A 115,343-nucleotide genomic window follows, 5' to 3' on the forward strand; every position below is an offset into this window, starting at 1 on the left:
ACCGCGCGGGAATTGCACCTGCTTCCCATCCTTCATTCCGCATATGTTTTTGGAGAATGTAGGAGGGACGGAGCCGCTTTGTCAAGAAATCGCATTTCAGGGATTGTCGCCGGCGCGAGGTTGTCTGTTTTAACGATCCCCCCAAACCGGCCTTTGCAATCCACCCCCACCTTAAACGAAGCTCCTGGACTTAACCGGCTCACGATTAGGGGATTCCATACCAGCTCGCCCATAACGACGCCCCGCCCTGCGCATCAGGATGCAAGCGGTGGTGGATGCAAAGATGCATAGACTCACGGGTCAGTTTCCTGACGAAACAGATCCTTTCATGGTGTCAGGACGTTGGAGGATGAAGTTAAGCTCTCCTCCTATCAAAAGGGTCAAACCACCGACATACAGCCACATCATCAGGATAATCACTCCCGTAATGGGTCCATAGACCGCGTTGTAATTAATGAAATTCTCCACATAAAATTTCAGCCCCAGGGATAGGATAATCCATAGAAAAACCGCAAGCATGGAGCCCGGCTTCATCCACTGCCATTCATGAGCGCTGTTCGGCGCCCAATAGTAAACCAGGTTAATAGCCATCAGCATAAGAACCACAATGATCGGCCACTGCAACAGGGGCCAGCCTAGCGTTGACCACCACTCCAAGCCCGTCACCGCTGTTACCCATTGACTTACCTCTTCACCGGCCAGGATCAAGATTAACGACGTAATAAAAAACACCGCAGCTCCGAGCGTCAGCAAGACAGCAGTCATCCCGGCTTTCCAAATCGGTCGGGTTTCTTTTACCCCATAGACAGCATTTAAGGTATTAATAATCGCCATCATTCCCCAGGAAGCCGCCCACAGTGAACCGAGCAGACTCAGGGAAAACAGTCCCCCCCCACTGCCCTGAATCATCTGTTCGACATAGCGTTCAACCAGGACCAGGGATTCTGCGGGAAGCACTTCCCGGGCGTATGGCATGACATTGGGCACGACCACCTGTCTAGGTAACATGCCAATGAGTGCCGTCACTCCCAACATGGCTGGGAATAATGCCAACAAAAAATAGAACCCGAGCTGTGCCGCCCGTCCAAACACATCGTCTTCGCATGAGGCCGCCCACACCTCTTTCGCCAATGCCCACCAACTCCCAGGCCTTCTAGGCCAAGCTGATTTATGATTGCCGGGCCCCGGCTCATCAAGTTTCCATAAAAATTTTTGATCGTACCTCATCGGTCTTTATTATACCCCATACCCGGATCTGATCTGAGTAGGACAGGCTTCTAAAAAAATCAACACCTTTTCATTTCGATGTGTGGGGCCGGTCTGGGGAAGAACCGGCTAACCCCAATGCCGAAAAAATGACATTCACATCAAGATGGGCCTCTAAGTGGTCAGCCCAACGGTTCAAGGCCTGTGACATTCGCTGTGAAACCTCCTCTGAAATTTCCAAGCCAAGTGGCGCGAGACCTTTGCGAACCCGCGCCCGATTCAACCATTGACGACGAAATTCCGGTTGGTCAAAGACCCCATGAATGTAGGTCCCCCAGACGCGCCCGTCCAGACTCATCGCTCCATCGACCCTTGATCCTGTCTCATCAACAGAACGTGGCACCTGACCAGTAAGAATCCGAAAGCAGGATGGAATGGGGTTCGCCGTCCTCGTGTCCCCCATATGAATTTCATACCCTTCAACCAGATATTCATGCCCCCAAGACTCCGGTAAGGAACGGGCACGGACTTGCACGGTTTTTTTATGAGCAAGCAATTCAGTCTCGACCTCCAGCAACCCTAGTCCTTTCGTCGAACCGCCGGTTTCCACATGCTGTGGATCCGTGATTTCTTTGCCTAGCATCTGAAATCCCCCACAGACACCCATCATCTCGTTTCCACGTTGGACATGCGCCATAAGCGCCTCTTCGAATCCAACCTTCCGCAGATATTCCAAATCGGCAATCGTCGTTTTGCTTCCCGGCAGAATAACGGCATCCGCTCCATAAAGCTCCTGGGGTGACGTCACAAAACGAAGCGCCACATCCGGTTCCACAGCCACCTGATTGAAATCCGTGAAGTTACTCATATGAGGCAGCAACACCACTGCGATATTGACGGTATCTGCTTCAAAAGACGTCTTTCGCAATCGATCAATATCTACGCTGTCCTCTTGATCCAATTCCAGATTCCGTAGATACGGCAACACGCCTATCACCGGGACGCCCGTGCGTTCTTCTATGATGGTGACACCATCTTCAAACAACGTCAGATCCCCTCGAAATTTATTAATGACAACCCCGATCACCCGCTTCCGTTCTTCCGACGCTAATAAATCCATCGTTCCGATGACTTGCGCAAACACGCCCCCCCGATCGATATCCGCCACCAACACGACTGCCGCATCGGCCATCTCGACCATCGGCCAGTTCACAATATCGCGATCCCGCAGATTCATCTCTGCGGCACTCCCCGCCCCTTCAATCACCATCACGTCATACTGCTTGGACAGCCGGTCAAAACTCCCCTTCACAAATTCAAACAAGTTGGATTTCCGCTCGAAATAATCCCGGGCATTCTGACTTCGCCACACTTGTCCTTGAATAATCACTTGAGATTTAGCGTCGGCTTCCGGCTTCAACAAAATCGGATTCATGTCCACATGCGGAGCCAACCCACAGGCCTGAGCCTGAAGCACTTGAGCCCTTCCCATCTCTCCTCCATCCGTCGTGACAAAGGAATTCAGCGACATATTTTGTGCTTTAAACGGCGCCACTCTGACTCCAGCACGATGCAATAAACGACACAAGCCCGCCGTGACCAGACTTTTTCCCACATCGGAGCCCGTTCCCAATATAGCTAATGCTCGCTTCATCTATGCCCTCTTCTTCGGATTAAGTGGATTCACGTCCTTCAAGTGTGCCGCATTGTCTAGAACAACGACATCCGCTCGGGACACCGTTGCTCAATCAGCTTACTCAGTCAGTTCTCCCAGGACGTTCCCGGGTAATTGCCGCCGCCCAATTGCCGGAACCTGGAGACGTCAGATCGGCTTTCCCGCCCCCTTGCAGAGGTTGTTCGGGTCCCCATTCACCTGTGGCAATTTCGATCCAACGGACCACCAATGGCTCTGTTGTGCCGGACAAATCGATTCGCACTCCACCGCCAACGGGCAGGTAGAGGGCGAAGGCATGGCCCGTGTCGGCAGACAGATACGCGTGATTTGGTTTGGGGTCTATGAGCAGATCGTGTGCAGGTTCCAGGGTCCACAATGGTATGTGCGACTCCAGCTTTCTCGCCCCACGAATATTGGCCACAGCCTTGTCATTGAGTCCCAGCCCTGCCGTGGGACGATGGAAACGAATGGATGCGGCACCGGCCAACAGATTCCGCCAAAAGCGTTCGATCCCGTCCTGGTCGTTGCCGAATCGGTTACCGGTGGCACCATAGGTCTTGGTCATATTGATGGGTCTCGGATGTGTAGCGAGGTAATGCCGCGTACGGAGAAATTGGTCCCAATGCTTTTGTCCGCTCTGGTGATTGTTCTGCGACACGTCGACGAAATCGTAAACCTCAGGATGATCGAACGTTCGCCGGTGGATCTCGGCGGTCACATCCTTATTCCCCCACATCTCGGTGACAAAAATCCGTTTGTCTTCCTTGTCCGCGCGATGCTTAAGGTATGTCGCCCAGTAACGGCTCCATTCTTCCTCACCATTTGTTTCGTTGTCCATGCAATAGAGCACATGCCCATATCGCAAAGTATAGTCCAGCATCTTATCGACAAATCGCTGCTGGTACCGCAAAACCACGCGGTTGTTTCGCTGCCTTGGCGTCGTAAAGAAAAACGGTTGTTTGTTTTGATATGGGGTTTCGGTATAACGCTCCGCCAGTCCGGATATTTCGGCTGTGTAATTGATATTATTCCGCGAGTTGTACGGCTGAATGTGCCAGGTGTCGCCCATGTAGTCAAAAGGGTCCCAGATCTCGATTTGCACAATGATGCCGCGATTGGCCGTTTCCCGCAGCATCCGGTCGAAGCGCCCCCAGTACTCGTCATTCCACTGCTCCAAATCATACTGGCCATCATTCATCTGTTTAAACGGGAAGACCTCAAAACCCCGATCCTGTCGGCTGCTCATCGTGTTCCGGATGACATTGCCACCAGCGGCCACCAACCGATCAAGCTGCGCAAGAAGATCTTTTTCCGGCCATTGAAACAGACTGTCGTCATCACTCCCCCCCAACAGTAACACCGGTTCTCCGTGATCACTCCAATACCAGGGATTTTTGGTCCACGGTTGCAACACAGGCTCGGCTGATACGACATTGACCAAACAAAGTATTACCAACAAAAAAATCCAGCTCGTAAAGCCTTTAAATTTCATATGTCCCTCCCGCCATCATGACCCCTTCTGCTTTTGGTTACCATTCAACTGCAAACTGCTATCCACCTACTTTCAGGGATAGAAGCCCTATGGTACAGTGCCTTCTTTCACAAACGCGAACCACAACCATGGCGGTCATAATGCACACACACCAACGGTCTTGTCGCACTCTACTGAATTGTTTCGCAGCCGTCCTCTGCTGGTCCCTCATCATTCTGCCAACAGCCCGGGCGGAGTCCCCCACCAAATCCTCATCAAGCCCATCTCCTGACAGCCAACCCGGCACACTCCAACATGTGATTGAGAACAAGAAATTACGAGTGGGTGTCTCGTTGTTCCCCCCCTGGACCCTCAAAGACAGCAATGACCAATTAACGGGCTTTGAAATCGATATCGCCCGTCAATTAGCCAAAGACCTCGGAGTCCAAGCAGAGTTTCATGTCTTTGAATGGCAGAATATTGTGCCGGCTCTCTTGGATCGGAAGATCGATATTATTACGGCCGGCATGGTCATTACCCCGCAACGTGCACTAAAAGTCAACTTCAGCGACCCCTATGATTCTGCCGGGATCGGACTGGTCACCAATATTCCGTTAACGAAAACTTTTCGTGGCCCCCAGGACCTGAATCAACCGAAGGTCACCATCACCGCCGTGACCGGTACCGTGGCGGAAGATCTTGCCCGTCGAGTATTTCCCAAAGCCACAATTAAAACCTTCCCCTCCAGTCAGGATGCCATACAGGCTCTCACAAGCGGAAAGGTACATGGCTACGTCGAGCATGAGCCCATTACGACCTTTGTGGCCCTGGAACATCCCAAAACCGTGGATGAACCATTATCGAAACCGTTGCTCGAGACCAAGACGGGGTTTGCGGTCAACAAGGGAGACCCTGACTTCATTCACTTTCTCAACGCGTGGATTATCAGCCATAACGCCGATACCTGGTTGGACTCCGCTCACAAATACTGGTTCGAAGGAGTCGAGTGGAGAAAGCATGTGGGCACGAACCCATGACGAGTGCAGAACGGTTTCCTGTCGAGGGACAACCCTCTTTCTCCTTAGGATTGATGGGCATGCTTCTACTCCTTCCGGCTCTGCTCGCAGCGGCTGCCCTTGAACAATCCGGCACCCAGCTGTCGCTCCCGGATGAAGACTCGTATCGATCTCCTCTCTCGGAAAACCTCCTCGAATCCAACCGATGGAGGATTCCACAAGAGGAGAAACGGGACTGGCGATTACCACCTCCGCCTCCTCCCGTTGGCTGGCGAACGCCACAATCCACGGAATCAAAAACATCCCCCTCCCGACGAACCATTGAGCTGTTCCCTCGATACCAGCCGGGGAACTTATCCGATTATGATATGATCGAACGAGAGGAAAAACCGTTGATTAAGATGTTTGAATTCGGGTCGAAATAATTTCTGCACCGCTGCCGCCATTCACCTCTGCGGGGTTTGCCTTCGGCGCCCTATAACAGGCAGAATTGATCATATGAGGCATCGAAAACCCCTCAACATTCAGCAAGGATACACCTCGGCCTCACCCCTGCCCACGCAGGTCGTCTCCAGCGAAGAATTTCTTCCGCCCCCACAGTCCATCAAACAAAGCCAGGTCGAGTGGTTGATCCACCAAAGCAGCCAACGGCTGAGCAGCCGCCTCGGAATAAACCGGCGGGATTTCCTCAAAACCACCGGTGGAATGGCACTGGCTTTTTTGGCCATGAATCAGGTGTTTGGGAAATTCTTTGATGTGCTTGACGTTGAAGCAGCGGAACCCCAAGCGGTTCAGGCACGCAAGGGAAATATCCCGTTCATCTTCGATGTGCAAACGCACTACGTCAGTTCCTCCTTCACCCAGCCGGGCTGGAAAGAGGGACTCCTGGGCCTGCGACGGCGGGCAAAAGAGATGGGTCTGAATCCCAAGCTCTCCGGCGATCGTGGAACGATGGAAGACCTGAGCCTGGAAAACTACATCAAAGAAGTCTTTCTGGACAGCGACACTTCTATCGGACTCATCAGCACCCCGCCTGGACCCTATCCATGGGAAGCCGTCGTCCCGCCCAAAGAAATGACGCATATCCGTGATGAAATTAATCGTCTCACCGCTTCCCAACGCATGCTCGCCCATGGACTGGTCATGCCCCAGTTAGGCAAGGTCGACCTTGATTATATGGACCAGCAAGCGGAGACGTTCAAGGTCGATGCCTGGAAGTGTTACACCGGCTCGCCGCCGAAAGGCTTCGAGCACGGCTGGTGGCTGAGCGATGAAAAGATCGCCTACCCCATGCTGGAAAAAGCGCAGGCCCTTAACATCACCAACGTTTGCGCGCACAAAGGCCTGCCGCTTGGCCCGGTGCCCGATTACAATCATCCCCGCGACATCCTGCAGGCCGCGAAAGATTTCCCCAAACTGAATTTCCTGATCTACCATTCCGGATTTCTAGGCACATCTCGTATCAATCTTGACGAGGCCAAAAAAGGTGAGATTCCCTGGACCAGCGAATTCTGCCGTTTAAAACAGAAGCAACCGAAGCTCAATAATGTGTATATGGAACTGGGCTCCACCTTCGGGCAACTCGTTATCACCGAACCCATCGTCTGCGCCCACCTGCTCGGACAGGTTCTTATGGTGTTCGGAGATGATCATCTTCTCTGGGGAACGGATTCAATTTGGTATGGCACGCCCCAATGGCAGATCGAAGCCTTCCGGCGGTTTCAAATTCCAGAAGAACTCCAGGAAAAGTTCCACTACCCGGCCCTGACCAAGGATCTCAAAGCGAAAGTCTTTGGGCTCAATGCGGCTAAACTGTTTAAGGTAGATGTCGAAGCCCAACGGAAGGATGTCCCGAAGGATTATCTCAGCCACATCAAAATGGCGTATCTCGAAGAAGACCCATCCCCCAGCCACCACGCCTACGGCTGGATAAAAAATTAAATTTAATCTGTATCTCCCGCACAAGGTTCTGGCCATTGAAGATCATCTGGAAGTATGGTCGCCTCGTTTAAACAGGCCGCATTTATTTGTTTTTGTGTCAGACCTTCCACTTCGCTAAGATCCGCTCCATGTAGCCGTGCAAATAGAAAATTGGCGTTCTTAACTTTAGCTCTTTTTAATATACAATCTTCCAAATTTGCTTTATAAAAGCTTGCATTTTCCAAATTAGCATGTGAAAGATTTGCCTTATAAAAGTCAGTTAGAGAAAAGTCACCTTCCCTCATATCGGAAAATTGAAGATCAGCCTCTCTGAGATTTCCTGCAGAAAAGGGAAATTCTTCCCCTCCTTTCCAAATTTCCTCATTCAACTCGTACACTAATCTTTTATCTACCTTTCCTTTCTCGAAATCAAATTTAGGCATTGGGGAGTGATGGTAGAATTCTGCCTTTTTTAAGTTCGCCCCAACAAGTTTTGCTTGTTCAAAGTTTACCCCCAAAAGATGGGCACCCTCAAAATTACTCCCGTGAAGCAAGGCATTTTTAAAATTTGTGCGCTGAAGGTATGCATGAGTAAAATCGGAATATCTAAGATCCCCCTTTAAAATTTTTGCACTACCCAAATCCGCTCCCTGAAAATTAGAAAACACCAGTACAGATCCCTGCAAATTGGCTCCTAACAAATTGGCATTTTTAAAGTTTGCTCCTAAATCATATTTGAAATTTAACGACATTCTAATTTTCTTTTCAAAATCTTGGTTTTCCAAATTTTCAGAATTAGATTTTGTTAAGTTATTGAACATTATCATTCCCCTAATTAGGGCTTCGGTATCAATATAAATATCATTATCTTCTTCACCCCACCCAGCATCGACATTTTCAAGGTTGGCACCTATAAGATTGGCATTCTGAAAATTAGCCCCAGCAATTTTGGCTCCCCGAAGATTTGCTTGTCTTAGGTCAGCCTGCACAAAAAAGGCCTTTTGAGCCAAGGCATTCTGTAAATCTTTTGCTGCGAGATTAGCTCCCTTTACCAGAGAAATTTCCTTGCCATCCCAATTACCAGGCTTAATAGATAATTCCTCTTCAACCAGGAATGCATAGTTATTAAATAAGTGATAAAGACCAATACGTCTTTCTCCAAAAGCCATCAAACTGATTGCCGTAACTAAAACATACATAACGATAAAATGCATGATATTTTTCCAACCTAAGAATAAAGAAGGGTTATGGCGAAGTGTAGATATTGCTAGCCAATAGGTATATAAACCAAATGAAATTGCAAATATTAACCACCCAGCAAGTAAACTAATTCCAACTTTATCCCGACTACTTAGATAACGCTCCCAAAAAATAAAAATAGTTATGGGAACCAAATACCAAGCAAGAATTATAGGAATTCCAAACTTCAACCATGAATTTATCCATAAAAAGTATTGGGAGTCTTCTTTAATTAAAGCGTAGTGTTTGCGTAAAAGCCCTATTGTTATCCATGGATGAATTTTTTCATCCAGATTTTTCCCATCCGGAAAGACAGCTGGCAACTGCGAAAGACTCTTCCAACATTCTTGCAAGCTAACGTGAAACCAAAAATAAAGACAAAGCAAGAGGAAAGGGGTTACCCAAAAAAATCCTGCGATTGGGATTTCGGTTTGAATAATGGGGAGAGGGGAGGAAGTTAAATTGGTTAACAATCGACCATCTGTAGTTGCGGCAATGGTCAACCAAGAATACATACATGCCAAAATTATAGTTAGGTTTAATTGTTTAGCATTCTTTATTAAATCAGTGGTTCGACTAAGGCTTTCAAATTTGGAAATATGAGTGGGAAGCTTAGCAGCCCTTAAATTACTTCCGCCAAGCTGTTCTTCCAAAAGACCAATGACTTCTGAAAGGTCAGCGTTTTCCAAATTTGAATCCATTAAGTTAGTACCACTCAACCGTGCAAATTTAAGATTTGCTCCCTCTAAAACTGCTGAGCGCAAATTTTTTCCACTTAAATCAGCATATTTTAAATTTACACCACTGAGATTTGCTCTTTCACCGACCTTCCCTTCTGATTCAAGCCATTTTTGATGTGACGAAATTATGCCCTCTAGAGTTTCGGAAGAAAGCGTTGCATGTTTCTCCTCTTGTCCAATTTGGTCAAGCGAATCATTCATGGGTTTTGGCCTTCCTACTTTCTCAAAGGCTATCTTTTTATTAAATCCATGCTATTTGTTACATCCAGCCTTCGTCGTATTCGATGATTTCAAACCAGGAGGTCATTTTGGGAAGCTGATCGACTGAGATCACAAGCTTCTTAACGCTCTCGGCCTTATAGCTATCGTAGACTTTCTACATCTGCACATTCTTTGGACCTACGGGAATCACCATCTTGCTTTATACCCCCAACCATCTAACATTCTAGCTTAAAAGTCCTGATTTTAAAAAACATTTCTTTCTCCATTCAAGTCAGCCAGAAATATCTCGGCATTTGTGAATCGTCTCTGCTTATGATTAAATTAAACAGTCGGAGATGTCATTCTTCCTCTCACCTGTGAGGTTACCCATGACGACACGACGCTTCTCACCATTTGCTGGTCTCCTTCTCTTAAGCTTTGCCGCATGTCTGGCATTGGGATTGACGGCTGTCACCGCTCAGGCACAGCTCGAAACTGAACCTCACCCTCTGGACACCTTTATAAAAGGGATTACCAATTTTTCTCAACCCACGGGTATCCGGGGCACCGTCCGATATATCGAAAAGGACCGGCAGACACTCTGGTTAAATTGGGAACAACGCTCAGATGAAAGACCGTTGTTTGACTCAGGATGGAAGCTCGTCCCCGGGGATGCCACCTTAGCGGTCCAACCCCGGGATTCCGAGCAATGGGAAAAACTGTCAAATCTTTCGAAAGGCCTGCCTCTGGAACTGATTGTTCAGGACGACGGAAAAGGCCACCGCCACATTCTCTCCTTCGAAGATATTTCCGGTCCGCCGAAAATCCCCCTGTAGATCTATTGAGTTCCACACCTATCGGGCCCCTAATGCCCGCATAAAAATCTGAAAGGGTTGTCCGGTTACATCCGGCCTTCGTCGTGTTCGATGAGACTGAACCACGTGGTGATATGGGAAAGGGACTCCACCGACACACCACGTTTTTTCGCCAGACCGGCTTTATACTCGTCGAAAGCTTTCTGCGCCATTGGAGCTTTCGGACCGAATGTCAGCACCATGTCATTCCATTCCGCTTTTTCCGCATCGCTCAGGCTTTTCCCGTTAGATTTCACCCAGTCGGCAATCTCTGCGTCCGTCCCGCCTTGCAGCACGCGCTTTTCGAAATCCTCTCCTTTGATTTCCAATTTATCTAACAAATATTTATCGAAGCCGACGGTGAGATAATTGTAGTCTTGAATCTGCCCGGCGTTCCGCATCCGGACTTTGTCGATGAACCGTCCGAGATGGCAAAGCCCGCCGACTTGTTCTTTTGGACTGCGTGGATACTGTGCTGTGGTCATCGCTCCTACTCCTTTTGGTAAATGAATCTATGAAAACGAAAAATGTGGCTCCTACTTATAACTCGTGAGAGGTCTGAATGGAAATGCCGTTACAGGATCAAGCTCAGCCATATCAGCAGGCTTGCACTCTCTCCTGGAGCTTTTTGTAAAAGGAGCCCGGGTAGCAACCGGAAGGAGAGAACAAGACTAATGCTGGATTCCCGATGAAAGATATCCGGTATGACCAAAGAGACTACTTCCAGCTTACACCAACAGGAGGCCGACGGCTCTGGCTTTGTGGGCAGAAGCGGACTGCCACCACCGATCAAACCCCTTTGGTCCGCCAAACGGAAAGCCCGCCCGAACTTCTTTATAAATAGGATACCGATGTCCACCGGCTTGGTGCACGGGCACGGCACGCTCGATCAGATTCAGAAACCATTCCCCTTGGCCTCGCTTCAGCCTCACTTCTTCATCCGTCGTTCGGTTCGGCAAAATAATTTTGTATTGTTCGCCACTTCCTCGATCAACATCCGGCTGCCCGCCGATCCAGACGAATTTCCGCTCTAACCTGGAATGATCCTCCCGCTCTTCGCTCTCCAAGATCTGCTTGACCCAGGTGCGTTTAACCTTTGGTTTCGGGACCCGCTCCGGAAACCATTCACGGACATCCCGGGTCAATTCCAACCCCTCCTTGTAATGCCAAAGCGCCGCTCTCAGACCCTCCCCGATCCATTCCGGCATGGATGCCAGCTCATCCACATGAACCAGATCATTTTCCGCGAACCCTCCGAATGCCGGTCCGATGAGATGAATGCCATAGGCTTGAGGCTCTAAGCCGATCGGACTATGGGCGGTGGTGGTAAACCGATGCCAGAAGGCTGATTGAATGAGGTCATGCGCAAATAATTGGCGTACCCGTTCGAGGCTTTCAATGGTTTCCCCGATCGTCTCACTGGGAATTCCATACATGAGATAGGCATGCACCAGAATCTCCGCGTCCCGGCAGGCCTGAACCACCCGAACCGTCTGGTCGACGGTAATACCTTTTTTAACCAAGGCCAGCAGACGATCGCACGCCGCTTCCAAACCGGCGCTCAAGGCGATGCAGCCGGAGGAAGCGAGCAGACGGCAGAGGTCGGGCGTAAACGCCGGTTCAAACCGGACGTTTCCCCACCAGGAAATGGTGACCTCCCGTTCGAGCAGAGATAGCGCCAGATTTTTTAAGCCCGCCGGCGGAGCGGCCTCATCCACGAAGTGAAACCCGCAACGTCCTGTTTCGGCGATCAGGGCTTCGATCCGATCCACCAACATTTCGCCGGGTGAGACTTCATACCGGCCGATGTAATCCAGCCCCACATCGCAGAATGTACATTGCTTCCAGTAACACCCATGCGCCACCGTTAATTTATTCCAATGTCCATCGGACCAGAGCCGATGCATGGGATTCAAGGTATCCAGCACGGAAATATACTGATTGAGAGACAATCCGTCATACGTCGGGGTTCCCACTTCGACCTGCGAAACGTCCGGCTCCCTGGCTCCATTCTGCCAAACGACATTTTGCCCTGAACGAAGAAAGGTCCGGCACAGATCGGGCTCTCTCCGTTTTCCTTCCAGGTATTCCAACAGACAGAGGAAGGGCCGCTCCCCATCGTCAAGGGTCACGAAATCAACGACTTCAAACAGTCGAGGGTCCCGTATCCGGCGCAACTCCGTATTGGGGTATCCTCCCCCAAGCACGACTTTGATTTCCGGCCTTTTAACCCGCAATTCTTGACCCATCCGAAGCGCGCCGTACAAATTGCCGGGAAACGGCACAGAAAATCCGACGACACCGGGTTGATGCCGATCCACGTGCCGCCAGAGCGCGTCCACCATCCACTCGTCAGTGAGACTCATGGATTGGGCCAAGGCTTCCTCTAGACGATCATAGGAATTCGCCTGCATGGCAATGGATTCGGCATAGCGGCTCAATGCAAAGTGGGGGGTAATGGTGGCCTGAACCAGGTCGGCAAGATCTTCAAGATACAAGGTTGCCAGATGCTTGGCCTGGTCGGCTTGATTGTATGCACGATGTTGCCCATCTTGATTTTCTGAACCCTTTAAGGAAAAGCGTGGACCTTGGGGAAGAAAAGTGCCCTGACAAATGCGCGGAGCCAAGGTAGGATTTCGACCTTGCAAAAAGCTAATCACCGGATTAATCGTCTCGACATACGCCCGCTCCAGACTCAGCATTTGCCGCGCCTCACCAGGCAGTTCGTCAATGGAAGTCTTCCGGAGTTCGGCAAAGACCCGGCTCAGGCCACCACGTGAGAAGAGGGCCAACACCATTTCAATGCCCACATCAGCCTGATGCGTGCGATACCCTTGTGACCGCAAGAACCCGGTCAAATAGGCCGTGGACGGATATGGCGTATTGAGTTGAGTCAGAGGAGGGATCACCAACAGGACAGATAAATCAGACATGGTGTGGTGAGATTCTGGGGGAACAACACGAATACCAATGATTCGCTATTGGCCTATATAAGAGAGTGGCAAGGCCTTGTAAAGGAAACGGAGAAAGCTTACCCCAGTTCGACCTGGACTACAACAGAGAACAGAAGAGGCTATCGGGAATTCTCAAGGGAGATTCAAGGTCCTCTCCCCAAGGGGAACTGCTTTTATACGGTTTGAGATTGGGATTGAGAAACGGTGGAATAACCACTCGTGCGAAAAAAGGCCAACGCGATCAGGTTTGAAAGCTGGTCAAAATGCTCAAGCACCTGGGTTAGGAATTGCGACAAGCCTGTGGAATACACCTCTTGCAAGCTGCCGAATTCCAGATCCGCCGCCAAGGCCCCACTTAATCTGATCGCCTGACGGGTTTCTGCCCTTCGACTACTTCCCGCCAACCGTTCCACGACTTTACTGATTTGCGCCGTCGTATACCGGACCGATCGAGGGAATTTATCATGAAAAAGGAGAAATTCAACGATTCGTTTCGGCACCAACTGTGTGGAATAAAATTTCCGATAGGCCTCGAAGGCACTGGCCGATTTCAACGCGGCTAAACACTGATGGTATTCGGAAATCCTCCTGGGTTCCGTGGTAGGATCACTGAGGACAGGAATATCAATGAGTCGAGCGGTCCGTCCACCCCGTTCAATATTCAGTCCCAACCGGTAAAAATTCCATCCCTCATCGTGGACCATCGTGCTGCCGACAACCCCGTCCAACGTGTAGCAGGTATTCCGCACATATCTGAGCAAATCGTGTGTATCCGACCACAGTTCAAGTTCGGTCTTTCCCTTGAGGCTGAGATAGAAATCATTCATAAAATGCCAGACTTCGCTGGATAACTGATCCTGGATCCCGCGTGCGCTGTTTCTGGCGGCCGCAATCAGATTCGTCAGCGAATTCGGATTGTCCCGGCAGAGCGTGACAAATTCCATAACCGGTCTGGTCCGAACTTCCCCAAAAATTTTGGTATAGGCTTCCAGTTCACCGGTGTCTTCCAAATATCGAGTCCAAATATTGGCCTGGTCTTCCTGGGTCGCAATCTCCGTCAGCAAATGAAAATGCACATCCACGAACCTGGCCGTATATTCGGCCCGCTCCACCGAGCGCCCGATCCAGTAAAACGATTCTGCCGTCCGGCTTAACATGGCTCATTCATCTCCATAGAGCACCCATGTATCCTTGCTTCCCCCGCCCTGCGAAGAATTCACGACCAGGGAGCCTTCCTTCAAAGCGACACGGGTCAGTCCTCCCAACGACAAGGAAATCTCTTCCCCCCAGAGCACAAACGGCCGAAGATCGACATGTCGCCCGACCAATCGCATATTCTCTTCTCCATCCACCACACACGGATGATGCGAGAGAGTCACCACCGGCTGGGCAATGTAACTTCGCGGATCCGTCTCTATTTTCTTCCGAAATTCCTCCTGTTCGGCCTTGGTTGAGCTGGGTCCCATCAACATCCCATATCCGCCGGATTCCGCCACGGCTTTCACCACCAATGAACCCAGGTGTTCCAATACATACTTTCGATCTTCCGGATTTCCGCACAAATACGTGGGGACATTTTGCAGAATGGGTTTCTCGCTTAAATAGTAGTCGATCATTTTCGGCACAAAGGTATAGACCGCTTTATCGTCGGCGATCCCGTTCCCGATGCCATTGGCCAGGCCCACATTCCCTGCTCGATAGGCCCGGACCAGGCCGGGAACGCCTAACACGGAATCCTTGCGAAACACTTCAGGATCGAGGAAGGTATCATCCACCCGGCGATAAATCACATCCACCTGTTGGAGACCCTGGGTCGTCTTCATATAGACCTTATCATCCGATTCCACCACCAGATCCCGGCCTTCCACCATTTGAATCCCCATTTGTAAGGATAAAAAGCAATGTTCAAAGTAGGCGGAGTTAAACACACCGGGCGTCAGGAGAACGACGGTCGGATTTTCTTTACTCAGGGGAGCCAGCCACTTGAGATTCTCCAGGAGTTGCGTCGGATATTGATCGACAGGCCGGACTTGCATGTCGGCAAACAGGTTGGGAAACAGTTGCTTCATGACCAATCGGTTTTCCAGAACGTACGACACGCCTGATGGGGTCCGGAGATTATCCTCCAGGACATAGTATTGGCCTTCATGGTTCCGGACCAAATCAACTCCCGAGACATGGATGAACACCTCTTTGGGAGGACAAAAGCCCACTAAATCTTTCTGGAAATGCTCGGAACTTTCTATGAGCTCACGAGGCACCACGTGATCGTTAAGGATCCGTTGCTCGCCATACAAGTCCACTAAAAACATATTCAGGGCCATGACCCGCTGGCGAATTCCCTCTTCAAGAATCCGCCATTCGAGATCCGGGATGATTCGTGGCATCAAATCAAATGGAAAAATTTTCTCCGTTTGCTGGAGATCGCCATAGACGGTAAAGGTAATCCCCTGCCGCAAAAACGCCTGATCGGCCTGACGCCGCTTCAATTCCAGATCCTTCGAAGAGAAATTCCGTAGTCGTTCGACGAGACGCCGGTAATGACGCCGTGGAACGCCGGTCGTCTCGAACATTTCATCGAATCCCGGCTTCATTTGATAGCGGTCAAATAACGATTTCACAACCCTATCCTTTATCATGGGCCTCTGGGCCATAAGACGATCTCACCGAAAATTCCGGTGTAGAGTGTAGCATAGGCGACCGACACAATAGCAATTTCAACAAGAGAACACGGACCATACAAAGCTTGTCCTGACGCGGTGATTGGATCTTTTTGGGAATGATTCAGGTGAAAGAGAATGGTGCAAAGAACGAAGGAGAGTGCTAAGATCCGATACGTCATGTGAAGATGGTCATTTCATATTACCGCTCTTCTTTCAGCAAGACAGGCATTTCATGGGCTATTGATTGTTCATGGCACTTCACGTCGCACTTAATCACCAAACGCATTATTGCTACGATCGCCGGGTTCAGATGGGGCCTCACGTCATCCGGTTGCGGCCGGCTCCCCATAGCCGGACTCCCATTCTGAGTTACGCACTCAAGATTGAGCCCACCGGTTATTTCCTGAACTGGCAACAGGATCCTCACGGCAACTATCTGGCACGAATTATTTATCCTGAAAAGGTTCAGGAATTTCATGTGGAAGTCGACCTTGTGGCCGACATGGTCGTCTATAATCCCTTTGACTTTTTTCTGGAACCGGACGCCGAGACACTTCCCTTCAACTACGATCCCCTGGTCAAAGAGGACCTGCTGCCGTATTTAACCACAGAACCTCCAGGCCCCCGACTGCAAGGATGGCTGCGACAGTTCACCGCGCCACACGATGATCCTACCGTACCCTTCTTAATGAGTCTCAATCAGCAACTGAAGTCTCAAATCGACTATGTCGTCCGCATGGAGCCCGGCGTGCAAACCCCTGATGAAACGTTGGAACTGGGACGTGGATCGTGCCGGGACACCGGCTGGCTCCTCGTGCAGATCCTCCGCCACCTGGGCATTGCCAGTCGATTCGTCTCCGGCTATTTAATTCAACTTGTTGCCGACGTGAAATCCTTGGATGGCCCGTCCGGTACCGATCGGGATTTTACAGACCTTCACGCCTGGGTGGAGGCCTATCTGCCGGGGGCCGGGTGGGTGGGATTGGACGCCACGTCCGGCCTGTTGGCTGGAGAAGGACACATCCCGCTGGCCTGCACACCTCATCCTCTGACCGCTGCGCCGATTAGTGGAGCGATGGAGATTTGTGAAACAACGTTTGCTCATGAAATGTCGGTCACCCGTATTGTTGAAACGCCGCGGGTAACCAAGCCATACACAGAGGAACAATGGCAGGCGATCGATCAATTTGGACAACGACTGGATCAGGAATTGGCAGCCAACGATGTCCGGCTCACCATCGGCGGAGAACCCACCTTTATCTCCATCGATCATCCCGATGCTCCTGAATGGAACACCGAGGCTGTCGGTGATACGAAGCGACCATTGGCGGCGAATCTCATCAAACGCTTACGGGAGCGTTTCGCCCCTGGAGGACTTCTGCACTTCGGTCAAGGAAAGTGGTATCCCGGCGAACCGTTACCACGCTGGGCCTTTAGCCTCTATTGGCGGCAGGATGGAAAACCGATCTGGCAGGAAGAGCAGTTCTTTGCCGAGGAAAATCATTCCTCAAACCTTTCCGCCGATGATGCCAACCACTTCATTCAGGGAATTGCCAATCGGGTAGAGGTGGGCACCAAAACCATTCAGCCCGTCTATGAAGATCCCTGGCATTTCATCGGTCAGGAACGAAAGCTGCCGGAAAATCTCGAACCGGCCACCAATAATCTCGACGACCCCATGGCTCGCGCCCGGCTCGCAAAGGTGTATGAACGCGGTCTGGGCAAACCGGCAGGCTATGTCCTGCCATTGCAACGCTGGAATGCCAAGGACGGACCACGTCGCTGGGTCACCGCGGCATGGACCACACGCAGTCAGCAGTTGTTTTTGGTCCCGGGTGACTCGCCGATCGGCTTTCGATTGCCCCTCCCGTCGTTACCGGTTATTGATCCCAAAGACTATCCCTATATCATTCCGACGGACCCATTCAACATCCGAGGACCCTTACCCGATCCGATTCAGGAATCCTCCCTTACGGAACACCGGCTTCAAAAACTACGGGGAGAAGAGGGGCAACATGAACCAGCTCAAGTGATCATGGGACAGCAGAGCGGGATCGGCGCAGGAGGTGTGGTTCGCGCATCCCTCACAGTGGAACCTCGTAACGGGCACCTCTGCGTGTTCATGCCGCCCCTGGAATCGGCTGAAGATTATCTTGATCTGGTCGCCGTCATTAAGGACACCGCTGCGGAATTAAACCAGCCAATTCACTTGGAAGGCTACACGCCCCCCTATGACCCTCGCATCAACGTTTTAAAAATTACTCCTGATCCTGGTGTGCTCGAGGTGAATATCCACCCCGCGAAAAATTGGGCGGACATGGTCGCAATTACCACGGCCATCTATGAAGAAGCGAGGCTCTGCCGATTAGGCACGGAAAAGTTCATGTTGGATGGACGACACACGGGAACCGGGGGAGGCAATCATGTGGTCATGGGAGGCAACACTCCTGCTGACAGTCCTTTTCTGCGTCGGCCCGATCTCCTGCGCAGCATGATCGCTTACTGGCAACGGCATCCTTCCCTCTCCTATGTCTTTTCCGGTCTTTTCATCGGCCCGACCAGTCAGGCTCCCCGCATCGATGAAGCCCGTCATGATTCCTTGTACGAACTGGAACTGGGATTTGCCCAAGTCCCCGCTCCCAACGTCGGGGCGCCACCACCGCCATGGTTGGTCGATCGGATCTTTCGAAATTTGCTCATTGATGTCACGGGGAATACGCATCGCACGGAGATTTGTATCGACAAACTCTATTCCCCGGATGGCCCGACCGGTCGACTCGGACTGGTAGAATTCCGGGCCTTCGAAATGCCGCCCCACGAACGCATGAGTCTGGCTCAACAGGTTCTGCTCCTGGCCCTCGTTGCGCGTTTCTGGAAAACTCCGGACCAGGGAAACCTCGTACGATGGGGGACCCAACTTCATGATCGTTTTATGCTCCCTCACTTTCTGGCTCAGGATCTCCAAGAAGTGATCCAGGAAATGAATCGCGCCGGGTACGAACTGCAAGACGACTGGTTCGCACCCCACCTGGAGTTCCGCTTTCCTCACTTCGGTTCAATCACCTATGGCAGTCTGGTGATGGAAGTTCGACAGGCTCTGGAACCCTGGCACGTCATGGGAGAGCAAGGGGCAACTGGCGGCACCGTACGTTATGTGGATTCCTCGGTCGAACGCCTACAAATCAAACTGTCCGGCTTAACGGAAAACCGTTACATTATTGCCTGCAATGGCAAACGCGTGCCCATGATACCAACCGGACGACAAGGAGAGGCGGTGGGCGGCGTGCGATATCGAGCCTGGCAGCCTCCCAACTGTTTACATCCGAAGATCGGAATTGACGCCCCGCTGACTTTTGACATTTACGATCAATGGGCCGGGCGGGCGGTTGCCGGATGTACCTATCATGTGGCCCACCCGGGCGGACGTAATTTTGAACATTTCCCCGTCAACGCCTATGAAGCCGAAAGCCGCCGGTTGGCCAGGTTTCATTCCTTCGGTCATACCACGGGACTCTATGCCGAACCACCAGATACCTCCCGCCCGGAATTTCCGTGCACGCTGGACCTCCGATGGCCTGTATAATCACATACAGTGGACAGTGTATCCAGGAAACGGTAAGGTAATTTTGACCATCCTTCAACGAGAAATACCCTGATTAATTCCATGGCGTCCTTCCATTCTCCCGAACCAGCGGACTCCCTTATCCAACCCACCACGATGTACCCGCCTCAACAGGATACCTTTGATGAACTCGTGGCTTCTGACGGCTCTGTTCGTCCGCATTGGCAAAGTCTGTTGAAACAATTCGAGAGCCTGGATGGGACCCAACGCCGTCTGGCTCACGAAACCGCCACACGAATGTTGAAAGATGACGGCATGACCTATCTTGCCAGTCAGAGTGAACGACAACGGGACAGACCCTGGCAGCTTGACTTATTCCCACTGTTAATCAGCCAGGAGGAATGGCAACATCTTGAAGCAGGCCTGATTCAACGAGCCCGTCTCCTCAACCATATTTTGAGCGATTTGTATGGCCCGCAACAATTGCTGAGAAACGGAACCTTACCCCCTGCTGTCGTGTTCGGGAATCCCCAGTTTTTGCAGCCCTGCCATGGTGTCCCGGTGGCGGGAGGCACCTATTTACATTTTCTGGCGTTCGATGTGGCGAGAGCGCCAGATGGAAAATGGTGGGTCTTGCGTGATCGCACTGAAGCACCCTCCGGTGCCGGATTCGCTCTCGAAAATCGCATTATTGTCTCACGGTCTTTACCCAACCTGTTTGCCCGCACTCAGGTCCAACGACTCTCCTCTTTTTTCCAGACCTTCAGCGAGAGTTTTCTCCAGTTTTCCCAACGTGAAGATCCCTTGGCGGTGGTGCTCTCGCCGGGCCCGGAAAATATGGCCTATTTTGAGCATGCCTATCTGGCTCGGTATTTAGGCTACCCGATCGTGGAAGGGTCGGACATGACCGTACGCGATGAACGGCTGTTCCTGAAAACGGTCGATGGTCTTAAGCCCGTTGATCTGGTCTTACGCCGGATTTATTCGGACTTGTGCGACCCTCTCGAATTGATGACCGAATCCACAACGGGTATCCCAGGGTTACTCCAAGCCATTCGAGCCGGACACGTCACTTTAGCCAATGCGCTCGGAAGCGGATTAATCGAAAGCGAAGTCCTCTTAAGCTTTCTGCCGACATTATCCAAATTCTTTTTTGGTGAAGGACTGAAAATTCCCAGTGTCGCCACCTGGTGGTGTGGACAGGCCAACGAGCGCGCCTACGTGCTCGAAAATATGAACCGATTATTAATTCGTCGTGTTTTGACACCCAAGCGTGGCCTCACGCACGACCGTCTCTCCTCCTTCGGACCTGACTTGAACGAAGAAGACCGTGGAGCCCTGGCTCAAGCCATTGCCCGGCGTGGGCATGAATACGTGGGACGGGAAATCGTTTCGCCCTCCACGACTCCCTTTTGGACATCCCAGGATGAGCTCAAACCGGTTCCAATGACTGTCCGCATCTATCTGACAGCCACCAAGGACGGCTATACCGTCATGCCGGGTGGACTCGCTCGCGTGTCGGTTCGATCGGATCCTCGTGGGCACTGGCACGAACCCGGTGATTTCAGTAAAGACACCTGGGTGAAATCGAACGGGCCTCTTGATATTCCGGCAGCCGTGACGTTGCCCCATCATACGCTTCAGCTTCGCCGGGGAGGACGGGATCTACCCAGCCGGACCGCTGACAATCTCTTCTGGCTGGGGCGTTACACCGAACGCGCCGAAGGCGCGATCCGTTTATTACGAAGCCTGGTATCACGCATGAGTGGTGAGGCGGGAATCGGAGATGATCCTGAGACCCTGCATCGCTTGGTTTCACTACTCGTGATGCAAAAACATTTATCGCCCCGTCGCGCCAAACGGGCCGTGGAAGGCGGAGCCAGCGCAGTGGAGGCAGAACTTCGAACGATTTTATTTGACCCGGATTCGCCGGACGGCTTGGCAACCATTCTTCAGAATGTGCGACGCACCGCAGAACTGGTTCGTCACCGGTTGTCCCTCGACACCTGGAATATTCTCATGGAATTCACCAGCGTGCCAAAGGAATGGGCACAGACAAAAGGACAAAGCATCGATGATGCGATTCGACTATTGAGCCGGATGATTCAACATCTGGCAGCACTTAACGGCATGGTCATGGAAAATATGACCCGCAGCTATGCCTGGCGTTTTCTGGAAATGGGACGACGCCTGGAACGCGTGAGACACTTATCCAAACTCATGCATCATTTAGCATCACGGGGAACGCCGGAGACGACCGGCGCCCTCAATCTGCTTCTGGAATTAGCCGACGCCTCCATTACCTACCGAACCCGATACAAGGCTGAAGCCAAACTCGCTGCAGTCTTGGATTTGCTTTTGGCCGACGATACCAACCCCCGTTCAATTATTTTCCAGTTATTGACGATCGAGGCACACATCAACGCATTGCCTCGGGAGGAAGCCTCTGCCCCCCTCAATCCGGCACAGCGGATCACCACACGCGGGTGCACGGATATTCGATTGGCCGACATGATGGAACTTGCCCAATTCACGACGAAAACCGGCGTGCGAGTCAACCTTGAACGACTGCTTAAACAACTGGACCAACATGTGCATCAACTCTCCGATGTGGTGGCTCATACCTTTTTCAGTCATTCGTTGGCCCAACGGATTTCAGGGCCTCAATGGCTTGAGGGCATTCCATGATCTATCAGGTTACACACCGGACCACCTTCGCCTACACCCAGCCGGTTGCCATTTCTCATCATGTCTTACGTCTGACTCCCCGATCCCATCCCCGACAACATTGCCTCCGATCGACCGTGACATTGGAGCCCACGCCATCGGTCCGTTCGGAAGGCGAGGATTATTTTGGCAATCCCATTACTCACCTGACCATTCAAACCCCCCATCCTCAACTGATCGTCGACGCCAAAACCGCCGTGGAGGTCCTCAAGCCGGAGCCGATTCCGTTGGATCAAAGTCCGCCTTGGGAACAGGTCGTCCACCAACTCCAAAATCCCGTGGATTCGCCGAATCTGGAAGCCCAACAATTTATGTATGATTCCCCATACATCACCATTGACGATGCCACGTATGATTTTGTTCGTGAATGTTTTCCATCCGGGCGTCCGCTTCTGGCCGGTGTGATGGAATTAACCAGTCGAATTTTTGAGGAGTTCACGTACGAAGGAGGTGTGACCGAGGTGTCCACTCCGGTTCATGATGTCCTCACCTCACGGAAGGGCGTTTGCCAGGACTTTGCCCATTTGGAAATTGCCGCACTCCGCAGCCTGGGTTTGCCTGCACGCTATATTAGTGGATACCTTCTGACGCATCCACCTGAAGGACAAGAAAAACTGGTGGGGGCCGATGCCTCACATGCCTGGGTCGCTGCCTGGAGTCCCGGTCTTGGCTGGGTCGACTTTGATCCTACCAACAATATCATTCCCGGCGATGAACACATCACCTTGGCCTGGGGAAGAGACTATGGAGATGTCAGTCCGATCAATGGCTTCATGGTTGGGGGCGGACAACATACGCTCGCCGTATCCGTGGACGTCAGCCCCACTCCACATCCTTCACTGGTGTAATCCCGATTCTGCACCAATAAGAATTTTTTTATTTGTGAATCCCTGCCTCATTTGCTGTCAGGGTTCGCTCTTCCATTCCCTGTCGACAAAAAGGATGTCACCGGCACGTACCCGTATTGAGGAAAGACCTTTTCATTCTATTCAACGAGATCGTCATGAATGGTATACGGCCTGCCACCCGGCTTCTTGTCAGAAATTGACTCCCGGGACTATTTACCATCCTTCGGTCCCTTCGTGTTAGAGACCGAAGCCATCGGTCTGGACCAGACAGCGGACAACGCTACGAGGTCTTTAGTAGGAAGCGGAAAAAATCCCGATTTAGCAACCACCTGTTGGCCTTCCAGGCTCAACGCGAATTTAATGATTTCGGAGAGGAAAGGAGCATGTACCATATCTGGGGGTTCATTCACATAGAGGTATAACCGTCGATGAAGTGGATAGGATCCATTCGTTGCGGATTGGAATGTCGGTTCGACAAATGCATCGCCTTCACCGGCAGCCACATGTAAGGGTTTAACGGAATTGGTGCGATAGCCGATACCACTATAGCCGACGGCATAAGGATCATTCATGACGGCATGAACAACCGAGGCGGCACCAGGTTGAACAATACTCATCTCTTTGTCTTTCCCATCCAACATGACGAATTCCCTGAAAAACTGTCCGGTCCCTGATTTCGCATCCCGAATGTGAGAAACAATAGAAGATCTTTCCCATATCCCGGAAAGACCCAACTGTCCCCACGTGTCGATGGACTCCGGAGCCCCTCGGTGCCTGTCCGAGGAAAATAACGCATCCAATTGTTGTAATGTAATGCGGTCAAGCGGGTTATCCTTATGAACAAAGATGGCAAACGCATCGACCGCAACGGGAATCGCCGAGGGGGCGTAACCTAATTGTTTGGTGAATTTCTCGATTTCTTGATTCGTCATCGAACGCGACATGGCCGCGATCTTGGTCTTCCCGCTCAGTAACGATTCAACGCCCGTGTTGGATCCGTCCGTCTTCAGACTGATTTCCAAATCAGGATGAATTTTCTCCAGCCTATCTTTCCATGCTTCCAAAATCGTTTTCATGGTATTGGACCCGTCGATTTCGACCTTTCCCGACACACGGCTTTGTGGAGAATATCGGGGAACCTGTTGGTCCACCTTGGGAAACAAGTCGTCTGCTCCCATGGCAGGAGGACTCAGCACTATAAAGATCAACCCAAACAACATCACACCCTTAAGGAATTGACTTTTTTCCAACTTCATATTTGCTCCTTGTTGAATTATTGACCGGTCCAATAGGCCATGGGGCCACCCAAATATCTTTGACATCAGGAAGAGCGCCATCCGTCTCGTCCTTCCCATATCATCCCTTTAGGTCAAAATTTACCGCTCGGGTATGTCAGCCAAATGTCACGCATGTTACAAATGAGTTAAATTTTTGCTGGAACCCATCTTGTTCATAACGAGAGAAGTGAACGACCCGGTCCACTCAGGTCCTTCAGAATACATTCGGACGGGAAACACCCCTGCCAGAGCTCCCGAGCCAATTGATCTTGACTCATAACGACCGTTCATATTAAATACTGTTCATATGAATATATATTCATCTATTTAGACTTTCCATTCACTATTTTCCCGTAATATGAAAATCAAAAACACTTCTCCTTCCTGTGCAAGCAAATTAAAGGTGGTTTCAGATCCAACACGATTGGCGGTTCTTGAAGCTCTTATGTCCGGACAAAAGAATGTCGGGGAATTGATGGAACAATTGGAAGTAGAACAAAGTTTATTATCCCATCATTTAAGCGTGTTGCGGGATAACGGCCTGGTTGAAGCCACACGGGAGGGAAAAACCATGGTCTACACACTCCCGGACAATGTCGCCGATTCTACGAGCGGTAAAGCCATCAACCTTGGATGCTGCAAAATCTCTTTTGATTAAGATCGTTCCTGGATTGTTTGAAAAAACCTATGGTGAAAAATATTTCTATTGCCATCCTCCTTCTTGCAACCATAGAAGCCATCGCCCTCTGCACGATAGATTTGTCAGATGACACGCTTGTCCAGGCTGAAGAACACAAGCTTGTCATCACCGGATCCAGTACCATGGCTCCCCTGATCGCGGAAATCGGCAAACAATTTGAGACACGTCATCCGGGTATCAGGGTCGATATCCAAACGGGAGGTTCTTCTCGCGGCATTGCTGACGTCATCAATGGAGTCGCGGACATTGGAATGGCATCTCGTGCTCTTAAATCTCAAGAACACCAGCTGCATGGATCCGTCATTGCCCATGATGGCATCACCATCATCCTGCATCAATCAAATCCTGTTCAGGAATTAACCGATGATCAAATCAAGGCTATTTATACCGGGGGAATCACCCGTTGGAACCAGGTTGGCGGGCCTGATGCACCCATCACCGTCGTGAACAAAGCAGAAGGGCGTTCCACCTTGGAATTATTTCTGGACCATTTCCAAATCTCCAATCGCGACATTCACGCTCATGTGGTCATCGGAGACAATGAACAAGGCATTAAGACCGTGGCCGGCAACCCCCATGCGATTGGATATGTCTCCATTGGAACGGCACAGTATGATGCCACCCACGGCATACCGATCCGATTATTACCCCTTCAACACATTCCGGCCACGATTGAAACGGTCCGGGAAGGCACGTTTCCCCTCTCGCGTCCCCTGACACTTGTAACAAAGTCGCTTCCGACAGGACTCATTAAAACCTTTATTGATTTCGCGCGGTCCTCTCAGGCCAATGATCTCATCCTCAAACAATATTTCGTCCCGCTCCAAGGGTGATTTCCTGCTCTCGTGGAGTGTGCGCCTCCTCGCGTTGATGGCTGGTGGACTCTTGTTACTGGTCGTATCATTTCTCCTTCATGAATCCTGGCCGGCCCTGCAGGATATTGGTTTTGGGCGTTTTTTTCATGACCCCGGTTGGTACCCTATTGATCGATCATATCGGCTAACGGCTATGATCTGGGGAACCCTCTTGACGACCGCCGGGGCGGTCCTCCTCTCAGCCCCTCTTGGCATTTTGTCAGCCATCTTTTGTCACTTTTATTCCCCCCCTCTACTAAGCCGATGGTACCGGCGCATGGTCGAACTCCTGGCAGGAATTCCTTCAGTCGTTTTTGGCTTCTGGGGTCTCGTGGTTCTGGTCCCGATCATCAACCGCTGGCATCCTCCAGGAACGAGTCTGCTGGCCGGCATCCTCATCCTGACGCTCATGATCATACCCACCATCATGTTAGTGGCCCACGCGAGCATTGCCCACGTTCCCATCGCCTATATTCATAGTGCCTTAGCCTTGGGATTCAGTCGAGGGTCCTTGATTTGGCATGTGGTTCTTCCCACAACAAAAGTTGGACTCTTCACCGGTATCCTGTTGGGATTGGCGCGAGCGCTAGGAGAAACCATGGCCGTTCTGATGGTTTGTGGAAACGTCGTTCAAACCCCGTCCCATCTGTTCGATCCGATCAGAACCCTGACAGCAAACATTGCCCTGGAAATGTCCTATGCGTTGGCCGATCACCGGGCCGCATTGTTTGTCAGTGGTCTCTTCCTCATGGGACTCGTCGTCCTGGTTGTCAGCGTGGCAGAGGGATTGCGACATCGGAATTTCTATGTCCCGGCAAAGTAGATACCTACAAGAATATGGCACGACCGCGATTATTTGGATGGCGGCCACCCTGGTCGCCGTACCATTTTTCTGCTTGATAGGTGATTTACTCTGGAACGGATTGAACCATTTGTCATTCAGCTTCGTGTTCTCTCCTCCACAGAATGCGGGGCGGGAAGGCGGAATCGGCCCCATCCTCATATCCACGTTGTTGATTCTCGGAGTATGTATGGGAGTGGCCCTACCTATGGGATTGGGAACCGCACTGTTTCTTGCCGAATACACCCGTCATGATCATGTCCTGGGACGACTGATCCGAGGCTCACTGGATGTCCTGGCAGGCGTGCCGTCCATTGTCTTCGGACTGTTTGGCAATGTCCTGTTCTGCCAAATCCTCGGATTGGGATTTTCCATTCTGTCCGGGGGGCTGACATTGGCCTGCATGGTGTTACCTATTTTAATTCGCACGGTGGAAGAAAGTTTTCGCGCCATTTCCAATGAACAACGATTATCCGCAGCGGCCCTTGGCCTTTCCAAGCCGACCACTATTCGAACAATCCTCCTCCCTGCGGCCATGCCCGGCCTTCTCGTGGGAATCATCCTCGGACTCGGACGAGCCATTGCAGAAACCGCAGCCTTGATTTTTACCAGTGGATACGTGGACCGGATGCCGGAATCGTTGATGGACTCAGGACGATCTCTTGCTGTGCACATTTACGATCTGGCCATGAATGTGGCCGGAGGCAACCCCCATGCCTATGCCACCGCTCTCATTTTGGTAAGTCTCTTGTTCATCATTAATTTTTCTTCTTCCCGGATGGCCACACGATGGATGTCAGTCAATCAACTTCCCGCATAATCCCTGATCCCGACGAACGGTCGGGATTGAGAGCGTGGCTTCCCTACCCATCCACGGAACCCTGCTGTGACCCTGTCCCCCACATTCGCGCGAAAAATCTTTCTATCGCCTATCAGGGTCATCAGGTTCTTAGGAATGTCACTCTTGAAATTCATCGGGGATGCATTACGGCGTTAGTGGGGCCTTCGGGTTGCGGAAAAACCAGTTTTCTCACGAGCCTCAATCGCTTAACGGATTTGATACCAGGATGCCGGGTTTCGGGGAACCTGCACATGCAGGACCTGGATGTCCTCGCCCCGACAACCGATGTCCTTCAATTGCGTCGTACCGTGGGAATGATTTTTCAAAAACCCACCGTTTTCCCTTTTTCGATCCGCAAAAATCTGGAACTCCCCCTCCGTGAACACGGAACGTATGACCGCACACTCTTGGCCTCCGCCATGGAAAAAGTCCTCCAGCAAGTTGGTCTCTGGGAGGAAGTCAAAGACCGGCTCGACCATCCCGCCCAAGCCTTGTCAGGAGGACAACAACAGAGACTCTGCCTGGCAAGAGCACTGGTGTTGACGCCAGATGTCATTCTGCTTGATGAGCCCTGCAGTGCGTTGGATCCCTTGTCCAGCGGAATCGTTGAAGATCTGATCGTCGCCTTGCGAGGTCAGGTTACCGTCATTATTGTCACTCACAACTTGGCCCAGGCTCGACGCATTGCCGACCACATCGCGTTTTTCTGGTCATGTGACGGGGTTGGCACACTCATTGAATATGACACCGCCCAAGCCATATTTGAGACTCCTGCCCATGAACTCACCGCAGCCTATATTTCCGGTGCAAGAGGATAAATCTCTTGTGCCCCACCTGTTAATATTGTAATTTCTCACTTCAACTTCGGTCTCCTTCCGTCACGACTCATTGGAGAACATAGGAATGAAACACCTGTTTATGGCATTGGTATGTTACGGGCTTTTAGCCCAAACTCAAGCCTGGGCCGTGGACCCTCTCTATGAAGACAGTCTGGAGAATGTGTTACTGGAAAAAGGCATCATTACCAAAGAAGATTGGGTCCGTATTCAGGCCGAGCAGGAAAAAAGAGAGCAAGAACTCAATACCCGTATGGACCAAGAGTTTCCCGTGACCGTGGGATGGGGAAGAAGAGGATTTGAATTTGCAACCAAGGATGGGAAATTTGCCACCCAAATTCAATGGCGGTTCCAAGGACGTTGGTCCTACCCCACGGATTCAGATCCTATCTCTGCTGCAGACTTTAATGATGACCCACAGAGTACGTTTGAACTTCGACGGGTTCGAATGAAAATCGGCGGGCATGGCTTTCAACCCTGGATTAGATATTATTTCGAAATGAATTGGCAGTCCACTTCGGAATCCGGCAGTTCCGGTGTCAGTCCCCAATTGCTCGATTGGCGGATCTCGCTCGAAAAATTTTCGTTTCTTTCCCTGCAAGTGGGGCAATGGAAAGTCGACTATAACCGGGAACGGAGAGACTCCTCCGGCAACCAGCAGTTCGTGGAACGATCAATCGTCAATGAGATCTTTACCATCGACCGGCAGGTCGGAGCCATGCTGTATGGCCATGTAGCGCCTGGGACAGCCTTTGACTCCCGGTATTATGCCGGCGTCTTTACCGGATCCGGCCGGGGAGAAGCCAACGACGACGCCAACATGATGTATTTCGGACGGTACCAATGGAACTTTTTAGGCCGGGATCTGAAATGGTCACAAAGTGACGTGGAATTTCATGAGCTCCCCACAGGAAGCGTGGCCTTCGGGGCCTACACCACAATCGGCAAATGTACCCGATGGTCCTCGAGCGGATGCGGCACGTTGCCCGAAGACAATTCGGCCGGTGTGCCCTATACGTCCGATTCTGCCGCGACAGCCGGACAATACCGTGTGCAAGGCATGGTGGAGGAATTTGCCTTTAAATGGCGGGGGCTTTCCATTCAACATGAATACCATTGGAAAGAGGTCAAGGATGACAGCTATCCGGAAGGTGCGCCGGGCTATAGGACCAACATGATGGGGAGTTATTCGCAGGTCGGGTATTTCCCCCACTATCTCATTCCGGCGGTGCCCAAACCGTTGGAAGTGGCCTTCCGCTATGCATTCGTCGACCCCAACATCTCCGCTCCCGATGACCGGCGGCAGGAGTACACCACCGCCATCAATTGGTTTTTTGCCGGGCATCGAAACAAGATCACCCTCGATGGGTCCTGGCTTACGCTGGCCCAGCCGGCAGGTCAGAACCAACATGAGCAGCGGGTCCGCCTGCAATGGGACGTCTCGTTTTAAATTTTTCGTTCATCTCTCCTCCTTCCATTTTCTTGCTTTCACACTTTCTCTGTCTTCTTATTTTCTCTGCTACATCCCGTCCTTCTCCAACGAACTCATCAAAATTCCAATCACTCAGTAGACCGGCAAACTGATACCCACCTTTTTACCTCTCCTTGACCTCAACTTAACGCCTTCGTAACAAACTCGGGGTACGCTCCCTTCCAGGATGCATGAAGTTTCCCACTCGATTTCAAACCATAGGAGCTTACTTTTTAAGGGGAGGTCGTTTGCATGAGAGTTTTCTGGTTATTCACGACGATGGCGTGCTTAAGCTTTTCCCTTCAGCCGAATGTCCAGGCAAGTGACGCCCTGATTGATGTGTTGCGTGAAAAAGAGGTGATCACGAAAGAAGATTGGATCAAGATTGAGGCTGCAGAAGAGAAAAAAGCTGTGGAGCAACAAAAAGCGTTTGACGATCAATTTCCCGTTGAAGTCGGTTGGGGCAATAAGGGGTTTGAATTTAAAACGAAGGATGGCAAATTTGCCACTCAAATTCAATGGCGGTTCCAGGGTCGCTTTACATATCCCACAAACGGAGATCCGATAACTGCCGCAGATTTTAATGAGGGTCCTCAGAGTACTCTGGAACTTCGCCGGGTTCGAATGAAAATCGGCGGGCATGGCTATCAGCCCTGGATCAAGTACTATTTCGAGTTGGACTTGCAATCCACTTCCAATGCCGGTGGGTCACCTGGATCGACCAGATTAATCGACTGGCGGATTAGCTTAGAAAAGTTCAAATTCCTCTCACTCCAACTCGGACAATGGAAAGTCGACTATAACCGGGAACGGAGAGACTCCTCCGGCACTCAGCAGTTCGTGGAACGATCAATCGTCAATGAGATCTTTACCATCGACCGGCAGGTCGGAGCCATGCTGTATGGCCATGTAGCGCCTGGGACAGCCTTTGACTCCCGGTATTATGCCGGCGTCTTTACCGGATCCGGCCGGGGAGAAGCCAACGACGACGCTAACATGATGTATTTCGGACGGTACCAATGGAACTTTTTAGGCCGGGATCTGAAATGGTCACAAAGTGACGTGGAATTTCATGAGCAACCCACGGGAAGCGTGGCCTTCGGGGTCTACACCACGATCGGCAAATGTACCCGATGGTCCTCGAGCGGATGCGGCACGTTGCCCGAAGACAATTCGGCCGGTGTGCCCTATACGTCCGATTCTGCTGCGACAGCCGGACAATACCGTGTGCAAGGCATGGTGGAGGAATTTGCCTTTAAATGGCGGGGGCTTTCCATTCAACATGAATACCATTGGAAAGAGGTCAAGGATGACAGCTATCCGGAAGGTGCGCCGGGCTATAGGACCAACATGATGGGGAGTTACTCGCAGGTCGGGTATTTCCCCCACTATCTCATTCCGGCGGTGCCCAAACCATTGGAAGTGGCCTTCCGCTATGCATTCGTCGACCCCAACATCTCCGCTCCCGATGACCGGCGGCAGGAATACACCACCGCCATCAATTGGTTTTTTGCCGGACATCGAAACAAGATCACCCTCGATGGGTCCTGGCTTACGCTGGCCCAGCCGGCAGGTCAGAACCAACATGAGCAGCGGGTCCGCCTGCAATGGGACGTCTCGTTCTAAATTCACCGGGACGCAAAGGCACTCTTCCCCTCCTCCCACAAACAGGCCTCTCCCGGTTCTCATCCTAGAGAGGCCTGTTCTTCCCTTGTCTCTATCGATGAAATGGAAGACGCGCGCGATCTCCTACAACCAGACTGCGAGTATCCCTGAAATATAAAATGAACTCGTCATGTATGCCCCAGCGGCAGACATTTGTTACACCACATCTTTGTCCAATTGGCCGAACAATCTCAATGGAGGGGCAAACGCATCCAATGCATGTTGTCCCAGGTTAGGGAGTCCTACATTCACTACATTGCCACATTAGCCAATGTCGCTTGGGCGGAGGACGCGGAATTAGATCGTCTACGCCAATCTGTTTCAGCACCTGCTCCGCACAATGAGCAAGGAAACCAGGAACCTTGCAGACGGGACTCAACTATTATTTATCGAAAAGGGGTTGGAACGTGCCGGCGGTCGTGTGACCGAAATGGCGGAGGAAGAATATTTGATGGTCACAGATTTCCTTTGCAAGGCCCTCGTCAAAAAATCAGTAAACAGGCTTCCTAAAGGGGACGGGCATCCTTCCCAAGCACCTTTCTTCGCCTCGGAATTAGACCAAAACCTTCCCTCATCTATACCGCAGTCGTGTGTGAGGAAACACCTTAATCGGATTTCCGTGAGTTCGTCTGTGACTGGGGAGCGATGGAATGGCTCAAAAACTCCCGATACCGAATAGCGACTTGCCAGGGCTTGCCTTTTAAAAAGCTCCCGATTTCTCCATCGGGGGAGTCCACCAAAAACTCCCGCGGCTCAAAGACCAGCAGTCCGGGCTGAGGTTTTAATTGCTCAAGAGAATTGGTGCGAACCGCGTCTACGTCATAACTCGACCTCTGCGTATCCTGCCAGAGGGGGGTTTTCACGGATAAATTACTCACCACAACGTGAAAATTTCCCCCGGCTACATAGAATCCACCCGAGGTGGTGATGGCAAAATTCTTTTCAAGATCATCCGTTTCAATTTCAGCAGTTTCAAAGAAAGTGACCATCTCTTCCGGAGTGGCTTGACTCAAACCTTTGACAATCAAGGGAGCAAAAAATTGAATTTCTGATGGACTGAAAACGGGATGTGTCGAGGAACTCCCGGAGGACGAAGCACGGTATAGACCTGTTGTTTCCGCCCGGATGCCCTGCAAAATTTGAATCATTTCCTCGGTCGTGAAAGACACTGGATGATCATAGCCTTTTCCACCATAGGCATCCCGCATAGCCTGTAGCGCCACCACACGATTGGGACTATCTAAAATTTTCAACGTTTGAAACTGGGGCGTCTGACACCCTCCCCAAAAGATAATCCCCACCACCATCAGTCCCATCAACCTTGCCGATCGTTTCATACCGATATGCCTCCCATCAAACATATGCATTCGCCCTGCCTTTCCGAGGCATTCTACCCTAGACTTCCATCGCAAAAGGAGGGGAGCAGACGAAATGTTACACATGCGTCACATACTTGCGACACAGATGAAATACCAAAGCAGTACATTCCATCATGACCCTTCATATGAACAAAGGAGAAAAACATGGTACGAGTCGAACAGTTAATGACGAGAGAACTGGCCTGCGTAGAGTTCACCCAGGCGGTATCCGTGGCCGCCAACCTGATGCGAATCCGCAAAATTGGAAGCCTGTTGGTGAAACGCGGGGAAGAGTTCGTGGGCATTGTGACTGAAAGCGATATCGTGAGAAAGGTCGTGGCCTTTCACTTCCCTGCAGAGTATATCCAGGTCGGAGATATTATGAGCAGTCCCCTTGTCTCCATTGAAGAATCGGAGTCGATCTTTGAGGCTGCCGGGATCATGCAGGCGGCTCACACGAGACATTTAGTGGTAGGCAATGAGTCCCAGGTGTTCGGGATGCTTTCGGTTCGCGATTTATTAGTTCCTGTTGCAAAGGATGAATTATAATCCCATGAAAGGGTGAATCTCCTTGAAGGCCGGGTGAAACTTGAGATGATCGGAATCGACAGCACTCAAATTGGAAGGTCCACCAATGCGCTAAACACGCAACACCGGCTTTGGAACTTCTGCTTTCCTGCTTGGTGCGTAGGTGGTTTTTTTGTACCCGGAGAGGAAAACCGCCCCCATTTTTAGGCATACGGAGAATAGCGGGACTTCAAGATAAAATGTTGGTTGGTTTTCAACCTGGGTGGAGCTGACTTGCAGCGGACAGAAAGCCGTACTATGACTGGTGCATGCTGCAACAATCCCACCGAATGGCTTTCCCGATTGATTGGTTTGTGAAAAGGACGTATAACCGCAACACAAAACACAGTTTCTAATCACATACACCCAATATCAAAATATCCCCGTGGCAGACCACGGGGAATATCACGTTCATAATCCAATATCAAAACAGAACCGTTCTCCGAAATTTCTTATACACGCGATACTACTTTTACACATCCTCTATACCTTGCTTCTTATATCTTTCAACTCCTTACGAAATTCATTCATTCCAGCATGTACGGCCTCTTGAATCGTCTCCTGGATGTCTTCCCATCCCTTGCGAGTCCCGGACACGATGTCCTGATATGTCTCCACGGTTCTTTCCTGCAGACCGTTCAAATCTTCTCCTTTTCGACGGACATAATCACGAATTTGCCCACGTGATTCCCGCCCGGATTGCGGGCATACCAAAAATGTCGCCACGGTTCCAATGACTATGCCCGTGATGAACACACTGACCATTTTTACTGGCGTGGCATCTCTGTCGTATTGTTTCATGAAGTTTCCTCGGTAAATGTTAATAAATTTTTGTGCGTCAAAAAAGATTGAGATACACACCATGCCCCTCTTGAACCAACGGACGGTTCATACTGTAATCACCTGCTCTTCCTCCTATTTATCATGAAGCGATTTTTCTGTGAACGGACAAATCCAGTCGGATCTTCAGGAAGAAGTCTAGAAAAGCGCCCTCCGGAAAAATTTTAGTCACAGAGAATCGTGAAGACACGCCTGAAAGGGCATGATCTCCCAGGAGACAGGAGTACAAAAGTGAGGGGAAATGATCGTTCGACCTCAAACCTAAAGTATGAAATGAGATTTCCCAATCCGGAACGGCACGCCCAAGGTTCCCTCAATACAAGCTAGTGTTTTCTCCGCTAAGGAAACCTGGATGTCCCCCACCGGACGGATTTCCAGGGGCGGCATTATTACCAAAAATCAAGGGATCTATGCAGTTGTCATGAGAGGGATTCCACTTTAGGGTGACATCTCATCTTCTTATTGGGAGTTCAACTCCCGCCCATGTGCTTAAAGAGAGAAGAGGTATGTCATGCCACAGACGACGAAAAAATCCACTCGCCCAGCACTTACCATTGAGAATGAAATTGCTCACACGATGAATCAATCGTCTTGTGATCGATGTGGAGGTCTATTGATTAAGGGATACTGTTTGGATGTAGCCAACCCCGGAGGAGAATTGTGGATCACCACCAAACACTGCATACAGTGCGGCAATGTGATTGATCCGGTAATCTTAAAAAACCAGAAGGAACTGTTGGCTCCGCCTCCCCAAGCGGAGCGGGTGCCTCGTCCCCGGCCCTCCTTTGGGTTGGCCATACAGAGACGGAAACGCTAAATTCAAAAAACTTCCCAAATAAGCTCTAAGCAGGTTCGTTGAGGGATGCCCCTGAACATTGCTGCCGATTCATCCAGCTACCACTCATCCCCACAATCCCTTACGATAAGGGGTGACTTAACCTCGCGCGACTTTTTCAAGTCCTTCGATTACATTTTGACAGTCAAAACAGGTTTTCGCAAAAGGTAAAGCCTTAAGGCGCGCATTACTGACCGGCTCTCCACATTCGTTGCAAAACCCATAGGTCCCTTCCCGAAGGCGGGTCAGCGCTTCATCAAGGGTTACCCTCATCCGGTGACGGATTTCCAGTAAAGATAGGAGTTGATCGGCTGAACTATCACGGTAAGCCCTATCCTGATCATCCATGCCCGGTTCCCCTCGCCACCGTTCCTGTTCTTCACGACGCTGGAGGATCAGGTCATCAATTTGTTTTTGAACCTCATTTTTCTTTTCTAGCAACATTTGGCGTAGCCCTTCTTTTCGCCCTTCAGAAATAACTTCGCAAGCCATCTTCCTCATAACGGTCACTCCTTGCTGGTATGAATGTGGTGGTAAAATAATGATTCATGCGATCCCACCGGACTTTCTATCCGATTCATTCCATTGACCACTAGAATCATGTAATTCATCGCGGATGAAAAATATTTTATCGGAAATGTAATAGTTTTCTATTCACCCGAACACTGCAAGGAACCCTGGAGAATTCATGGAATTACACTTGGGTCTCCCTTTGGATGGGTCCAGGTCCCGCCCTTCCATTCTGCTAACGTAGGATATGCAGATCACACATGCATTTCATTGTACATTCTGAACATCAATGAGCATGAAAAGAACAAGACTTTTCCAACAATCATAGGGAAAGGTCTCCCATATTTATAGGAATAAGTAGACGGAATCCATTGGGCGCCAATTCATCGAATTCAAGCTGTTCATGGTCCCCATTGCCGATCCTGACCTTGGAGGCCCGTTTATATCGAGTCAAGTTCGGTTAGATCTGTTTCTCCTTACTACATCGATCCCATACATGACCTGGAGAGGATGGCGCGGCACATGAATTTTCCTCCCCCAGGGTATTTGCCAGGTGCAAATGGATCACCTTTTTGGTGTAATTGGTACATAGTGGCTAAAAAACCTGCTGCCTTTTCCCTTTCGACAGGAATCGGGCTTGGTATCTGCTGTCCTCTTACTGATGTGGCACGGTGATCGGATCGAGCGGAAGAACGGGAGTGAATCTGCTTATGGAGCCGAAATTGGAAACGAGGGAAAAGATGCTACAGAAAAAATGCTCGGCTATCCGGCAGAAATGTTTGAGTAACGGTAGTATTTTCCAATCCTAGTATAGATTAGAGAAGGTCGCATCATGCTTAAGAGTCTACAAACAGTCCATTTACGCAAATGGAAAATGATAGGAATCTTTTTTGTACTTCAATTTGTGTTCTTTGGTTGTCGAACCAACCCCCCGGAACCTCAGGTGGAGGCACCGGGTCAAGATCGGTCACCATCAATGAGGAAATCGGATCTTGCCGGGACATGGGAATACCGTGATGAAAACGGTGCTTACTGCTTAACCCTCAATCGGGAGGGCCAGGGCGGGTATGAATGGCAAGGGGGGCGTCTGTTGACGACAAAACTCGATAATGGCCGGTGGCAAGGTAAATGGTATCAAACCAAAAACGATCGCGAAGGTGAGTTTGATCTTCGCTTGTCATCGACCGGCAAACAAGCAGAAGGCCGTTGGTGGTATACCCGAATAGAAGATAACCATGCTCCAACTCAATCGGGGGGCCGCTTTTCACTGGTTCAAATGCCCTGTTCCCCACAGGTCGAACGCAGTCTCCCATCAAATCCTCTGGCAGGCAATTCAAGGCATTCCCAGTCTTCTGCCACATTCGCTCCTCCCGAATAGCATGGTGGCTTGTTAAAAGTTTGCCTTACGGGTCCTTGAACTTGTTATGGGCTAATCTCTGATCCGAATGTTCTTAAAAATTATTGGGATGATTGGTCTTGGGCTAGAGGATTACAGGCAAACTATTTTGAAGGAGGGAAAGTGGCTGGGGGGTAGTTCTGAGGTCCAATGGAATGCCCATGGGCTAGGAATGAGGTGTTGGTGATTTTCTGTATTCTTTTTATCGTCTTTCAGGATCGCCGTCGGCTCGTATGAAGCGTGAGGAATCCCTTGCTATTGAGGGAAGCATTACGCCGATAATTATGGGTCGCCAGACACACACACCGTACTAAAGACTTTCTTGCGTCAACAAAACCGGACTCTTACCTACCAGCTCATACACATAGCATACCTGGATGATGCTTAAGACGAGGCTTCTCGATATTTCAAATAACCCTCACAACCATCATGACCACACCGGCATTTTCCTACCGGTGCAGTAATCACATTTGCACATTCTTCGGAGCAGTACTCCTCACCCTCGGAATTCTGGCATGAACATGGTGGATGAGCGCAGACGGCATTTAGCAAGAAACCCTCACTTTCTTCCCGACAACGGAGCGTAGGGTAATTTCATGGCCGGGTTCTCCAAGGTTCCCTATCACGGCACAAATTTTTACTTATTATGTCTGTCAGTTCTCCGTTTTAGCAATTTTTCTGACAGAGGTGGTTATTCCCTCAGGAGATATGGCCACCTCAATGTAATCTCCCTTTTTAAAGTCGGCGGAAGATTCCGCGCTTTTTCCCGGCATGGGAACGCGAACGACTTCTCCGTCTGATTTTTCCATCACGAGAGTCAACCGTTCTACTTCAATCACCCGGCCTTCCACTACTCCAGACGCAACAGGAGCCACTTCCTTTTGGTCAGGTGCAGAGGCATGACTATGATAAGGAATCACGCCCGATGCCACCACGAACAGGATCATCGCAACCCCCACACATGAACTGTTCAATTTCTGTCTTTGCATGAGCTCCTCCTTTCAATTTTGATTTTAAACACATAGCCCAACCATTGCCGATGAAAATCTACGCAATTATGAATGAAGATCCGTTCTTCCTCACTAGATAAACTTTCCATTTACAACGGGCATATATCCATGCAATGAAATAGTCTGAACAGTGAATCTTCACCGGCATCGGAATGTATAAAGCCAATACTGGCTTCCAAACTTTTCTCATGCAAATCTGTCTATCTTCCGCATTCTCAAAACGTACAGATGGGTGACCTAATTATTGCCAGCAACCTGGTTCACTGTGGGTTGAACCGCCAGCAGGGATCTGCGAGTCGTGAACTTGTTACAAATCAGTGGGCACTTGAACTTTCAGGGATATCGCCTCAACCATCGGCTGATACATTTACCCACGCCTTCCTCTGAAGACCCAGGTTTTTAAGTGAGAGAAAAGAGCTCGCAGAGCAATGGGGGTCGGACCTTCAGGCTGTCGTGTCAGGCTTTCCTGTCTGTTCCATGAGTTTTCCCATTTCACTCTATACAAACCTTCTTATTTCAAATAAATTACCAGTTTTTAATGATCACCCCACTCCAGGTTGAACATGCTGTCTTGGCAGAGCTAAACTAACAAAGTTGCACTATTTTCCTGGCATCACTCGAAAACCGACACCGCTCACCCTGCAAACCTCTCTCGTATTTTCATGATCTTCGTAAAGTAATGAGTCATTTATGATTTCCATGATCTTTGCTCCATTTTTATGAAAGACGTCACCAATAGCGACCGACACCGGCTGGCAGAAAAATTGCAGTTCCTTGAAGGGGATGTGATTGAAGTTATTACGACACAGTTCTTTCAACATCATCCCGAGACAAATGGGTATGGAGAATCAGGGAAGGCACACTGTGCCGCCGACGCCCGTTACCACTTGACTTTTCTCAGAACGGCCATTGAATTTGGAACGGAGGAAACTTTCAGACAATACGTACGTTGGACAACCAATGTGCTTCAGGCAAGGAATATTCCCCAGAGTGTCCTCCAAAAGTTTTTGAATCAAATCTCTCATGCATTGGACCCCCATCTTACCGAGTTCGAAAAAAAGATCGTGCGGGCCCATTTAATAGAAAGCCCTCATGAGTCCCCACGACCGGTAGCTCCTACGGCCGCACACCCACGCTCTCCGTTAGCATTGCATCAGGAGGTCTTTCTTCAAGCTCTTTTGGCCGGAGATCGCCATGCTGCCGGAACAATTGCGTTCGAGGCGTTTTCAACCACCGATTCTCTCTCCGATGTCTATGTAGAACTCTTTCAAGAATCGTTATATGAAATCGGCAGACTCTGGGAATCCAATCGTATCTCGGTCGCCCAAGAACACGTGGCTACGGCCATCACCCAATATGTGATGGCCAACGTCTATCCCCGCGTCAAATCTGCACAACTTTTCCAAGGGAAAGGGATCATCACCGGTGTGGAAGGAGAGCTCCATCAAGTCGGATCCCACATGGTGGCGGACCTGCTCGAATCGCAGGGATGGGATATCCGGTTTTTAGGTGTCAATATCCCCCACCAGGCAATCCTTCAAATGATCAAGGAATTCCGGCCCGCCCTTGTCGGTATTTCCGCAACGATGGTTCTCAAGGTCCCGACTGTGAGAGATTTGATCAAAGACATCAGAAAACATTTTCCCCCGGAGTATACCCCGCGCATCCTTGTTGGCGGATCCGCATTTCGGTCACTACCCGATGTCTTTCAAGATATCGGGGCGGATGGGTTTGCGTACGATTTACGCTCTTTAACGTCCCTTTTGGCATGAGGAAAACACGATAATGGTGCTTGTGATTTCACGATTCAAGGTTGCAAACGGGTTGGAGCAGGACGTGGCCAAAGCTTTTCAAGAACGTCCCCGGTTGGTAGATGCCGTTCCGGGGTTTTTAGGAATAGAAGTATATAATCCTCCCACCGATCCAAGTATTTTTCACCTGGTGACGCGGTGGACCGATCGTGAAACCTTTCACGCCTGGCATAAAAGTCCCGAACATCGTCTTTCCCATGAGATGCTTCCCAAGGGCCTCAAATTGGATCCTACCATCACTCAAATTCTTGAACTGGAACGCCTTCCTCCCCGGGAAGAACAAGGTGAGCTTCAAGATTTTCTGGGTGATTCAATTTTGCTCCTTGAAGCGTTTCTTAATCAAACAGATACTATCGTGTATTGTGTGATCAGTTCTGATGGACGAATTCAGGTCTACAACGACGTCCTGTTACATAAACTCAATATATCCAAAACAGAATTTGATACCAAAACCATCTGAGATTTTCTCACCACAACGGACCAACATCGCCTTCAGGATGTTCTTGAAATTGGAATATCCAACTCCCACGAGCGGGTCCAGCTCAATTTCATCGATTCGTCTCACAACCCTCACACATTCGACTGCTTAGTCCAAAAAACTTCTTCTCAAGCTCTCATTTTAATCGGAGAAGAACCGGAAAAGTTCAACCAGCGGGCGTTCGTGGAACTCATGCAGATTCAAAATGAAATGACAGTCAAGATGCGAGAGGAGGTCAAAAGCGGAAACCGGCTGTCTGAAAATAATTCGTATTTAAATCAGCTGGTCACCGAACGGACAAAAGATCTGGTGTTCCATCAGGAACAATTGCGGGCCATGTTGGTGGAATTGGCTCTTGTCGAACAACGTGAACGCCAACATTTGGCAAATGAATTACATGATTATCTTGCCCAGATGCTCATCGCCTGTAGGCTCAAGCTCGTCCAAATTGACCCAAACACCATCACTCCAGCATATTCAAGGCTCCTTCAGGAGGTTGACGGAATAATCGATCAATCATTGTCTTTTACCCGAACGCTGATCTCGGATTTACACCCGGCCATATTGCACCAGCAGGGATTACTGGCCGCACTCCAATACCTCATTGCGGATATGCAACGCTTTGGTTTAACCGTATCGGGTCCTGAGGTCGTCCCATCGGTGCAGGTTGCAGAAAATATTAGCATCGTGGTCTATAAAACCGTTCGGGAGTTGCTGTTTAATGTCCTAAAGCACGCAAGAGTCGCAAAGGCATCGATTTCTTGGGAATGTCCTTCGGAACAAGAGCTACGCATAAGGGTGACGGACGCCGGAGTCGGGTTTAATCCAGAAGTCAAGCAACTCGAACAGGAACCAGGGCATCTGGGCCTGTTCTTTTATCGCGAACGCATTAAGGCCGTAAAGGGACACTTAGATATCATTTCCTCTCCTCAGAAGGGCACAACCATCACCATCTCGATACCATTGTCGGCCTAGTTATACCTTATCTGCCTTATAATCATCAGGGAGCGTTGAACAGTAAGCCGAGGGTCCCTGGCCGGCAGTTCGTCCATGCAAGTACAGCCTTATTGAACGAACCTTTTTGAGCACTCCATAAAATCTTCCCGACTGGATCTCTAGACACACATCTCCCACCAATGCCGATGACAAGGACACATATTCGAAATACCTCATACCCTCATCCACGTTTGGTCTCAGCGGCGAAGCCATTCATGAATCCTTGGGTCAATTTTGGGTGTTTTCTCCCACAGAATGGCCAACAATTCTTTTGAAATTCACCTACCTGGGCAGACAACATCAGGTTGGATCCCGCCCTTTTGTCTAATGCCACAGGCGTTCGGTAAGGGCATACTTTGCCTTGAAGGTCTGCGCTAGCATACTGATCATCATATTCACAACAAAGGAGTCCGCTATGAAGAATCGTTTAATTCTCAGTCTCACGTTCGCCACGTGTCTTCTGCCGATCAGCTCGGCTTTAGCCTTGTTTGGTGATGACAAAGCCGAATTATTGAAGGGCACTCAAATCACGCTTGTCGAGGCTGTGGAAAAAGCCATGACAACGGTGAAGGGCAAGGCTGTGGATGCCGAATTGGAAAAAGAGCACGGCAAGACTGTATTCGAAGTGAAAATCGTTGACGAAAATGAAAAAACCAGAGAAGTCTATGTGGATGCTCATTCAGGAGAAGTCGTGAAGATTGAAAAGGAGTAATCCTGTCCCTTGTGAGGCTGCAAGCCTCACGATATTTTCATCATCATGAAGCAAATCATGGAGGGGATTCCCCTCCATGATTGTTTCATTCCCCCGGTTTAAAATGGCCATCCCGGACTCTCTCTCTCCCTCAATGCGCAAATGAAATAAAAAAGAGTCTCCCAAATCGGACACGAACCTCGAGCAGTTTCTCAAGGAGGAGAAATGGAAATTCCGCCAGTCGTCATAGTCCACATCAACCAGGTCAATACAAGGGTTTTGTCCAGTTGGCGACTGGGCCAACCCTGGCTACAGTAAGGTACTTCGCTTAACGGAACGAAGAATATGGAGAAGAGACTAAAAGGGACGTGTTAAAGTAGGATGTTTCTTTGACACCTGGGAGACCTGTCACTTACTGGACTTGTTTACGGCATGAATACAACTAAGCGAGCACGATTATTTCTTGTTGACGACCATATTCTTGTGTTAGAGAGCTGCAAAAAACTGCTTGAACCCCATCATGACATCGTTGGGGAGGCCCATAGCGCAAGCGATTTGGCCAGCCAAATCCGGCAAACAAAACCCGACATTCTCCTCATGGACATCTCCATGCCTGACCAAAACGGGTACGAAGCTGCTCGAATGTTAAAAACGATATGTCCATCCATTAAAATAATTTTTGTTTCTATGCATTTAGAGCCTACTTTTATCATGGAGGCGTTTCGTAGCGGCGGTGAAGGGTATGTCCCGAAGCAAACGGCAGGGAACGAATTGTTATCAGCGATTAACCAGGTTCAGGAAAAGCAGAAATACCTCTCTCCCCTTATTCCTGAGGAGGTACAAAATGCGGTTTTTGCCCAGATGGATGGTATGCCGGGCACCGAACTTTCTGGAAAATTAACACCCAGGCAGCAGGAGGTATTACGGCTTGTGGCTCAAGGCTTTTCGGCGAAAGACATAGCCAACTTGTTGACCATTTCTCAAAGCACGGTCGCGTTCCATAAGATGCAAATCGTGCAGGCCCTTGGCCTTCATTCCAAGGCAGATCTGACGAAATACGCGGTCAAATTAGGGATTTCTCCCCTTGACTAGCTAGAAATGCCACCCCTGAAGGTAAATGACACTTACGAGCAGCGATTAAACAGAAATTATTCCATTGGAAATAGCATATTTGGTGAGTTCGGAGGCCGTTTTGAGTCCCAATACTTGCATGACCCGGGTCTTGTGAAATTCTACGGTTTTGACGGCCAGATTTAATATGACCGCAATGTCTTTATTGGATTTCCCTTCAGCGACCAATTGAAGAATTTCTATTTGGCGCTGAGTCAATGCGGGAGTCTCTGCCTGAGGGGCTTTTTTCGAATTAGAAGAGGGGTTCAGTGCTTGACTGACAAGACCCTGGGCAATAGAGGGAGAAACGTAGGTGCGTCCCTGATACACTTCCTTAATGGCAAACACTAATTCTGCCGTCGCAGATTGTTTTAAAATATACCCCACCCCACCCGCCTTAAAGGCCTCATGGACAAAATGTTCCTCGGAATGCATGGTGAGAAAAATCAATTTTGTTTGGGGTTCACATTTTTTTATTTGTCGGGCGGCTTCCAACCCATTTAATAGCGGCAATGAAATATCAATGATCGCAATGTCCGGTGTATGTTTCTTGACGGCTTTCACTAATGCATGACCGTCTACAACCGTCCCCACCAGCGTGAAATCAGTTTCCAGCAGTTTGGTCAGCCCCTCACTAACCAGGACGTGATCTTCAGCTAAGAGTACCCGCGCTTTACTCATGTCAAAAGAAGAATGAGATAGACATTGTTAAAATGGAAATCCTAGGCAAGACATTATGAAAGAATCAGGTAGATAAGTCTACAACAAACAACCCCATGGGTTCCAATTCGGGAAAACGGTATGATTCACCCAAGGGCTTTGATCCTTCAGGGTTGCTCACTTGTGCTCTGGATCAGCAAATCCATGCTTTATTAAGATAACCCATGATATCGAGGAAGGGAAAATGATTAAATTTTTGGTATAGGGGGCCGTGTTGGAGGAGGAGTGGGTGGTCCCGGTGGGTCAGGAATAGGGTTTGGAAGAGGTCCAGGATTAGGAAAAGGGTCCGGGTTAGGGTTAGGATCGGGTTGCGGAATAGGAGAAGGACATCGAACAGCAAAACTTGGCGCGCACGGGCCACTGTAGATGAGGTTGTTCATAATCGACCCTCTAAACGTTTGGCAACAACATCCCAATGAACTTGGGAAAGGAAATGTTCAATATATTTGCCTCGTTCCGACGGTGGAAAATCCAACAAATACGCATGTTCCCACACGTCCATCACTAACACAGGACGAAAACCTGCAATATTGCCGAATTCATGAAGGCTGATCCAATGGTTAGAAAGCCTGCCGTTTTCCGGATTGAGATTGCATACAGCCCAGCCCACTCCCCGCATCTTCCCCACGCTTGAAAAATCGGTCTTCCAGGTCTCAAAACTCCCGAAACTGCCTTCAAAAGCTTTCAGTAGGGAATCCTGACCTTGGGGAGATTTTGACTCTTGGGAGGTCATATTTCCAAAGTACAATTCATGGAGAACCATTCCATTATATTCAAATCCCAGCCGCCGGGTGAGTTCAGAATAGGCCGGCATTTCCTCCTGATCCACCTGCCCGTCAATCAAAAACTCCCCGATTTGCCTGGTAAGGGAATTGGTGGCCTTCACATACCCTTCATAGAGATTAAAATGCATCTCTAACGTTTTATCTGAGATACCGTTTAATCCCTTGAGCTTGAAATCTTTAACCGGATAATCTTTACTGGGTTTCATGCGCATAAGTTCTCCCAACACATATCCAACAATCGGCTCCCAATCTTTTCTAGGAGCCTAATATAAGAAGAATTACGAAACAGCGTAACTGGAAAAAACCCTTGAACCTCCAATTTGAAGGGCGGATCAGAAAAAACGGCTACGGCCAGGGTTTTACCCAGTCGTCTTTCAACTCTATTCTGCTATATCCTGAAGTTGATTTGATGAAAAAAAAGTGGCCTGTGAAACATGAAAATCCAATTCACCATATCCGATGAAATGAGCAAAGACGTCTTGGCTCTTCAATCTACACTCGGCATGAAAAGAGTTGAAGATCTCACAATTCATGCGTGGAAGGTATTGCGGTTTCTCATGGAAACCATTCGCCAGGATCGTTTCACTCTTTCTCCTGAGGCCATTCACTGGATTTCCCAAGCGCCAAAGACCCCGCCTGCCGATGAAACGGAGAAGGACCTCTCCTTTACGGAAATCGATAGTCAAATTCTACAAGAAATCCATCGGCTGCTTGACGACAATCAGCTTGATCAGGCATTGAAAGCCACCCATATCCTCAAACTCCTCAAGTCTCACTCAACCCAGAGTTCAAACAGTCAATTGGTCAAATCCGAGATGCTCCTTACCGCCGCGGAAACCTTTGCGGCGGAAAGTGATCCCGAAAAAGCCGTTCAGCTTATTCATGCCACCCACGAAACCACCCAAAAACCTGCTGATGGAGATGATTGAAGACATAGCTCGCTATTTTAAAGCCTGGATTGACCTGGCATCGGGAACAATTTTCTGACTGCTCGACCTAAAAAATAGAAGCTTTTGCATCTGCGAACGAACGATTCCGATTCAAAGAACAACTTCCTTGATTTTTACCTTCAGAGGAGCCCGGATCTTCCTCACTATCCCCCCGTTTCCACCTTCTCCCTGATCTTTGCTCGAACACCCAGGGTTTAAACCAGGTTTCGTTTTCTCTCATTTTGATATGTTTTGATAAGAAATTGTCTGCTCTCTGCCATCGCTCCGGCCACGGCCGGCTATAGGAATAAATCGAAGTGAGAGCTTTCCTGGCCAATCGGAGAATGGCAAAAACGTTCTGGAGGTGCCTATGAAATTCCCATGCCAACGTTTTTTCGTAAGCGTATGTTTAATAGGTTCATTTTTCATTGCAGCTATGATGGAACAAACCCATGGCCAGATCCTGTCTGTCCCTGCAGCAGGATTTGACGAAGCCATTACTCCCGGAGCACATGATCCGTTATCCGCCGACAATACCTCTGTGCTTTCAGACAAAGAGATACACTATCGCATTCAACGGCGTTTGGAAGTTAGTCCGTTTGAATATGGTGAGATCACGGTTCACGTGGGACAGGGCGAAACGGTACTCTCAGGATATGTCCAAGATCAGGATGCCTTGGTGGATGTGGTCGAAATGGCCTATGACGCCGGAGCCACGAATGTCAACAATCAACTTCGCATCAAAAACCAGAACCTTCCATGGAAAAAGATGACCGATCAGGCATTGAAAGAAGCGGTTGAAGAGGAGCTTTATTGGAGCCCATTTGTGAATTCGATACCCATTCGTGTTGAAGCTCACGACGGGATCGTCACCCTCTCTGGAAGAGTGGAAAATCGAGGGGAAATTGTAGATGCGGTGGCAAACGCCTACGAAGCCGGAGCGAAAAATGTCCGCATTCGTTTATGGATCGATCCCACATTAGATTAGATTGAGCCTGCCAAAAGAGGTTCCCCCTTCATACAAGAGTTCCTCAATATGCTCAGAGACAACCAATTGAGTCTCATTTTTTTTATGAAGTCTTGAGGAAGGGCGAACGGCTTCAATTTTTCAGCAACGAATCGGCCCTCCTTCCGGCACACAGACAACGCTCAAAAGCGTTTCATTTTTTCCGGCGTCTTTAGTAGCTGGTTGGGTTGTCCCAACGGCTCACTCTCTTTGACCGGAGGCTTTTCCGGAGTCGAGGGATCAGTGGGAACAGGTGAGACATCCGGAAGAATGTTGGGTTCGTCTGTGGGTGATTCGGTTCGAACCGGAGGAGTGGAAGATGAGGTACCTGAAGCTCCGATGTCGGGGGGCGTCCGGATCCCTCCCCCTATGAGGGGGGAATCCTCACCGGACGGAGTGTTTGAATGCCCATTGGGTTGAAGTCCACCGGGGGATGTATCCTGTAAACTATCCCCTAAAGCCGCTTCCGCTAGGAAAAAAGCCATACCGTCCGGAGCCTCTTGAGTGTCTCCTTTTCCGACGGATTGATACGGTGGATCTCCACGTTGCCAGTCCATAACCACGGCCGGGGGTCCAATGTCCGGAACCAACTTTTTCGGGCCCGACACCGCCTTCCAGCTTTTGGGCTTGTCCTGATCCGCAGCAAATACCATCCCAGAAAGGCCACTGGCGATCAATAATATGATTCCCGTGATGAACATTCGCTTCATTCTCCAGGTCGTGTTCATAAATGTTGAATCGGTAGACACTGATCGCCTTCTTTTATGCCCTATGCCGTGACATGATGCTTTTAAATTCAGGAAAAAATGTGTAATAAAAACAATACTCAAGATGCTATGACTTTTCCCACAAGGCTTTTCCATTCGCATCAAACAACCGGACCAGGGGACTCCCGTCCTTATTTAACACGACTTGAACGCGGGGATTATCCAAATGATCCCGCAAGACGAACATAGGGAGGTCATCACTCTGAACTTCCAATGCCACCCGCCGCTTGCAGTCCTCTCCATAGAGAGTTAATCCGGTTCGCTCCTTCCCATACACGGCAAGAGACGCTCGACGGTCACAGTCATCATCTCCCATGATAAGTGCCGGATGATTACCGTCCCACAGACCCAGCGTGGCACGGACCTTACCCTCCTCATTGACAATTTGTAGGGCTGAAGTAGTTATAGGCTCACTTAGGTTGGTCGCTGACACCTTTGAGTCAGTGGGGTTTGTAGAAGCCAACAGCATTCCTCCCATCGAACCCAACACCAATGAACCGAATACGATGGCCGACCATGTGGATTTATTGAAGGGCATAACAGACTTCTCCCTCTTTTTCATGATGAACAAAAGGATTTCGGAGCGCGGCTTACAATCTTCCTGTCAAAGCCAGAATCAGCACGATCACCAGCACCAATCCGAGCCCGCCACTGGGATATGGGCCCCAGGATGAACTGTACGGCCAGACCGGCAAGGCCCCGACCAGCAGAAGAATGAGTATGACTAAAACGATCGTAGACATAAATCTGGTTCCTCCTCCCGTATTTTTAACAGGCTTTAATATCAGTGCTCATGTGTTCCTTGCACGACACCAAGGAAGGCGGCAAGTCTGTAACGGGAAGAGCCAACTTGAGCACCATTCGCCGCGGCCAATCCCCAAACAAACAACGGGACATTCTGGTCTGCCCCAATCCCTTTGGATGAATCGTTTCCTGTTCAAGACTGGTGTTCATGGGTTGTGTTCTCCTTATGTTGAATCCATTTGGCGATCGGTTGAAATCCTTGATCCCGAGATCAAGGCTGTCATGTGTTTCTTCATCCTTGATTTTCTTATTTATACAGAATCGTTTAGGCGGCAAGACCTGAGAAAAACCCTGGGTTGATTAAACAACAACCCTGGATGACCCGGTGGGTCACATTTTGGGGCTTTTACTCTTAGACAAGACTAATTCGTTGAAGCTATACTTTTTCGAATTTCGTTCTTTCACGACAGGTCCTCAACGTTGTTCTGCTTAACCGCAGCCGAGGGAGAGCAGCATCCGTCGCATCATTCGAGGTCATGTTTGTGTTCACCTTCTCATTTACATAGAACCGGAAATGCGTATGCTGGTATTCAGTTTTAGAAGGAAGAGTGTGAACCTATGATGACGGTTCAAAAACGGGTCAAATCCGGTTCTCACGCAAAAAGTTTGGATATCATCCTGCTGGTAGCCATCAGCGTTCTCATTGGCGGAATTTTTGTGGTGGATCTCTTCACCAAAACAGGAGTTGCGATTGGCATGTTATATGTGAGTGCCATTCTGCTGACTTCCTATTTACCCCATGCCAAATCCCCATTCATCGTCGCGGGAGTCTGCACGGTCCTTGCCATTATTGGAGTGATCTATTCACCCGGCGTGAACGTGGTGTATTCGGGGAGCACCATTGCCGGCAATGCCGTGACCAACCGTCTTTTATCGCTTTTTATGATTTGGGCAACAGCCCTCCTCACCTATCAATATCGTCAGGGGGTGGAGGTCCGGCTTCGGTTAGCCTCCATCGTGGAATCCACCCCCGACGCCATTATCGGACAAACACTCAAAGGACAAGTCACCAGTTGGAACAACGGGGCCGAACAGATGTTCGGATATTCGTCACAGGAGAGCATCGGGCAATATATGCCATTTTTATTTCCACCAGACCGGATTGCCGAAGAAAAGAATATCCTGGAACAACTCCAGAGTGGGAAGCCGATTCAAAATTTTGAAACGATTCGACGTAGGAAAGACGGACAGGACATACCGGTGTCGCTGACCATTTCTCCCATTATCGACCGATGGGGAAACGCTATAGGCGCGTCGAAAATTGCACGGGATATTTCCCAGCAAAAGAAGTTGGAAAACCTCCTTGCTATCCAAAACCTCACATTGGCCAATCACGCAGCCTCTCTCAAGCAATCAAACGAGGATCTCGAACAATTTGCCTATATAGCCTCTCATGATCTCCAAGAACCTCTCCGCACGATTCATGGCTTTACGCAGTTGCTGGCGGAGCGCTATAAAGAGCAATTGGACAAACAGGGTCAGGAATTTATTGGATTCGTGACCGATGGAGCGAATCGCATGCAAACCCTTATTCAAGACCTCCTGAAATATTCGAGAATTCAGGCCCAGGAACTGAACGCTGTTCCGGTCCACGTCGAGGAGGTACTCAATGAAATACTCGAATATCTCCGCATGGCCATTGAGGACAAACAGGCTTCGATCACACATGACCCTCTGCCGACCATTCAGACCGATCGGTCGCATTTCCACCATCTTCTCCAGAATCTGATTACCAATGCCCTAAAGTTTCACGGCCCGAAACCGCCACACATTCATGTATCTGCCCAGGAAAGGTCCGACGGGTGGACCTTCTCGGTACAGGATAACGGGATCGGCCTCGAGTCGGCATATTCCGAGCGGATCTTTCTTCCATTCAAAAGACTGCACACGCGGGAAGAGTACCAGGGCACCGGAATCGGTCTGGCCATATGTAAGAAAATCGTGGAACGCCGTGGAGGCCGCATCTGGGTCGAATCCGAAGTGGGAAGAGGATCCACATTTTCGTTTACCTTACCTAAATAACCCGGAGAATCTTCATGCAGAATCCTATTGAAATTTTACTCATAGAGGATAATCCCGCTGATATCCGGCTTACCCAGGAGGCCTTTCAGCAAGCTCGCCTCCAGAATACGATTCATGTGGTTCAAGACGGGGTCAACGCCTTGGCCTTCATTCGGCAGACTGCACCCTTTCAACAGGCTCCCCGACCAGACCTTATCCTGTTAGATTTAAACCTTCCAAAAAAGGACGGGAGAGAGGTTCTAAAGGAAATCAAATCCGATACGCACACCCGCACAATTCCCGTGGTGGTGCTGACCACCTCTGATGACGAAGCAGATGTCTTGCGGAGTTACGATCTGCATGCCAATGCGTATCTGGTCAAACCCATTGATATTTTGCAATTCATCAAAATGATTCAATCACTCGAAGATTTTTGGCTCTCTGTGGTAAAACTTCCTCCAAAAGTGTCAGAGTCATGAGCGATCTCCCATCCCCGACATATTCCATCCTGCTCGTGGAGGACAATCCTGCCGATGCAGAATTAGTGCGCGAGCGGCTGAAGGATGCCTCCGGCATGTCCCCCTTTCATATCACCCGTGCGTCGACGCTGAAAGAGGCTCTGACCATCCTTCACAGCACGCCGTTTGACGTCATCCTTCTTGATTTAAATCTGCCGGAGACCAATGGCCTGGAAACGTTGAAACGAATCCGGTCGGCAAATTCGGCCATTCCCCTTGTTGTGTTAACCGTGCATGAGGATGAACCGCTTGCCCTTGAAGCCATCAAATTAGGGGCTCAGGATTATCTCCCTAAATCGTCGATGAATGCCGTGTTGCTTTCCCGAATTTTGCACTATGCCATGGAACGGGAAAAGAATGAGCGGATTCGCCGGGAGAGCGAAAGAAAGTACCGGTTATTTGTTGATGGCGCCACCGGCCTGGCTTTTATCATGCTTGATTTGCTTGGGAACATTACGCATTGGAATTCCGGAGCTGAACGGCTTTTTGGGTACACAGAAGACGCGGCATTGCATAAACATTTTTCTCTCCTCTTCACCGCTGAAGACCTGCGCAATGGTCGTCCGGCCACCGAGTTGCGGAGGGCGGAAACCCTGGAAAAAGGGGATGATGACAATTGGCTGGTACGGGCTGATGGCTCCCGATTTTGGGCCAGCGGTGCAGTGACGGCCATACGCGACCCCAGCGACAAACTGATCGGATTTGCCAAGGTGGTCCGAGACAAAAGCGCTCAAAAAGATACCAGTGACAAATTAGCCGAATTGAATCGCACCTTGGAAGAGCGCGTCATCCAACGCACTCAGGAACTTACTCGCAACCAGGAACGGCTTCGCGCCATGGCCTCCGATCTCACCGTCACCGAACAACGCGAACGACGCCGTTTGGCGACGGACCTTCATGATTATCTGGCTCAGCTCCTTGTCGTCTGTCGACTGAAATTAAGTCAGGGTCAAGCGATTTCGGATAAGGAAACCCTCGTAAAGGTGATTCAGGAGGCGGATACCCTCCTGGATCAATCCTTGACTTATACACGGACATTGGTCAGCCAACTCAGTCCGACCTGTCTCTATGAATTCGGACTCCATGCCGCTCTCGTCTGGTTGGGAACGGAAATGGGTAAACAGGGATTGACGGTTACCTTGAAAAGTGCAGATGAGACGCCAAGCCTGCCGGAGGATCAGGCCGTTCTCGTGTTTCAATCCGTTCGGGAACTGTTATATAACGTGCTCAAACATTCCGGCGTCAATGAGGTGATGGTGAATCTGTCTCTGCAACAGGACAACCATCTGCTGATCGAAGTAAAGGATTTTGGCTGCGGGTTTAGCGAAAATCCTGAAGAGAGAAGTGAACAATCCCCAACAAATTTTGGACTCTTTAGTATTCGGGAGCGATTGGAAGCCCTCGGCGGAGAAATGATTCTCCATTCAGCCCCGCAGAAGGGAACTCAAGTCCTCCTGCGTATTCCCATAGAACACAGCTGTGAGGATTTCCAACCACGTGCTGCCAAACCGACACCGGTGCATGCCGTCAAGAAGGCTTATATTTCCCATCCTCCTTCAGAAAAAATCCGCATTCTTCTCGCAGACGATCATAAGATGGTCCGTGAGGGGTTTTGCCATATTTTGAACGCTCAAGTGGATTTTGAAGTCGTGGGAGAGGCAGAAGACGGAAACCATGCCCTTGCCCTCTGTGAGTCACTCCGCCCCGACGTCGTGGTGATGGATCTTCATATGCCCAAGATGGACGGTCTGGAGGCCATTAAAAGAATCAAAGAGGTCCTTCCCGATACGATCATGATCGGATTATCCGTTTACGACACCCCGGACGTGGCCCGATGGTTCCGGGAGGCAGGGGCGACGGCATTTGTCACAAAGGGAGGTCCGGCGGAAAGCTTAGTCACCATCGTCAGGAAATATTGTCAACAAAAAAACCCCGCCTAGCCTTCTATGCTTATTTCTTGTTGGTATGTTGCACCACCATCAATCCCGAGGCCTTCTCGGGCCTCGGAAGAGTCGTTCCCGTCAACATCTGATAGGCCTGCAACACCGTACTGACGGGAGAAATCTGCATCAAAAAAGGCGTCTGCCAATCATTGTCTTCGGGAAAGCGATCGTCAGGAATAAGCACTCTTGGGATATGTTCCTCAAAGGCGGCCTGGATTTTCAGTGGGATCCCTCCCACCGCCCCGATATGACCATCACGGGTCACTTTACCGGTCATCACCCGGTTCAGGAGGATAGAGTTATCATTGGCCATGGCCAGAGCCACCACACTCACCATCGCGGTCAAACTATCTCCGTAAATCGTCACACCGGGGGTCGGAAATTTGAGAAATATATTCCAGGTCTTAGGATCAAGACCGGCCATACGAGCCGCGGAGACGATTCCGGATTGAATAGCCACTTGAGTCAATGGTGAAAATTTTCCCGGGCCGCTCGCAAATGTCACATTCAGAACTTCCTGACCTTCCTGTTTCCGAAACGAGATGTCAAGTTCAGCTACAATTCCTTTGGGTTCACCATTCAGGTCAAGAGTGGTTCCCAGGAAGGTCACGGATTGCTTCTGCCAATACATCTGTTCGGCCACAGCCGGCTGTGCGAAGGGGAAGGCCCATCCGCAGGGAACCGCCCACACCAGAATGCTGAAAATAAAAGCCGTCCTTTTCAAATCAGGCATAGACTAGTTCTCCGAAACCGGCAAATACGGAATAATGTAGGCCCCATTGCCTTCCACCCGCTGATCGACAAATTGGTCGAAGATGCCATCTCGATTGTCATCCAGCCAATAGAACAAGGGCCATTCAACCGTTTCAACGACCGTATTCCAGAATTTATTATTTTCATAAAAAATAATTTGTCGGGCCGTTTTATAATCCACGACTCCATCTCCTTTGAGGGAGTATTCCCTCACATACAATCCCGTAATGATATTCACATCTTCATTGACGAGATTGGCCTCACCGGGTTCCTTCGGCATATCTGCAGCAATGCCCTGCCCCTCCATGACGAGACTCAGGAGAATGCTACACATCCAGTAAAAACCGCCTTGTTTGCCATTCATGATATTTGCCCTTTAATATGACCATTTTGTGGTCGAATCCACCAAGAATGAATGACCGGCTTGTTACCCGGTCATGACCAATCCATTTTCACGATGCCGCGGCTGAGACAAGGAGTTCACGGCCGGAGCCTCACCTGAATGTGTTCGCAACCGGTTCAACAAAATAAACGGGTCGATGACGTCACCACATTGAATGCAGTGCTTGGCCTGAAACTGAAAATCCTCATAGTCGGAGAAAATATCCATATACGTCTCTTCGACCATCGTTCCTCCGCACCGTGAACAATGTGATTGTTGCATTTGCTGAACCAATTGAGGGAACACATCGGGGTGCTCGTTTCTCATCGCAGACAGGGTAAAGGTTTGCATAAGGCCTCCTTCGTTCTTAAGGTAAGAAATCATGTTCATGGTCTGACTGTAGTTTCCCACTCGAAAAGCGACTACTACCCAAAACCCTGGGTCTAGACGTGAAGATCCCTTGAAAAAGGTCGAATGAAATTAGGGGGATTGAATGAGGGAAAGAGGGACTCAAGCTAACGGGATGACATCATGCCCATGAAGGGAAAGCCAGGACCAGTCTGCGCATCTACGTGAAGGGAATCGTTAATAATGACAATCCTCCGACTCGCGATGAAACCAATCCGCAGAAAGATTTTGAAAGTTGCGCACTCGAGCCGAACAACAACAACAGGCGGGGACAGGCCTTATGAACATCCTGCTTCGGTCATGGAAGACATTCAAAATTTTTAATTCCGACAGCTGGGGAACGCCGAAGGAGCTGGTGCCCGACTCGACCGGACTATGGGTTTGCTAGATGCTTCGCCTTCAGCTCAGCATGACAACCACGGTGGGTGTTCATTCGGAACCATGTTGTTTTTGACTGTTGCGGATGACCTCGGCGAAGGAACCGAACGAATCTCCTTTAGACACATATTCGTCTCCTCCAGCCTCAGCAAAATTATTGGACACGATTTGGTCCCCATGCATGGATAAGCCAATAATATAGACTGCCGGATGGCTGGCTTTAATGAGACGGGTGGCTTCTATTCCGTTCATCACCGGCATATTGATATCCATCACCACCACATCAGGGTGAAGAGTCTGAACAAGCTCGACAGCCTGTTCACCGTTTTCGGCTTCTCCGACCACCTGAATATCGGGGCAGGCATTCAACATGGTGCCCAATCCTTCACGGAATATGGGGTGGTCATCCGCCAGGAGGACACGAATACCCTCCTCCGTTTTTCCGGGAGTCGGAACCTGTACCGCCATGGGAGAAGAGGAGGGCTGAATGGATTCCCTATCAGCGCCTTGAACGGAAATAGGCACTTCAATCAGCACTCGAGTGCCCTCCCCGATCCTGGAAAGGACCTCACATTTGCCTCCAAGACCTTCTATGCGTTCTTGCACGGTTAACAGGCCAAATTTGTCAAAGTGGGAATGGGTTTCGCGGGTTGAGGACAGATCAAACCCGCATCCGCGATCCACGACTTCTATTCCAAAAACCTCTGACGAGACGGGATTGATCAGAATAGAGGCTTCCTCAGTTTGGGCATGTTTCATCACATTCAGCAATAATTCCCTGATGACGTGATACAGGATAATTGAGACGGATTCGGAAAGATTCAATTGATGTTCATCAACATGGGATGTCACCGTGACGTGCAAATCATACCGGCTCATTTTTTCGGCCAACCATCGGACGGCTGCCATAAACCCGAATTCATACAAGATGGACGGACTGATTTGAGGGATGAGATCCCGCGTATATTGCAACGCCTCATCCAGAGATTCTTCCATTTCCCGCACAAGAGGTGCCTGCTGATTCGAGAGATCGGTTTGTAGCAACTGACTGACTTTGATCTTTCCAACAACCAGCAACTGTCCTAAATAATCATGTAATTCGGTGGCAATGCGACGCCGTTCCCGTTGCTCGGTAAGAATAAGGTCTAACGACAGTTGACGCAGTCGGTGTTGGTGCTGGACGAGATCCTGTGTCCGCTCATCCACACGGCGTTCCAGCGATTCGGTCAGAGATTGCAGTTGAGTTTCGATATTTTTCCGGTGTATGGCCGAGGCCAGAATATTGGCCACGGCTTGGAGGAACTCCACCTCCTTCTCCCGAAACTCCCTGTTGGATGTCGTATGCACACCGAGCACTCCATGCGGATTGCCTGCCTGATCCCGGATGATGCAACTCATTCCACTAACCACCTGGTGATCAATTAGTAACGAGGGCCCCGAAAACCGGCTTTCCCGGGAGAGATCCTTGACGACAACCGGCTTGTCGCTTATCAGCGTATACCCCGCCTGGGAATTGTGATCGGCACTCACCACGGCCTGGCCGACCAATCCCTCTTTCCACCCTACCCCGGCGCGAAGAAGGAGGGACTGTTCTCCCGGCAAGAATTCCAGCACTTTGGCCATTTCAATTGGTAAGGTCTGACTCAAAAGTCTGACACATTCGTCCATGACCTTCTGCACATCTCTTTCCTGAAGCGCCAACTGTGCGAACTCCGCCATCACCTTCTGTTGTTGAGAAAAACGGAGCACTTGATCTTCCACCTGGCGAAGCTTCGTGATGTCCACAGAAGTCAGCACGACTCCCTGGATCTGACCGTCACTGGATTGGTAGGGAGCCATTCGTGAGAAGAAAGTCCGAGGGTCATGAAAATTTCGGTGAGTGTGTTCGGTGGGCTGTGAGGTCCGCAGCACATCCCGAATACCCGCCAATAACGTTTCGTCTCTAGAAAATGAGGACAATTGGGTAATGGGACGGCCAATATCGGTATCCAAAAACTGGAACATTTCTTGGGCCGCCGGAGTGTATTTCTGAATACATAAATCGGCATTAAGAAATAATGTGGCGATATCCGTCGTCCGGAAGAGATTTTCCATATCGCTATTGGCGTGATCCAATTCCTCCACTTTTCCGGACAGTTGAGCATTGACCGTTTCTAATTCTTCATTAATCGATTGCAATTCCTCGGTGGAAGTTTGCAGTTCTTCATTAGCGGATTGCAGTTCTTCATTGACCGACATCAATTCCTGATTGGAAGATTTCAATTCCTGGTTGGAGGTCTCCAGTTCTTCCAGGGCCGATTGCAAATGCTCCTTGGTGGTGTGAATTTCCTGCTCCAATTCCTTTATCGTCCGGTGCTCGCCTTTCGATTTCTTCGGGCCTTTGGAAGATTTCCGGATTAACCCTTTCTCACGGAAGACCACCATCAGCAGATCAGACGATTGCTTGGCATGAACAAGCGGACGGACAATGATATCCACAGATTGATTATCATCATTCGCCGCCAATGGAATATTGGGGAGGACCACTTCCTTGCCGGTTTTCACGGCCTTTGAGATGCCGGATCGTAACGGCATACGCAAATCCGGTATGACCATATTGAGCAAATTCACGTTGACCGAACCGGAGGGAAGCTGCAGATAGGTCCCGGTCCGGCCGGAGACATATTGCACCTGGCACTCTTTATCGATCAACACCCCGGGAGGGCCGTACTCCTCTCTGACCAGTTGATCGAAGGTATGAATGAAGGGATCCTGAATTTGGGGAAAAAAAGCAGGTTTCGGAGTGGGCATGCTGCCACGCGGTGCCTGTATCGGGAATTTGGGAAACGTGCGGCGCATGATCTTTTTTGGTTGAAACACTCGAAACCGTTTATTCACGGGGCGAAAGAATCGGGATTGGTCTTCCGCCTGTTCCGATGCGCCGAGGAACAGGTAACCCTCAAGGTTGAGGGAATAATGGAAGACGGCAAACATCTGATTCTGAAGATTGGGTTCCATGTAGATCAACAGGTTCCGGCATGAAATGACATCCATGCGAGAAAAGGGGGGATTGCCGACGAGATTATGAAAGGAAAAAATGCATAACTCACGTATCACCTTGGCAACCCGATAACAGGAACCGTCCTGTTCAAAGAACGAGAACAGTCGATCGGGCAGCACATCTTCCTGAATGCGTTCCGGATATCGTCCACGGCGGGCAATATCCAATGCCCGCTCGTCGATATCCGTCCCGAAGATTTGAAGAGGAATACTGAGATGTTCCCGATGGAGGTATTCATAAAAAAGGATAGCGAGCGAATAGACTTCTTCTCCCGTCGAACAACCCGGTATCCAGATCCGGATGGCTTCATTGTTGTGTTTGGATTTGACGATCTTAGGGATGATCGTGTCGGAGAAAAACGCAAAGGCTTCCGGATCTCTAAAAAATTGCGTCACACCGATTAACAGCTCCTTAAACAGCTCATCAACTTCTTCCGGGTCCTCCCGCAATCGTTTGACATATTTCGCGGGAGAGGCAATGTGCAGAATCTGCATGCGCCGCTGAACCCGCCGACCCATCGTATTGCGTTTGTAACCATGGAAATCGTGTCCGGTCCGACGGTACAGATGCGAACAAATCACCTCTAAGTGAGTCAGCGCTTCTGCACGAAGGGTTTCCAGGCCCTTCCCGTCCCGTAGATCGTATAAATATTTCGCATAGAGAATCAGCGCCTCCGCGATGGCTTCGACCGGTAGGATATAATCGATTAATCCGGTCAGAATGGCACTCGTCGGCATTCCGGAAAATTGGGCCGTTTCCGCTGATTGGGCAATCGTTAACCCGCCCTGTTCCTTCACGGATCGAAGCCCGACTGCTCCATCGGACCCCGCGCCGGACAGAATTACCCCGATGGCAAATGGACCTTGATCTTCGGCCAGGGATTTGAAAAACGTATCAATGGGCGTTCGAAAGCCATGAACTTGTGAAGGCCGGTCCACTCGCAAAAACCCACCATCGATGCTCAATTGCGTATTGGGAGGAATGATATAAATATGATTGGGTTCGACTAACGTTTCATCTACCGCGACATGAATCGGCAGAGAGGTCTTCCGCGCCAGCAATTCCGGCATAAGGCTTTCGCGATCGGGAGCCAGGTGCTGGATCACCACAAAACCCATTCCGCTATTGTCTGGAAGTGTTGAAAAGAACCGGCACAATGCCTCGAGCCCTCCGGCCGAAGCGCCGATCCCGACGATGGGAAAGGCATTGGACGGGGTAATATCCACCACTCCCTGTGGACGTGGTGAAGGCGTTGGTTCAGAAGAAGGAGGCTTTGAGCTGCGTGAGGATTTCCGTGGTTTTTTGACAGTTGGAGATTGTTTCGGTGAGGGGGGAGGGGAAGGTACGAATCGACCCTTGGACGGGGTTTTTTTTCTAGTCACTGGAAGTTTCGGCTTTCCGCAAAGTGCGTGTGAATTTTACCCTACCTCACGGTTTCCACGAAAGAGCATGCGCCGAAAATCATCCGATATCATTCCCCCATCATTGTCCTTAACCAGGTGTATGAACGTGATCAACATAATTGTGTCGGTCTTCAATTCTTCGTTCTACCCCCCGCCACAGGTCACATACCATTCTGAAGCCTGGCGCTTTTTCTACAACGAGGCTATTCCGGCGGATGGTACCTGCCTTTCCTCTAATGAGGTCTTCACGCGTTCCCCATTTGCACATGACCTCGGAAGCCGGTAATTCCCTTCCAATACATTCCCGAGCTCCTCCTGGGTATCAATAATGGTGGACAGTTCTGATATTCCTGCCTCCTTCAAATAGGGTTGTATAGAAGGTTGCACGTTGTAAAGGAACACACCTTTTCCCTGTTCCCTGGCTTTAAACACAATCTGGAAGATGGTCCAGGTCCCAATAGAGTTCACACATGACAAGGACCGTAAGTCTAAAATGAGTAAGGAAATCGGCGACGAGACCACACGATCCAACAATAAATCGGTTCGACTCAAATTAGGAGTATTAATACTGAGATCTACGGTGAGTGTCAGGACCACAAGTTGGCCAGGGGTGCTAATGGTGCATTTCATAACAATCGACCTCCCTATAGGTGATAAAAGCCATAACGTTAAAAAATTCTCTCAATTTTACGCATCCCGGTTATTCGCGCCACTCTACTTAACCCTTGAGGTTTATTACGTAAACACGGCGTGGAGAGGATCGTATGCCTTCCAGTAGCATTCAGCACTTTAAATGATGAGGGTTAGCGTGAAATTGAATTGGTCTTGCTCTTCATCAGCACGAATTTTAACGTCGGGCATAAATTTCCCGGCTTGACCAACTAGAAGAAGGTGGAGATTTTCCTACTCGCAACCGGTTGATCACCATCGAGGCTCCCGCCTCAAAGGCCTGCTGTTCCGCCATGAGCCGGTGGTGCATATGCTGTACCGATCCGGACAGAGTCGCCTTCCCATCTTCCACCGTCGCCACAATATCCTGGCTCGATAAGAATGGGCTCCACCACACCTGGTTTTCGAAATCCAGTTGAATTTCCCAATCCGTTTTCTCGATTTCGGGAATTGAAAAGCTGATGTGATTGGTCAGGCTTCTCACGCCTCGGATCCGGGAAGCCACGTTTTCGGCATGGTTTCGTTCATAAATCGAATCGACGGTCCCCGTCAGCAAAACGGCTCCCTTTTTGACCGATCCCTCAAGGGTAAAGGGCTCCAAGACAGGATCTCGTGAAAACGCTGCCAATAACCGGGCATGAATATCGGCATCTTTTGGAGTCGCTTTGGACTGGACCGTGATAAGATTGTTCACGGATTGGACCCCGACAGTGTTATTGGCGTTTTGCTCAGCCTCACGTCTAATGGAGAGAAAGGGTACATTTCCTTTCAGAGTGACCTCCCCGTTTTTGACGGTCACATTGATCCCGAATGGAGCGACACGGCGATCATACGCCAGCACTTTTTGAATGGCATTGGAAATTTCCCTGTCCGTAAACATGGGACGCTGAGTGCGCGTCATCGGATCAGGCGACACCCAATTAATGGTGATACCGCCCACGTCCACGGACTGGACACTCTCGACCCATGCCAATTCGGCAATCCGACTTTTTTCATACACGCTTCCCACCTGTCCTGTCAGAATCGCGCGACCTTGTTCCACCTGGACATGTAAGAGAGATGGGTTGACCACCCAGACATCAAATGCCAGGCGATGGGTGATTTCCTCCCTCAGGACCGAATCCGGCCTATCCCGGACACGCTCCACCTTCAGAAGGTCCCGCACCTCACGAATGCCTTTGACCATTTTGGCTAAATTGAGCGCCGTCTGTTTTTCTTGCCGGGAGTGCACCCGGCCCTTCAGGGTGAGGACCCCATTGACCACATCAACATGAATGTCGTCGCGTTCCACCACGGGATCTTCGAGGAAGAGGTATTCAAGATGTTTTTTCAGGGAAGAATCGTTGGTTGTGCCGACCGGCCCAACTGAGATGCGATCGATGACCCCCCGAACGCCACGTATGGCCTGGGAAAGCTCCGTGGCCCGCTGCTGAATCCACAGACTGTCGGCTGTCCCGGTCAACGTGGCTATGCCATCCTTCACCGACACTTCAATTGAGGAAAAAGATTGGCGATCGACCCGGGACAACCGGTTTTTAATGGCCACGGTCATACCGATATCATGAACTTCTTCAACCTCTCCCCCGGTCACCTCGGCGGTATTTTCCACGTCCTCAGCGGCCATTCCAAGACCGGCCCATAGGCCAAAAACCAAAACAAATATGGCAGGGTAAACCGGCAAATGCGTGCCCTCATTAACTGAACATGAGCAGGAATGGTCCTGGGTACAATGAGCAAAAACCCCCGGAATGTCAGTTGACAAATTTGGTGGGGATGAACAGAAAATATCCGGGACAGAAACTGCGTGGAGGTTTAAGTGATGTTTTGATGCAGCCTGACTACATTGGCCACCATGCGATACAGGTCCTGTCCGGCAGTTTCCTTGGACAAATATCCAGCCGCACCGGCTACACGCATGGCTTGTTCCGTTTCCTTATCCTGTCGAACCGATAAACCGATCACATGAATATTGGGGTGGTTCTGACGAATCTGCCTGGTGGCCTCAATACCATTCATGTTTGGCATATTAATATCCATGACCACCACATCCGGTTGCAGGGATTCTGTCAGACGGATGGCTTCAATCCCGTCGCAGGCTTCTCCGACAACCTCGACGTCGGACCAGGCATCCAGCAGACTTCGCAATCCCTGTCGAACCACGGCATGATCATCGACCAAAAGGACTCGATAACCCGAGGACATTTGCGGACTCGATCCCTGATTGGTTCCCGTGGCTATCAAAGGCACACCATCTGAAAAAGGTACGGTCACATGTAATTGGTCCTGCTCAGATAAGGCCACATATAAGCGGATGCGAGTCCCGGACCCGGGACTCGAGTCTATGACCATCCGTCCGCCTAATAAAGTCATGCGTTCTCGAATACTGAACAGTCCGAATTGATTGGACGTAGGGCTGTGTTGTTCGATGAGGTTGGAATCGAAGCCAACGCCCTGATCAGAAATTTCGATACAGATCTCATCCGGTGAGGAAAGGCTGACGGCCAGAGAAACGGTGTCCACGCCGGCATGTTTGACCACGTTCATCATCAGTTCACGAATGGATTGAAAGAGAAGCACCGCCTCATTCTCAGTGAGCGTCAGATGGTCGCGCTCCATCTTGACTTCCACCCTGAGTCCATATTGTTTCATATCCTCTGCCAACCACTGCAAGGCCTTTAATAACCCGAATTGATACAACACCGACGGGACCAGTTGGGCCACCAGCGAGCGCGTATACCCCAACGATTGGTCGAGAATGCGATCGATTTCGTGAAGAACCGGAAGCATAGGCCCCTCGGCACCCACCGTCTGCTCCAGTCTGTTGACTCGCAACCGGCAGGCCACGAGGAGTTGGGCCAGAAAATCATGAAGTTCCTCGGCAATCCTGCGTCGTTCCCGCTGTTCCGTCAAAATCAATTCACCGACGAGTGCCTGCAGGCGCGATTGATTATGACGGAGTTCTTCCGTGCGCTTGGCAATTTGGCTTTCTAATTTGCTCGTCAGATGTTGCAGTTGCTCCTGGGTGGTTTTTAATTTGGTAATGTCCGTATTGGTGCCGATCCATCGCACCACCTCCCCATGCTGATTCCGAATGGGCACGGCCCTTGAAAGAAACCACCGGTATTCACCGTCCTTGCCCCTGAGAGGAAAGGTGTCTTCCCATATGTGTCCGGTTTGAAAACACCGGCGGACTTTTTCAACGACCCGGTCGACATGATCGGGGTGATGGACTTTCTTCCAGCCCCACCCTTCCATGTCCTTCAGCGTAGTTCCGGTATACTCGTACCAGCGTGCGTTGTACCAAAAAATCCATCCCGTGGCATCTCCCATCCAGGCAAATTGGGAGATCGTGTTGGCGAGAGTACGAAATCGTTCTTCACTTTCCCGGTGTTGTTCTTCCATCTCTTTCTGATAGGACAGGTCCAACACCAAACCGACATACCCCAGATATCCGCCGTCCGATTCAAAGCGGGGAGAGGCGGAATCCAGAACATAGTGATACTCCCCCTTGGTATCCCGAAGGCGATATTCCAGTCGAACGGACTGTCTTTTTCTGTTCGCTTCGTCAAACGCCTGCTGAATGGATGGACGATCATGAGGATGAACGGCAGACATCCATCCATCCCCGAGGCCGGTTGCCTCTGTCTGACCGGTAAAGTCATACCAGGTTTGACTGAGAAAGACACAGGTCCCGTCTGCGTCCGTAATCCAGGTCATGATCTCGGGGTGATGGGCCAGATGCTGGAAGCGCGATTCATATTCGATCGCGGCACGACGCATCGCAGCCAATCCCAGTGTTTTACTTACTCTTGCCAGAAGCTCTCTCCCCGAAAACGGCTTGACGAGGTAGTCATCCGCACCGGTCAAAAGCCCATCTATTTCGGCCTCCTGGCCGGCCCTGGCCGATAGGAAGATAAACGGCGTCAATTGAAAATCCTGATTGGACCGAAGACGTGTCAGCAATCCATTTCCATCAATGCGGGGCATCATGATATCACTCAGAATAAGGTGAGGGCGGACCGTGTGAATCCGCTCCAAGGCTTCCTGCCCGTCACAGACGGAAACCACCTCATAGTGGGCCCACAGTAATCGCGTCAAATAAGTCCGCATATCGCGATTGTCTTCTACCAGTAAAATGGTGGGACGAGAGTGATCCGTTCCCTGGAGGGAAACTTCTTCATCCTGTAGATTTTTTTGATTGGCCGGTTCAGGATCTGCGCCTCCGGTCCACTGCTGGGACTCCAAAATGAACGACTTCGCCAAACGTTCGTCCGTTGATTGCGTCGATGTGTGGCATACCTGGTCCGGGGGGAGGTGATGAAACCCGAACGGCACCGTCACGGTAAACACACTTCCCCTTCCGGGTTCACTCTCCACCTGTATCTTCCCGCCATGCATTTCTACCAGCTCTTTTACTAAGGCCAGACCGATTCCGGTTCCTTCGAATGTTCGTCCCAGGGCCTCTTTGGCCCTAAAGAATCGGTCGAATACATGAGAAAGCGTCTCCCGGCTCATACCGACACCGGAATCCTCAATCCGGACATCCACGCTCTCCGCATGAGGGCATACTTCCAGGGACACCCGTCCTTGCAACGTGAATTTCAAGGCATTGGAAAGCAGATTCAGTATGATCTTTTCCCAGGCGGTCCGATCCACATAGACCGGTTGAGACAGCGTGGAACAGGACACGAAAAATTCCAGACCGGCATTTTTCATGGCGGATTCAAACGACGATGCCAGATCAATAGTCAACTCACAGAGATCCACCGGTTCAAACACGGCCTGCATGCGGCCTGCCTCCAGGCTGGAGAAGTCCAATAGCGTGTTGACCAGCTTCAGCATCCGCACGGCATTTCGGTGGGCCACTTCCACACCCGGAGCCGTGGTGAAAGTGGTGGTCTCCATCGCTTCTTCCAGAGAACCGAGAATAAGTGTGAGAGGTGTTCGGAACTCGTGGCTCACGTTACTGAAAAAATCGGTTTTTGCCCGGTTGAGTTCGGCTAATGCTTCAATCCGTTTCCGCTCTTCGGTCCGGACTTGCGCACGATTGATGGCTCCCGAAATCCCCTTCGCGAGGAGATTTAAAAACTCCCGGTATCGGTCATCAAGTGCCAGCCTCGAACTGATCCCCACAATCAGATAGCCGGATTGTCTTTGTGTCTGCCAGGACTCCACGGGCAACACCATCCCCCGATCGGGCGGCTCCGGCCACGGCACTCCCGAAAGATTCAGCTGCCTGTTAATCGTGAATACGGTTTCATCTAGCTTGGGCGAAAGTGACAGCGGCCACCATGGCTGAGGATGAAACTTGTCTCCATCCATCGCGAATCGAACTGGAGTCAGGAGTGAATCAGACTGAAAACCTGACTGTGCGGCAAGACACAGACTGCGTTCGTCCCTATCCCACAGATATATGAGACTGAACGGGATATCAAAGGAATTGTCTGTGAGAATTTCAGCCGAGAGACGACAAACCTCTTCCACAGAATCGGCTTCTTCCGTCACGAATGACAGTCGTCTGAGAGTATTGAGCCTTCGTCCTTTTAATACCTGACTTGTTTCTTCGGTACAGGCACAAAAGAGTCCTAGGATATCTCCTTGTTCATTCTTAATCGGGCTGTAGGAAAATGTAAAAAATGTTTCCTCTAAGAATCCATGTCTCCGCATAAATAAAGGAAGATCTTCATTCCATGTGGACCGACCTTCTTGTAAGACAATGTCGGCCTGGGGGCCAATCACATCCCAGATATCAGACCAGGTATCCGAGGCACAGGCACCCAATGCCTGCGGATGCCGGTTTCCCAATATCGGGACATAGGCATCGTTGTAAATATTGATCAGATGGTTCCCCCACCAGACAAACATGGGATATCTCGAATCCAGGATTATCTGGACGGAAGTTTTGAGCTGAGCGGGCCATCCGGCCATGTCCCCTAGTGGGGTTTCCCGCCAATTTTTCCTTCGAATATGTTCTTCCATCCGACTAGCCGACGTCATAAACAAAGTCCTTTCACCTTTATGAGCGTGGGCGACCGGCAATAACGTAAGCCGAAATCCTATTTAATCTGTCCGGTCTGGCAGGCTCTAACCCTATCACACCTACCCCGCCTTTTCAGTTGACAAATCAGGGGTTTTCATCCTGTTTTAGGAGACTGTCCTCGAATCACTCTGTTGCTTCTTTGTTCACGTCCAATGTCCAGCCACGGTATCCCTAGGGTCGGTAACCGGAGAATCAAGGGATTTTAACAGTACAGAAATGGGGGGCATCTCGATAAATTTGTACAACAAGACAGCCTGATGGCCTTATGAAGATTTTCCATTATTTCATTCATTTTCATTCCCCCAAGCAAGGAGGACGACCTTGAAGACGTTAACCCCATCAACCAACGGTGTGATTAATACCCCTGAAGAATTCAAACAGTTCATTCCGGCAAATTTTTCCTATTTTCTGGAACGTTCTTCTGGCCTGATTCGGCGTATTTTGCAAGACATGGGGCAATGGGCCGACAATTCGGCACATGAAAAGCTATTGTTGCGTCTTTCGTTTGATCTAGTGGAACGATTTATTGAATACTGTCCATCCCAACTTCCCTGTCGGCCTTCTCTATTGTTGGATGGGTTCATATCAGATTTCTTTGGGAGACCCCAGGAATCTAAGGCATCATCAACCTCTAATCCCGTTTTGTACCGGTTTCTGGATGGCCTGCTCAACCGAGCCGTACTCAGCCGGGATGCCTTAATCTGTCTGTTTTACCACTTTTACGGCATGAAGCCGGTCGAGGTCGGTTTCCTTCTTGGTTTGGAAGAAGGGCAGACCCAGCGCATCTATAAAAATTTTGCACGATGGCGGCAAAAGGGATGGTTCCAAGCGGCAGAAGAAGTTGGATTAACCACCCAAGAGGTCCAATCGTTGGTTGAAAATCAAGCTGCTAATCCTGAATCATTTCATCTTCAGGTGAGGGAGAATCTGGAAACCTTATTGCCATTTTATCGAAAAAGCGATCCCCCCTACTACCCATGCCTTGAGGGTACGAAATGGCAGGAGATGTTCAGGGAGGGGTATGGTTTTGATTATCGGATGTGGCATTTACCTCTTTGCCTGTCCTGTATGAAGGTCATTACCGAAGTTGGCGACTCATTCCTTCTCAACCCTGACGTGACATTGAATTTTCATGTCTCTCCTCATTCGTTGAGGGAGGAAGAGGAGTTTTGGCCGGCTCTTAAAAATTTCTCTGCGGATAAAAAACGTCATCATTTCAATCGTAACCTTCAGTTGGTCTAACCTGCCCTCTCAAGGTACGAGAAATGTTTTGGTTAACATTCGCAGTATCGAATGTTCATCAGGAGAGAGCAGTGTAACTCAAGTAGGTGGAGGTACCGCCTCCTATCCGGGGAGTATATTTTCTAACCGGGTTTAGTTGGGAAATGCGTCACCAACTCCCTACAGGCTTGGAGAAATAACCTGGAATTAAGAGGTTTTTCAAAGGTATAAGACGCTCCCAGCAAATGAGCAAACCGTTTAATATTAAACTTTGGGGCTTGATCGGCTGAGAAGGTTGCAATAATTGGAGGATGGTGTTCTTTCGACGTGATTTCCGCAATTAAGGAAAACCCGCTTTTTTGAGGGAGAAACAAGTCCACCACAATGAGGTCGACGGATTGTTGTGTAGAGAGACTGATTCCATCAGCGAGATTTCCTGCAACCCTTATCTCGACTCCACACGAATCACCGAGACGCACCCAGGACTCTTGGGAATCAGGATCGGAGTCAATAACAAGAAGAATACCCATCAGAGCCAGCTGAGCCAAGCACCCTTGACCTTCGAATTATCCGAATAAGAAATCCACATCTCTAGAACCCAATCCCTTCTGCTGTCTTCCATTCAGTTGACGTCAAATCGTATGTAGTGAAAACGAAAACTAAGACATTCATCATGATGTTGTGATCCAATTCAGATTTCGTACTCGGATAAATTGAACGGACGGACGAATATCCCTTCGCCTGGTAGCCGTTTCTGATTCTGCAACCATGCTTATAGGTGCGGTTGTTGACACGATTTTCTCTCCTGACCTCCAAGGTAGATTAGAAACATCCCACATTGCAAAGGGAGGTCTTTCAGCATCGTCAACTCGGACCCCACCCCAGGGTTGCAATGAATAGATTAAGGTCGTCCCCGGGGTCCCCAGAGAAAAAGCTTTCCCATAAAGGATTTTCTGAGGCAATTTGTCTTGAATGGAATGGGTCAACAAGCCTGCCGCAAGAGGCGGTATTTGAGAAACACAGAGGAGAGCTGTGACCAATACCCCCACTACCACATTAAAAAAAACCAGTATTCCCCGCCCTTCTCCATATTCAGCCTGTTGTATTGTCCCTGACATCGGCGTCAACCCTGTCTTTCTCTAAATTCGAAGGAATCCGAAATTTTCCTGATCAAGTTGAGCTTTACCATATAACGACGAATGAACAAATGGACATTTGGCTTCAGTTTTTCGTAAGGCCTGTCGCGAAAAAGTCCGCCAGAATCCCCGGAGTGATTCCCGAATCTGGATAAAAAAGTAAAAGGGGGAGCCAGGGGCACTCCATAATGGAAACGGGCCCGGACATTCCTTCAACCGAAATACCCGGGCCCGTCTTATGGTACAGACAATATATTATTGGTGTACTTAAGATACTTGGTTATTCAAATACATTATCCCAAAAATAAATCCGGGAAATGGTTAATTAAAATGCGATGACTCCGAACAACCATAATATCAGCACGAGACTAAAAGGAACTCCTAAAATCCACAATAAAATTGGCATAACTTCCCCTTTCTGTTGGACTAACGCGTGACATATGTGTTTCCTTCATTTCTTACTTCCCTGACGATCTTAACAAAACATCTCTGACCGCAAACGAGACTGAAGCCCCGGCCCGGCCAATCGATTCCGGGGCCTTTCCCAAATCTTTGCGGGACACAATTAAGTCTCTTGAGGCATAACCCATCCATAGACTGATTTCCTGGATCCCAATGATTTTCTCCGTCATTCAGGATTACTGAGTTAGTTGGCAATCCTAAGTTGATTATTGACACGCCGGGCTCCGGCTTCATAGGCATTTTCGACTGCAGCCGCCATTTGCGATCTGTCTTTAACAGTTCCTTGCAGCGTCACCACTCCTCGCCGGGCATTCACCCGAATCGGATCCTCATCCACATATGGACTCCACGCCAATTCTTCCCTCACAGCCTTGGCCAAACTCCTATCACTCATCTCTCCCCACGGTCGCTCATCATATCGAAATACTTGCATTTCGTTTCGCACTTTTCGCGCGCCGCCATCATACGCAGCCTCCTCCGCTTCCATCATAGCTTCCCGATTTAAAACCATGCCCGATAGCGTTGCTACGCCATTTTCTACACTGACTTGAACTCTTTCGGTGCCCTCGCCCAGCTCGGCAAGAATATCTCGGCGGATGGTTTGGTCGGCACGCCGACGATCGTCCGGGTTCCGTAGAGTACGTGAGGAAGCGGTGGACCGGTATCCATCCTGCGTCACATAACCGTCACGCCGATACCTCTGATTATTATCCTGATCCTCCATGGTATCCAGATCACCATATTGGTCTGTGTAAAACCCCCGGTTGTCATTATTTCGATCGCGATTCCGGTCGCGATCGGCATCATAATTACGGGAATCCGACCACCCGCGTGTATCAACATGCGATCGGTCTCTGTAGTCATAGGATGAGTCTGCTTGAGCCATGCCAGGTATGCCCAGGCACAACGCCATGACGGCAGTTCCCACTTTCATTCGGTCCTTGACTATTGAATTCATCGTTCTCTCCTTTCGTTAAATAGGATGATGAGGAAGATCTTACTTTTACGATAGCCGGAAACCCGGCAATTTGTGAATGGACAAGTTGTGGGGATCATGTCCGCCCATCGTCTAATTTTTCCTCCGGATTCATTGCTTCCCAATCGACATAAACAATGGATCAAATAGAGTTGAGGCTATTCAGCGTACGATTTGGGCGATGTCATATTCCTTCGGGCCGATTTTGGTTCACCCGCAGGCGCAATCGCCATTGAAGAGGGGCATCGGGATCCCGGGTATAATGTCCATCATCCTCTTCCACTTGCACCGCTCTCAACGGAATGGTGACTTGTTCTTTCATATGCGGGAACGCTTCCTGAAATAACAAATAAACCACGCTGTCCGTACATCCGAACACTTCAGCATTCAATCCTGTCACATCGTTAAAATCCACCGTGACCCGTTCTGCAGGATTGATCCACGGCGCAATCAATTTGGCTTTTTCTTGATTCGTCATAACATCCTCTTTATCAGGAAAGATAATTTCTCATGTTCGCGCCTCCCGCAAGCCTGTGATACAGAGCTGTTGGCCGGTCATGCTAATCATTGTCCCCAGGAGGACATTATGTAATTTTTTTGGCCACAAACAGGCCGATGAGGACCATCACCACGCACAGTACGAGAAAAATATAAAATAATACTTGGGCAATATCGGCCGCTCCCTCCGCAATTCCTGAGAAACCAAACCCGCCCGCGATGAGCGCAATGACAAAGAAAATGGCGGCCCATTTCAATATCGTCATAGAGACCTCCTTTCACGAGGTTGAAGAGGATCACGGATCATGGGATCACGTGTGTGAATGCCAGCGAACCCCTCCCTGTTTCGGCAATCATTCAATGGCCATCCAGCAAGGAAGCCGCCTGCCGTGAGTCTCATACGAATAGGCTGATCCGACGTATCAGGCGGGTCACCAATTGGGAGAGGTTCATCGTCAGGATCGGATCCCGGCGATGGAGGCATGGGTGGATCGTGAATCGGCTCCGGTTTCGGATCCCGCTTCGGAGGACCGATGGGCGGAGATTTTTTTTCAGGTTCAGGCGGAGGTGTCACAGGTGAACGTTTTTTGGTTCCCTGGATAGAATGGCTACCGGCTTCAGTGAGACTGACCGCCCATGTCCTAACCATTCTGTCCTCCATCCGGCACGTTAAAAAATCCAATGCCATCTCCGGCCCCTTCCTTCAAAAGAGCAAACTCTCAATGGGAAATCTTTGAATGAAAAATTTTTGTCGACGCATCTCTTCCTGATTCCTCATGATGTCTCCTGAGGTTGTTCATTCAAATAGACAAGTTCCGAAGGGTCCGCAAGGTTTTATCCATGTAGGAGCATCCTGAACTTTGCTAGAGATGAGAATGGTAAATGATTGCCAGGCCATTCGTATTGGACACCATGTATGCCATTGCCGGCTCCCCCCACAACCAGAAGAAAACTTTCCAGGAATCTCCATCTCTGGGAAGTCGTGGCCGTTCGTGAATTGTGTATACTCGGGGTGGTTGTGTGGTTCCTCTGGTTATGCTTGCAATTACAGGCCATTCTTGTTCCGGTTTTAATTGGTCTGGGTTTGGCCTACCTGGCTGACCCAACTCTGGATTACGTGGAACAGGCCTGGAGGTTGCCGCGATGGGTCGCCGTGGCCTTCATGGCCGTGATCATGTGCGTGCTGTTAAGTGGCCTCGTCCTGTGGATAGGACCACTTCTTGTCGATCAACTGCGGAATTTCTTTGAAAAAGTCCCGACATATCTTTCCATTTTGGCCAACCGGTATGAGGTGGACCTCGAAGACATTTCCCGCAGGCTTTATGAAGTTTCCACCAATATTAAGAGTAATCCCTTCGCCACGCTGAGAACTTTTTTCTCAGGAACCGGGCAGGTATTTTATTTTACGAATATCATTATCGGGACACTGGGTTCTTTTCTATTTTCCCTTTCATTAATCGTCATTTACTTTTTCTTTTTTGCCTGGAGTTTTCCATCCATTCAGCAAACTTTTTGGAGTTTGGTCGAATCTCATGGCGATGCTCGCTGGGGAAAACTGCTGACAGAAATGGATGTGGCTATTGGAGAATTTTTCAGAGGACGATTACTCATTGCTTTGATTATGAGCGTGATGTTTGGAGGAGGCTGGTTCCTGGTGGGAATGCCCTATTGGGTTCTCTTGGGATTTTGCGCAGGCGTTCTGAGCCTGATTCCCTATGCCGCCACCTTGATGTGGCCTATTGCTCTACTGTTGAAATATTTAGATATGTCCATGGGGCCTTCCTCTATCGACGATTATTGGATGCAAGTCCTCGTCTGGCCCAGCGCAGTTTATCTGGGTGTTCAATTCATTGAGGGTTGGGTTCTCACGCCCTGGATTCAAAGTCAGTCCACCGACCTCAGTGCCGCAACGATTCTGCTCGTCGTCTTAATCGGCGGAGCGCTAGGGGGAGTGTTAGGCCTCATTCTGGCCATCCCCTTCGCGGCCTGCTTGAAGATCCTGGCGAAGGAGTTAGTTATTCCCCGCCTTAAGTCGGGAGATATTACGGAAGTGCATGGGAAGATTATTAACCCCCACTCGTCAGGTCTGACCTGATTGCTGGCGGATAAACGCATGGAACCCCTCAACATTATATTGAACAGTCTTCGGGAAATGGGAAGCCAGGCATTGGCTCACCTTCCGAATGTGATTTCAGCCATCGTGATCCTTGCGTTGACCTGGTTGAGCACCAAGGCTGTGGAGACCCTATTGAGGCGGGTGTTTTCTCGTTTTGATATACGGGAATCTCTCTCAGAATTATTACGCAAACTTGTGTTCATCGGCATTTGGATAGTCGGAATATTGATTGCGGCCATCATTATCTTTCCCAGCTTAACACCGGGAAAAATTCTCACCGGATTGGGACTGGGATCCATTGCCATCGGATTTGCCTTCAAGGATATTTTTGAAAATTTTCTGGCCGGTATTTTGATCCTGCTTCGCGAGCCGTTTCAATTAGGGGATGTCATTGAATGCGAAGAATTGGAAGGGTTTGTGGAAGAAATCACTATTCGAGATACCCACATTCGTCAAACGGACGGCCAACGAGTGGTTATTCCCAACAGCGTACTGTTTAAAAATCCCGTCACGGTGCGGACCGACCGAGACCTGCGCCGGGTCACCATTATGTGCGGAATCGCCTATGGAGAGGATGTCAATGCCGGACGTGATGTGATCCGGCAGGCGTTGGAAGGATTAGACACGGTCAATCAAGAGAAAGACATACAAATCTTTGCCCAGGGATTTGGGGCAAGTAGCATTGACTTTGAGGTGACCTGGTGGACGGGATCCCGCCCAGTGGACATCAGAAAATCAAAAGACAAGGTTGTGGCTGCCGTGAAGCAGGCATTAGATTCCGCCGGAATTGAAATTCCGTTCCCCTATCGCACGTTAACATTTAAAGAACCCTTGGAAACGTTGATCACCCGCCACCGGAAAGACCAGGATGTGCCGCATGATATCTGACGCTTTTTTCCAGACGGTCATAACCACTCCAATGTCCCCCGCCTTATCAAGGAAAGATTCATGATGGATGTATTAATCGCCCTGAACTGGGACCAGGTTTGGTCACATTTTTACCATCTTATTATCGCTTTTCTTTTGGCTGTCCCATTAGGATGGGATCGCGAACAGGAGTCGCACGGGGCTGGGCTCCGCACGTTTCCGCTGGTGGCACTCGGGTCATGCGCCTACATGTTGACGGGAATCCATGTTCTGAGTTCTACCGATGCCGAAGCTCGTGTGATTTACGGCATCCTAACGGGAATCGGATTTATCGGCGGTGGCGCCATTCTCAAAGACAGAGGGAATGTGGCCGGAACCGCAACCGCGGCAAGCATTTGGAATACCGGAGCCATCGGAATGGCAGTGGCCTGGGATCGTTACGAAATCGCCATAGTGTTAAGCGTATTGAATTTTTTAACGTTTCGGTTCATGCCGTTGGTGAAAAAACGTGTTACGCCCACACCATCGAAACCCGATCACATGGGATCCTAATGATAGGATGGAAATGGATCGCCTCCAGGAGTCTCCGCTCTCGAACGGGAATGGCCGGACTCTGTCACCTCTCCGGTATCCTCCAATGGTGGACCGATGGACCCGGCCGGGTAAACCTGTAAGGGCACCACGTTTTCTGCCCAGGCATCGGCAATGGGTTGAATAATTTGCCACATTTCTTCGACCTCATCATCCCGCACAAAAAGTCGTGATTGGCCGGACATGGCTTCGAGAAACAACCGTTCATAGGGGGGAAGATGTTCAGGAGAAATGGGATCGTCCACCCTCATCGGTGCAGGTGTGACCCCACCGGCTTCCTGAATAGTAAATATCCCAAGATTGACTTCTTCACTCGCGAGATTCAATCGCAGGATGTTCCCGCCTTCTTCTGAAAGGGGCGATTCCGTACTTGTCTGCCCACGGGTAAAATGCACTCGAATTTCTTTTCGATCCCGGCTTAACGCCTTCCCGGAACGTAACACAAAAGGGACCCCCTGCCAGCGTTCATTGTCAACCCAGAGGATCACCTGAGCGAACGTTTCAGTGTTTCGTTCCGGAACCACCCCTTGGCTTTTTGTATAATCGGAAACCCGCACACCACCTATCTCCCCTGAGCGGTAACGAGCTCGTACGGTCTGCGCTCGAACCTCAGACCTTGACAGTTTTCTCACTGATTGGAACAATTCCACTCTTTTGTCCCGAAAATCAGGAGACCACATGGTCTCCAATGGCTCATGAGCCAGGACGGCCAACAACTGAAGGAGGTGATTTTGAATCATATCCTTCAGGGCTCCGGCGCGATCGTAGAAGTCCGCACGCCCTTCCACCGTTAGGGTCTCATCCCAGATCACCTCGATCTTTTTGATGAAATGCCGGTTCCAGATAGGTGTAAAGACCGGATTGGCAAATCGGAGTCCCAAAATGGTGCACACAATCGGCATTCCTAAAAAGTGGTCAATGCGATAGATGCACTCTTCAGAAAATTTTTGATGCACAAGCCGGTTCAATTCATTTGATTGGGAATAGCTTAACCCAAACGGTTTTTCGATAATGATCCGGGAGCCCGGCGGTAGATTGACCTGTCGGAGGGACTCCAAAACGGGAGGATACATCTGGGGGGGTAGCCCTAAATACAGAAGCGTCGATCCTGCCTGTTTATGAAAGATCGACTGAATCTGTCGAGTGTTCCCAAGATCTTCTACCCGTACATACTCCAGAGATTCCAAAAATCCTTCCCGGGATCTCGGAGGGGGTGGAGCGTGATGGTGAGCGAGTAAATCGGACACATATTCTTGAAGCTGAGGCGTATTCCAATCTCGCCGACCAACGCCCGTGATCCTATATTCTGAGGGAAGACCCCGGTTGGCGAACACTTGAGCTAAGGCAGGAAACACATACCGCTTCGAGACGTCCCCTGTCGCTCCAAAAATGACCAGATGCTCATACATAAGGCCTTATATCACCCTCACTTCAAGAAAATCGAAGCGACAAAATTCGTTACCGGATTACACCTAAGGCCACTCAAGATAACCTGAGAAGGAAATTTCTTTTCCTGAGGACGGTCCTTATCGCCTCCCGGAATAACCTGCCTAGCCGATGTTAGCAGGATGTGCCTTCCCCGATACCTCCATCAACTTGGCAGGTGTTTTTTCTATAGTTCTCTACCAGTAATGTGGTTTACCATAATGTTTATAGAGATTTATTTCATACACGCGTTCAATGGGGGCGGCTGGGTCATATTCCGGAGATTTTTCAATCTGATCCTGATTGAGGTCCACGACCATCGTTCTCTCTGCCCAGTTAATGGACTTATTCCACATTGGACTGATCAACACTTTTCTTCCAGCCAACCATTTTGAGGTATCCACGACCAAATAGCGGACGGTCCAATTGTCGTCATCAATGAGAAAATTAATTATTTTTCCAATTTCACCATCCGTCGCCTGGAGGGAAAAATCCTTGAGCCCATTCGCGCTGGTTAAAGTGCCAGGGAACACCGATAGTTCCCTCTCGTCAATTGGAAAATACGTGCTCCATTGATAATAGTTGCAGATTTCCCGTTCCTTCTCCCGGGAGAAGGGTTTTTCAATTTCAAACGGCGGTGCCCCCTCGACTTGAGCTTTACTGACTAAAGCCCGGAACGATCCAACGTCTTCATGGGGATGCACGAAACTCTGGGTAGAAATCAATACATGTCGGCCTTGCAACCAATTCCCGGTGTCAGCAGCGAGATAATGTATTTTCCATGTCTGATCATTGGCATAGACGTCTGCTACGGTACCGATAATGCCATCTGTACCCTGGAGCACGCAGTTCTGAATTTTATTGAGATCTCTTAACATGTTTTCCTCTTCGTGATTGAGTCATTAAACGCCTAACCTTTGTCCGGACGACCTGACACCGGTTAAGTGGACATCGCGCCTATATTCCCACAACGAAACCGATGGTGAACCCGTGGCATTGGCCGTCAATCCGAAGAGCCGAATTGACGGCCAACTCATGACAGCGACACGCTGCCATTCCACTCAGTGCATCAGTGACTTTTTTGCGATGAACTCTGACTGGAAATTGGAGCTTGGGTATCCTTGTTCTTCAGGTCCTTGGCGGCCTGTGCGGCCTTCCCTTCCTTCTTGGACAGATTAGGATTCTTAGGATCCACATCTTCCATTTCGGTTAATTGATCCGACCGGCTTCCAGGCCCACTTCCCTCGTCAAGTGAGGGCTCAGCGGACGGCGTGCTTCGTTGAATGTTGTCAGGGACATTTTCTTCAGCAGAACCGGCCTTCATACCCTGTCCCGCCATTCCCAGGGATGTCATACCCAAAATGAACGCGGTTGCCATACACACAGTTAAAAATCTTTTCATCGCACACCTCCCCGTGAAGTGAATGTAATTTTCAATTGAAAAACTGTTGAGTGTCCACCTTTAAAAGCTGAATCCTTCATACCAGATTCTCAATTGCCGTCTTCAGCTTATAACTAGCACGATCGACGCAAACCGACCAATGGACAAATCGGCAATCAGAAAAAACCAAATGTATAAGGTTTGCTCCATGCGACTACTCAGGCTGTCACACCAGAATCGTCTTGTCCGGGCTTCCTATTGTTGGACGGACGACTACACAGCCCTACGACTGCCAATACCATATGTCGGAAGGGCTTATGAGAAGAACATGCCGCGTACAATCGTCAACCGCTAGGACCAAAATCAACAATCCTTGGATTGTGTTGTTCGTGGCAATTCACATGAATTAGTGGTAATGATGAGAGAGACCATACACGTCTATCGTGAGCAGGAGAGGGCACCACCAAAGAAGGAAAGCGTAAGTCAGCATAGATAACCCACTTCACTGCCGGAGAGGATAATGAACAGAAACGCGTTGACTGATCCAGGGCATCTTCACATGGCTCACCCTATTACTGAAACCTTTGGACCATCCTCCACATATTTCAAAGGCTTGACCTAAAATGAGAATTTTAATCGTAGAGGACAATCCGGACCATCGGGAAATTTTAATAACCAGATTATATTCGTTAGGCTATGTGTGTCAGGAGGTGGGTGGTGGTCATGAAGGTCTTCGCCTATTGCGCTCCTCACGGTTTGATCTCGTGATTTGTGATTATCGAATGCCGGAAATGAATGGATTTCAATTCATCCACACCTTAAGAACGTCCTACGATATCTCAACTCTTCCCATCATTTTCACGACCACACATTCTGATCGGACTGTGATTGACCATGCGTTCTCCCTCGGAGCAACCACCACGTTGGTAAAACCCTATTCTCTGGAAAATTTGCAAACAGCCCTTGATCTCATTGGGCGCTGATGCGGCATCTACAGTCCGGCTTACCCTGGACCCGCGTACAGCCATTCCTCATCGAAGCCGCTTCAAACTCCTAGGACAAAAGTGCTCCTCCCCCATGGTATTCTCATTTCTCCTCATTCAATTTCGACTCTGGCCTTTTTGCGGACCCGGCATCTCGGAAGTGGGAGTGATTGTTGGCCCGATAGACATTTTGTCCACATTCAAAGAGTCACTTGTCTTTTGCATTCCACCATCCGGTTCCCTCATGATTTTTACAAGTTCATTGGATTTGATTCTTCAGCCATTAAAGTGAGAGTAAATGTATGCACAACCAAATCGTGTTGCCCCCTCTTCATCTTGGTAGACGGTTCTATTCTTTGATTATGGTAATGAGCATGGCGATAGGTTGCGAAACCGTGCCGTATACCGATCGCTCCCAACTTGTTGTGGTTCCGCAATCTCAGGCCACAGAAATGGGTGAACAGGCCTTTCAACAAATTCTTTCCGATCCCAAGGTCCAGCTATCTCAATCCCCTGAGGAACAGGAAGCCGTGAACCGTGTGGCGGAAAGGATCATTCTCGCGGCAAAAGAATCCAAATTTGCGGAGGACGCCAAGGCCTTCAAGTGGGAAGTCACCGTGATCAAAGATGACCAGACCAAAAACGCTTTCGCCCTGCCGGGCGGGAAGATCGCCGTCTATACGGGAATCTTTCCCGTGGCAAAAACCGATGCCGGACTGGCGGCCATTCTTGGACACGAAGTCGTCCATGCCCTCGCGCGGCATGGTTCGGAGCGTATGAGTCAGGAAGTGCTTGTTCAAGCAGGGCTTTCCGCTGCCGCGGTGGGGCTTGGGGTAAGTGGTGCGGGCCCGGTGGTGGGGCAGGCCACGATGGCTGCCTTGGGCTTGGGAACAAAAGTCGGCATCCTCCTTCCCTACAGCCGTACGCACGAATCCGAAGCCGACTCTATCGGTCTGATTCTGGCTGCCCGGGCTGGGTATGATCCTCAGGAAGCAGTTCGGGTGTGGCAACGAATGCAACAAGGAAGTGAGGGAGCCCCCTCTGAATTTCTTTCAACCCACCCGAGCCATGAGACGAGAATCACGCGTCTTCAAGAAGAAATGCCTGATGCCTTGAAAATTTTCCAGAAAGTGGCCCATGCACCCGAACATCAGCTTCCCGTTGTCAATCAGGAATAGATCACCCTCCTTTCCCTGGGACAAAAATCACAGGCAAGTCAAGAGGGGGGGACTTCATCGCGACCATGCACATGGGCCGGAGGGTGGGTCGCTTCAACGGCGGTAAATGTTTCAAGAATGGTATAGCTGTGACTCGCGCCTTTGGGAACCACCCAACAATCACCGGCATTCAGCAAAATGGTTTGACCTTCCAGCTGAAGCTCGGCACGACCGTGGATCACATACCCGATGGTTTCGTAATCCCTTGATGAAGATTCCTGTGTTTGCCCAACAGGCAATTGTTCCCATAATCGCATGGCCAATCCAACGCCGGTGGCTAAATATTTCTGACCCATCGACCCCTTGGGAGAATGATCTGATTGTACTTTTTTAACACTGGTATCGACCATGGATGCCCACGCCTCCTGTGTGTAGGTGATTGTCTACCGATACCATAGCTGATTGCTCCAATGGCCTAAACTCTGCAAAACCCTGGCTGATCTGGGCAACCCATGCAAAAAGAATCGAAATCGCGCTCATTGGGTATGTGAAGGAGGTTTATCTTGAAAATTCTTGCCGTTCATCCCGGTCCGTTGATGTGTACCAAAATTTTCCTGCGCTTGGAGCCCTTGGGATTGGAACTGGTCGCGGGAGCAGCCAGACAGGCCGGCCATGAGGTACGGCTCATCGATTTGCAGGTGGAGACACATCGGGATTATTTCAGAACATTGAAGGAATGGTGCCCCGAGGTCGTGGCGCTCTCTTGTAATTATTTGCCGAATGTTCCCGAAATCATCGATCTCGCAAAGATGACCAAAGCCTCCTTTGCAAATATTTTTATCGTGGCCGGGGGACACAGCCTGTCCTTTGTTGCCAGAGAGGTACTGGAGCATGCAGAGGGAGCTCTCGATACCATTGTGAAAGGGGAAGGCGAACCGGTAATCGGGCCACTTCTCCATGCATTTCAACATGACCCCTCTAATGTGCACCGGGTTCCCGGCGTAGTCACACGCATAGCTGAGGGACCGCCTCCTGAATTCGTCAAGTCTCTGGATGAGGTGAGACCGGCCAGGCATTTACTTCGTTACCGGAGCAAATATTTTCTGGGCGTCCTGGACCCGTGCGCATCCATCGAATTAACTCGCGGGTGTCCCTGGGATTGTTCATTTTGTAGTGCCTGGACATTTTATGGACGAAGTTATCGTCCGGTCAGACCTGAGGTAGTGGTGGAAGATCTGGCGGGCATTCGTGAACCGGGAGTGTTTTTGGTGGATGATGTGGCCTTCATTCAGGCAGAGCACGGCATGGCCATTGGTGAAGCCATAGCACGCCGGGGTATCAAAAAGTCCTATTATCTGGAAACCCGTGGGGATGTCTTGCTGAGAAATAAAGAAGTCTTCCGCCTGTGGAAAAAACTGGGAATGAAATATATGTTTATTGGGCTGGAGGCCATAGATCAGGAAGGGTTGATCCAACATCGAAAACGCATCTCACTCGGCAAAAATTTTGAAGCCCTGGAATTTGCCCGCTCTCTGGGTATCACGGTGGCCATTAACATTATTGCCGATCCCACCTGGGATAAGGATCGATTTGAAACCGTGCGTCAATGGTGTTTGGAGGTCCCGGAGGTTGTGAATATTAGTGTCAATACGCCCTACCCCGGCACTGAAACCTGGCACCAGGAATCGCAGAGAGTTCAGACACGGGATTACCGGCTTTACGACATCCAACACTCGGTGCTCCCTACCCGTTTGCCATTACCCGAATTTTATGAAGAGCTGGTCAACACCCAACGAATCCTCAACCACAAACATCTCGGCTGGAGTGCCCTAAAAGGAACGATGCGGATTGCAGCCGGCCACCTCCTCCACGGACAGACCAATTTTGTCAAAATGTTGTGGAAATTTAACAGTGTCTATAATCCACAATTACAACTTTCGGATCATCAACGACCTGTTACCTATGAGCTGTCCATCCCTTCATTCAGCCATTCGTTGCAGGAGCCCAACCTGATATTTATCCATAAAGGAAAAGGCCGGGCCAGCCGGGCTTTAGATCAGACAACGGAGGAGTTTGTGAATTCGACCAGAAATGGACTCAGCCAGTAGGTTTTCAACGGGGAAGAGCCGTGTCTTGGAGAGGAGTGGAGTATCGCAGCAAGAACCCGCCGGGATGGCGGGTTCTTGCTGAGCAGCCCTTCATCACTGTCAAGTGTGTGCCCAGGGATTAATCCCAATAGGGGTTATACCCATAATAGGAATGAATGCTTTTCCCCCAGGTCACATCCGCCATATCAGGCCAATTGTCTTTGTCAAAACCGGGAGCCTGTTCTAATTTTTCCTTTGCCACGTTTAATAGCAAAACTTCCTCTTCTTGTACGACCTGAAATGCCTCCCAGGGAATCGCAAAAAGTTTATCTCCCATTCCTAAAATTCCGCCAAACGATAATACCGCATAGGCAATGCGTCCGCCTGAGAGATCGATCATGAGATCTTTAATTTCTCCCAGGTCTTCTCTACCCATATTCTGGACCGCGGTCCCGACAATAGAACTTGATGAAAGAACCTGACGAATTTTTGTGGTCATAACACCCTCCTTGTGGATTCGCATGGATAAATAAAGAAACAATCTGTTGTGATATTACATATTCTTCCTACATGACCAAACTGGGATAAACCCTTGAAAAAAGAAATCCCAATCCAGGGTTTTCTCCAGTTGTAACGGTGCAGAAATCATTTATCCTGAGGTCAGTATCCACCGTACAAACTTTTCACTATGTAAAAGGAGGTGCCACATTATGTTCACGCGGAACAACATGGCCAGATCAGTCATTCTTGCCGGCATTCCATTGCTGACACTACCGTTATTGGCCGAAGCCGGCATGTCGCGCGACCGGTCGGATCGCACGGAATCGGGACGATCAAACTCCATGGAACAAATTATCCAGGGAGAAATCTCAAAAAAGAACGGCGACCAGATCACCCTTCGCGCGAGTAATGGAGAACGCATCACATTTCGCATTAATGACGAAACCAATCAGTTGTGTCCACAAGGGAAGAAATCCAAGATGAGTCAAGGATCCTCGAGTCACGATTCATCAAGCACGGAAAAGACTTCGAGTAGCAGTCTGTTCGGAAGTGCAAGCGGGCAGGGTTCAAGTCAGACTTCATCGGAGACACAAGAGAGTTCTGCCAAAGCCGGATTTACATTTGGCGAGTGTAATTTTGAAAAAGGAGAATTTGTCAAGGCGAAAGTCGATGAAGATGGGAAGGCCACCTTTGTCCGATCGATGGGCCAAAACGACGATAATAATTTTAATGCCGGAAGAATGGGAGATGAATATTTCGTACTTCCAGCCGGACAATTAGGCGGCCTGGATATCTCGGACAAGGATGCCAATTATTCGGTGAAATCCTCCGATGGCAAAGAAATCGGAAGTGTGTATCGAGTCATGACGAATAGTAATGGAGATCTGACCTATGCCATCGTGAGAAAAGGAGATGGACAATTAATTTCAGTTCCATGGCAGGCGTTGGAAGGATCCGGCAATAAGTCCTTTAAGCTGAAAGTGACTCAGAATCAAATCGGCAATCTTCCCATTCTGGAAGAGGGGGAAAATGCCGGTGTACACGTCCAAAAACATTGGGATTTAACCGAAGAGCAACGACAGAATTTGGCAAAATGGAATGAAAACCTTGATCAATTCTATTCCGATCGCGATCGGTATTATGAGGATACGCCCACATTTGAAGGGAATCGGAAAGGCTATGACCGATACGATTCGGATCGGTCTCGCATGAGCCGTTCGGGAGATGACCGCCAACGGCAGTACCAGGATCAAAATGCGGAGGACTTCCGGACCAGACGAGACAGTTTCAGCCCGACCGAGTTCCCTCCGCACGACCGTGCCTTTCAGTATGAAGGGGCTGATCAGCGCAACTCCTATAACCGGAGTAACCGGGATCGTGAGAACTATCGAAACCAGTCCCGATCAAACACGCGGGACTACGATGAGGGGGAAGACCGGAATCGCGGAAATCAGCGGTCCATGTATTCTCAAAGTCGTGAACGAAATTACCAGGATTCCAAAGATCGGTCGTCTGACCGGTACAACACTACCACCTCCAGAAGGCAGTATGATCCTCAGAGGCAGGGAGCCGATCAGTATCAATCCCGGCGTTCCAGCGGAAAAGATTATGATTACCGACCTGATGGGTATCGACCATAAGGAATGCCATCACCCTTTGGGTCTTAACGGCCCAGGGGGTGAGTTCCCCGCTCTTAACTTAGATGGACAAAAATTATATTCATAATGAAGGAGAATTGAAATGAAAAAACTATTGACAATGGTGGGATTCTCAGCCTTTCTTGTTCTTACGAGTGTCGCCGTGTATGCAGAACAAGCGGACATGAACCAACAGGGTGGTCAATCCGATGATCCGACCATGCAAAAAAAACAACACAGTGGGTCCTCAATAGAATCCAAGAGTCCCTCTAGCCAAAATACGGAACCTATGGAATCTGAGGAACAAAAGGCTGCTCGTCCTGGTGGAGTCGGCGAGGAAGGTTCCAGCTTTGGTAGTCCGAGCACCCTCCCACCAGGTGAAACTTCGCCCGGATATACGGGTGAGGATAAAAAGGCAGAAGAAAGGGAAAAACGTCAACACGGTATGTAATGAGTTTAATATTAGAGCAATTTTATGCCACACAGGAATCACTAGGGGACAGGGATGGCCATCTAGTGACGGGTAGGAGCCGATCGGACGAAGGGGAGATCGGACGATCGGCCAACGCCCATTTGGTAAAAGAGTCTTTTATTTCCGATTGAATCAAATTCACATTCTTATAAATTTTTCTTCTTCACGCTTTTCCTCTCACGGACCCTAGACATCCGGCCCTATATGGCCCTGACGCTTCTCGGATGTTTCGTGTGTCTATCATCTTTACGTTTTACTAGTATGCATCCATTCCGAAAGTGCAAGTAAGACAGAATCCCCAGATAAATGACGAGAAATTCGATGGCAGGAGGATTTTCCAAAGCAAAAACCAGAAAATTTTTTATTTGAAAATGTCGGAAAGGACCGCATCCGCTGGCTCAAGAGCGCTTTGCTATTTTCATCTGACTCAAATATGTCCGCACAGGTATACCTCTTTTTGCCTCGCCCGGCCTTAGGCCGCTGGCAGACGGCTTTGATTGTCATGAGCTATCTCCTGGAATGTCCCCTTTCGGTTAGTGCAACGTGGTCGTTGAAGATTTTTCCTGTATGGTGGGACGGGAATGCGGCAAAGCTACATTGACCCCAACGGTAATCAGCCAAATCAATAAAATCCACCCCCATGCGGGGATCCCCGTTGCTTCAGGAAGGGTGATGTTTCCCCAATCTCCGTAATCGCGAAGAAGAGGTACCAAGAGCGGATACATCCACACAAAAACCCAGGCGCCCGCCAACATTCCAACCACCCCGACTACCGCGTCTTTTCTTCCCTCTCCACACGCTGCTACACCGGTGCCGGGGCAATACCCGAATATGGCGATACCCACACCGAAAAAAATACCACCCACAATGATTCCTCCCCCCAACATCGGTTTAATGTGCAGCCCCGTCTGTTCTAAACCCACCAGGCCATAGACGCCGATAGCCCCAACGGCAATAGCGGTCAACATAATTTTTAAGACAGTCCAGTCTTTCAAAAGCAATTGTCCGAGAATGACCTGATATTTGGCCGCTCGACCCTTCTGAAGCAGGAAGCCGAATATCATGCCCGTGATCAGCCCCACGAGCAACCGACCAGGAGATTCAAACATGATCCCGGCCTCTTTTTCCAAAGATCAATAATGCCGTGAGGACGGACACAATAAAGATCACGATCACAAAGAACCAGCTGGAAACAGCTAACTGCAAGGTGCCGCTGATACCATGGCCACTCGTACAGCCTTTGGCCAGACGTGCGCCAAACATCATGCATGCTCCGCCCACAAATGCGCCGATTCCCCGAGTAGGAATGCTTGAGCCGAATCGCCATTTCCAAAGATTGGGAACGACCTCGCGCGCACGATCACCTGAGAGATAGGCGCTCAGGCCGGATCCCACGAACACCCCGATCACCAACATCCATTCCCAACCAATGATTGGAGAATGTTCCGGATTCAGAAAATAAGCATGACGTTTCGTGATGGTCGGATCAACGGCTTCCATGACAAGAGCCGCCGAATGCTCAAAAGGAGTCGTGATACCAAGAGGATGATCCGCGGTGGCGAAGGCAAACCAACTCAACACGCCAATTCCACCACCGACCACATAGGGTGACCAGGCCTTTTGAAAGAGAACATTCATGGGGAAACCTGCGGCGCCCTCTACCGGGCGGAATGGCGGATCAATCCTTGATAATCGGAAGGTTAGCTTTTTTCCAGGCGCTCATTCCTCCCAACACATTCACGATGTTCCGATAGCCGTGATGTTGAAGGTAGCTTGCAGCAACCGACGAGCGGTATCCGCTTCCACAGATGACCGCAACCTGAAGATTTTTTCTGATTTCCTGGACACGTTGCGGGAGTTCGCTGCCCGTCACAAATCGGGCCTTCTTGATGTGACCGGCAGCCCACTCCCCCGGCTGGCGAACGTCCAAAATCTCCAGGTCCGAATCTGTCTCTAGGTGCGCTTGAAGATCCCACACGGACCACTGTGTTAACTGATGAAGGGGTTTGGCTGCCGTACGCCATGCGAACATCCCGCCTGCCAGCCAACCCGCCGGTGTAGGATATCCGATTCGGAGAAGCTGCCAACACACTTCCCAAAGGTCTGCCGGATGATCCAAAACAAGTAAGACACGGGAATCCGCCGGGATGACCGTACCGGCCCATGTCGCAAAGGAGGATCCCAGTCCAACGTTCAGCGCGCCGGGAATGTGAGTCGTAAACCCTTCCGCTTGGCGGCAATCAACGACAAGGCACCCTTCTTCCTGTTGTCGGGCAAACTGATCCGGAGTGAGTGCAGGCGGCTCGAGCAAGGTTCCAAGAAGAGGAGGGCCTTCAGTATTCATTTTCCGCATCCTGGGCCAGTAGGGCGGCACACCGGGAAGATGCTTCAAATCCAGGCATTGTTTAACGAAATGGTCTTTGTTGTCCATGTCGGCCAGAAGAGGGTTCATCCGGCGTTCATAACCGATCGTCGTGGACAATCTGCTCCCGATATTCCCCCCACACAGAGAGCCACTCACATGCGTGGGATAGACTTCCACATAGTCCGGAAGCGGAAGAATTTTTTCCTGGAGCATTTTGCACATGACCTCTGCGTGATGAGCGGCTTCTTCCGTTCCACCCAGAAGATCGGGTCTGGCCACATCACCAACCAACAAGGCTCCCCCTGAAAGAAGCAGAACGGGTTCTTTACCCCGCGACCGGTCTGTCACCAGGACACTGATATGTTCGGGTGTATGCCCCGGAGTATGCAGAATTTGAAAATCTATCTCTCCCATTGTTAACCGTTCTCCATCGGCCATGGGACGCGCGTCATATCCGAGCTTGGCATGCCGGCCCGCTAAACATTGGAGAGGAATCCTTTCGGCTAATTCACGAATTCCCGTCACATAGTCGTTGTGCTGATGGGTCTCCAGAGCATACGCAATCGTCATCCCCTGTGAGCGGGACTCTTTAAGATAGGGCTCCACGTCCCGCTGGATATCCACCACGAAGGCTTCTCCGGTTTCTTCCGAACCGAGAAGATAGGATGCGTGCCCCAGGCTTTCCACATGAAATTGTTTAATGATCATGAGTTGTGGCTGATGAATGTTCCGAAATTGCTCTTACACGTCTTCAGCAGGAGGAGTTATTTCCGGCCGCCTCAAATGCTTGGGTCACTTGCGGAGCGTCCGCCCCATTGACTTCGCCCGCTATTTCGGCCACGTCCCGATAATCTCCCCGCAATGCCTTTAACGCATGACGTTCCTGCTGAATCTCACGTGCGGTCCGTATTCCCATTCGCCGGAACAGGGGAACCGGCGGGCACCAACCCTGTATGGCATGTTGCAGGAGAAAACCGGCTACGGCGGCGGGAAAGATAAACCACCGGCGATCTAGAAAAGCGCCCAATCCCAGGCCCATGAGGGAAAATGAGGCAGCATTAGCTTCAAGAACTCTTTCGATATCCCATTCCTCCTCTAGCTCCCTTAACCGTCGATCGATGGCCGAAGGTCCGGCCGAGGCATGCAACAGGACATTATTTTTTGTGCGGTTATAAATTTCCTCATTGATGTCAGCGTCGGTATGTTCCTCAACTCGTGTGGTCGTTGGTGAAGTAATCATACATGGCCTCCATTCTGTTCTGTGGGACGACGCACTCCCATGCCGTGGGCAGTCGTGCTGTGTCATACATCTGTGTAGTACCGAAGATTAAGGAAAGACAAAAGAGTCAACAACTAACAAAAACCCTGGCATCCGTTGAAACTTCAGGGTTTCTGCTAGTAGTCAATTCAGACCGCGTGGGACACACTTGGATTATTTGGGGCAGAGGGGGATGACCCGGGAACGGAATCAGCCACACACTCCAGATTCTTATTTTCGTGTGTTATGAAAAACCATCCCATACCGGAAGAAGAGGCTGAGAAAGAGCTGGACAGCATTTTTCATGAGATTAAACAGGTCTTTCGTGTGTCTGGAGTCAATCTCAACTTCCGCACATGGGCCACCTATCCAACGTTTTTCCCTGTCTTATGGGAGTCAATACGACCGGTGGCTGAAACCCGTCTATTTGAAGAATCATCCGATCGACTCCGGGCGTTAGCTGCTCGCCTTGCTGAAAAACTTCCCCGGTTAGATGCGGCCACGTCCGTCGAGTTGGGGGAGAGTCAGATTTTTCAGATACAAGCGGCTCTCGACCTTTATCATTACATCAATCCCAAGCTACTGGTCATCACGTCCATGGTGGAGTACGCCTACCATCACCCGAGCATGTCCGCGTTCCAGTCTCAACGAAAGGATCATGAGCTTATAACGCGAGGCATTCCCCTTCATATGTATCCCATGGAAATGATCGACGAGACCCCGGACGATGCCACTCTCCGGAGAACCTTTCGGGATATCCAACGAACATTGGGTTTACCCGGCATTAACAGCGATTATCGAACGCTGGCATTGTGGCCGGAATATTTCTATTCAGTATGGCATCGGTTAAAGCCCGTGGTCACCCAACCCCTTTACATGGAAGCCGCGCTGGCCTTACGGGAAGCGGCTCAACAAATGGCCAGCCATGTGCTGCCCCGACTGACGCTGTCTGAGGATCAGTTGAGGATTCTCGGAAGGAAACGAACACACTTCCTTGAAACGACCGCTCACTTTACTCAACTGTTACCACCCCTGATAGTCAATATTGTGCTGATATTTCTGGATTGGCGATCTCGTCAGGATTTAGAAAAATCCCCTTTTCCCATTGAATTCTCCTCACCGGTCCTGGAAACATCGACATGACCTGGCGGGAATTTCAACGGCTACAAATGGTCAGCCGGGTTCATGACCGATTTGTCAGTTATGTGGAGGCGGGAGATGGTCCCCCGGTCATTCTTATTCATGGGATTCCGGTCTGGGGTTACCTGTGGCACGGAATCTATTCAGAGCTGGCGCGAACCCGTCGCGTCCTGATTCCCGATTTACTCGGATTCGGTTTTAGTGATAAAGCCGATTGTTTTGACCGTTCCATTGTCTGCCAGGCACACATGATGACCGCCTGGATGACACAACTAGGGATTCCCAGGGCCACGATCATCGGACATGACATCGGAGGCGGGGTGGCTTTGAGGATGGCTACCCTGTTCCCCTCCCGGGTGGAAGCGCTGATCGTCATGAACACCGTCTGTTATGACTCCTGGCCAATTGAATTAATGCTCCAGTTTGGGCACCCTGAAGCTCACCGGAAATTATCGGCATCGCTTGCGGTGCGGTTGCTTCGGCAAGCGTTAAAACGTGGATTTGCGTCCTCCCTTAACCGGAAGATATTGGACGGGTTGTTGGCCCCCTACACCACCGAGACGGGGAAACTGTCCCTCATACGAAATGCTGCTGCACTGAATACCAATCTCACGACGGAGATTACTCATCTTCTGTCGGGTATTAAAGTTCCCACACTTGTCCTCTGGGGGGTGCAGGATCGATTTCAGCTGATCCATTACGGGGAAAGGCTGGCGAACGATATCCCCAATTCGAAACTGATTCGCGTGAAAGACGCGAGACACTTCCTCATGTGGGATCAACCGGAAATCGTGACAAAGCATCTGCTGGATTTTTTCGACCGTACCGTGCCATCCCGGCACCTCATGGTCTAGCTGCTCATTATCATGAATACCACCGCTGTGTTACCGATGTATGTCCCCCATGACCGGAGCATAGTGAAATCTGAAATTAAGACGACATCGACTCTTCATCCTGCAGGCCGTGTATGAATGAATGGAAACTGATATTTGACAATTGGGATATTAAAGACCAGAAAGCCCGTGAAGCCCTCTGCACACTGGGTAACGGGTATTGGGCCACACGAGGAGCGTTTGAGGAAGCCACACAACACCACGGCCATTATCCCGGAACCTATGTAGCCGGCGTCTATGGATGCGAAAGAATCATCGCGGGAGAAACGGTCTCTCATGAAACGATCGTGAACTGGCCCAATTGGCTGTACCTAACATATGCCATGGATAATGGCCAATGGTTTTCGATGGAACAGGTTCAGGTGAACACTTATCGCCAGGAATTGGACCTGCAACGGGGCGTGCTCAGCCGGTACATCAAATTTACGGAACCTCAAGGACGAGAAACCATTCTCCAATCAATCCGGCTGGTGCACATGGAGCATCCCCATCTTGCAGCCCTACAATGGACCATTATTCCTCTAAACTGGGCTGGTCGATTGCATGTGAGATCGGCCATGGATTCCGTGATCAGCAATGGGAATGTTGAACGGTATCGGGAGATGAACGCCAAACATTATCGATTGCTTGACTCGGGATTCCATAAGCAGGGATGGCTCTACGTTGTCACGGAAACCCTCCAATCTCACATTCGGTTGGCCCAAGGACTTCGAACGCAAGTCTCGGGCGGCAATCTCCTTCTTCAACGGAATTTTCAAGAAATGGATATGACCATCGAAGAATTTGTCCTTGATATTCAAGAGCAGACTCCCCTACAGGTTGACAAAACCGTAGCGCTTTACCATTCACGCGACCGTGGCATTTCCGAGCCGCTTGAGGCCGTGAACCACAGCCTGGCTTCAGCTGGATCGTTCGAACAGTTGTTCCGCTCCCATCAACAAGCATGGGAGCGGATCTGGGATATGACCGACATCCGGATTCAGAACCGTCCGGAAGATCAATTGATGCTGCGTCTTCATCTCTTTCATCTCCTGCAAACGGCTTCTCCCCATTTGACAGACCTTGATGCGAGCCTTCCGGCAAGAGACTGACCGGCGAAATGTATCAAGGCCACATTTTTTGGGATGATATATTTGCCTTACCGTTTCTGATTATGCGAGTGCCGCGGGTTGCCCGCGCCATGCTCCTGTATCGGTCACGACGTCAACAACAAGCCGGAGCTCAGGCACAGCAGCATGGGCTTCAGGGCATGCGGTTTCCCTGGAGAAGTGGCAGCGACGGCTCCGAGCAAACTCCCCGATTTCAATGGAATCCCTATTCCCAACATTGGATTGAGGACCATACCCATCTGCAATGCCATCAGAATGCCGCTATTGTCTATCAAATATGGAAATACTTTCAGGCCACAGGTGACCTGGAATTTCTTCAGTCCCACGGCGAAGTGCTCACGCTCCAAATCGCCCGATTCTGGTCCAGTCTGGCAACACTCGATGACATGAGCGGGCGATATCATATTCGCGGGGTCATGGGACCCGATGAATTTCACACCGGATATCCGGATAGCCCTACGCCCGGACTTCAAGACAATGCGTATACCAATGTCATGGCTGTTTGGACCCTGCAATGCGCCCGACAGGTTCTCCAGGCCCTCCCCGACTACTCGCGCCAACACGTTATGGAAATCCTTTCGATTGATCACTCGGACCTGGATCATTGGGAAAACATCACCCGCCAAATGTTCGTCCCCTTTCATGAGGACGATCTCATCAGCCAATTTGCGGGTTATGAAAATCTTCAAGAATTGGATGTGAACGCCTATCGAACCCGGTATGGAGATATCCGGCGAATCGATCAAATTCTCGAAGCCGAAGGAGATACGGTCAATCGATACAAAATTTCCAAACAACCTGATGTCCTCATGTTGTGCTATCTCCTGACTGTATCTGAACTTGAATCAATCCTTACGAATTTAGGATATCCTTTTTCTCTCAAGCTGCTGCAAAAGAACATCGCCTATTATCAACAACGCACCACTCATGGTTCGACGCTCAGTCGCGTCGTGTTTGGCTGGATTCACGCGCGCTCCGACCGAAGCGGCTCATGGAAGTGTCTGGCTGAGGCCCTGGGACAGGATGTTCATGAAATCAAGGGAGGATCGACGAGCGAAGGCATCCATTTAGGAGCCATGGCAGGAACCATCGATCTCATGCAACGTTGCTATGGGGGAATTGATTGTGAAAATAATGTGCTCACGATGAACCCTCGTCTTCCGGAAACCCTTGAGGGGTTAGCGATGAAGGTTCAATTTCGACAGCATCACATCAAGGTGCAGATTTCCCCAAAGAGCCTGAGTCTTGACGTATCTGCAGGACCGAGCTTTCCTCTCGTCATCAACGTTCGTGGAACCCGCCATGTTTTTGGAACACCGACACAACAGGATTTTCCCTTATGAGCGCTCGAATCATATCCCTGGGAAGCGTGAATGTAGATATTCAACTCCGTGCGGGTCGTTGGCCGGAAGCGGGGGAAACACTGTTGGGTCAGGATTTTCTTATGGCCGGTGGAGGAAAGGCCGCCAATGTGGCCTGGCTAGCCCGGTATCTGGGCATCGAGGCGCAATTGATTGCTCGAATTGGGTCTGATTCACTTCAAGAAATCGCCCTTCACCCCTTACGGACACTTGGGGTCGATTTATCTACTATTCGAAGCATAAAAAACCAAGCCACAGGTGTGTCAGTCATCATTGTTCAACCAAACGGACGGAAAGGGATCATCATGGCTTCGAATGCCAATGCCGTCTGGTCCGAAGAGGATAAAGAATTAGTCAAATACGCCATACAAACGGCACCACCCGGATCCGTATTGTCCGTAAATTTGGAAGTCCCCCTGCCCATAGTCAAGCAAGCAGTTCGACAAGCTGAGGAATGTGGAATGCCCATTGTTCTGGATCCTTCACCGTCAGAGAGATTGGATGAGGAATTATTAAAATCCGGTTGCTATTTGACTCCCAACCAATCAGAGGCTCAGCAACTGACCAAAATCCCAATTGAAAATCAGGACCAGGCCTTGGAAGCGGCTTCCAAAATTCGACAACACGGAAATAGGGGAGTCTGCGTCAAACTGGGAACAGGGGGATGCGCGGTAGTCACAACGGATGTCCAGTTGTCATATCCGCTCCCGAGGTCCATGCGGTGGACACCACCGGGGCGGGCGATGCGTTTGCGGGAGCCTTCAGTGTGGCGATTCTGGAACATCAACCCCAGGAGCAAGCCGCCGCATATGCGGTTGCCGCATCAACCCACGCTGTCACCGGCTATGGCTCCCAATCTTCCTACCCCACCCGACGCCAAATCGAGTCTCTCCTGCGGAGGGTGGTCATGAAAAAAAATAAAACAAACTCCACGGATAATACCTTCAGAACGCTGGTCGTGATGAACCTGCGGTTATTTCTCGTCAGAAGGGTTTTTCTCAGATTCTTCCGGGCTAAGCCGTTCCAGTTTCTCTTCGGTCATGGGCTCCCGGGTGGTAGGGTCCACCACCATCTCCGGGTCCACCACCGGTGGAGTCACCACCGCCTCCGGATTTGGCGGAATACCGGGCTCCACAACCATCTCCGAATCATTCGGTGGAATAATCGGCTGTGAGTTTTGAGGTTTATTCTTCAACCCCGGTGGATGTTGCTCGGTCGTTTCAACTGAAGTTGACGGATTTGGGAAACCGGATCCTGACACTCCCCCGGGCAGATGAGAGGCACTCATCAGAAGAATCACACTAATTCCCAGCACCACCGGCCACATATCCATTTTTGGTTCTTTCATGTTTTTCACCTCTTTCTTTAATTTTTTTCTTGTCTCTTTTTTTCATTATCCTTCGGAGAACGATCAAAAGCATCTGACAAAAACCCTGGGAAAACGCCTTTTTTTTTTAAAATCCGGGCAAGTTCTTAAGGGAAGGTAACCTCCGATGCAAGGGTTTTATTCAGGCCCATTTCTTTTCCGTTTCTCTACAATTCGAGAAGAAGCAAATTTCAGGGGACCTTAAAACTTACAAATAAACTACTAGGACACCATCCATGAACCCAATCATCACCATGAAAGAATTAGTCGGACTGGCTGTAACCCTTAGCCTGGCGGGAGGAGGCCTAGTGATGCTTCTTAATGTTGCTGACACGACCAGTCCAGTGAACACGGTAACGGTTCATGATTTGTTGAGAGATCAAAACCCCGGACAAATTTCCTATATATCCTTTCCAATTACTGAACACTTTCAAAATCAATTAGAACCTTATCGAAAATCCATACCTTTTTCGGGAGAGAAATACAGCTCTCAATAGCTGTAAGAGGCTTTAACGGTTAAATTTTCTGACCCGCGAGGCATAAGTACAGCATGGGACTTTCAAATCCACAGGGAGAAAACAATGCACGTATATTGGCTCGTGACCACACAATCTATTCTTGAATCAGAAAGAGGAATCCCGAACACCATCGTTTAACAACTCTTACAAAAGGAAAACACCACCATGAACTCAAAACGCAGAACTAGTGGCATGCTCGGTCTGGCATTAGCCTTCGCCCTGACGGGAGTAGGCATGTCCTTAGCCCTTAGCGAGTCAGGGCAACAATCCAAGGAACTTCTTCTTAACGCCAACACCCTCATCGGGAATACGGTCATTGACAAGGCGGGCAAAGAACTCGGAACAGTCAAAGATTTACTGATTGATCAAACCACAGGGCAAATATCGTATATTGTCCTTTCGTATGGAGGCACTTTCGGCGGCACTCTAGGGATCGGGTCGGAAAATTATTCGATTCCCTGGGCAGAAGTGAAGCTGACCAAACAGGATGACAAGATGTTGGTTCAGGTGGCCGAAGCCCCTATTGGCGAAAAACAGACAACACAAGACCACGCAGCCAAGCGCCACCAGCAAGCTGCTATAGTCCAGAGTAAGGATTTCAATCCTGCCACCGTTGAAACGGTAGAAGGGACTGTGGAAAATGTGGATCACGACATGTTCGAGCCCGGAGTGACCACCACCGATAGTTTAATAGTATTGGATGTCAAAACGTCATCCGGGACAGAACGGGTTCGCATCGCCCCTGATAACTATCTCAAGGAGCAGGGAATCGAAATAAAGGAAGGCGATAAAGTGGAAGTGACCGGATCACGAATCATGCGGGACGGGGAAAGTCTGGTCATCGCCTCAAAAGTTACCCTGAAAGGAAATGGAAAAGTTTTGGCGGTCCGGAAAGATGACGGCACCCCCAAATGGAACATAGAAGGTGGAATCCATAGTAAGACATCATCCGGAAACAATTAATATACCTCTATTCTCTGTCAACGGGAAAAAGCCGGCTGGGCTTTTTCCCGTTGACTTCGTCCGGCCCTTCCCTTTCGTCCTCCTTTATTTAGCCACTCGTCAAGACCTTTGTTTGTAATTCTGGCCGATAGGAAGTCGAACCAGGGTTCTTTCCAGTTCATTTTGAATAAAAACATTGTTACAAGCTGTGAAGGAATTGTTCTGTTTTTACTCTCTTGACGATCACAAGGAGAACCCAGGATGGCTCGCTCGCCCAAAAGGACATTTGGCACCAGGAAAATTCGTTACGCGGTGGTGGGGCTGGGCTATATCGCTCAAGTTGCCGTACTTCCGGCATTCGCACATGCGAAAAAAAACTCCCTATTAGCAGCATTAATCTCCGATGATCCTAAAAAATTGAAGCAATTGGGAGGAAAATACGGCATTAACGGTCTCTATTCCTATGAACAATATGAAGAATGCCTGGAAAAGGAAGAAATTGATGCCGTGTATATCGCGCTTCCCAATCATTTGCACTGCGAATATACCGTCAGAGCGGCGAAAGCCGGCGTGCATGTATTGTGCGAAAAACCCATGGCTATCTCGGTAAAGGAATGTGAAACCATGATTCGCACAGCGGACCATCATGGTGTCAAATTGATGGTAGCCTATCGGCTTCATTTTGAAGAGGCCAATCTTCGGGCCATACAAATGGTTCAATCCGGGAAAATCGGCACCCCCCGGTACTTCCAATCGGCGTTTAGTCTCCCGGTTAAAGATAAAAATAATATCCGGTTACGGGAAGAGACCGGTGGAGGAACGCTGTGGGATATCGGCATTTATTGTTTGAATGCCGCCAGGAATCTGTTCCAGGCGGAACCGATTCAGGTGTTTGCCAACACCGCCGGACAGGGTATCGGCAGATTCGACGAAGTTGAAGAAATGAGCGCGGTGACGCTCCAATTTCCCGATAACCGGTTGGCCACCTTTATTTGTAGTTTTGGAGCCGCTGACGTTTCCGAGTTTCGGATTGTGGGTACCAAGGGACAACTGCGGGTAACATCGGCCTACGAATATGTCGAACCCATTACTCATTACCTGACGGTGAACGGGAAAGAGAAACAGCACACCTTTTCCAAACGGGATCAATTTGCTCCACAACTCTTAAAATTTTCGGATAGCATTTTGAATGATACGGTTCCTGAACCGGCAGGCGATGAAGGTCTCCATGATGTCCGCATTATTGAGGCCCTGTATCGTTCAGCTCACAAAGGCCAACCGGTCCCGCTCAAAGAAGTAGAGCGGAAACGCCGTCCAACGCTTCGCCAAGGCCTTCGCCGTCCGCCGGTTAAAAAGCCCCGACTCATCCATGCTCAAAGTCCGTCAGGATCCTAATGAACTATCTTCATTCATCTTATAACAAACGAAAGGAATTAATTCATGAATGAACAATCGAACAACATTGATTCTCAAGAGTCACATTCCTCCGGAAATGCCGATCCGTCTTTACCATCCTATCTTTTTGAGGCTGCATTGGATAGGGAATGGGAACGCCGCCATCGCCAAGGACAATTTGGAAAAGCTCAAGGAACCTCCGCAGAGGAAGAAAGAATGTCATGAGTCAATCAATGGGGGCAAAACGATGGGCGATCCCGGAAGGATATATTCCTGCGGAAAGCCATGGACCGGAGCCGCAAATGACAAGTCATGAAACCGCATGCCTCCTTAATGTTTCCGACGATCCGGCGCATGTGCTTGTCACAATTTTTTATTCAGACCGGGAGCCGGTGGGTCCCTATCATATCACCGTCCCCCCTCGTCGGACGAGTCATATCCGTTTTAATGATTTGGAAGACCCTGAACCCATACCCAAGGATACAGATTTCGCAAGCATGTTTGAGTCCGATGTGCCAATTGTAGTTCAACACACCAGGCTGGATTCCCGACAGGCCGAGAATGCTCTCCTGTCTACCATGGCCTATACCGACCACTCGTAAAGACGCAAATACCATAGGTTCCACGTTGAGGAGAGAGGAACTCAGAATATGACAAAAACCGCCGCGGACGTGTTGATAGAGAAGCTTCAAAATTGGGGCGTCGACGTCATATTCGGTCTTCCCGGAGATGGCATAAATGGAATTATGGAAGCCCTGCGTCAACGAAAAGATGTCATGAGGTTCATACAAGTTCGCCACGAAGAGTCAGCGGCCTGGATGGCGTGCGGGTATGCTAAATACACGGGAAAGCTTGGCGTGTGCCTGGCCACCTCAGGGCCTGGAGGCCTCCATCTTTTGAATGGTTTGTATGATGCCAAAATGGAGAAACAACCGGTCCTGGCCATTACCGGTCATCATTTTCACGATTTGATCGATACCCATGCCCAACAGGATGTGAATCTTACCAGAGTTTTTGAAGATGTCGCGGTCTATAACACACGAATCATGAGCGCGACGCATGTGGAGAATGTGGTCGACTTAGCCTGTCGGACCGCTTTAAGTTATCGCGGAGTTGCTCACATTAATTTTCCCGTCGATCTGCAAGATTCAAAGGCAGACAAAGGCTATTCCCAACGCAATATTCCTCACCATTCGATGGAAATCTTTTCCCGTGGCGCGCGATTACCCCATGCAGCAGATTTACAACAGGCCGCCAACGTCCTGAATGAGGGAAAGCGAATTGCCATCATGGCGGGGGCCGGGGCCCTGGAAGCCACCGATGAACTGGAACAAATTGCGGAAATGCTGGGAGCGCCCATTATTAAACCGTTATTGGGAAAAGCGTCGGTACCTGACGATAGTCCCTATACAACAGGGGGCATCGGATTGCTGGGAACCGCCCCCTCTCAGGAGGCTCTGGAAGATTGCGATACACTGCTTCTGATCGGAACATCGTTTCCCTATATGGAATTTTATCCCAAGCCCGGACAGGCCCGGGCCGTCCAAATCGATCTTGATCCGGCGCGAATCGGGCTGCGGTACCCGGTGGAAGTCGGCTTGGTCGGCGACTGCCGAAGATCCCTCCAAGAGCTCTTGCCGATGTTGCAAAGGAATAAACACCGGAAATTTTTGGAACGGGCACAAACAGCAATGGCCAAATGGCGGACATTGATGGAAGAACGCGGAACCCGAAAAGACAAACCCATGAAACCCCAGGTGGTGGCCTGGGAACTCGGTAAACGCCTTTCTGACCACGCCATCGTTTCCTGTGATTCGGGAACAATTACGACCTGGTGGGCCAGGCAAATCCCGGCCAAACGAGGGCAGAAGCACACGGTATCCGGCACCCTGGCCTCCATGGCCTGCGGCTTACCCTATGCGATTGCCGCCCAAATCGCCTATCCGGATCGTCAATGTATCGCCTTTGTGGGAGATGGGGGTTTTTCGATGCTCATGGCTGAGTTCGCCACCTGTGTCAAATATCAATTGCCCGTGAAAGTGTTCGTCATCAAAAACAATACGCTTGGGCAGATTAAGTGGGAACAGATGGTGTTTCTGGGAAATCCCGAATATGGGTGCGAACTGCATCCCATCGACTTTGCCCTCGTCGCTCAGGCATGCGGAGGAACCGGACTGACCGTCGACGATCCTGCGGATTGTGGTTCCATCATCGACCAGGCCTTCCAAACACCGGGGCCGGTATTGGTACAAGCCATCGTCGATCCTTTTGAACCTCCGATGCCTGCCAACATTACGATGAGCCAAGCCGCCAAATTTGCACAATCGTTGGCAAGAGGCGAACCGAACCGGGTGAAAATTGCCATGACGGCTTTGTCGGATCGGGTACGGGAACTCGTGTAACCGAATGGTAAAGAAATTCGTCGCCTCGAGAAGGGGACGCTCGCGGGAGAAATAAGGAGGTCCAAAATTTAGTTCCTCTCTCCTTTCTTCTCTGGCCCATTCTGTCCTTCGTCACGGTTTCTGTCCAGTTGCACGATTATTAAAAAAATCAGTGTTTATGAGGATTGGGGGTGGCATTCAAATTGTGGTGATCAATGAAAACATGGAAGACACCAACCCCATTCTTCCTCAGCGTGCAATGGGGGCGGCCATTTACCTTGCGTACGAATACGTTGAACGTAAAAGACAAGACCGGGGGTATTGGGGATACGATGAGGCCGGTGAAAAGAAGCGTGTAATGGGTAACGGTGTCGATAAATGGTAGCTCTGCCGCAGACTAACACCTGGATCGATCACTATGAGGTCTCGGCCGATAAAATTCCCACTGACATGTCTGAATCGGATGGGACGTATACCTGGGATTCGACAACGCCGGTGGTGGTGCGGATAGGAACAACATCTGATGAACAAAACCTTCTCCCGAAGATTCGGGAGGCATTGGCTAAACATGAATAAGTCGTTGCCGATTGATTCAGTTGCCGCGAACCAATCGTGCAAACCACCGGACGGACCGCCCTCCACACGGCTGAACTTCTTCAAAGAGCCTTACAAGAGGCTGCACAAGCATCTGTATTATCCGAATGGCCGGGCAGAGGGGCCCGTGGCGGAAATAATTATTTTCGAAAAAGATCGGCTTTTTGCCCACCAGAAAAGGAGGTACCCATGCTCACCATCGGCTTCGTATTACTCATCATCGCAGGACTCTTTGCCTTAATTGGTTTTGGAGTCGTTACGACCCCTATTTTAGGACCAGCCCGTGTAGCCTTTTACTTTTTATTGTTTCTGTCTCTCGCGACGATCTTCTATGGAGTGGTTCAAACAGAAGTGCATGTCGATCCACAGGTCCCGACTCAAGAACGGGACTAACCGTATCGGAAGAAAAAAGAGAAAAGAAAGACCTCCTCCTGATCCTCATTCAAAAATCGGCTGGGGGAGAATTCCGCTTCGTTTTAAAGAAGCTTTGACCAGAACACCACGACACTATTCCCTCCCAGCTTCGGTCCATGGCGATCCCGGTATATGCCAAAGTTATAACTATAATTGATCTCTATTTGTGAACCCCAGGGAGCCCCACTGACGATTCCGCCTCCCACCGCCGGCAGCATATCAACCTGATTACGAATAGAACCATCTCCGGTGAAACGGGCTCGTTCAATCGCGGACCAGGTTCCTCGAATATACGGATACAAAAAAAACAACGCCTCATACCGGTAGGTGAAATTGGCAATCGCGTATTTCCGAGGAAACAATTCATTGAAGGCTACTCCCGGAATGAGAGGACGGGAGAGCGCTTCCCATTCATACCCCGTGGGACGCCCAGGCAACCGGAAAGTGGAAAACCGGTCAAGGTTCTTCCCGATTCCACCATACATCGTGACAATCAACCTGTGCCGCTCTGTCGGTACCCAGGGTACCTTCCCTGCGAGGGCGGCATAGAAGCTGGCCATCATAAATGTGCGGTCATCATGGTTATCCGGGGTCTCGAATGCCGGATCTCCCCACTGACGCCAATGGGCCCGATGTCCGTAGAGGGCATCACCTCCGAAAGCGAATCCGTGATGAAGCAACTCCATAAGATTTCGTTCGAATTTATCTATCCGAAGCCGGGCATGGACTCGGCCTTCATACGTGTTCTGGGGCACAATGAAATTATTGGAGGTTTTTGAACTGCGATCGAACCAACGGTAACCGGGTTCATACGTTAAAGAAAATTCAGCGGCATTATCCTGCCCCCCCGGGGATAACGGCGTGCGATACCCGATACCAATCCCCGCAAAGAAATAATTCCATTCCAATTCCACGTCCTTGATAGCCTGTCCTTCTACATATTCGTATCGGCCGAATGGAATGATCACATTTTCAAATGTCATGGCGGCAAACCATGGGCTGGTTGATGACAGACCCCGCTGATACTGGATGTCATTGAATACCCCTGAGAATGTCCCCCGAAACCGCTGGTTTTCGTCCTCCCAATTGCGCCAGACAAACAACGCACCGAAAGGGAGAAGCTCTAACCGCTTGGGTCCGTCCGGAATCCAATTCATCCCGATATTGATCGCCGTCACATGTCGGCGATCCCTCGGAGGGACATAAATTTCCTGTCCAAAGATTTCCGTATGATGGGGTTCTCCGGCAAGCGGCGTGTCGGTTCCTTCTCCCGATGCGAACCGAGGGGAAATCACCACCAGACATATGCATAAGGCCAACATGCCTAGATGGTTGAGAGTTTGGCGAAAAGACTCCTGCCGGATTGGTCCCCTGAAAACATATCTTTGAGCGTGGATTGGTATAAAATGCGCAGTGGAGAGTCGAAGCATTGGAAATTGACAAAATGCTAGGAAGAAATCGGTGGAGATTTTTGTGACGCTAACTTGGAAAGAGTATAGGTCAGCATAATTGTGAAAAAAGCCCCGATGACCGCCACCGTCATATCTTTTTGTGCATCCCATTCGTCCCCCTGAGTGCCCAGATAGGCCTCCCCCAATTCCGGACTAACGAGAAGAGCCACCCACGATTCGATAATTTCGAAGAATCCACTGAGGGCCAATATTCCGCTAATGGGGAGATAATAAGCCCAGAACCCACGCACATTGACCCGGCGAAGGAATAACTCCCTTAAAGGATAAGCCAGGAGAAGCCCGAATGAAAAATGCGCGATACGGTCAAAATGATTGCGCTCAAATCCCCACCAATCCTGCATCCAGAATCCCAGCGGGACGTTTGAATAGGTATAATGGGCTCCGATCGCATGGAGGGTCATAAACACCGTGAGGAAAATATAGGAAACGTCTGATAAGGGAAACCACCGATAGGTCGCGACAAGGACAATGACCAGTCCTATCGCTAAAATATTTTCGAGAAACCAATCATGCCGGTCGAGCGGTTCTATGGCGAGCAATATCCAAAACACCGCATACCAGGCCATTAACCCGTGAAGGAGAGTCCGGTCCTTAAACGACTTCTGATTATTGACGCTTATCGCAGTGGTCAATTGCATGCGGAAGTTTCACCGGCCTTTCCCGGGTAATTGCGAAACGGGTCCCCGTGATTTTCCGTGCTCCTACCAGGATCACCAGAGAAGCTAATGCTCCATATAATGTCGCGGCCATATCCTTCTGTGGATCCCAGATATCTCCCTGGGCACCCAGATAGGCTAGACCTAATTCGGGATGGGCGATTCTGGTAACCCATGATTCGAGGATCTCCCACAATCCCCCCAGCCCCACCAGGGTGATCAGGACCATGCCGGAGCGGAGCCATGCAGCCATACCGGAAATCCGGGAGAAGAGTTCATGCAAAGGCAGGGCGAAGAGCAAGCCGAAACAAAAATGCACAATCCGATCGAAATGGTTTCGGGGCAATTCGAAGAACTCTTCCAGCCAGAGGCCGAATGGAACTTGTGCGTAAGTATAGTGGGAACCTATCGTATGTAACGTCAGAAACACCGTGAGGAGAAAGTATGAAGCGCTTGAAAATGGCCACCGGCGATGTGTAATGGTTAACACTCCGACGAAGAGAAGCGGGAGGATATTAGCAAAGGCCCAACTTTGAGGATCAAAGGGAGCCATTCCCATGAATACGAAAAACCCCAAATACCAGACCAATAATCCGTACCCCACCAGATGCTTCAAATCAACTCTCCCTGAGAGCGGCCGGAACGAGCCATTCCCCGGCCAAAAAATAGCCTCCCTTGAATCCCTGAATGACAAGTCAACGGGAGAAAATTCGTACATGCACTGAGGCTTGAACCCATGGATGACTACCTGCCGTAACAAAGCCTGTTTCCCATTTCTTTCCTTTGAGGGATCCGTTCCGACGTTCTCACGTGAGAGACAGCATTCACTTTTCCCATCCCATGAGCTGGCCAGACTCCGTTATGCTATCGGGAGGGCTCGGCAGTCGGAGGCCGGGACGAGGACCCTTCCGCTTTCGCAGGGTTGCCCTTCATGAACCGATTGCATCCACTATTGCCGGAGACCAACAATCGATACGGTTGCAGGTTTTCATCGATACACAGTCCCATTGTCGCATCTTCAATTTTTGCCGTTGGTTCGATTTGCCACCATTGGCAGCTTTTGCATAATCCCCATTTATCCGCCATCGTGTTCCTCCATTCCGGTCATAAATGTTCGTCTGCCAGGCAAAGCCATGTTCTTTCCCTTAGCTCTTCTGTTCCTTGACCTGCTTGAATTCTTCACCCATATGGTCGGCCTGTTGCTGTGAAAGAATACCTTGAGCGTTCTTAAAAATTTCGCCTTCTTCCTCTTGGATATGATGTTGCACATCCTCTTTCAGTTTGGTGACCTTCTTCAACCAATTCTCATCATTGTGATCCATTGACTCGATCTCATTCAGCAATGTGGTGACTTTTTCGTGTTCTTTGTTGGCATGGTCGATTTTTTGTTTGGTCTCCTCCTTTTTTTGAAGGGGAGTATAGAAGACCTGCTCTTCCGCTTCACTATGCGCCTCCAAGGCATCCTTAAGTTTGAGAAACAGTTTTTCCCGTGAATCACTGTTCTTCCCCGCGGCTTCGATTTGGCTGAATAGTTGCTTAGCTTCTTGATGATCTTCCCTGAGCGCCTGATAAATATCCATTCGACCCTCCACTAGTAAATGATAAGTTCTTCTCCCGAACCATTAATATGATGTTCCGTAGTACACCACGGGGCGGTTTATGAGAGGTATGGACGAATTGATGAAGGGGCTCGCAAAAATGTCCACATACATCCGTCTGACATGGTGTGATCATGGTCACATCACCGCTGCATGAATGAAGCTTTCGAGAGAGGAATGGATAACAGGAAAAACTCACATTCAATCGGAGCCATTGGTCACGATGTAGGATTATTGCTTCAGGTTCCTGGCGCCATGGCATTCCTTAGTGTTGCAATCGTCTTGGGATCCGGCGAATGGTCGATGCTGCCTGGATTTTTATTGACAGGTGTACTTGGAATAGGAAGTGGACAATTCCTCCTCCGGAGCTGCCAGCCCGGTGGTCCCACCGCGCCTTCCCAAGCCATGATCATCGTGGCCCTGGGATGGCTTTTGATTGCCCTGCTCGGAGCTATCCCCCTCTTTGTGGCGGCGCATCTTGAAACCGATCTGAGCAGTTCAATGCAGGTATTTCGGAAGCCTCTTAATGCGCTTTTTGAATCGATGTCCGGATTTACAAGTACCGGTCTGACGATGGCTCAGGATCCCAGCACCTTACCAATGAGTGTGCAGTGGTGGAGAACCTTCACCGAATGGATCGGTGGCGTCGGAGTGATAGTCCTGGCGTTGGCGTTATTCGACCCTACCGAAGAGCATGACTCCCTGTACGACGCTGAAACCCGCTCCACCCAATTTGGAGAGAGTATCCAAGAAACCGCACGCCGCATTTGGGCGATATTTTTTGGCTATACCATCTTTGCTATTGGCATATTCTCCCTGTCAGGCATGCCGATATGGGAATCTGTCAATCACGGGATGACCGGAATTGCAACGGGCGGGTTTACCATTACCTCCCATAGCTTTCGCGACTACGATGTCACGGTTAAAAGTGTTGCGATGATGATCACACTACTGGGAGCCGTCAACTTTGTCACGCACCATGCCCTCCTCGTTGAGCGTCGCCCTTCCACTGTTGTGCGACAATCTCAATTCCGGGCCTTCATATTCCTCTTAGGCGTTGGGGTGATCTTGCTGATAATACTCGAGGTGTCCCGATATCTCCCGCCGGACTTCATCGATAAAATTTTCCAATGGTCATCCGCCCTGGGAACCTGTGGATTCAGCTCCGTTGACCTTGCCAGCTGGTCCCAACCGGCATTGTTGCTTCTCACACTGGGAATGTTGACCGGAGGAATGGCGGGCTCCACCACAGGCGGATTGAAACTTAAGCGGGTGGTATGGCTGTGGAAAGGTGTTCGCTGGAGGCTGGAAAGCCAATGGCTGCCGGAGGAACATACCGCACGGTTCCATTACGATGGAAAGGTGATAGCTGACAGACACGCATTGCGTCACGTGGGATTCGCTGCTACGTTGGCGTTTCTCTATGGTCTGACGTTAGTCGCAGGCGCATTACTCCTCTTTTTGATCCTCGGGGATGGGTATAACTTATCCGATATCCTCTTCGAGACTGCCTCGGCTCTTGGCAGCGTGGGACTCAGCGTCGGCGTCACCGGTCCGGACTTGCCCGCTGCGGCCAAAGGAACGCTCATCTTCTTAATGTGGGTGGGCAGACTCGAAATCATGGCAGTGATTATCTTATTGACCCTCCCATTCGTGAGATTGTTTCGTAGCCGTTCCTGGTCATGAGTTCCTTTGCCTTCATTTTTCGGCGACATAAGATCCTACTAATTTTTCACGTGATCTCATTTGATAATGATTTTCTCGATGGACGCACGTCCGGTTTTCACCCAGCAACGCAACATACGTTTACATGTCGCCGAACCTGGAAGAATTAGATTGCCATCACAGCAATCCGTCCCCCTAAGACCTAACTATTATTATTCCTTTTCTTCAGGCAAAACCGTCAAGGTAAAGTTTTGCAGCCGCCAATCAAGATCTTGTATCTTTTGAATGGCATCCTGTATCTGATCAGGCGAGATATGTTCATTTTCCTTCAAGGAAATAAACCCTTCTCCAAAAATGAGGTGACCATGTTCATATAACCGGTTTTGCGCGCGGCCAACCCAGGGAACTCGAGGAGTGCATCATTCACCTTGTCGGGCAGGTTCAGGTATTCATTCTCGAGGGAAGTGGGGGCGCGATTGACCAATCCCGTCACGGCGTCTTTTGTCTGGCTCCAGCCATCCTGTAATATGCCGAGTGCAATAAATCCGGCGGCCACAGAATCCGCCCACCACCATCCCATTCCGGCTCCTAACACGCCGGCAATAGCCGCGACACCGGTCTCCCAATCGGCCTTATTCATTTTTCCGTCGGTCAGAAGAATTTTATCGTTCAGCGTCTGGGCATATTTCAGCTTGGCGCGTCCAAGGAAAAGAGGCGGAAAGGTCCCCCAGGACAGAACAAGAATCATCCACCATCCCAGCCATACATCGACACCAAACAATTCCATCATCCCGATCGTCGGATAGTCTTGCGTGACCAGTTTCATCGACGCATCGATGATCAGAAATATACCCATGCCCGACAGGGCGAGGGCCGCGCAGAGAAATAAGACGGATATCACGCGGTGGTACCCATAAGGAAAGTGTTTATTAGGTTTCTTCCAACAAATATGCGTGCCGATCAGGAAACACAGCGGAGGAATCAGGCTCAAACAATCTTCCACCCAGGCTGTTTTCATGGCCTGAGATGAACCTAAAACCACATACATGATAGGAATGAGACTTCCCAAATACGCCAATGTGACATACTCCAACCGCCGGGACCGGCGAACCGCATCATGCTGCTTTTCAGTAAATTCATACTGTGGTGCGGGCTTCATAAACGGCTCTCCGCTTCCCACAAATGTTGAATACGATGTTGCTGCTGCTTTAAAAACGTTTCCAGTCTCACCAGAAATCCATTTTCTCCCTTCGGAACAGCCAGAACATGCTCATACTTTGGTTCATCCCCTGTTTGAAAATAATTTCTCGTCAAACCCAACTCATCTTTGCGTGGACTGGCATTTGTCAGTCCCCCTACCATCAAATCAATCTGATGCTGCCGGAGGTATTCAGTCGCATCGGCTTCGGAGAGAAACTCAATTTGAGGTTCCGCGCCAAGGGAACGGGCGAAAGCCATGGCCAGCTTGATTTCGATGCCCTTCGCCACCCCCTCCTCGCGATAGGCCCACGGGGCCTGGTCAATGGCGCCTATCCGTAACACCCCCCGGGACTGAATATGCTGAAGTGTGTGGTGGGTATCCTTGGGGAACTCGTCACACCCGATAAGAGTGAATGAGATACAGACGAACACGATATACAAATTGTTCATCATGCCCTCTTCATATCAGAGAAACATGCACGTTTTCCGTCTGCAGAAAGGGTGGAACAGTAACCGTTTTCGGAGGAGAAAATAGGACGAGTCACACAACAAACACGCCATGAGGAAGGGCATTCAAATGATACGCACACATAAGAGGAAAAATCATCCTGTCCATGGAACTCTCCAAGGCACGAGGTCCAAGATTTCTGCTCTATGGTGGTCATTGAGAGTATTGATTGAAAATGATGAGTATCCTTGAACTGCATCCAAACCCGGGCGGACACCCGGAATTGCCACCGTCCAAGGCTTTGTTTGTTGGCTCCGGTTATTCCGGTATTATCGTTTTTCCGTGGTGCGCAAAACATGTCCCGTATCGACGCCCACGCCATGCTTATACACCAGTTCTCCGCCCAACCATCCGGATATTCCCAGAAGGAAAACTCCCAATGTGGAAAGAACAAATCCTTCTTCCCATGTTGGATCCGCTGCACGAATCCAGGCATTCACCCCAAATAATGCCACGATGATCAAATTAAGGGTCATATGCCAGATGCCAATTTTTTTTGGATGAGAGTCGGTCAGCGACCGAAAATCCAGATATCCGGGAATAGCAGCCAGTAATGCCCCTACCACACCTCCACTGAGAGTATAGAAGGCCACGAGCCGCCATTCCTCTCCTCCCCACCCGCTGATATAGATCACATCGGCCACCCATGAAAAAATCCATAAACCGAGAGGCAAGGGAATCAACATGACGTGCAACGGATGCCCTTTAATACTGGCGGGAGTCATCATAGAACTTTTCCTTTTACCTTCTGTTTCTTCTCTATATGGCAAAAGAGAATGCGGTAAACTCCTAATCCTGTTTCCGGAAGAATTCCACGACCAACAGGTGTTCTATGGAAGATCATTTTTGAATTCGAGCGGAAACACAACTGTACATAACCCTTGCAAAGTGACTTGGCGGCAGGCTATTCCAGCTCGCCTCCGTCCGGGGTTTGCCGTGGAATTATTAAGGGGAATTAGGAGAGGAACGTGATGCAGGAAAGTGGGAGGCATTCTAACTTCCCCTCGGCACGCCTTACATCCTATGCTTCACGAACGTCGGGAGTGGTTTTGATCCAACAGCGCAACACTTCCGCCACGCTCCATGCTTGCGCAATACAACCCCGTGGGGTGAAGGGCGCTTCAGCATCAAAAATTTCGCTGATGCTGCCGATGCATCCTTCGTTCAGATGGTCTTTCAATCCCGATAGGAATTGACGCGCCCCTGCGACATCCTCCGGATGCACTTTGAGCCACGCGTCGATGAAGGGGCCGATCAGCCATGCCCATACGGTTCCTTGATGATAAGCCGCGTCGCGCGCGAGCAAATTGCCATCATATTTTGCGTTGTAGCTGGGATGATCGGCCGATAAGGATCGTAATCCGACGGGCGTCAGTAGGCGATGCTGAACGATATTCAGGACCGCGTCCCAATATCGGCGATCGAGAACAGGATGCGTCAGGGAAATGGCCAGTAATTGATTGGGTCGACAGGCCGCATCGTCTCCTTGCTCACCGTCCACGACATCGAATAAGTGACCGCCCGGTTCGTACCAAAAACGCCGGTTAAAAGACATCCGTGTGCGCTCAGCATGAGCCTCCCATTTCTTGGCCTCAGTGTTTCCTCGAACCCGACGGACCCATCCGCCAAGGAGGCATAGGGCGTTATACCATAGCGCATTGATTTCGACGGCTTTGCCGCGTCGCGGGGTGACGACCCAACCGTCGACTTTGGCATCCATCCATGTTAATTGATAGCCCTCTTCTCCCTGCCGTAACAAGCCGTCTTCCGGATCAACCCGAATCCCAAATCGTGTCCCGTTCAGGTGATGCTCGGCGATTGCCTGGAGTTGAGGCAGTAGAACATTCAATGTCTCCATGTCGCCCGTGGTTTCCAGATAACGGCCAATGGCTTGAAAGAACCATAAGGTGGCATCGGCGGTATGATAGAGGCCTTGTTGATCGCCTTCAGGAAACAGGTTCGGCAGCAGCCCATCGCGGAGGTAATGGGCAAACAGCCGTAAGGTGTACCCTGCTTCGGCCTGGCGTCCTGTCATCAACGCCAGACCTTCCAAACTGATCATGGTGTCCCGACCCCAATCGGTAAACCAATGATAGCCGGCGATAATCGTACGAATTTCGTCTCCCTCGGCACTGGCTCGCGCGGAATCCGCGATACGGCCGACGGGCTTAATGATAAATTGGTCCGCGGCCAGCACCAGTTCCGGACCGATCCCGCGGCGGGCACCTTCGTGGGCCGCAGCAAGAATGCGTCTCCGTCGCTCATGTTCCAACCGCAAGACCTCATCGACCGGTAAGGCCGTCACAACTTCCCAGGACTCTGTCGAGGCCGTGAGGCACACAGGATGGTCCTGCGAAAGATCGGCTCTGAAGTAACCGGGAGACCAAAGGGTTCCACTCTCTGCATACCCGCGACTCTCTTCTACCGGATACATCCTTTCGGCCAAGGTCTGGCGATTCACGGTAAATGCCTGTCGAGCTCCATGCAGGTGCATTCGGAGCGTCGGAAGATCCGGCAACACACTCAGTTCATATTTTGACTCGACTTCTGTCAAGCGAAAGACTCCCGGCAAAGGTGTGTTCACGGGTGCGTCATGCGACCGGTTGTGCACCGATGGCATCAATTTCAACCGGACGGAATCCCCATAAAGCAGTCGATAGATTATATACACGGTATTTTGTTGATGAGGCATGAGAATGTGCTTTTCGATCGTCGCGCCGGTTAATTCATAACGCCAGACGGGAAGCCCCATTTCGAGCCGAAATTCCGTCAGGTAATCGATTCCGTGTGGATGGGGATCTGGTAGGTTGTCATGTGCCTCACCGCTCAGTTTGATTAGGGTCCCATCTGCCAGCCGGACACGTTCCGATAGGTGAGCCAGTGTCATCTGCCTCCCAAGGGGAGCGGGCAATGCGGCAATAAATAATCCGTGGTAGCGGCGAGTGGCTATCCCCGCCAGGGTGCCCGAGGCGTACCCGCCTAAGCCATTGGTCACGAGCCATTCCCGGCCGATCAGGAAGTTTTCCCAATCGTCGCCGGTTGTGTGTCGCATCAGGCGTCGCGTTATCATAGTGTTGTCAGGAGTTTCGGTCATATTTTTTCGTCGTCGGTTCTTTTAAGACCACAATTTTGCACTCGCCATCAACGGATATTTTCACCTGAAACTTTTCCAAATTAGCCAAACAGTGGATGGTCGCCCTCTTGGTATTATAGAAAATCGGTCCTAACCAATATCTCACAGAGTCCCTCTCTTATGAGACAGAACCGGAATGTTGAAAAAACCCTCCATTTGAAAAGGAAGGGCGTACATGTCAGACTCGTTGCGCTGGTGGCAGGACGGTGCCATTTATCAGCTGTTAGTTCCCTCCTTTCTGGATACCAACGGAGATGGATACGGGGACCTGCGGGGAATTACCCAACGCCTGGAATACCTCGAGTGGCTGGGAGTCCGCGCCATTTGGTTGTCACCGATCTATCCATCTCCCCTGGCCGACCTTGGTTACGATATCACCGACTATCAAAACGTCGAGCCCAAATTTGGATCGCTGCACGATTTTGACGAAATGGTGACCGAAGCCCATCGCCGGAATCTCAAAATCATACTGGATTGGGTGCCCAATCATACGTCAGACGAGCATCCCTGGTTTCTCGATTCACGGTCGAATCGAGAAAGTGCCAAGCGCAATTGGTATCTATGGCGCGACGGAAAACCGGATGGATCCCCTCCGAATAATTGGATCAGTGTCTTTGGAGGCAGCGTATGGGAATGGGATGCGACCACGGCGCAGTTCTACCTTCATACATTCCTCGACAAACAACCGGACCTGAACTGGCGGAATCCGGATGTCCGGGCGGCCCTGTTCGACACGATGCGGTTCTGGCTGGCAAGAGGAGTAGATGGATTTCGCATTGACGCTCTGGATTTGCTGCTTAAGGATGATCGGTTTCGGGATAACCCGCCGAATCCGGAGTACGAGGACGGACAGGGACCGGATAGCCGATTGCTTCCGCATCACACGCGGGATCAGGACGGGATCCATGAAATTGTTGCCACCATGCGCAGGATCGCGGAAGAGTTCGGTGACGACAAGATGTTGGCTGGTGAACTGTATTTGCCTGTGCCACAAGCGACAGCCTACTACGGAAACGACACACGGGAGTTGCATTTACCGTTGACCATGAAAATGGCGTGGACGCCGTGGACCGTTGAAGATTTGGCGCGTTCGGTACAATCCTATATTCAGCATGTGCCGCCTCACGGATGGCCTTCGTGGATTTTCAGCACGCACGACTGTCTGCGGTTGCCCATGCGTCTCCAAGGAGAACAGACGCGCGCGGCAGCCATGTTGTTACTCACTCTGCCCGGCACCCCGGTGCTCTACTATGGCGAAGAGATCGGTATGCGTGGAGTCCCGATTCCTGCCGAACAGGCGATCGATCCCCAGGGCCGGAGGACCGGGCGCAACCGCGATCCGGAACGCACGCCGATGCAATGGAACACGGACCTCCACGCCGGATTCTCTTCCCAGGAACCCTGGCTTCCAATCGCAGAGGATTCTCAGACGGCCAATGTGTCCTCCCAAAGCGGGAATCCACGCTCACTCCTCACGCTGTATCGCCGGCTGTTCGCCATCCGTCACGAAAAATCTTTTTTTTTGAACGAGCGACCGGAATTTCTCAATGTTCACAACCCGCTTATGGCCTACCTGCGAAAGAGTCATGACGGTGAACATCTTGTGGTGCTCAACTTCAGTGGTGAACCGCAAATACTTGATCGGGACCCTTCATTTCAGGCCCGCGTCTGTCTTTCGACTTTTCTGGACAAGGAAGGCGAGGAAATCCATGGCCGTCTGGATCTGCGCGGACATGAAGGGCTGATTCTCTCATGCGATTGAAAAAATATCTTCATTGGTCTGTTTTTGGTTTATATCCAGGGATATTACCAGTAACCGTGGAGGATGGGCGGGTGTATGGTATTTTCTACCGTGATTCCGATGGCTTGAATGCCAATCACCCGATTTTCCGGGCCGGAAAAAATCGTATTGGAGATGTCATATGAAAAGCACGAATATCGGAGCTCTGGAGCAAATCCTCTCCATAGGTATTGGCAGTGTGTGTATTGTTCATGGTCTCAGGCAAAAAACTGGGCGCGGCATTCTACCCCTGCTATTCGGGAGCGGATTAGTCATTCATGGCCTTACAAGCCATAGCCGCCTGTATGAGGCCATTGGAATTGACGAATTGCATGGATCTCATATACGGCATCCCTTGAATAGAACCGTTCATTTCCGAGAATCCATTACGATCAATCGATCACAGGAGGATCTCTATTCGTATTGGCGGGATTTTAAAAATTTACCACGCTTCATGCAAAATCTCGTCGCGGTCCAGGAACTCGACGATAGACATTCCCGTTGGCAGGCACGCGGCCCCTTCAATAAACCATTTCATTGGGAAGCCGAGATTCTTGAAGAACGTCAAAACGAACTAATCAAATGGCGGACGATTGAAATACATTCAAATCTTGAACACGAAGGAGTCCTGTCCCTGCGCCGCGCTGTCGGAAATCGCGGAACGATTCTCTCCTTGGATTGTCGATGGACTCCGCCGGGAGGAGTATTTGGGGCAGCAGTGGCAAAGCTCCTTCCCGAGGACCCTGCACGTCAGGCGAGTGAAGATCTTCGACGCTTTCGTCAATTAATGGAGACCGGAGAAATTTCGCGAAACCAGCAGACTTCAACCGATCTTGACCATTCTGGGCTCGTGCAGAAGGTACGGGAAGTAGGCGACGAACTTGGCATCACCGACCCCGTGGCTGCGGAGCAACGCCTCTAGTTGCCCAAGCAGAGGCTCTGAGGTATAAGACCTTTATTTGTCGACTGCACTCTTGACCCAAAACGGCAATTCCGCATCCGGAAAAAGTCGATTGTGTACGCCGTGTCTCTTCTGAACAATACGTCAAGGCCTGTTGAGGGCTGTAAGGAAACTTCACATGCGAGCAGTCTGTTGGAATGGAACACATGACGTCAGGATCGAGAACGTTCCCGACCCGGAAATTCTCAATTCCCGTGATGCCATCGTTCGCGTCACTCTCACAGCTATCTGCGGCTCAGACCTTCACCTGTATGACGGATACATTCCGACCATGAAGGCCGGCGACATCCTCGGTCATGAATTTATGGGGGAAATTGTCGAAGTCGGAGCCGGCGTACACAACCTACGAAAAGGCGATCGGGTCGTCGTCCCATTTAACATCGCGTGTGGAAGGTGTTTTTTTTGTACAGGCAAGATGTGGTCGTGCTGCGACAATTCCAACCCCAACGCCTGGATGGCAGAAGCGGCCTATGGACATTCCCCTGCCGGACTGTTCGGTTATTCCCACATGCTCGGCGGCTATGCAGGAGGACAGGCCGAATATGTCCGGGTGCCCTTTGCGGATACGGGACCGCTCAAAATTCACAATGGTATTAAGGATGAGGAAGTATTGTTCCTCTCCGATATCTTTCCCACGGGATATCAGGCAGCGGAAAACTGCGGGATTCAGGAAGGCGATACCATTGCCGTCTGGGGTTGTGGACCCGTGGGGCAATTTGCCATACGAAGTGCCCTGATGCTAGGAGCAGAAAGGGTATTTGCCATTGATCATTTTCCCCAACGTCTGGACCTGGCGCGCCGTGGCCACCCCGGACAATTTCATGAGGATGATCGAATAGAGACTATTAATTTTGATGAGGATGACGTCTATGACTACCTCATGAATGCGACCGGTGGCCGAGGCCCCGATGCCTGCATTGACGCCGTCGGACTCGAATCTCACGGCACGACGGTAGACGCCCTCTTCGACCGGATCAAGGTGGCGAGTCTCCTCGCGACCGATCGCATTCATGTCCTTCGCCAGGCGGCACGAGCTGTTCGCAAAAACGGCACGATCTCCATACCAGGCGTGTATGCCGGTTTTGCCGATAAATTTCCGATTGGCGCCATCTTCGGTAAAGGCATTACTATACGCTGCGGTCAGACACATGTTCATAATTACATGCAGCCTTTGTTAGAACGCATCCAAAACGAAGAGATTCATCCGTCTTTTATCATCTCACACCGCTATAACCTTGATGAAGCTCCGGACGCCTATAAAAATTTTCGGTTTCACCAAAATGAGTTCAAGAAAGTTGTTCTTTGCCCTTAAAGCGTGTCGGAATACAATCGGAATAAAAACGAATGTCCGGTCGTTTCAACCCTGAATGTCTCCTCAAAAAAACAGATGAGGAAGATTAAGAGGGATAGAGGAAATTCCCACCGGACTATCTCTTCTTTTTTCTGGAAGACCGGCGTCTCGTCGTGCAAGCGGGGCATTCACGTGAGCTCAAGATAGGCTCCAGCCTGGCCCTTTGCCAGACCCCCCTCAACCATGTTCCGCGTAGACTTATAAAGGAGGTATCGTGAAATGAACAGCGTTCATGTAAAAAATGGGTTAACTCAAGGCAGAAAAAGAAAGGGGGATTTATGAAAATGGATACGTCTCGGGCTTGGGGATGGATAGTGGGGTCGCTAGCGGCGGCGGTCTTGATCTTGGGGACGACCTCTGTGGCTGCACCAGCTGGTTTTACAGCCTATAATGATCTGGCTTGGGGGACGGGGCAACTGGAAACGAATATCACGAAGTTCACTTCACCTAATGGGGGCTCTGGCCTTCCCGCCACCGGGCTACTGAAAGATTTTGCTACTGGGCTTGATACGGGCGTGACCATGACCGTGGCCGGCGGCCAGTTTATTGCCGGGGTCAATGATTTGCAAGGGGAAGACCCGACTACCGGTGATGCCTTTACGATCTTTGATGGCAAGGTCAACGGGAAGGGCGTGGTTACCTATGTCGATGATATAAATAATTCCCTTGTGTTGACATTTAGCGGACTAAACCCGGGCAAAACGTATAATCTGACCTTCTATGCTCATCGAAACAACAACGGGTGGGATCGAGCGTCCCTGGTGACCCTTTCCGGCCAGGACGCATTTACGAATACGAGTTCCGTCGCGACGGATAATCCTGATACGGGAACGTATCCTGGGGGGTCGCTGTTTACGGGACCGACAAGTGCTTCCACAAGATTGCCAGCGGACAATGATAATGGCTATGTGGCCCAGTTTAGTGGCATTGATCCCGGTAGCGATGGGACGGTGCAGCTGACCATTAGTTTTGATGGAATTGTGGCTGAGCGATATAAGGGAAAGTATGGCAGCGCGGTTCGGCTGATTGAGTCATCGGGTTCAGGTGGGCAGGATTTGAATGGAGATGGGAAAGCTGACCTTGTCTTTAGGAATGCGAATGGTAATGCTGCAGTCTGGTTGTTGAATGGGGCAGCAGCTCCCTTGTCCACCGTCTCGCTTGGCGGGGTGGGTTCCGCCTGGGAGATAGCGGGAGTAGGCGATACCGATGCCGATGGCAACGCGGACATCATCTGGCGCAATACCACCACGGGCGCGGTGGCGGTGTGGTTGATGAACGGAGGAACACGGATTTCGGCGGGCATCCCCGGAACAGCATCGACCGCATGGTCCATTCAGGGAGTCGGGGACCTGAACGGAGATGGTAAGGCCGACCTGGTCTTTAGACACACGAATGGGAGCGCGGCGGTCTGGTTGCTGAATGGGACCGGGACCCCCTCCTCAACCGGTTCCCTAGGTGTGGTGGGCTCTGCCTATCAAATTTCGGGGGTGGGTGATACCGATGCCGACGGCAATGCGGATATTATTTGGCGCAACACCACGAACGGCGCGGTGGCGGTGTGGTTGATGAACGGGGTGACCCGGACCTCCGTGGGCTTTCCCGGTACGGCGTCGACCGCGTGGACCATCCAGGGAGTCGGAGACCTGAACGGAGATGGTAAGGCCGACCTGGTCTTTAGACACACGAATGGGAGCGCGGCGGTCTGGTTACTAAATGGGACCGCAGCGCCCTCCTCTACCGGTTCCTTAGGTGTGGTGAGCTCGGTCTGGCAGATTAGACAAGTAGGCGATACGGATGCCGATGGCAACGCGGACATCATCTGGCGCAATGCCTCGAGCGGGGCGGTGGCGGTGTGGCTGATGAACGGAGTGACCAGGACTTCCGTGGGCTTCCCCGGCACGGTGTCGACGGCCTGGGAAATTCAACCTTAGCTTGATGCACCTGCCGAATAGAGGGCCTGCTGTAGGTGACTCTCGTTTCTTGAAGAAACGAGAGTCGCCTTGGCTAGCCCAGGTCTTTATAAAACTTTCCTAAAGGCCGTGCAGGAGAAGAATCTCACCTGAA

105 protein-coding genes, 1 pseudogene and 1 riboswitch (1 of these 107 only partly in view) are annotated in these 115,343 nt (G+C 50.2%); of the genes and pseudogenes, 56 read left to right on the plus strand and 50 right to left on the minus strand.

Going from position 1 to position 115,343, the window contains the following annotated elements; all coding sequences use genetic code 11:
• Positions 1-27, minus strand: a riboswitch (cobalamin riboswitch) (it extends 111 nt beyond the left edge of the window).
• Positions 28-300: 273 nt separating this feature from the next.
• The 3 genes from LX98_RS11375 to LX98_RS11385 all read right to left on the minus strand — a co-directional run bounded on the left by LX98_RS11375 (position 301) and on the right by LX98_RS11385 (position 4,373).
• Positions 301-1,131, minus strand: a complete 831-nt coding sequence (locus LX98_RS11375; protein ID WP_496429007.1) for a YhjD/YihY/BrkB family envelope integrity protein — start codon at positions 1,129-1,131, stop codon at positions 301-303.
• Between the two features lie 166 nt (positions 1,132-1,297).
• A complete protein-coding gene (locus LX98_RS11380; protein WP_496429008.1) occupies positions 1,298-2,860 on the minus strand; it encodes a cobyric acid synthase in 1,563 nt (520 codons plus the stop codon).
• Between the two features lie 103 nt (positions 2,861-2,963).
• Positions 2,964-4,373 (minus strand): hypothetical protein, encoded by a 1,410-nt coding sequence (locus tag LX98_RS11385; protein WP_496429009.1) that lies wholly within the window; start codon positions 4,371-4,373, stop codon positions 2,964-2,966.
• Between the two features lie 140 nt (positions 4,374-4,513).
• On the opposite strand from LX98_RS11385, the gene LX98_RS11390 reads away from it, so the two are divergent.
• The 3 genes from LX98_RS11390 to LX98_RS11400 all read left to right on the plus strand — a co-directional run bounded on the left by LX98_RS11390 (position 4,514) and on the right by LX98_RS11400 (position 7,309).
• The gene (locus LX98_RS11390; protein ID WP_496429010.1) at positions 4,514-5,389 is read left to right on the plus strand and encodes a transporter substrate-binding domain-containing protein; all 876 of its coding nucleotides are present in this window, start codon (positions 4,514-4,516) and stop codon (positions 5,387-5,389) included.
• A 59-nt stretch (positions 5,390-5,448) separates the two neighbouring features.
• Positions 5,449-5,793 carry a hypothetical protein gene (locus LX98_RS11395; RefSeq protein WP_496429011.1) on the plus strand — a complete coding sequence of 115 codons (345 nt, stop codon included), beginning with the start codon at positions 5,449-5,451 and terminating at the stop codon, positions 5,791-5,793.
• Between the two features lie 202 nt (positions 5,794-5,995).
• The gene (locus LX98_RS11400) at positions 5,996-7,309 is read left to right on the plus strand and encodes an amidohydrolase family protein (RefSeq protein ID WP_496429012.1); all 1,314 of its coding nucleotides are present in this window, start codon (positions 5,996-5,998) and stop codon (positions 7,307-7,309) included.
• 2 nt (positions 7,310-7,311) lie between these two features.
• On the opposite strand, the gene LX98_RS11405 is transcribed toward LX98_RS11400, so the two are convergent.
• A complete protein-coding gene (locus LX98_RS11405) occupies positions 7,312-9,468 on the minus strand; it encodes a pentapeptide repeat-containing protein (RefSeq protein ID WP_496429013.1) in 2,157 nt (718 codons plus the stop codon).
• 389 nt (positions 9,469-9,857) lie between these two features.
• Here LX98_RS11405 and LX98_RS11410 point away from each other — a divergent pair, with 389 nt between their 5' ends.
• Positions 9,858-10,304, plus strand: a complete 447-nt coding sequence (locus LX98_RS11410) for a hypothetical protein (RefSeq protein WP_496429014.1) — start codon at positions 9,858-9,860, stop codon at positions 10,302-10,304.
• Positions 10,305-10,369: 65 nt separating this feature from the next.
• On the opposite strand, the gene LX98_RS11415 is transcribed toward LX98_RS11410, so the two are convergent.
• From LX98_RS11415 to LX98_RS11430, 4 genes are all read right to left on the minus strand, one after another.
• Positions 10,370-10,807 carry a DUF5069 domain-containing protein gene (locus LX98_RS11415; protein WP_496429015.1) on the minus strand — a complete coding sequence of 146 codons (438 nt, stop codon included), beginning with the start codon at positions 10,805-10,807 and terminating at the stop codon, positions 10,370-10,372.
• Positions 10,808-11,050: 243 nt separating this feature from the next.
• Positions 11,051-13,255, minus strand: coding sequence for a radical SAM protein (locus tag LX98_RS11420; protein WP_496429016.1), 2,205 nt, complete (start codon positions 13,253-13,255; stop codon positions 11,051-11,053).
• Positions 13,256-13,449: 194 nt separating this feature from the next.
• On the minus strand, positions 13,450-14,433 hold the full coding sequence (locus LX98_RS11425) for an alpha-E domain-containing protein (RefSeq protein WP_496429017.1): 984 nt from the start codon (positions 14,431-14,433) through the stop codon (positions 13,450-13,452).
• 3 nt (positions 14,434-14,436) lie between these two features.
• Entirely contained in the window at positions 14,437-15,897 is a 1,461-nt protein-coding gene (locus tag LX98_RS11430; protein ID WP_496429018.1) for a circularly permuted type 2 ATP-grasp protein, read from the minus strand.
• 292 nt (positions 15,898-16,189) lie between these two features.
• Here LX98_RS11430 and LX98_RS11435 point away from each other — a divergent pair, with 292 nt between their 5' ends.
• The 3 genes from LX98_RS11435 (at position 16,190) to LX98_RS11445 (ending at position 23,076) form a co-directional block, all read left to right on the plus strand.
• Positions 16,190-19,522 (plus strand): transglutaminase family protein, encoded by a 3,333-nt coding sequence (locus LX98_RS11435; protein ID WP_496429019.1) that lies wholly within the window; start codon positions 16,190-16,192, stop codon positions 19,520-19,522.
• A gap of 81 nt (positions 19,523-19,603) precedes the next feature.
• Positions 19,604-22,189: a circularly permuted type 2 ATP-grasp protein gene (locus LX98_RS11440; protein WP_496429020.1), complete on the plus strand. Its 2,586-nt coding sequence runs from the start codon at positions 19,604-19,606 to the stop codon at positions 22,187-22,189.
• A complete protein-coding gene (locus LX98_RS11445) occupies positions 22,186-23,076 on the plus strand; it encodes a transglutaminase N-terminal domain-containing protein (RefSeq protein WP_496429021.1) in 891 nt (296 codons plus the stop codon). The genes LX98_RS11440 and LX98_RS11445 overlap by 4 nt, the downstream gene beginning before the upstream one ends.
• 209 nt (positions 23,077-23,285) lie before the next feature.
• Here LX98_RS11445 and LX98_RS11450 read toward each other — a convergent pair whose 3' ends face one another.
• Positions 23,286-24,332, minus strand: coding sequence for a phosphate ABC transporter substrate-binding protein PstS family protein (locus tag LX98_RS11450; protein WP_496429022.1), 1,047 nt, complete (start codon positions 24,330-24,332; stop codon positions 23,286-23,288).
• Between the two features lie 424 nt (positions 24,333-24,756).
• Here LX98_RS11450 and LX98_RS11455 point away from each other — a divergent pair, with 424 nt between their 5' ends.
• The 7 genes from LX98_RS11455 (at position 24,757) to LX98_RS11485 (ending at position 31,522) form a co-directional block, all read left to right on the plus strand.
• A complete protein-coding gene (locus tag LX98_RS11455) occupies positions 24,757-25,011 on the plus strand; it encodes a metalloregulator ArsR/SmtB family transcription factor (protein WP_496429023.1) in 255 nt (84 codons plus the stop codon).
• A gap of 29 nt (positions 25,012-25,040) precedes the next feature.
• Complete coding sequence (locus tag LX98_RS11460; RefSeq protein ID WP_496429024.1) at positions 25,041-25,886, plus strand: substrate-binding domain-containing protein; 846 nt, start codon at positions 25,041-25,043, stop codon at positions 25,884-25,886.
• A 19-nt stretch (positions 25,887-25,905) separates the two neighbouring features.
• Positions 25,906-26,730, plus strand: a complete 825-nt coding sequence (gene pstC, locus LX98_RS11465; RefSeq protein ID WP_496429025.1) for a phosphate ABC transporter permease subunit PstC — start codon at positions 25,906-25,908, stop codon at positions 26,728-26,730.
• Positions 26,714-27,568, plus strand: coding sequence for a phosphate ABC transporter permease PstA (gene pstA / locus LX98_RS11470; RefSeq protein ID WP_496429026.1), 855 nt, complete (start codon positions 26,714-26,716; stop codon positions 27,566-27,568). The genes pstC and pstA overlap by 17 nt, the downstream gene beginning before the upstream one ends.
• Positions 27,538-28,407, plus strand: coding sequence for an ATP-binding cassette domain-containing protein (locus LX98_RS11475; protein WP_496429027.1), 870 nt, complete (start codon positions 27,538-27,540; stop codon positions 28,405-28,407). Before pstA ends, LX98_RS11475 begins: the two co-directional genes overlap by 31 nt.
• A gap of 85 nt (positions 28,408-28,492) precedes the next feature.
• Positions 28,493-29,875, plus strand: coding sequence for a porin (locus tag LX98_RS11480; protein WP_496429028.1), 1,383 nt, complete (start codon positions 28,493-28,495; stop codon positions 29,873-29,875).
• A 273-nt stretch (positions 29,876-30,148) separates the two neighbouring features.
• The gene (locus tag LX98_RS11485; protein WP_496429029.1) at positions 30,149-31,522 is read left to right on the plus strand and encodes a porin; all 1,374 of its coding nucleotides are present in this window, start codon (positions 30,149-30,151) and stop codon (positions 31,520-31,522) included.
• A 644-nt stretch (positions 31,523-32,166) separates the two neighbouring features.
• On the opposite strand, the gene LX98_RS11490 is transcribed toward LX98_RS11485, so the two are convergent.
• Positions 32,167-32,898, minus strand: coding sequence for a hypothetical protein (locus LX98_RS11490; protein WP_496429030.1), 732 nt, complete (start codon positions 32,896-32,898; stop codon positions 32,167-32,169).
• Between the two features lie 186 nt (positions 32,899-33,084).
• Here LX98_RS11490 and LX98_RS11495 point away from each other — a divergent pair, with 186 nt between their 5' ends.
• On the plus strand, positions 33,085-33,468 hold the full coding sequence (locus tag LX98_RS11495) for a CBS domain-containing protein (RefSeq protein ID WP_496429031.1): 384 nt from the start codon (positions 33,085-33,087) through the stop codon (positions 33,466-33,468).
• A gap of 501 nt (positions 33,469-33,969) precedes the next feature.
• Here the strand turns inward: LX98_RS11495 and LX98_RS11500 are convergent.
• On the minus strand, positions 33,970-34,287 hold the full coding sequence (locus LX98_RS11500) for a YtxH domain-containing protein (RefSeq protein ID WP_496429032.1): 318 nt from the start codon (positions 34,285-34,287) through the stop codon (positions 33,970-33,972).
• Positions 34,288-34,837: 550 nt separating this feature from the next.
• Here LX98_RS11500 and LX98_RS11505 point away from each other — a divergent pair.
• Positions 34,838-35,143, plus strand: a complete 306-nt coding sequence (locus tag LX98_RS11505) for a hypothetical protein (RefSeq protein ID WP_496429033.1) — start codon at positions 34,838-34,840, stop codon at positions 35,141-35,143.
• Positions 35,144-35,260: 117 nt separating this feature from the next.
• On the opposite strand, the gene LX98_RS11510 is transcribed toward LX98_RS11505, so the two are convergent.
• Complete coding sequence (locus tag LX98_RS11510) at positions 35,261-35,662, minus strand: TraR/DksA C4-type zinc finger protein (protein ID WP_496429034.1); 402 nt, start codon at positions 35,660-35,662, stop codon at positions 35,261-35,263.
• A gap of 646 nt (positions 35,663-36,308) precedes the next feature.
• Between LX98_RS11510 and LX98_RS11515 the strand changes: the two genes are divergently transcribed.
• On the plus strand, positions 36,309-36,458 hold the full coding sequence (locus LX98_RS11515; RefSeq protein ID WP_496429035.1) for a hypothetical protein: 150 nt from the start codon (positions 36,309-36,311) through the stop codon (positions 36,456-36,458).
• Positions 36,459-36,503: 45 nt separating this feature from the next.
• Positions 36,504-37,049: a hypothetical protein gene (locus LX98_RS11520; protein WP_496429036.1), complete on the plus strand. Its 546-nt coding sequence runs from the start codon at positions 36,504-36,506 to the stop codon at positions 37,047-37,049.
• Positions 37,050-37,720: 671 nt separating this feature from the next.
• Here LX98_RS11520 and LX98_RS11525 read toward each other — a convergent pair.
• Positions 37,721-38,056, minus strand: a complete 336-nt coding sequence (locus LX98_RS11525) for a hypothetical protein (protein WP_496429037.1) — start codon at positions 38,054-38,056, stop codon at positions 37,721-37,723.
• Between the two features lie 740 nt (positions 38,057-38,796).
• On the opposite strand from LX98_RS11525, the gene LX98_RS11530 reads away from it, so the two are divergent.
• From LX98_RS11530 to LX98_RS11550, 5 genes are all read left to right on the plus strand, one after another.
• Positions 38,797-39,849, plus strand: coding sequence for a cobalamin-dependent protein (locus tag LX98_RS11530; protein WP_496429038.1), 1,053 nt, complete (start codon positions 38,797-38,799; stop codon positions 39,847-39,849).
• A 13-nt stretch (positions 39,850-39,862) separates the two neighbouring features.
• The gene (locus LX98_RS11535) at positions 39,863-40,348 is read left to right on the plus strand and encodes an antibiotic biosynthesis monooxygenase (RefSeq protein ID WP_496429039.1); all 486 of its coding nucleotides are present in this window, start codon (positions 39,863-39,865) and stop codon (positions 40,346-40,348) included.
• Between the two features lie 210 nt (positions 40,349-40,558).
• The gene (locus LX98_RS11540) at positions 40,559-41,341 is read left to right on the plus strand and encodes an ATP-binding protein (RefSeq protein WP_496429040.1); all 783 of its coding nucleotides are present in this window, start codon (positions 40,559-40,561) and stop codon (positions 41,339-41,341) included.
• A gap of 436 nt (positions 41,342-41,777) precedes the next feature.
• A complete protein-coding gene (locus LX98_RS11545; RefSeq protein ID WP_496429041.1) occupies positions 41,778-42,074 on the plus strand; it encodes a PepSY domain-containing protein in 297 nt (98 codons plus the stop codon).
• Between the two features lie 411 nt (positions 42,075-42,485).
• Positions 42,486-43,145 (plus strand): response regulator, encoded by a 660-nt coding sequence (locus tag LX98_RS11550; protein ID WP_496429042.1) that lies wholly within the window; start codon positions 42,486-42,488, stop codon positions 43,143-43,145.
• A 45-nt stretch (positions 43,146-43,190) separates the two neighbouring features.
• Here the strand turns inward: LX98_RS11550 and LX98_RS11555 are convergent, their stop codons facing one another.
• Positions 43,191-43,844: a response regulator gene (locus LX98_RS11555; RefSeq protein WP_496429043.1), complete on the minus strand. Its 654-nt coding sequence runs from the start codon at positions 43,842-43,844 to the stop codon at positions 43,191-43,193.
• Between the two features lie 415 nt (positions 43,845-44,259).
• Complete coding sequence (locus LX98_RS11560) at positions 44,260-44,874, minus strand: Fe-Mn family superoxide dismutase (protein ID WP_496429044.1); 615 nt, start codon at positions 44,872-44,874, stop codon at positions 44,260-44,262.
• 228 nt (positions 44,875-45,102) lie between these two features.
• On the opposite strand from LX98_RS11560, the gene LX98_RS11565 reads away from it, so the two are divergent.
• Together LX98_RS11565 and LX98_RS11570 are read left to right on the plus strand one after the other, a co-directional pair.
• Positions 45,103-45,597, plus strand: coding sequence for a hypothetical protein (locus tag LX98_RS11565; RefSeq protein ID WP_496429045.1), 495 nt, complete (start codon positions 45,103-45,105; stop codon positions 45,595-45,597).
• A gap of 370 nt (positions 45,598-45,967) precedes the next feature.
• The gene (locus LX98_RS11570; RefSeq protein ID WP_496429046.1) at positions 45,968-46,585 is read left to right on the plus strand and encodes a BON domain-containing protein; all 618 of its coding nucleotides are present in this window, start codon (positions 45,968-45,970) and stop codon (positions 46,583-46,585) included.
• 161 nt (positions 46,586-46,746) lie between these two features.
• Here the strand turns inward: LX98_RS11570 and LX98_RS11575 are convergent, their stop codons facing one another.
• The 4 genes from LX98_RS11575 to LX98_RS11590 all read right to left on the minus strand — a co-directional run bounded on the left by LX98_RS11575 (position 46,747) and on the right by LX98_RS11590 (position 48,324).
• Positions 46,747-47,352, minus strand: coding sequence for a hypothetical protein (locus LX98_RS11575; RefSeq protein WP_496429047.1), 606 nt, complete (start codon positions 47,350-47,352; stop codon positions 46,747-46,749).
• A gap of 85 nt (positions 47,353-47,437) precedes the next feature.
• Positions 47,438-47,908, minus strand: coding sequence for a hypothetical protein (locus tag LX98_RS11580; protein WP_496429048.1), 471 nt, complete (start codon positions 47,906-47,908; stop codon positions 47,438-47,440).
• Positions 47,909-47,960: 52 nt separating this feature from the next.
• Positions 47,961-48,113 (minus strand): DUF3309 domain-containing protein, encoded by a 153-nt coding sequence (locus LX98_RS11585; protein ID WP_312640318.1) that lies wholly within the window; start codon positions 48,111-48,113, stop codon positions 47,961-47,963.
• A 25-nt stretch (positions 48,114-48,138) separates the two neighbouring features.
• A complete protein-coding gene (locus tag LX98_RS11590) occupies positions 48,139-48,324 on the minus strand; it encodes a hypothetical protein (RefSeq protein ID WP_496429049.1) in 186 nt (61 codons plus the stop codon).
• Positions 48,325-48,732: 408 nt separating this feature from the next.
• Here LX98_RS11590 and LX98_RS11595 point away from each other — a divergent pair, with 408 nt between their 5' ends.
• From LX98_RS11595 to LX98_RS11605, 3 genes are read left to right on the plus strand one after another with little or no spacing between them, the layout of a single operon-like run.
• Positions 48,733-50,196, plus strand: a complete 1,464-nt coding sequence (locus tag LX98_RS11595; protein WP_496429050.1) for an ATP-binding protein — start codon at positions 48,733-48,735, stop codon at positions 50,194-50,196.
• A gap of 14 nt (positions 50,197-50,210) precedes the next feature.
• Entirely contained in the window at positions 50,211-50,654 is a 444-nt protein-coding gene (locus tag LX98_RS11600) for a response regulator (RefSeq protein ID WP_496429051.1), read from the plus strand.
• Positions 50,651-52,633, plus strand: coding sequence for a response regulator (locus LX98_RS11605; protein ID WP_496429052.1), 1,983 nt, complete (start codon positions 50,651-50,653; stop codon positions 52,631-52,633). Before LX98_RS11600 ends, LX98_RS11605 begins: the two co-directional genes overlap by 4 nt.
• A 10-nt stretch (positions 52,634-52,643) precedes the next feature.
• Here LX98_RS11605 and LX98_RS11610 read toward each other — a convergent pair whose 3' ends face one another.
• From LX98_RS11610 to LX98_RS11640, 7 genes are all read right to left on the minus strand, one after another.
• Entirely contained in the window at positions 52,644-53,369 is a 726-nt protein-coding gene (locus LX98_RS11610; protein ID WP_496429053.1) for a S16 family serine protease, read from the minus strand.
• Between the two features lie 3 nt (positions 53,370-53,372).
• Positions 53,373-53,753, minus strand: a complete 381-nt coding sequence (locus tag LX98_RS11615; protein ID WP_496429054.1) for a hypothetical protein — start codon at positions 53,751-53,753, stop codon at positions 53,373-53,375.
• A 63-nt stretch (positions 53,754-53,816) separates the two neighbouring features.
• Positions 53,817-54,122 carry a hypothetical protein gene (locus tag LX98_RS11620; protein ID WP_496429055.1) on the minus strand — a complete coding sequence of 102 codons (306 nt, stop codon included), beginning with the start codon at positions 54,120-54,122 and terminating at the stop codon, positions 53,817-53,819.
• 486 nt (positions 54,123-54,608) lie between these two features.
• Positions 54,609-58,823, minus strand: coding sequence for a chemotaxis protein CheB (locus LX98_RS11625; protein ID WP_496429056.1), 4,215 nt, complete (start codon positions 58,821-58,823; stop codon positions 54,609-54,611).
• A 369-nt stretch (positions 58,824-59,192) separates the two neighbouring features.
• Positions 59,193-59,630 (minus strand): STAS domain-containing protein, encoded by a 438-nt coding sequence (locus LX98_RS11630; protein ID WP_496429057.1) that lies wholly within the window; start codon positions 59,628-59,630, stop codon positions 59,193-59,195.
• Positions 59,631-59,847: 217 nt separating this feature from the next.
• Entirely contained in the window at positions 59,848-61,350 is a 1,503-nt protein-coding gene (locus tag LX98_RS11635; RefSeq protein WP_496429058.1) for a BON domain-containing protein, read from the minus strand.
• Positions 61,351-61,481: 131 nt separating this feature from the next.
• Positions 61,482-65,666 carry a response regulator gene (locus tag LX98_RS11640; protein WP_496429059.1) on the minus strand — a complete coding sequence of 1,395 codons (4,185 nt, stop codon included), beginning with the start codon at positions 65,664-65,666 and terminating at the stop codon, positions 61,482-61,484.
• Between the two features lie 364 nt (positions 65,667-66,030).
• Here LX98_RS11640 and LX98_RS11645 point away from each other — a divergent pair, with 364 nt between their 5' ends.
• Complete coding sequence (locus LX98_RS11645) at positions 66,031-66,951, plus strand: hypothetical protein (RefSeq protein WP_496429060.1); 921 nt, start codon at positions 66,031-66,033, stop codon at positions 66,949-66,951.
• A gap of 122 nt (positions 66,952-67,073) precedes the next feature.
• On the opposite strand, the gene LX98_RS11650 is transcribed toward LX98_RS11645, so the two are convergent.
• From LX98_RS11650 to LX98_RS11665, 4 genes are all read right to left on the minus strand, one after another.
• Positions 67,074-67,460 carry a response regulator gene (locus LX98_RS11650; RefSeq protein WP_496429061.1) on the minus strand — a complete coding sequence of 129 codons (387 nt, stop codon included), beginning with the start codon at positions 67,458-67,460 and terminating at the stop codon, positions 67,074-67,076.
• Between the two features lie 1,252 nt (positions 67,461-68,712).
• A complete protein-coding gene (locus LX98_RS11655; protein WP_496429062.1) occupies positions 68,713-69,486 on the minus strand; it encodes a BON domain-containing protein in 774 nt (257 codons plus the stop codon).
• 202 nt (positions 69,487-69,688) lie between these two features.
• Entirely contained in the window at positions 69,689-69,982 is a 294-nt protein-coding gene (locus LX98_RS11660; protein WP_496429063.1) for a hypothetical protein, read from the minus strand.
• Positions 69,983-70,088: 106 nt separating this feature from the next.
• Complete coding sequence (locus LX98_RS11665) at positions 70,089-70,268, minus strand: DUF1328 family protein (RefSeq protein WP_496429064.1); 180 nt, start codon at positions 70,266-70,268, stop codon at positions 70,089-70,091.
• A 650-nt stretch (positions 70,269-70,918) separates the two neighbouring features.
• On the opposite strand from LX98_RS11665, the gene LX98_RS11670 reads away from it, so the two are divergent.
• The 3 genes from LX98_RS11670 to LX98_RS11680 all read left to right on the plus strand — a co-directional run bounded on the left by LX98_RS11670 (position 70,919) and on the right by LX98_RS11680 (position 73,537).
• A complete protein-coding gene (locus tag LX98_RS11670) occupies positions 70,919-72,097 on the plus strand; it encodes an AI-2E family transporter (RefSeq protein ID WP_496429065.1) in 1,179 nt (392 codons plus the stop codon).
• An 18-nt stretch (positions 72,098-72,115) separates the two neighbouring features.
• Positions 72,116-73,006, plus strand: coding sequence for a mechanosensitive ion channel domain-containing protein (locus LX98_RS11675; protein WP_496429066.1), 891 nt, complete (start codon positions 72,116-72,118; stop codon positions 73,004-73,006).
• A 63-nt stretch (positions 73,007-73,069) separates the two neighbouring features.
• Entirely contained in the window at positions 73,070-73,537 is a 468-nt protein-coding gene (locus tag LX98_RS11680) for an MgtC/SapB family protein (RefSeq protein ID WP_496430598.1), read from the plus strand.
• On the opposite strand, the gene LX98_RS11685 is transcribed toward LX98_RS11680, so the two are convergent.
• From LX98_RS11685 to LX98_RS11695, 3 genes are all read right to left on the minus strand, one after another.
• Positions 73,534-74,985, minus strand: a complete 1,452-nt coding sequence (locus LX98_RS11685) for a glucose-6-phosphate dehydrogenase (protein ID WP_496429067.1) — start codon at positions 74,983-74,985, stop codon at positions 73,534-73,536. The genes LX98_RS11680 and LX98_RS11685 overlap by 4 nt on opposite strands.
• A 213-nt stretch (positions 74,986-75,198) precedes the next feature.
• The gene (locus tag LX98_RS11690; protein ID WP_496429068.1) at positions 75,199-75,879 is read right to left on the minus strand and encodes a PRC-barrel domain-containing protein; all 681 of its coding nucleotides are present in this window, start codon (positions 75,877-75,879) and stop codon (positions 75,199-75,201) included.
• 191 nt (positions 75,880-76,070) lie between these two features.
• Positions 76,071-76,403: a hypothetical protein gene (locus LX98_RS11695; RefSeq protein WP_496429069.1), complete on the minus strand. Its 333-nt coding sequence runs from the start codon at positions 76,401-76,403 to the stop codon at positions 76,071-76,073.
• 602 nt (positions 76,404-77,005) lie between these two features.
• Here LX98_RS11695 and LX98_RS11700 point away from each other — a divergent pair.
• Both LX98_RS11700 and LX98_RS11705 read left to right on the plus strand, forming a co-directional pair.
• On the plus strand, positions 77,006-77,365 hold the full coding sequence (locus tag LX98_RS11700; protein ID WP_496429070.1) for a response regulator: 360 nt from the start codon (positions 77,006-77,008) through the stop codon (positions 77,363-77,365).
• Between the two features lie 302 nt (positions 77,366-77,667).
• Positions 77,668-78,543: a M48 family metalloprotease gene (locus tag LX98_RS11705; RefSeq protein WP_496429071.1), complete on the plus strand. Its 876-nt coding sequence runs from the start codon at positions 77,668-77,670 to the stop codon at positions 78,541-78,543.
• 38 nt (positions 78,544-78,581) lie between these two features.
• Here LX98_RS11705 and LX98_RS11710 read toward each other — a convergent pair whose 3' ends face one another.
• Positions 78,582-78,932: a cupin domain-containing protein gene (locus tag LX98_RS11710; RefSeq protein WP_496429072.1), complete on the minus strand. Its 351-nt coding sequence runs from the start codon at positions 78,930-78,932 to the stop codon at positions 78,582-78,584.
• A gap of 153 nt (positions 78,933-79,085) precedes the next feature.
• Here LX98_RS11710 and hpnR point away from each other — a divergent pair, with 153 nt between their 5' ends.
• A complete protein-coding gene (gene hpnR / locus LX98_RS11715; RefSeq protein ID WP_496429073.1) occupies positions 79,086-80,630 on the plus strand; it encodes a hopanoid C-3 methylase HpnR in 1,545 nt (514 codons plus the stop codon).
• A 118-nt stretch (positions 80,631-80,748) separates the two neighbouring features.
• Here the strand turns inward: hpnR and LX98_RS11720 are convergent, their stop codons facing one another.
• Positions 80,749-81,108 (minus strand): PRC-barrel domain-containing protein, encoded by a 360-nt coding sequence (locus LX98_RS11720; RefSeq protein WP_496429074.1) that lies wholly within the window; start codon positions 81,106-81,108, stop codon positions 80,749-80,751.
• A 211-nt stretch (positions 81,109-81,319) separates the two neighbouring features.
• Between LX98_RS11720 and LX98_RS11725 the strand changes: the two genes are divergently transcribed.
• Positions 81,320-82,750, plus strand: coding sequence for a PRC-barrel domain-containing protein (locus tag LX98_RS11725; RefSeq protein ID WP_496429075.1), 1,431 nt, complete (start codon positions 81,320-81,322; stop codon positions 82,748-82,750).
• A gap of 100 nt (positions 82,751-82,850) precedes the next feature.
• Positions 82,851-83,198, plus strand: a complete 348-nt coding sequence (locus tag LX98_RS11730; RefSeq protein ID WP_496429076.1) for a hypothetical protein — start codon at positions 82,851-82,853, stop codon at positions 83,196-83,198.
• 267 nt (positions 83,199-83,465) lie between these two features.
• Here LX98_RS11730 and LX98_RS11735 read toward each other — a convergent pair whose 3' ends face one another.
• The 5 genes from LX98_RS11735 to LX98_RS11755 are packed head-to-tail and all read right to left on the minus strand — an operon-like array spanning position 83,466 to position 86,824.
• Positions 83,466-83,723, minus strand: coding sequence for a hypothetical protein (locus LX98_RS11735; protein WP_496429077.1), 258 nt, complete (start codon positions 83,721-83,723; stop codon positions 83,466-83,468).
• Between the two features lie 29 nt (positions 83,724-83,752).
• Complete coding sequence (locus LX98_RS11740) at positions 83,753-84,328, minus strand: YeeE/YedE thiosulfate transporter family protein (protein ID WP_496429078.1); 576 nt, start codon at positions 84,326-84,328, stop codon at positions 83,753-83,755.
• Positions 84,321-84,857, minus strand: a complete 537-nt coding sequence (locus LX98_RS11745; RefSeq protein ID WP_496429079.1) for a YeeE/YedE thiosulfate transporter family protein — start codon at positions 84,855-84,857, stop codon at positions 84,321-84,323. The genes LX98_RS11740 and LX98_RS11745 overlap by 8 nt, the downstream gene beginning before the upstream one ends.
• A gap of 40 nt (positions 84,858-84,897) precedes the next feature.
• Positions 84,898-86,292, minus strand: a complete 1,395-nt coding sequence (locus LX98_RS11750; RefSeq protein ID WP_496429080.1) for a rhodanese-like domain-containing protein — start codon at positions 86,290-86,292, stop codon at positions 84,898-84,900.
• Positions 86,293-86,335: 43 nt separating this feature from the next.
• Positions 86,336-86,824 carry a hypothetical protein gene (locus LX98_RS11755; RefSeq protein ID WP_496429081.1) on the minus strand — a complete coding sequence of 163 codons (489 nt, stop codon included), beginning with the start codon at positions 86,822-86,824 and terminating at the stop codon, positions 86,336-86,338.
• Positions 86,825-87,088: 264 nt separating this feature from the next.
• Between LX98_RS11755 and LX98_RS11760 the strand changes: the two genes are divergently transcribed.
• The 5 genes and pseudogenes from LX98_RS11760 to LX98_RS11780 all read left to right on the plus strand — a co-directional run.
• The gene (locus LX98_RS11760) at positions 87,089-87,985 is read left to right on the plus strand and encodes a halocarboxylic acid dehydrogenase DehI family protein (RefSeq protein WP_496429082.1); all 897 of its coding nucleotides are present in this window, start codon (positions 87,089-87,091) and stop codon (positions 87,983-87,985) included.
• A complete protein-coding gene (locus LX98_RS11765) occupies positions 87,982-88,836 on the plus strand; it encodes an alpha/beta fold hydrolase (RefSeq protein WP_496429083.1) in 855 nt (284 codons plus the stop codon). The genes LX98_RS11760 and LX98_RS11765 overlap by 4 nt, the downstream gene beginning before the upstream one ends.
• Positions 88,837-88,949: 113 nt before the next feature.
• Complete coding sequence (locus LX98_RS11770; RefSeq protein WP_496429084.1) at positions 88,950-89,966, plus strand: glycoside hydrolase family 65 protein; 1,017 nt, start codon at positions 88,950-88,952, stop codon at positions 89,964-89,966.
• 8 nt (positions 89,967-89,974) lie between these two features.
• Positions 89,975-91,327 (plus strand): glycosyl hydrolase family 65 domain-containing protein, encoded by a 1,353-nt coding sequence (locus tag LX98_RS11775; protein ID WP_496429085.1) that lies wholly within the window; start codon positions 89,975-89,977, stop codon positions 91,325-91,327.
• Positions 91,324-92,159, plus strand: a pseudogene (locus LX98_RS11780) (ribokinase); the annotation flags it as partial. The gene LX98_RS11775 and the pseudogene LX98_RS11780, both read left to right, overlap by 4 nt.
• Positions 92,160-92,318: 159 nt before the next feature.
• Here the strand turns inward: LX98_RS11780 and LX98_RS11785 are convergent.
• Complete coding sequence (locus tag LX98_RS11785; RefSeq protein WP_496430641.1) at positions 92,319-92,693, minus strand: hypothetical protein; 375 nt, start codon at positions 92,691-92,693, stop codon at positions 92,319-92,321.
• A 254-nt stretch (positions 92,694-92,947) separates the two neighbouring features.
• Here LX98_RS11785 and LX98_RS11790 point away from each other — a divergent pair, with 254 nt between their 5' ends.
• From LX98_RS11790 to LX98_RS11830, 9 genes are all read left to right on the plus strand, one after another.
• Positions 92,948-93,208, plus strand: a complete 261-nt coding sequence (locus LX98_RS11790; RefSeq protein WP_496429086.1) for a hypothetical protein — start codon at positions 92,948-92,950, stop codon at positions 93,206-93,208.
• 186 nt (positions 93,209-93,394) lie between these two features.
• A complete protein-coding gene (locus LX98_RS11795; protein WP_496429087.1) occupies positions 93,395-94,192 on the plus strand; it encodes a MamS/MamX family magnetosome protein in 798 nt (265 codons plus the stop codon).
• Between the two features lie 240 nt (positions 94,193-94,432).
• Positions 94,433-95,566: a Gfo/Idh/MocA family oxidoreductase gene (locus tag LX98_RS11800; RefSeq protein WP_496429088.1), complete on the plus strand. Its 1,134-nt coding sequence runs from the start codon at positions 94,433-94,435 to the stop codon at positions 95,564-95,566.
• 45 nt (positions 95,567-95,611) lie between these two features.
• The gene (locus tag LX98_RS11805) at positions 95,612-95,791 is read left to right on the plus strand and encodes a hypothetical protein (RefSeq protein ID WP_496429089.1); all 180 of its coding nucleotides are present in this window, start codon (positions 95,612-95,614) and stop codon (positions 95,789-95,791) included.
• On the plus strand, positions 95,788-96,168 hold the full coding sequence (locus LX98_RS11810) for a sensory rhodopsin transducer (protein WP_496429090.1): 381 nt from the start codon (positions 95,788-95,790) through the stop codon (positions 96,166-96,168). Before LX98_RS11805 ends, LX98_RS11810 begins: the two co-directional genes overlap by 4 nt.
• A 48-nt stretch (positions 96,169-96,216) precedes the next feature.
• Entirely contained in the window at positions 96,217-97,968 is a 1,752-nt protein-coding gene (locus LX98_RS11815; RefSeq protein ID WP_496429091.1) for a thiamine pyrophosphate-dependent enzyme, read from the plus strand.
• 157 nt (positions 97,969-98,125) lie between these two features.
• Positions 98,126-98,332, plus strand: a complete 207-nt coding sequence (locus tag LX98_RS11820; protein ID WP_496429092.1) for a hypothetical protein — start codon at positions 98,126-98,128, stop codon at positions 98,330-98,332.
• The gene (locus tag LX98_RS11825; protein ID WP_496429093.1) at positions 98,326-98,523 is read left to right on the plus strand and encodes a hypothetical protein; all 198 of its coding nucleotides are present in this window, start codon (positions 98,326-98,328) and stop codon (positions 98,521-98,523) included. The genes LX98_RS11820 and LX98_RS11825 overlap by 7 nt, the downstream gene beginning before the upstream one ends.
• Before the next feature lie 207 nt (positions 98,524-98,730).
• Positions 98,731-98,934, plus strand: a complete 204-nt coding sequence (locus LX98_RS11830) for a hypothetical protein (protein ID WP_496429094.1) — start codon at positions 98,731-98,733, stop codon at positions 98,932-98,934.
• 83 nt (positions 98,935-99,017) lie between these two features.
• Here the strand turns inward: LX98_RS11830 and LX98_RS11835 are convergent, their stop codons facing one another.
• From LX98_RS11835 to LX98_RS11855, 5 genes are all read right to left on the minus strand, one after another.
• Complete coding sequence (locus LX98_RS11835; protein ID WP_496429095.1) at positions 99,018-100,253, minus strand: hypothetical protein; 1,236 nt, start codon at positions 100,251-100,253, stop codon at positions 99,018-99,020.
• Between the two features lie 149 nt (positions 100,254-100,402).
• Positions 100,403-101,065, minus strand: coding sequence for a DUF2238 domain-containing protein (locus tag LX98_RS11840; RefSeq protein ID WP_496429096.1), 663 nt, complete (start codon positions 101,063-101,065; stop codon positions 100,403-100,405).
• Complete coding sequence (locus tag LX98_RS11845) at positions 101,034-101,699, minus strand: DUF2238 domain-containing protein (protein WP_496429097.1); 666 nt, start codon at positions 101,697-101,699, stop codon at positions 101,034-101,036. Before LX98_RS11845 ends, LX98_RS11840 begins: the two co-directional genes overlap by 32 nt.
• A 248-nt stretch (positions 101,700-101,947) precedes the next feature.
• Positions 101,948-102,169: a hypothetical protein gene (locus tag LX98_RS11850; RefSeq protein WP_496429098.1), complete on the minus strand. Its 222-nt coding sequence runs from the start codon at positions 102,167-102,169 to the stop codon at positions 101,948-101,950.
• 59 nt (positions 102,170-102,228) lie between these two features.
• Entirely contained in the window at positions 102,229-102,663 is a 435-nt protein-coding gene (locus LX98_RS11855) for a hemerythrin domain-containing protein (RefSeq protein ID WP_496429099.1), read from the minus strand.
• 195 nt (positions 102,664-102,858) lie between these two features.
• On the opposite strand from LX98_RS11855, the gene LX98_RS11860 reads away from it, so the two are divergent.
• A complete protein-coding gene (locus LX98_RS11860) occupies positions 102,859-104,367 on the plus strand; it encodes a potassium transporter TrkG (RefSeq protein WP_496429100.1) in 1,509 nt (502 codons plus the stop codon).
• A 307-nt stretch (positions 104,368-104,674) separates the two neighbouring features.
• Here LX98_RS11860 and LX98_RS11865 read toward each other — a convergent pair whose 3' ends face one another.
• From LX98_RS11865 to LX98_RS11880, 4 genes are all read right to left on the minus strand, one after another.
• Entirely contained in the window at positions 104,675-105,505 is an 831-nt protein-coding gene (locus LX98_RS11865) for a cation efflux transmembrane domain-containing protein (protein WP_496429101.1), read from the minus strand.
• Positions 105,502-105,999: a transporter substrate-binding domain-containing protein gene (locus LX98_RS11870; protein ID WP_496429102.1), complete on the minus strand. Its 498-nt coding sequence runs from the start codon at positions 105,997-105,999 to the stop codon at positions 105,502-105,504. Before LX98_RS11870 ends, LX98_RS11865 begins: the two co-directional genes overlap by 4 nt.
• Before the next feature lie 324 nt (positions 106,000-106,323).
• The gene (locus LX98_RS11875) at positions 106,324-106,782 is read right to left on the minus strand and encodes a DUF2231 domain-containing protein (protein WP_496429103.1); all 459 of its coding nucleotides are present in this window, start codon (positions 106,780-106,782) and stop codon (positions 106,324-106,326) included.
• A 293-nt stretch (positions 106,783-107,075) separates the two neighbouring features.
• Positions 107,076-109,148 (minus strand): amylo-alpha-1,6-glucosidase, encoded by a 2,073-nt coding sequence (locus LX98_RS11880; RefSeq protein ID WP_496429104.1) that lies wholly within the window; start codon positions 109,146-109,148, stop codon positions 107,076-107,078.
• 214 nt (positions 109,149-109,362) lie between these two features.
• Here LX98_RS11880 and LX98_RS11885 point away from each other — a divergent pair, with 214 nt between their 5' ends.
• The 4 genes from LX98_RS11885 (at position 109,363) to LX98_RS11900 (ending at position 115,210) form a co-directional block, all read left to right on the plus strand.
• Entirely contained in the window at positions 109,363-110,949 is a 1,587-nt protein-coding gene (locus LX98_RS11885) for an alpha-amylase family glycosyl hydrolase (RefSeq protein WP_496429105.1), read from the plus strand.
• 160 nt (positions 110,950-111,109) lie between these two features.
• A complete protein-coding gene (locus tag LX98_RS11890; RefSeq protein WP_496429106.1) occupies positions 111,110-111,889 on the plus strand; it encodes an SRPBCC family protein in 780 nt (259 codons plus the stop codon).
• Positions 111,890-112,046: 157 nt separating this feature from the next.
• A complete protein-coding gene (locus LX98_RS11895) occupies positions 112,047-113,240 on the plus strand; it encodes an alcohol dehydrogenase catalytic domain-containing protein (protein ID WP_496429107.1) in 1,194 nt (397 codons plus the stop codon).
• A 323-nt stretch (positions 113,241-113,563) separates the two neighbouring features.
• The gene (locus tag LX98_RS11900) at positions 113,564-115,210 is read left to right on the plus strand and encodes an FG-GAP-like repeat-containing protein (RefSeq protein ID WP_496429108.1); all 1,647 of its coding nucleotides are present in this window, start codon (positions 113,564-113,566) and stop codon (positions 115,208-115,210) included.
• The last annotated feature ends 133 nt before the right edge of the window (positions 115,211-115,343 follow it).

The organism is Nitrospira marina, from assembly GCF_059568365.1.

Bases quoted from the DNA above. Each gene is read 5' to 3' on its own strand.
- LX98_RS11790 (WP_496429086.1), top strand. From the start codon at position 92,948: ATGAACCCAATCATCACCATGAAAGAATTAGTCGGACTGGCTGTAACC.
- LX98_RS11755 (WP_496429081.1), bottom strand. From the start codon at position 86,824: ATGATTACTTCACCAACGACCACACGAGTTGAGGAACATACCGACGCT.
- LX98_RS11585 (WP_312640318.1), bottom strand. From the start codon at position 48,113: ATGTCTACGATCGTTTTAGTCATACTCATTCTTCTGCTGGTCGGGGCC.
- LX98_RS11695 (WP_496429069.1), bottom strand. From the start codon at position 76,403: ATGAAAAGATTTTTAACTGTGTGTATGGCAACCGCGTTCATTTTGGGT.
- LX98_RS11380 (WP_496429008.1), bottom strand. From the start codon at position 2,860: ATGAAGCGAGCATTAGCTATATTGGGAACGGGCTCCGATGTGGGAAAA.
- LX98_RS11860 (WP_496429100.1), top strand. From the start codon at position 102,859: ATGGATAACAGGAAAAACTCACATTCAATCGGAGCCATTGGTCACGAT.
- LX98_RS11770 (WP_496429084.1), top strand. From the start codon at position 88,950: ATGAATGAATGGAAACTGATATTTGACAATTGGGATATTAAAGACCAG.
- LX98_RS11475 (WP_496429027.1), top strand. From the start codon at position 27,538: ATGGATGTCAGTCAATCAACTTCCCGCATAATCCCTGATCCCGACGAA.
- LX98_RS11800 (WP_496429088.1), top strand. From the start codon at position 94,433: ATGGCTCGCTCGCCCAAAAGGACATTTGGCACCAGGAAAATTCGTTAC.
- LX98_RS11665 (WP_496429064.1), bottom strand. From the start codon at position 70,268: ATGACGATATTGAAATGGGCCGCCATTTTCTTTGTCATTGCGCTCATC.
- LX98_RS11795 (WP_496429087.1), top strand. From the start codon at position 93,395: ATGAACTCAAAACGCAGAACTAGTGGCATGCTCGGTCTGGCATTAGCC.
- LX98_RS11595 (WP_496429050.1), top strand. From the start codon at position 48,733: ATGATGACGGTTCAAAAACGGGTCAAATCCGGTTCTCACGCAAAAAGT.
- LX98_RS11710 (WP_496429072.1), bottom strand. From the start codon at position 78,932: ATGGTCGATACCAGTGTTAAAAAAGTACAATCAGATCATTCTCCCAAG.
- LX98_RS11870 (WP_496429102.1), bottom strand. From the start codon at position 105,999: ATGATGAACAATTTGTATATCGTGTTCGTCTGTATCTCATTCACTCTT.
- LX98_RS11650 (WP_496429061.1), bottom strand. From the start codon at position 67,460: ATGGGTATTCTTCTTGTTATTGACTCCGATCCTGATTCCCAAGAGTCC.
- LX98_RS11885 (WP_496429105.1), top strand. From the start codon at position 109,363: ATGTCAGACTCGTTGCGCTGGTGGCAGGACGGTGCCATTTATCAGCTG.
- LX98_RS11525 (WP_496429037.1), bottom strand. From the start codon at position 38,056: ATGCAAAGACAGAAATTGAACAGTTCATGTGTGGGGGTTGCGATGATC.
- LX98_RS11590 (WP_496429049.1), bottom strand. From the start codon at position 48,324: ATGAACACCAGTCTTGAACAGGAAACGATTCATCCAAAGGGATTGGGG.
- LX98_RS11445 (WP_496429021.1), top strand. From the start codon at position 22,186: ATGATCTATCAGGTTACACACCGGACCACCTTCGCCTACACCCAGCCG.
- LX98_RS11825 (WP_496429093.1), top strand. From the start codon at position 98,326: ATGGTAGCTCTGCCGCAGACTAACACCTGGATCGATCACTATGAGGTC.
- LX98_RS11685 (WP_496429067.1), bottom strand. From the start codon at position 74,985: ATGTATGAGCATCTGGTCATTTTTGGAGCGACAGGGGACGTCTCGAAG.
- LX98_RS11440 (WP_496429020.1), top strand. From the start codon at position 19,604: ATGGCGTCCTTCCATTCTCCCGAACCAGCGGACTCCCTTATCCAACCC.
- LX98_RS11720 (WP_496429074.1), bottom strand. From the start codon at position 81,108: ATGACCACAAAAATTCGTCAGGTTCTTTCATCAAGTTCTATTGTCGGG.
- LX98_RS11460 (WP_496429024.1), top strand. From the start codon at position 25,041: ATGGTGAAAAATATTTCTATTGCCATCCTCCTTCTTGCAACCATAGAA.
- LX98_RS11900 (WP_496429108.1), top strand. From the start codon at position 113,564: ATGGATACGTCTCGGGCTTGGGGATGGATAGTGGGGTCGCTAGCGGCG.
- LX98_RS11740 (WP_496429078.1), bottom strand. From the start codon at position 84,328: ATGTTTGAATCTCCTGGTCGGTTGCTCGTGGGGCTGATCACGGGCATG.
- LX98_RS11405 (WP_496429013.1), bottom strand. From the start codon at position 9,468: ATGAATGATTCGCTTGACCAAATTGGACAAGAGGAGAAACATGCAACG.
- LX98_RS11680 (WP_496430598.1), top strand. From the start codon at position 73,070: ATGGATGTATTAATCGCCCTGAACTGGGACCAGGTTTGGTCACATTTT.
- LX98_RS11735 (WP_496429077.1), bottom strand. From the start codon at position 83,723: ATGACAATCAAAGCCGTCTGCCAGCGGCCTAAGGCCGGGCGAGGCAAA.
- LX98_RS11815 (WP_496429091.1), top strand. From the start codon at position 96,217: ATGACAAAAACCGCCGCGGACGTGTTGATAGAGAAGCTTCAAAATTGG.
- LX98_RS11435 (WP_496429019.1), top strand. From the start codon at position 16,190: ATGGCACTTCACGTCGCACTTAATCACCAAACGCATTATTGCTACGAT.
- LX98_RS11655 (WP_496429062.1), bottom strand. From the start codon at position 69,486: ATGAATTCAATAGTCAAGGACCGAATGAAAGTGGGAACTGCCGTCATG.
- LX98_RS11675 (WP_496429066.1), top strand. From the start codon at position 72,116: ATGGAACCCCTCAACATTATATTGAACAGTCTTCGGGAAATGGGAAGC.
- LX98_RS11555 (WP_496429043.1), bottom strand. From the start codon at position 43,844: ATGAGTAAAGCGCGGGTACTCTTAGCTGAAGATCACGTCCTGGTTAGT.
- LX98_RS11615 (WP_496429054.1), bottom strand. From the start codon at position 53,753: ATGAATGGCAAACAAGGCGGTTTTTACTGGATGTGTAGCATTCTCCTG.
- LX98_RS11850 (WP_496429098.1), bottom strand. From the start codon at position 102,169: ATGGCGGATAAATGGGGATTATGCAAAAGCTGCCAATGGTGGCAAATC.
- LX98_RS11730 (WP_496429076.1), top strand. From the start codon at position 82,851: ATGAAAAAACTATTGACAATGGTGGGATTCTCAGCCTTTCTTGTTCTT.
- LX98_RS11785 (WP_496430641.1), bottom strand. From the start codon at position 92,693: ATGAAAGAACCAAAAATGGATATGTGGCCGGTGGTGCTGGGAATTAGT.
- LX98_RS11390 (WP_496429010.1), top strand. From the start codon at position 4,514: ATGCACACACACCAACGGTCTTGTCGCACTCTACTGAATTGTTTCGCA.
- LX98_RS11485 (WP_496429029.1), top strand. From the start codon at position 30,149: ATGAGAGTTTTCTGGTTATTCACGACGATGGCGTGCTTAAGCTTTTCC.
- LX98_RS11765 (WP_496429083.1), top strand. From the start codon at position 87,982: ATGACCTGGCGGGAATTTCAACGGCTACAAATGGTCAGCCGGGTTCAT.
- LX98_RS11705 (WP_496429071.1), top strand. From the start codon at position 77,668: ATGCACAACCAAATCGTGTTGCCCCCTCTTCATCTTGGTAGACGGTTC.
- LX98_RS11490 (WP_496429030.1), bottom strand. From the start codon at position 32,898: ATGAAACGATCGGCAAGGTTGATGGGACTGATGGTGGTGGGGATTATC.
- LX98_RS11640 (WP_496429059.1), bottom strand. From the start codon at position 65,666: ATGACGTCGGCTAGTCGGATGGAAGAACATATTCGAAGGAAAAATTGG.
- LX98_RS11550 (WP_496429042.1), top strand. From the start codon at position 42,486: ATGAATACAACTAAGCGAGCACGATTATTTCTTGTTGACGACCATATT.
- LX98_RS11520 (WP_496429036.1), top strand. From the start codon at position 36,504: ATGCTTAAGAGTCTACAAACAGTCCATTTACGCAAATGGAAAATGATA.
- LX98_RS11880 (WP_496429104.1), bottom strand. From the start codon at position 109,148: ATGACCGAAACTCCTGACAACACTATGATAACGCGACGCCTGATGCGA.
- LX98_RS11725 (WP_496429075.1), top strand. From the start codon at position 81,320: ATGTTCACGCGGAACAACATGGCCAGATCAGTCATTCTTGCCGGCATT.
- LX98_RS11420 (WP_496429016.1), bottom strand. From the start codon at position 13,255: ATGTCTGATTTATCTGTCCTGTTGGTGATCCCTCCTCTGACTCAACTC.
- pstA (WP_496429026.1), top strand. From the start codon at position 26,714: ATGTCCCGGCAAAGTAGATACCTACAAGAATATGGCACGACCGCGATT.
- LX98_RS11510 (WP_496429034.1), bottom strand. From the start codon at position 35,662: ATGAGGAAGATGGCTTGCGAAGTTATTTCTGAAGGGCGAAAAGAAGGG.
- LX98_RS11690 (WP_496429068.1), bottom strand. From the start codon at position 75,879: ATGTTAAGAGATCTCAATAAAATTCAGAACTGCGTGCTCCAGGGTACA.
- LX98_RS11580 (WP_496429048.1), bottom strand. From the start codon at position 47,908: ATGCCCTTCAATAAATCCACATGGTCGGCCATCGTATTCGGTTCATTG.
- LX98_RS11530 (WP_496429038.1), top strand. From the start codon at position 38,797: ATGAAAGACGTCACCAATAGCGACCGACACCGGCTGGCAGAAAAATTG.
- LX98_RS11500 (WP_496429032.1), bottom strand. From the start codon at position 34,287: ATGAAACAATACGACAGAGATGCCACGCCAGTAAAAATGGTCAGTGTG.
- LX98_RS11610 (WP_496429053.1), bottom strand. From the start codon at position 53,369: ATGCCTGATTTGAAAAGGACGGCTTTTATTTTCAGCATTCTGGTGTGG.
- LX98_RS11415 (WP_496429015.1), bottom strand. From the start codon at position 10,807: ATGACCACAGCACAGTATCCACGCAGTCCAAAAGAACAAGTCGGCGGG.
- LX98_RS11480 (WP_496429028.1), top strand. From the start codon at position 28,493: ATGAAACACCTGTTTATGGCATTGGTATGTTACGGGCTTTTAGCCCAA.
- LX98_RS11540 (WP_496429040.1), top strand. From the start codon at position 40,559: ATGCAGATTCAAAATGAAATGACAGTCAAGATGCGAGAGGAGGTCAAA.
- LX98_RS11840 (WP_496429096.1), bottom strand. From the start codon at position 101,065: ATGCAATTGACCACTGCGATAAGCGTCAATAATCAGAAGTCGTTTAAG.
- LX98_RS11565 (WP_496429045.1), top strand. From the start codon at position 45,103: ATGAAAATCCAATTCACCATATCCGATGAAATGAGCAAAGACGTCTTG.
- LX98_RS11560 (WP_496429044.1), bottom strand. From the start codon at position 44,874: ATGAAACCCAGTAAAGATTATCCGGTTAAAGATTTCAAGCTCAAGGGA.
- LX98_RS11620 (WP_496429055.1), bottom strand. From the start codon at position 54,122: ATGCAAACCTTTACCCTGTCTGCGATGAGAAACGAGCACCCCGATGTG.
- LX98_RS11875 (WP_496429103.1), bottom strand. From the start codon at position 106,782: ATGATGACTCCCGCCAGTATTAAAGGGCATCCGTTGCACGTCATGTTG.
- LX98_RS11600 (WP_496429051.1), top strand. From the start codon at position 50,211: ATGCAGAATCCTATTGAAATTTTACTCATAGAGGATAATCCCGCTGAT.
- LX98_RS11395 (WP_496429011.1), top strand. From the start codon at position 5,449: ATGCTTCTACTCCTTCCGGCTCTGCTCGCAGCGGCTGCCCTTGAACAA.
- LX98_RS11805 (WP_496429089.1), top strand. From the start codon at position 95,612: ATGAATGAACAATCGAACAACATTGATTCTCAAGAGTCACATTCCTCC.
- LX98_RS11890 (WP_496429106.1), top strand. From the start codon at position 111,110: ATGAAAAGCACGAATATCGGAGCTCTGGAGCAAATCCTCTCCATAGGT.
- LX98_RS11745 (WP_496429079.1), bottom strand. From the start codon at position 84,857: ATGAATGTTCTCTTTCAAAAGGCCTGGTCACCCTATGTGGTCGGTGGT.
- LX98_RS11660 (WP_496429063.1), bottom strand. From the start codon at position 69,982: ATGACGAATCAAGAAAAAGCCAAATTGATTGCGCCGTGGATCAATCCT.
- LX98_RS11855 (WP_496429099.1), bottom strand. From the start codon at position 102,663: ATGGATATTTATCAGGCGCTCAGGGAAGATCATCAAGAAGCTAAGCAA.
- LX98_RS11505 (WP_496429033.1), top strand. From the start codon at position 34,838: ATGCCACAGACGACGAAAAAATCCACTCGCCCAGCACTTACCATTGAG.
- LX98_RS11700 (WP_496429070.1), top strand. From the start codon at position 77,006: ATGAGAATTTTAATCGTAGAGGACAATCCGGACCATCGGGAAATTTTA.
- LX98_RS11385 (WP_496429009.1), bottom strand. From the start codon at position 4,373: ATGAAATTTAAAGGCTTTACGAGCTGGATTTTTTTGTTGGTAATACTT.
- LX98_RS11830 (WP_496429094.1), top strand. From the start codon at position 98,731: ATGCTCACCATCGGCTTCGTATTACTCATCATCGCAGGACTCTTTGCC.
- LX98_RS11570 (WP_496429046.1), top strand. From the start codon at position 45,968: ATGAAATTCCCATGCCAACGTTTTTTCGTAAGCGTATGTTTAATAGGT.
- LX98_RS11865 (WP_496429101.1), bottom strand. From the start codon at position 105,505: ATGAAGCCCGCACCACAGTATGAATTTACTGAAAAGCAGCATGATGCG.
- LX98_RS11410 (WP_496429014.1), top strand. From the start codon at position 9,858: ATGACGACACGACGCTTCTCACCATTTGCTGGTCTCCTTCTCTTAAGC.
- LX98_RS11425 (WP_496429017.1), bottom strand. From the start codon at position 14,433: ATGTTAAGCCGGACGGCAGAATCGTTTTACTGGATCGGGCGCTCGGTG.
- LX98_RS11895 (WP_496429107.1), top strand. From the start codon at position 112,047: ATGCGAGCAGTCTGTTGGAATGGAACACATGACGTCAGGATCGAGAAC.
- LX98_RS11545 (WP_496429041.1), top strand. From the start codon at position 41,778: ATGAAGAATCGTTTAATTCTCAGTCTCACGTTCGCCACGTGTCTTCTG.
- LX98_RS11450 (WP_496429022.1), bottom strand. From the start codon at position 24,332: ATGAAGTTGGAAAAAAGTCAATTCCTTAAGGGTGTGATGTTGTTTGGG.
- LX98_RS11775 (WP_496429085.1), top strand. From the start codon at position 89,975: ATGTATCAAGGCCACATTTTTTGGGATGATATATTTGCCTTACCGTTT.
- LX98_RS11750 (WP_496429080.1), bottom strand. From the start codon at position 86,292: ATGATCATTAAACAATTTCATGTGGAAAGCCTGGGGCACGCATCCTAT.
- LX98_RS11605 (WP_496429052.1), top strand. From the start codon at position 50,651: ATGAGCGATCTCCCATCCCCGACATATTCCATCCTGCTCGTGGAGGAC.
- LX98_RS11820 (WP_496429092.1), top strand. From the start codon at position 98,126: ATGAGGATTGGGGGTGGCATTCAAATTGTGGTGATCAATGAAAACATG.
- LX98_RS11535 (WP_496429039.1), top strand. From the start codon at position 39,863: ATGGTGCTTGTGATTTCACGATTCAAGGTTGCAAACGGGTTGGAGCAG.
- LX98_RS11810 (WP_496429090.1), top strand. From the start codon at position 95,788: ATGAGTCAATCAATGGGGGCAAAACGATGGGCGATCCCGGAAGGATAT.
- LX98_RS11630 (WP_496429057.1), bottom strand. From the start codon at position 59,630: ATGAAATGCACCATTAGCACCCCTGGCCAACTTGTGGTCCTGACACTC.
- LX98_RS11670 (WP_496429065.1), top strand. From the start codon at position 70,919: ATGCCATTGCCGGCTCCCCCCACAACCAGAAGAAAACTTTCCAGGAAT.
- LX98_RS11495 (WP_496429031.1), top strand. From the start codon at position 33,085: ATGGTACGAGTCGAACAGTTAATGACGAGAGAACTGGCCTGCGTAGAG.
- LX98_RS11760 (WP_496429082.1), top strand. From the start codon at position 87,089: ATGAAAAACCATCCCATACCGGAAGAAGAGGCTGAGAAAGAGCTGGAC.